The 113,796-nt window shown below is 66.8% G+C and carries 98 protein-coding genes and 1 tRNA gene (2 of these 99 running past the window's edge); 54 read left to right on the forward strand and 45 right to left on the reverse strand.

Annotated features, from left to right (window positions below; translation table 11 throughout):
- From ASC78_RS17625 to ASC78_RS17635, 3 genes are all read right to left on the reverse strand, one after another.
- A protein-coding gene (locus tag ASC78_RS17625) for an alpha/beta fold hydrolase (RefSeq protein ID WP_055803889.1) crosses the window boundary here: on the reverse strand, positions 1–389 show its start. The gene continues 964 nt to the left of window position 1, outside the view; only the first 389 of its 1,353 coding nucleotides appear in the window; it begins with the start codon at positions 387–389; its stop codon lies off the left edge, out of view.
- Between the two features lie 84 nt (positions 390–473).
- Entirely contained in the window at positions 474–1,589 is a 1,116-nt protein-coding gene (locus ASC78_RS17630; protein WP_055803891.1) for an acyl-CoA dehydrogenase family protein, read from the reverse strand.
- Positions 1,590–1,601: 12 nt separating this feature from the next.
- Positions 1,602–2,783 carry an acyl-CoA dehydrogenase family protein gene (locus ASC78_RS17635; RefSeq protein ID WP_055803894.1) on the reverse strand — a complete coding sequence of 394 codons (1,182 nt, stop codon included), beginning with the start codon at positions 2,781–2,783 and terminating at the stop codon, positions 1,602–1,604.
- Between the two features lie 164 nt (positions 2,784–2,947).
- On the opposite strand from ASC78_RS17635, the gene purN reads away from it, so the two are divergent.
- On the forward strand, positions 2,948–3,544 hold the full coding sequence (gene purN / locus ASC78_RS17640) for a phosphoribosylglycinamide formyltransferase (RefSeq protein ID WP_055803896.1): 597 nt from the start codon (positions 2,948–2,950) through the stop codon (positions 3,542–3,544).
- Positions 3,545–3,579: 35 nt separating this feature from the next.
- Positions 3,580–3,906: an I78 family peptidase inhibitor gene (locus ASC78_RS17645; protein ID WP_055803899.1), complete on the forward strand. Its 327-nt coding sequence runs from the start codon at positions 3,580–3,582 to the stop codon at positions 3,904–3,906.
- A gap of 2 nt (positions 3,907–3,908) precedes the next feature.
- On the opposite strand, the gene ASC78_RS17650 is transcribed toward ASC78_RS17645, so the two are convergent.
- Positions 3,909–4,154, reverse strand: a complete 246-nt coding sequence (locus ASC78_RS17650; RefSeq protein WP_055803901.1) for a DUF1653 domain-containing protein — start codon at positions 4,152–4,154, stop codon at positions 3,909–3,911.
- A 46-nt stretch (positions 4,155–4,200) separates the two neighbouring features.
- On the opposite strand from ASC78_RS17650, the gene ASC78_RS17655 reads away from it, so the two are divergent.
- The 3 genes from ASC78_RS17655 to ASC78_RS17665 all read left to right on the forward strand — a co-directional run bounded on the left by ASC78_RS17655 (position 4,201) and on the right by ASC78_RS17665 (position 8,703).
- A complete protein-coding gene (locus ASC78_RS17655) occupies positions 4,201–6,054 on the forward strand; it encodes a M48 family metalloprotease (protein WP_055803904.1) in 1,854 nt (617 codons plus the stop codon).
- Between the two features lie 29 nt (positions 6,055–6,083).
- Entirely contained in the window at positions 6,084–7,355 is a 1,272-nt protein-coding gene (locus ASC78_RS17660) for an RsmB/NOP family class I SAM-dependent RNA methyltransferase (protein WP_055803907.1), read from the forward strand.
- Between the two features lie 133 nt (positions 7,356–7,488).
- Positions 7,489–8,703: a DesA family fatty acid desaturase gene (locus ASC78_RS17665; RefSeq protein WP_055803910.1), complete on the forward strand. Its 1,215-nt coding sequence runs from the start codon at positions 7,489–7,491 to the stop codon at positions 8,701–8,703.
- 206 nt (positions 8,704–8,909) lie between these two features.
- Here ASC78_RS17665 and rpmG read toward each other — a convergent pair whose 3' ends face one another.
- From rpmG to trxB, 3 genes are all read right to left on the reverse strand, one after another.
- On the reverse strand, positions 8,910–9,083 hold the full coding sequence (rpmG, locus tag ASC78_RS17670) for a 50S ribosomal protein L33 (protein WP_007830291.1): 174 nt from the start codon (positions 9,081–9,083) through the stop codon (positions 8,910–8,912).
- An 11-nt stretch (positions 9,084–9,094) separates the two neighbouring features.
- Positions 9,095–9,328 carry a 50S ribosomal protein L28 gene (gene rpmB / locus ASC78_RS17675; protein WP_007830293.1) on the reverse strand — a complete coding sequence of 78 codons (234 nt, stop codon included), beginning with the start codon at positions 9,326–9,328 and terminating at the stop codon, positions 9,095–9,097.
- A gap of 171 nt (positions 9,329–9,499) precedes the next feature.
- Positions 9,500–10,459, reverse strand: a complete 960-nt coding sequence (gene trxB / locus ASC78_RS17680; RefSeq protein ID WP_055803913.1) for a thioredoxin-disulfide reductase — start codon at positions 10,457–10,459, stop codon at positions 9,500–9,502.
- A 186-nt stretch (positions 10,460–10,645) separates the two neighbouring features.
- Between trxB and ASC78_RS17685 the strand changes: the two genes are divergently transcribed.
- The 8 genes from ASC78_RS17685 to ASC78_RS17720 all read left to right on the forward strand — a co-directional run bounded on the left by ASC78_RS17685 (position 10,646) and on the right by ASC78_RS17720 (position 19,895).
- Positions 10,646–11,320, forward strand: a complete 675-nt coding sequence (locus tag ASC78_RS17685) for a Crp/Fnr family transcriptional regulator (RefSeq protein ID WP_055803915.1) — start codon at positions 10,646–10,648, stop codon at positions 11,318–11,320.
- Positions 11,321–11,409: 89 nt separating this feature from the next.
- The gene (locus ASC78_RS17690; protein ID WP_055803918.1) at positions 11,410–13,812 is read left to right on the forward strand and encodes a DNA translocase FtsK; all 2,403 of its coding nucleotides are present in this window, start codon (positions 11,410–11,412) and stop codon (positions 13,810–13,812) included.
- Positions 13,813–13,965: 153 nt separating this feature from the next.
- Positions 13,966–14,610, forward strand: a complete 645-nt coding sequence (gene lolA / locus ASC78_RS17695) for an outer membrane lipoprotein chaperone LolA (protein ID WP_055804377.1) — start codon at positions 13,966–13,968, stop codon at positions 14,608–14,610.
- Between the two features lie 19 nt (positions 14,611–14,629).
- Entirely contained in the window at positions 14,630–15,922 is a 1,293-nt protein-coding gene (locus tag ASC78_RS17700) for a replication-associated recombination protein A (RefSeq protein ID WP_055803921.1), read from the forward strand.
- 238 nt (positions 15,923–16,160) lie between these two features.
- Positions 16,161–17,090: a branched-chain amino acid ABC transporter permease gene (locus tag ASC78_RS17705; RefSeq protein ID WP_055803923.1), complete on the forward strand. Its 930-nt coding sequence runs from the start codon at positions 16,161–16,163 to the stop codon at positions 17,088–17,090.
- 13 nt (positions 17,091–17,103) lie between these two features.
- The gene (locus tag ASC78_RS17710) at positions 17,104–18,300 is read left to right on the forward strand and encodes an ABC transporter permease subunit (RefSeq protein ID WP_055803926.1); all 1,197 of its coding nucleotides are present in this window, start codon (positions 17,104–17,106) and stop codon (positions 18,298–18,300) included.
- Between the two features lie 19 nt (positions 18,301–18,319).
- Positions 18,320–19,093, forward strand: a complete 774-nt coding sequence (locus tag ASC78_RS17715; RefSeq protein ID WP_055803929.1) for an ABC transporter ATP-binding protein — start codon at positions 18,320–18,322, stop codon at positions 19,091–19,093.
- Positions 19,094–19,109: 16 nt separating this feature from the next.
- Positions 19,110–19,895, forward strand: coding sequence for an ABC transporter ATP-binding protein (locus tag ASC78_RS17720; protein WP_200934326.1), 786 nt, complete (start codon positions 19,110–19,112; stop codon positions 19,893–19,895).
- 16 nt (positions 19,896–19,911) lie between these two features.
- On the opposite strand, the gene ASC78_RS17725 is transcribed toward ASC78_RS17720, so the two are convergent.
- Both ASC78_RS17725 and ASC78_RS17730 read right to left on the reverse strand, forming a co-directional pair.
- Positions 19,912–20,892, reverse strand: coding sequence for a Bug family tripartite tricarboxylate transporter substrate binding protein (locus ASC78_RS17725; protein ID WP_055803932.1), 981 nt, complete (start codon positions 20,890–20,892; stop codon positions 19,912–19,914).
- A gap of 40 nt (positions 20,893–20,932) precedes the next feature.
- The gene (locus tag ASC78_RS17730; RefSeq protein ID WP_055803934.1) at positions 20,933–21,997 is read right to left on the reverse strand and encodes a CDP-6-deoxy-delta-3,4-glucoseen reductase; all 1,065 of its coding nucleotides are present in this window, start codon (positions 21,995–21,997) and stop codon (positions 20,933–20,935) included.
- A gap of 64 nt (positions 21,998–22,061) precedes the next feature.
- On the opposite strand from ASC78_RS17730, the gene ASC78_RS17735 reads away from it, so the two are divergent.
- Positions 22,062–22,994: an NAD-dependent epimerase/dehydratase family protein gene (locus tag ASC78_RS17735; protein WP_055803937.1), complete on the forward strand. Its 933-nt coding sequence runs from the start codon at positions 22,062–22,064 to the stop codon at positions 22,992–22,994.
- A gap of 16 nt (positions 22,995–23,010) precedes the next feature.
- Here ASC78_RS17735 and ASC78_RS17740 read toward each other — a convergent pair.
- Positions 23,011–23,095: transfer RNA gene (locus ASC78_RS17740), tRNA-Leu, on the reverse strand.
- A 42-nt stretch (positions 23,096–23,137) separates the two neighbouring features.
- On the opposite strand from ASC78_RS17740, the gene cysM reads away from it, so the two are divergent.
- From cysM to ASC78_RS17755, 3 genes are read left to right on the forward strand one after another with little or no spacing between them, the layout of a single operon-like run.
- A complete protein-coding gene (gene cysM, locus ASC78_RS17745) occupies positions 23,138–24,040 on the forward strand; it encodes a cysteine synthase CysM (RefSeq protein WP_055803941.1) in 903 nt (300 codons plus the stop codon).
- Positions 24,041–24,053: 13 nt separating this feature from the next.
- Positions 24,054–24,632: an NUDIX hydrolase gene (locus ASC78_RS17750; RefSeq protein WP_055803944.1), complete on the forward strand. Its 579-nt coding sequence runs from the start codon at positions 24,054–24,056 to the stop codon at positions 24,630–24,632.
- The gene (locus ASC78_RS17755; RefSeq protein WP_055803945.1) at positions 24,622–24,849 is read left to right on the forward strand and encodes a sulfurtransferase TusA family protein; all 228 of its coding nucleotides are present in this window, start codon (positions 24,622–24,624) and stop codon (positions 24,847–24,849) included. Before ASC78_RS17750 ends, ASC78_RS17755 begins: the two co-directional genes overlap by 11 nt.
- 37 nt (positions 24,850–24,886) lie before the next feature.
- Here ASC78_RS17755 and galU read toward each other — a convergent pair whose 3' ends face one another.
- Together galU and ASC78_RS17765 are read right to left on the reverse strand one after the other, a co-directional pair.
- The gene (galU, locus tag ASC78_RS17760) at positions 24,887–25,777 is read right to left on the reverse strand and encodes a UTP--glucose-1-phosphate uridylyltransferase GalU (protein ID WP_055803948.1); all 891 of its coding nucleotides are present in this window, start codon (positions 25,775–25,777) and stop codon (positions 24,887–24,889) included.
- A 110-nt stretch (positions 25,778–25,887) separates the two neighbouring features.
- Positions 25,888–28,785 carry a valine--tRNA ligase gene (locus ASC78_RS17765; protein ID WP_055803951.1) on the reverse strand — a complete coding sequence of 966 codons (2,898 nt, stop codon included), beginning with the start codon at positions 28,783–28,785 and terminating at the stop codon, positions 25,888–25,890.
- Between the two features lie 117 nt (positions 28,786–28,902).
- On the opposite strand from ASC78_RS17765, the gene yaaA reads away from it, so the two are divergent.
- From yaaA to ASC78_RS17795, 6 genes are all read left to right on the forward strand, one after another.
- Entirely contained in the window at positions 28,903–29,685 is a 783-nt protein-coding gene (gene yaaA, locus ASC78_RS17770) for a peroxide stress protein YaaA (RefSeq protein WP_055803954.1), read from the forward strand.
- 1 nt (position 29,686) lies between these two features.
- The gene (locus ASC78_RS17775; RefSeq protein WP_055803958.1) at positions 29,687–30,529 is read left to right on the forward strand and encodes a 2OG-Fe(II) oxygenase; all 843 of its coding nucleotides are present in this window, start codon (positions 29,687–29,689) and stop codon (positions 30,527–30,529) included.
- Positions 30,530–30,542: 13 nt separating this feature from the next.
- Positions 30,543–31,442, forward strand: a complete 900-nt coding sequence (locus ASC78_RS17780; protein WP_055803961.1) for an alpha/beta fold hydrolase — start codon at positions 30,543–30,545, stop codon at positions 31,440–31,442.
- Positions 31,439–32,314, forward strand: coding sequence for an NADPH-dependent 7-cyano-7-deazaguanine reductase QueF (gene queF, locus ASC78_RS17785; protein WP_055803964.1), 876 nt, complete (start codon positions 31,439–31,441; stop codon positions 32,312–32,314). The genes ASC78_RS17780 and queF overlap by 4 nt, the downstream gene beginning before the upstream one ends.
- Before the next feature lie 114 nt (positions 32,315–32,428).
- Positions 32,429–33,334 (forward strand): SDR family NAD(P)-dependent oxidoreductase, encoded by a 906-nt coding sequence (locus ASC78_RS17790; protein ID WP_055803967.1) that lies wholly within the window; start codon positions 32,429–32,431, stop codon positions 33,332–33,334.
- 93 nt (positions 33,335–33,427) lie between these two features.
- A complete protein-coding gene (locus ASC78_RS17795; RefSeq protein WP_055803970.1) occupies positions 33,428–34,318 on the forward strand; it encodes a LysR substrate-binding domain-containing protein in 891 nt (296 codons plus the stop codon).
- 23 nt (positions 34,319–34,341) lie between these two features.
- Here the strand turns inward: ASC78_RS17795 and ASC78_RS17800 are convergent, their stop codons facing one another.
- Genes ASC78_RS17800 through ASC78_RS17810 form a run of 3 tightly spaced genes read right to left on the reverse strand, consistent with a single transcriptional unit; the run spans position 34,342 to position 37,667 of the window.
- Positions 34,342–35,703 carry an MmgE/PrpD family protein gene (locus ASC78_RS17800; protein WP_055803973.1) on the reverse strand — a complete coding sequence of 454 codons (1,362 nt, stop codon included), beginning with the start codon at positions 35,701–35,703 and terminating at the stop codon, positions 34,342–34,344.
- Between the two features lie 9 nt (positions 35,704–35,712).
- Positions 35,713–36,876 carry an acyl-CoA dehydrogenase family protein gene (locus ASC78_RS17805; protein ID WP_055803976.1) on the reverse strand — a complete coding sequence of 388 codons (1,164 nt, stop codon included), beginning with the start codon at positions 36,874–36,876 and terminating at the stop codon, positions 35,713–35,715.
- Positions 36,877–36,881: 5 nt separating this feature from the next.
- Positions 36,882–37,667 (reverse strand): citryl-CoA lyase, encoded by a 786-nt coding sequence (locus tag ASC78_RS17810; RefSeq protein WP_055803980.1) that lies wholly within the window; start codon positions 37,665–37,667, stop codon positions 36,882–36,884.
- A gap of 106 nt (positions 37,668–37,773) precedes the next feature.
- Here ASC78_RS17810 and ASC78_RS17815 point away from each other — a divergent pair, with 106 nt between their 5' ends.
- The 5 genes from ASC78_RS17815 (at position 37,774) to ASC78_RS17835 (ending at position 43,858) form a co-directional block, all read left to right on the forward strand.
- Positions 37,774–40,101 carry an acyl-CoA dehydrogenase gene (locus ASC78_RS17815; RefSeq protein WP_055803983.1) on the forward strand — a complete coding sequence of 776 codons (2,328 nt, stop codon included), beginning with the start codon at positions 37,774–37,776 and terminating at the stop codon, positions 40,099–40,101.
- Positions 40,102–40,147: 46 nt separating this feature from the next.
- Positions 40,148–41,143 carry a Bug family tripartite tricarboxylate transporter substrate binding protein gene (locus ASC78_RS17820; protein ID WP_055803985.1) on the forward strand — a complete coding sequence of 332 codons (996 nt, stop codon included), beginning with the start codon at positions 40,148–40,150 and terminating at the stop codon, positions 41,141–41,143.
- A gap of 3 nt (positions 41,144–41,146) precedes the next feature.
- Positions 41,147–42,643 carry a class I adenylate-forming enzyme family protein gene (locus ASC78_RS17825; protein ID WP_055803988.1) on the forward strand — a complete coding sequence of 499 codons (1,497 nt, stop codon included), beginning with the start codon at positions 41,147–41,149 and terminating at the stop codon, positions 42,641–42,643.
- A gap of 125 nt (positions 42,644–42,768) precedes the next feature.
- On the forward strand, positions 42,769–42,948 hold the full coding sequence (locus tag ASC78_RS17830) for a DUF3606 domain-containing protein (RefSeq protein WP_055803992.1): 180 nt from the start codon (positions 42,769–42,771) through the stop codon (positions 42,946–42,948).
- A 232-nt stretch (positions 42,949–43,180) separates the two neighbouring features.
- The gene (locus ASC78_RS17835; protein ID WP_055803995.1) at positions 43,181–43,858 is read left to right on the forward strand and encodes a hypothetical protein; all 678 of its coding nucleotides are present in this window, start codon (positions 43,181–43,183) and stop codon (positions 43,856–43,858) included.
- An 18-nt stretch (positions 43,859–43,876) separates the two neighbouring features.
- Here ASC78_RS17835 and ASC78_RS17840 read toward each other — a convergent pair whose 3' ends face one another.
- The 3 genes from ASC78_RS17840 to ASC78_RS17850 form a co-directional block, all read right to left on the reverse strand.
- On the reverse strand, positions 43,877–45,079 hold the full coding sequence (locus ASC78_RS17840) for a DNA topoisomerase IB (RefSeq protein WP_055803997.1): 1,203 nt from the start codon (positions 45,077–45,079) through the stop codon (positions 43,877–43,879).
- A 108-nt stretch (positions 45,080–45,187) separates the two neighbouring features.
- Positions 45,188–45,868 carry a TIGR02117 family protein gene (locus tag ASC78_RS17845; RefSeq protein ID WP_235505117.1) on the reverse strand — a complete coding sequence of 227 codons (681 nt, stop codon included), beginning with the start codon at positions 45,866–45,868 and terminating at the stop codon, positions 45,188–45,190.
- A 10-nt stretch (positions 45,869–45,878) separates the two neighbouring features.
- Complete coding sequence (locus ASC78_RS17850; protein WP_443082733.1) at positions 45,879–47,075, reverse strand: Y-family DNA polymerase; 1,197 nt, start codon at positions 47,073–47,075, stop codon at positions 45,879–45,881.
- Between the two features lie 176 nt (positions 47,076–47,251).
- Between ASC78_RS17850 and ASC78_RS17855 the strand changes: the two genes are divergently transcribed.
- Positions 47,252–48,097 carry an RNase A-like domain-containing protein gene (locus ASC78_RS17855; RefSeq protein ID WP_055804003.1) on the forward strand — a complete coding sequence of 282 codons (846 nt, stop codon included), beginning with the start codon at positions 47,252–47,254 and terminating at the stop codon, positions 48,095–48,097.
- A gap of 19 nt (positions 48,098–48,116) precedes the next feature.
- The gene (locus tag ASC78_RS17860; RefSeq protein ID WP_055804005.1) at positions 48,117–48,395 is read left to right on the forward strand and encodes a contact-dependent growth inhibition system immunity protein; all 279 of its coding nucleotides are present in this window, start codon (positions 48,117–48,119) and stop codon (positions 48,393–48,395) included.
- A 44-nt stretch (positions 48,396–48,439) separates the two neighbouring features.
- Here ASC78_RS17860 and ASC78_RS17865 read toward each other — a convergent pair whose 3' ends face one another.
- Positions 48,440–49,078 carry a hypothetical protein gene (locus tag ASC78_RS17865; RefSeq protein ID WP_055804009.1) on the reverse strand — a complete coding sequence of 213 codons (639 nt, stop codon included), beginning with the start codon at positions 49,076–49,078 and terminating at the stop codon, positions 48,440–48,442.
- Positions 49,079–49,187: 109 nt separating this feature from the next.
- On the opposite strand from ASC78_RS17865, the gene ASC78_RS17870 reads away from it, so the two are divergent.
- Positions 49,188–49,751 carry a putative glycolipid-binding domain-containing protein gene (locus ASC78_RS17870; protein ID WP_055804012.1) on the forward strand — a complete coding sequence of 188 codons (564 nt, stop codon included), beginning with the start codon at positions 49,188–49,190 and terminating at the stop codon, positions 49,749–49,751.
- Positions 49,752–49,754: 3 nt separating this feature from the next.
- Here ASC78_RS17870 and ASC78_RS17875 read toward each other — a convergent pair whose 3' ends face one another.
- The 3 genes from ASC78_RS17875 to ASC78_RS17885 all read right to left on the reverse strand — a co-directional run bounded on the left by ASC78_RS17875 (position 49,755) and on the right by ASC78_RS17885 (position 52,569).
- Positions 49,755–50,912 (reverse strand): alpha-hydroxy acid oxidase, encoded by a 1,158-nt coding sequence (locus ASC78_RS17875; protein WP_055804016.1) that lies wholly within the window; start codon positions 50,910–50,912, stop codon positions 49,755–49,757.
- A 142-nt stretch (positions 50,913–51,054) separates the two neighbouring features.
- Entirely contained in the window at positions 51,055–51,939 is an 885-nt protein-coding gene (locus tag ASC78_RS17880) for a LysR substrate-binding domain-containing protein (RefSeq protein WP_055804019.1), read from the reverse strand.
- A gap of 48 nt (positions 51,940–51,987) precedes the next feature.
- Positions 51,988–52,569 carry a TetR/AcrR family transcriptional regulator gene (locus tag ASC78_RS17885; protein WP_055804022.1) on the reverse strand — a complete coding sequence of 194 codons (582 nt, stop codon included), beginning with the start codon at positions 52,567–52,569 and terminating at the stop codon, positions 51,988–51,990.
- An 86-nt stretch (positions 52,570–52,655) separates the two neighbouring features.
- Between ASC78_RS17885 and ASC78_RS17890 the strand changes: the two genes are divergently transcribed.
- The gene (locus ASC78_RS17890; RefSeq protein WP_055804024.1) at positions 52,656–53,078 is read left to right on the forward strand and encodes a nuclear transport factor 2 family protein; all 423 of its coding nucleotides are present in this window, start codon (positions 52,656–52,658) and stop codon (positions 53,076–53,078) included.
- 72 nt (positions 53,079–53,150) lie between these two features.
- A complete protein-coding gene (gene cynS / locus ASC78_RS17895) occupies positions 53,151–53,594 on the forward strand; it encodes a cyanase (protein WP_055804027.1) in 444 nt (147 codons plus the stop codon).
- A 10-nt stretch (positions 53,595–53,604) separates the two neighbouring features.
- On the opposite strand, the gene ASC78_RS17900 is transcribed toward cynS, so the two are convergent.
- A complete protein-coding gene (locus ASC78_RS17900; protein WP_055804030.1) occupies positions 53,605–54,354 on the reverse strand; it encodes an SDR family oxidoreductase in 750 nt (249 codons plus the stop codon).
- 236 nt (positions 54,355–54,590) lie between these two features.
- Between ASC78_RS17900 and ASC78_RS17905 the strand changes: the two genes are divergently transcribed.
- Positions 54,591–55,349 (forward strand): hypothetical protein, encoded by a 759-nt coding sequence (locus tag ASC78_RS17905; protein WP_200934321.1) that lies wholly within the window; start codon positions 54,591–54,593, stop codon positions 55,347–55,349.
- A 25-nt stretch (positions 55,350–55,374) separates the two neighbouring features.
- Here ASC78_RS17905 and ASC78_RS17910 read toward each other — a convergent pair whose 3' ends face one another.
- Positions 55,375–56,658: a CynX/NimT family MFS transporter gene (locus ASC78_RS17910; protein ID WP_055804036.1), complete on the reverse strand. Its 1,284-nt coding sequence runs from the start codon at positions 56,656–56,658 to the stop codon at positions 55,375–55,377.
- The gene (locus ASC78_RS17915) at positions 56,655–57,347 is read right to left on the reverse strand and encodes a FadR/GntR family transcriptional regulator (protein ID WP_055804039.1); all 693 of its coding nucleotides are present in this window, start codon (positions 57,345–57,347) and stop codon (positions 56,655–56,657) included. The genes ASC78_RS17910 and ASC78_RS17915 overlap by 4 nt, the downstream gene beginning before the upstream one ends.
- A gap of 318 nt (positions 57,348–57,665) precedes the next feature.
- Between ASC78_RS17915 and ASC78_RS17920 the strand changes: the two genes are divergently transcribed.
- The 5 genes from ASC78_RS17920 (at position 57,666) to ASC78_RS17940 (ending at position 75,057) form a co-directional block, all read left to right on the forward strand.
- Positions 57,666–58,559, forward strand: coding sequence for a LysR family transcriptional regulator (locus tag ASC78_RS17920; protein ID WP_055804042.1), 894 nt, complete (start codon positions 57,666–57,668; stop codon positions 58,557–58,559).
- 457 nt (positions 58,560–59,016) lie between these two features.
- Complete coding sequence (locus ASC78_RS17925) at positions 59,017–59,610, forward strand: DUF11 domain-containing protein (RefSeq protein ID WP_055804045.1); 594 nt, start codon at positions 59,017–59,019, stop codon at positions 59,608–59,610.
- Between the two features lie 137 nt (positions 59,611–59,747).
- Complete coding sequence (locus ASC78_RS17930) at positions 59,748–62,645, forward strand: beta strand repeat-containing protein (RefSeq protein WP_055804048.1); 2,898 nt, start codon at positions 59,748–59,750, stop codon at positions 62,643–62,645.
- A 251-nt stretch (positions 62,646–62,896) separates the two neighbouring features.
- Complete coding sequence (locus ASC78_RS17935; protein ID WP_055804051.1) at positions 62,897–70,096, forward strand: DUF11 domain-containing protein; 7,200 nt, start codon at positions 62,897–62,899, stop codon at positions 70,094–70,096.
- 65 nt (positions 70,097–70,161) lie between these two features.
- Entirely contained in the window at positions 70,162–75,057 is a 4,896-nt protein-coding gene (locus ASC78_RS17940; RefSeq protein WP_162246107.1) for a beta strand repeat-containing protein, read from the forward strand.
- A 13-nt stretch (positions 75,058–75,070) separates the two neighbouring features.
- Here the strand turns inward: ASC78_RS17940 and pbpC are convergent, their stop codons facing one another.
- A complete protein-coding gene (pbpC, locus tag ASC78_RS17945; RefSeq protein WP_055804054.1) occupies positions 75,071–77,347 on the reverse strand; it encodes a penicillin-binding protein 1C in 2,277 nt (758 codons plus the stop codon).
- A 277-nt stretch (positions 77,348–77,624) separates the two neighbouring features.
- On the opposite strand from pbpC, the gene ASC78_RS17950 reads away from it, so the two are divergent.
- On the forward strand, positions 77,625–77,834 hold the full coding sequence (locus ASC78_RS17950) for a hypothetical protein (RefSeq protein ID WP_200934327.1): 210 nt from the start codon (positions 77,625–77,627) through the stop codon (positions 77,832–77,834).
- Between the two features lie 18 nt (positions 77,835–77,852).
- Here the strand turns inward: ASC78_RS17950 and ASC78_RS17955 are convergent, their stop codons facing one another.
- From ASC78_RS17955 to ASC78_RS17990, 8 genes are read right to left on the reverse strand one after another with little or no spacing between them, the layout of a single operon-like run.
- Positions 77,853–78,479 (reverse strand): LysE family translocator, encoded by a 627-nt coding sequence (locus ASC78_RS17955; RefSeq protein WP_055804059.1) that lies wholly within the window; start codon positions 78,477–78,479, stop codon positions 77,853–77,855.
- A 27-nt stretch (positions 78,480–78,506) separates the two neighbouring features.
- Entirely contained in the window at positions 78,507–78,776 is a 270-nt protein-coding gene (locus ASC78_RS17960) for a DUF2277 domain-containing protein (RefSeq protein ID WP_055804062.1), read from the reverse strand.
- A 12-nt stretch (positions 78,777–78,788) separates the two neighbouring features.
- On the reverse strand, positions 78,789–79,214 hold the full coding sequence (locus ASC78_RS17965; protein ID WP_055804065.1) for a GNAT family N-acetyltransferase: 426 nt from the start codon (positions 79,212–79,214) through the stop codon (positions 78,789–78,791).
- Between the two features lie 26 nt (positions 79,215–79,240).
- Positions 79,241–80,314 (reverse strand): tRNA 2-selenouridine(34) synthase MnmH, encoded by a 1,074-nt coding sequence (mnmH, locus tag ASC78_RS17970; protein ID WP_055804067.1) that lies wholly within the window; start codon positions 80,312–80,314, stop codon positions 79,241–79,243.
- Positions 80,307–81,110 carry a phosphonate ABC transporter, permease protein PhnE gene (gene phnE, locus ASC78_RS17975; RefSeq protein WP_055804070.1) on the reverse strand — a complete coding sequence of 268 codons (804 nt, stop codon included), beginning with the start codon at positions 81,108–81,110 and terminating at the stop codon, positions 80,307–80,309. Before phnE ends, mnmH begins: the two co-directional genes overlap by 8 nt.
- Positions 81,107–81,958: a PhnE/PtxC family ABC transporter permease gene (locus tag ASC78_RS17980; RefSeq protein ID WP_235505118.1), complete on the reverse strand. Its 852-nt coding sequence runs from the start codon at positions 81,956–81,958 to the stop codon at positions 81,107–81,109. The genes phnE and ASC78_RS17980 overlap by 4 nt, the downstream gene beginning before the upstream one ends.
- Positions 81,955–82,794 carry a phosphonate ABC transporter ATP-binding protein gene (locus tag ASC78_RS17985; RefSeq protein WP_055804073.1) on the reverse strand — a complete coding sequence of 280 codons (840 nt, stop codon included), beginning with the start codon at positions 82,792–82,794 and terminating at the stop codon, positions 81,955–81,957. The genes ASC78_RS17980 and ASC78_RS17985 overlap by 4 nt, the downstream gene beginning before the upstream one ends.
- A 31-nt stretch (positions 82,795–82,825) precedes the next feature.
- A complete protein-coding gene (locus ASC78_RS17990) occupies positions 82,826–83,683 on the reverse strand; it encodes a putative selenate ABC transporter substrate-binding protein (RefSeq protein WP_157634476.1) in 858 nt (285 codons plus the stop codon).
- Between the two features lie 118 nt (positions 83,684–83,801).
- On the opposite strand from ASC78_RS17990, the gene selD reads away from it, so the two are divergent.
- The 6 genes from selD (at position 83,802) to ASC78_RS18020 (ending at position 88,828) form a co-directional block, all read left to right on the forward strand.
- Positions 83,802–84,890: a selenide, water dikinase SelD gene (gene selD / locus ASC78_RS17995; RefSeq protein ID WP_055804078.1), complete on the forward strand. Its 1,089-nt coding sequence runs from the start codon at positions 83,802–83,804 to the stop codon at positions 84,888–84,890.
- A 106-nt stretch (positions 84,891–84,996) separates the two neighbouring features.
- Positions 84,997–85,497 (forward strand): DUF4124 domain-containing protein, encoded by a 501-nt coding sequence (locus ASC78_RS18000; RefSeq protein WP_235505119.1) that lies wholly within the window; start codon positions 84,997–84,999, stop codon positions 85,495–85,497.
- 14 nt (positions 85,498–85,511) lie between these two features.
- On the forward strand, positions 85,512–85,955 hold the full coding sequence (locus ASC78_RS18005; RefSeq protein WP_055804084.1) for a ribonuclease HI family protein: 444 nt from the start codon (positions 85,512–85,514) through the stop codon (positions 85,953–85,955).
- A gap of 55 nt (positions 85,956–86,010) precedes the next feature.
- On the forward strand, positions 86,011–86,259 hold the full coding sequence (locus ASC78_RS18010; protein WP_055804087.1) for a DUF3297 family protein: 249 nt from the start codon (positions 86,011–86,013) through the stop codon (positions 86,257–86,259).
- A 207-nt stretch (positions 86,260–86,466) separates the two neighbouring features.
- Positions 86,467–88,287 carry a pectate lyase gene (locus ASC78_RS18015; RefSeq protein ID WP_055804089.1) on the forward strand — a complete coding sequence of 607 codons (1,821 nt, stop codon included), beginning with the start codon at positions 86,467–86,469 and terminating at the stop codon, positions 88,285–88,287.
- Positions 88,288–88,306: 19 nt separating this feature from the next.
- On the forward strand, positions 88,307–88,828 hold the full coding sequence (locus ASC78_RS18020; RefSeq protein ID WP_055804092.1) for an O-acetyl-ADP-ribose deacetylase: 522 nt from the start codon (positions 88,307–88,309) through the stop codon (positions 88,826–88,828).
- Positions 88,829–88,849: 21 nt separating this feature from the next.
- Here the strand turns inward: ASC78_RS18020 and ASC78_RS18025 are convergent, their stop codons facing one another.
- A complete protein-coding gene (locus tag ASC78_RS18025) occupies positions 88,850–94,870 on the reverse strand; it encodes an alpha-2-macroglobulin family protein (protein WP_055804095.1) in 6,021 nt (2,006 codons plus the stop codon).
- 151 nt (positions 94,871–95,021) lie between these two features.
- Between ASC78_RS18025 and opgC the strand changes: the two genes are divergently transcribed.
- The gene (gene opgC, locus ASC78_RS18030) at positions 95,022–96,164 is read left to right on the forward strand and encodes an OpgC domain-containing protein (protein WP_055804098.1); all 1,143 of its coding nucleotides are present in this window, start codon (positions 95,022–95,024) and stop codon (positions 96,162–96,164) included.
- On the opposite strand, the gene ASC78_RS18035 is transcribed toward opgC, so the two are convergent.
- The 4 genes from ASC78_RS18035 to ASC78_RS18050 all read right to left on the reverse strand — a co-directional run bounded on the left by ASC78_RS18035 (position 96,161) and on the right by ASC78_RS18050 (position 99,233).
- Positions 96,161–96,883 carry a tetratricopeptide repeat protein gene (locus ASC78_RS18035; RefSeq protein WP_082517575.1) on the reverse strand — a complete coding sequence of 241 codons (723 nt, stop codon included), beginning with the start codon at positions 96,881–96,883 and terminating at the stop codon, positions 96,161–96,163. The two genes, opgC and ASC78_RS18035, sit on opposite strands and share 4 nt — an antisense overlap.
- A 176-nt stretch (positions 96,884–97,059) precedes the next feature.
- Positions 97,060–97,851 (reverse strand): SGNH/GDSL hydrolase family protein, encoded by a 792-nt coding sequence (locus ASC78_RS18040; RefSeq protein WP_055804389.1) that lies wholly within the window; start codon positions 97,849–97,851, stop codon positions 97,060–97,062.
- Between the two features lie 28 nt (positions 97,852–97,879).
- On the reverse strand, positions 97,880–98,632 hold the full coding sequence (locus ASC78_RS18045) for an anti-sigma factor (protein ID WP_055804105.1): 753 nt from the start codon (positions 98,630–98,632) through the stop codon (positions 97,880–97,882).
- A 25-nt stretch (positions 98,633–98,657) separates the two neighbouring features.
- On the reverse strand, positions 98,658–99,233 hold the full coding sequence (locus ASC78_RS18050) for an RNA polymerase sigma factor (protein ID WP_235505120.1): 576 nt from the start codon (positions 99,231–99,233) through the stop codon (positions 98,658–98,660).
- Between the two features lie 200 nt (positions 99,234–99,433).
- On the opposite strand from ASC78_RS18050, the gene ASC78_RS18055 reads away from it, so the two are divergent.
- The 3 genes from ASC78_RS18055 (at position 99,434) to ASC78_RS18065 (ending at position 101,928) form a co-directional block, all read left to right on the forward strand.
- Positions 99,434–99,979: a DUF3455 domain-containing protein gene (locus tag ASC78_RS18055; RefSeq protein ID WP_055804110.1), complete on the forward strand. Its 546-nt coding sequence runs from the start codon at positions 99,434–99,436 to the stop codon at positions 99,977–99,979.
- A 97-nt stretch (positions 99,980–100,076) separates the two neighbouring features.
- Entirely contained in the window at positions 100,077–100,613 is a 537-nt protein-coding gene (locus tag ASC78_RS18060; RefSeq protein WP_055804111.1) for a hypothetical protein, read from the forward strand.
- Positions 100,614–100,626: 13 nt separating this feature from the next.
- A complete protein-coding gene (locus ASC78_RS18065) occupies positions 100,627–101,928 on the forward strand; it encodes a tetratricopeptide repeat protein (protein WP_055804114.1) in 1,302 nt (433 codons plus the stop codon).
- Between the two features lie 13 nt (positions 101,929–101,941).
- On the opposite strand, the gene ASC78_RS18070 is transcribed toward ASC78_RS18065, so the two are convergent.
- A complete protein-coding gene (locus ASC78_RS18070) occupies positions 101,942–103,417 on the reverse strand; it encodes a rhomboid family intramembrane serine protease (protein WP_055804119.1) in 1,476 nt (491 codons plus the stop codon).
- Positions 103,418–103,430: 13 nt separating this feature from the next.
- A complete protein-coding gene (gene argH, locus ASC78_RS18075) occupies positions 103,431–104,828 on the reverse strand; it encodes an argininosuccinate lyase (RefSeq protein ID WP_055804120.1) in 1,398 nt (465 codons plus the stop codon).
- 22 nt (positions 104,829–104,850) lie between these two features.
- On the opposite strand from argH, the gene ASC78_RS18080 reads away from it, so the two are divergent.
- From ASC78_RS18080 to ASC78_RS18090, 3 genes are read left to right on the forward strand one after another with little or no spacing between them, the layout of a single operon-like run.
- Complete coding sequence (locus tag ASC78_RS18080) at positions 104,851–105,951, forward strand: sensor histidine kinase (protein ID WP_082517576.1); 1,101 nt, start codon at positions 104,851–104,853, stop codon at positions 105,949–105,951.
- A complete protein-coding gene (locus ASC78_RS18085) occupies positions 105,948–106,694 on the forward strand; it encodes a LytR/AlgR family response regulator transcription factor (protein ID WP_055804126.1) in 747 nt (248 codons plus the stop codon). The genes ASC78_RS18080 and ASC78_RS18085 overlap by 4 nt, the downstream gene beginning before the upstream one ends.
- On the forward strand, positions 106,691–107,953 hold the full coding sequence (locus ASC78_RS18090; RefSeq protein WP_055804128.1) for an AI-2E family transporter: 1,263 nt from the start codon (positions 106,691–106,693) through the stop codon (positions 107,951–107,953). Before ASC78_RS18085 ends, ASC78_RS18090 begins: the two co-directional genes overlap by 4 nt.
- 22 nt (positions 107,954–107,975) lie before the next feature.
- Here the strand turns inward: ASC78_RS18090 and ASC78_RS18095 are convergent, their stop codons facing one another.
- Positions 107,976–108,500, reverse strand: coding sequence for a GNAT family N-acetyltransferase (locus ASC78_RS18095; RefSeq protein WP_055804131.1), 525 nt, complete (start codon positions 108,498–108,500; stop codon positions 107,976–107,978).
- Between the two features lie 48 nt (positions 108,501–108,548).
- Between ASC78_RS18095 and ASC78_RS18100 the strand changes: the two genes are divergently transcribed.
- Positions 108,549–109,499, forward strand: a complete 951-nt coding sequence (locus ASC78_RS18100; RefSeq protein WP_055804133.1) for a LysR family transcriptional regulator — start codon at positions 108,549–108,551, stop codon at positions 109,497–109,499.
- On the opposite strand, the gene ASC78_RS18105 is transcribed toward ASC78_RS18100, so the two are convergent.
- From ASC78_RS18105 to ASC78_RS18115, 3 genes are all read right to left on the reverse strand, one after another.
- Entirely contained in the window at positions 109,480–110,727 is a 1,248-nt protein-coding gene (locus tag ASC78_RS18105; RefSeq protein WP_082517577.1) for an MFS transporter, read from the reverse strand. The genes ASC78_RS18100 and ASC78_RS18105 overlap by 20 nt on opposite strands.
- Positions 110,728–110,898: 171 nt before the next feature.
- Positions 110,899–111,429, reverse strand: coding sequence for a hypothetical protein (locus ASC78_RS18110; RefSeq protein WP_055804136.1), 531 nt, complete (start codon positions 111,427–111,429; stop codon positions 110,899–110,901).
- A gap of 30 nt (positions 111,430–111,459) precedes the next feature.
- Positions 111,460–113,796 carry the 3' end of a GH36-type glycosyl hydrolase domain-containing protein gene (locus ASC78_RS18115; protein WP_055804139.1) on the reverse strand. 5,841 nt of this gene lie beyond the right edge of the window, so the window shows 2,337 of its 8,178 coding nt (coding positions 5,842–8,178); its start codon lies off the right edge, out of view — the gene reads right to left on this strand; it ends in the stop codon at positions 111,460–111,462.

Here is a 113,796-nt window from a genome sequence, read left to right on the forward strand (position 1 = left end):
TTCTGCACGTAGTTGCGGATCGTGTTGCCGCCGCGCGAATTGCCGATCAGCACCACCTTGCTCGCGCCCGTGGCCTTCAGCACCTTGTCGACTTCCGCCTTCAGGAAGACGGCCGAGTCGGTTGTCGAGCTGCGGCCCGGCTGCGCCACGGCGTCGTCGTCGCGCGCCAGCGGATAGGGCTGGTCGACCGCAAAGAGCCGGTTGCGCGGCCAGCCGTTCGATTCGAAACGCCAGATCGTGGTCTGCCAGAGCGCGGCCGAGTCGCCGTTGCCATGCATGAAAACAATCGGCGGACGCTCGGTGAAGGAGGGCGAGGGCGCGGTGGCGCAAGCGGTCAGCATGGCGGTCGATGCGAGCCCGAGGGCAAGAAGGGTGCGGCGTGATGGCATGTTTTTGTTCCTGGCTGGGGTTCCAAGTAAAAACGCCCGCCGGCGCAAAGCGGGCGGGCGTTGGATGCTATGGGAAAAACATCGTCAGGCGAAGACGCCAGCGGTGTCCTGCATGCGGCTGGACACTTCGCCCAGGTGGTGCAGCGTGTCGCCGAAGGTCATTTCGAGCTGCGTGAGCTTGCGGAAGTAGTGGCTGCCGATGTATTCGTCCGTCACGCCGATGCCGCCGTGCAGCTGCACCGAATTTGCCGCGACATAGCGCATCGACACGCCCAGTTGGTACTTGGCGCGCGACAAGGCCTGACGTCGCTCCTCGGCCGGCGCGTTGAGCTTGAGCGTGGCGTAGTAGCTCATCGAGCGTGCGAGCTCGACCTGCATCTTCATGTCGGCCACGCGATGGCGCAGTGCCTGGAAGGTGGAGATAGTCACGCCGAACTGCTTGCGCTGGTTCATGTAGTCGATCGTCAGGGCGAGCGTCTTGTCCATCACGCCGACCGCTTCGGCGCAGGTCGCCGCAATGCCGACATCGACGGCGTACTCGAGCGCCGCCAGCCCGTCGGCGGTGATCAATGTGGCCGCGGCCTTGTCGAACACCACCTCGGCCGCACGGCTGCCGTCCTGCGTGCCGTAGCCGCGGGCCTCGACACCGCTGGCGCTGCGCTCGACCAGGAAGAGGGCGATCTTGCCATCGGCCTGGGCAGGCACGATGTAGGCATCGGCTTCGTCGCCCACGGGCACCACGCTTTTGGCGCCAGTTAGCGACCAGCCATCACCGGCCTTCACGGCCTTGGCTTCGCACACGTCGAGCCGGTAGCGCGCCTTGCGCTCCTGGTAGGCCAGCACCACGATGGCCTGGCCGCCCGCGATGCGCGGCAGCCAGTTGTCCTTGATGTCCTCGCCGGCATAGCCGCTCAGCACGGCGCCGGCAATCAGCGTCTGCGCGAACGGCTCCAGCACGATGCCTCGGCCCAGTTCTTCCATCACGACCATGCCCGCCACCGGGCCCATGCCCAGGCCGCCATCGTCTTCGGCGATGTAGAGGCCGCCCAGGCCGAGCTCGGCCAAGTCGTCCCAGGCCTCGCGCGAGAAACCGCCACCAGCCTCGATGCCGCGGCGGCGCTCGAAGTCATAGCCCTTGTCGACCCACTTGCGAACGGCGTCGCGCAGTTGTTCCTGGTCGTCCGAGAAATTGAAATCCATGTTCTTGTCTCCTCAGCCCAGAACCGTCTGCGCGACGATGTTGCGTTGCACTTCGTTCGAGCCGCCGTAGATGGTGGTCTTGCGCATGTTGAAGAAGGTCGACGCAAGCGGCGCAAGCGCCGGGTTGCCGCCGGGAAAGTCGCCTTGCCAGCCGGCTTCCATTGCTTCGCGGATGAGAGGCAGGGAATAGGCGCCGCCGGCCAGCATCATCAGTTCGCTGTAGCGCTGCTGGATTTCGCTGCCGCGGATCTTCAGCAGGCCCGCGACGTCGAGCGAGTTCTTGCCCGAGGTGGCGGCCGAGAGCACGCGCAGCACCATCATCTCGAGCGCAACGATGTCGACTTCGAGCTTGGCGATCTCGTCGCGAAAGCGAAGATCGTCGTACATGCCTTCGCTCTTCGCGATGCGCTTCAGGCGCTCGAGTTCGCGCTTGGCGCGGTTCACGTCGGCGATGTTGGTGCGCTCATGCGAGAGCAGGTGCTTGGCGTAGGTCCAGCCCTTGTTCTCTTCGCCGATCAGGTTCTCGGCCGGCACCTCGACGTTGTCGAAGAACACTTCGTTCACTTCATGGCCGCCGTCGAGCAGCTTGATGGGCCGCACCGTGACGCCGGGCGACTTCATATCGAGCAAGAGAAAGCTGATGCCGGTCTGCGGCTTGCCTTCATTGCTGGTGCGCACGAGGTTGAACATCCAGTCGCCGTATTGGCCGAGCGTGGTCCAGGTCTTCTGGCCGTTGACGATGTACTTGTCGCCTTTGCGCTCGGCCTTGGTCTTGACCGACGCCAGATCGGAGCCCGAACCCGGTTCGCTGTAGCCCTGACTCCACCAGACTTCGCCGCTCGCGATGCCGGGGAGGAAGCGCTTCTGCTGTTCGGCATTGCCGAAAGCCATGATCACCGGGGCGACCATCACGGGGCCGAACGGAATGATGCGCGGCGCCCCGGCCAAGGCGGTTTCTTCCTCGAACAGGTGGCGCTGGATGGCGGTCCAGCCGGGGCCGCCGAATTCCTTCGGCCAGCCGTAGCCTAGCCAACCCTTCTTGCCGAGGATCTTGGCCCAGCCTTGCATATCGTCGCGCGTCAGTTCGAGCGCGTTGTGCACCTTGTGCGAAATCTCCTTGGGAAGGTGTTCCTTGACCCAGGCGCGAATTTCTTCGCGGAACTGCTGTTCTTCGGGCGTGAAGCTCAAATCCATGCGTGCCTCGCTGTGTTGATCGATCCGCCGCCATCGCGGCGATGGCGTGTGTCTCCGGAATCCGGAGTTTTAGCACGGTCGTGCTGTTGAACGGTGTCCGCGCGGCGACAAGCCACCGGCGTTTCGGGATGCGCCGGCCGGGACACGGATAATCCCGGCCTCCCATGAAGAACATCGTGATCCTGATCTCTGGCGGCGGCTCCAACATGGCGGCCATCGTGCGTGCCGCCGAGCGCGACCGCTGGTCCGAGCGCTTTGGCGCGCGCATTGCCGCAGTCATCAGCAACAAGGCCGACGCCGGAGGGCTCGCGCTCGCCAAGTCGCACGGCATCGAGACGGCCGTGGTCCCGCACAAGGACTTTCCGAGCCGCGAGGCATTCGACGAGGCGCTGGCGAAGGCCGTCGACGCGCGTTCGCCTGCGCTGGTCGTGCTGGCAGGCTTCATGCGCATCCTGACGCCGGCCTTCGTCGGCCGCTACTCGGGCCGCCTGGTGAATATCCATCCTTCGCTGCTGCCAGCGTTTCCGGGGCTGAACACGCACCAGCGGGCGATCGACGCCGGTTGCAAGGTGGCCGGTGTCACGGTGCACCAGGTGACCACCGAACTCGACCATGGGCCGATCCTGGCCCAGGCGGTAGTGCCGGTGCTGCCGGACGACACGGCCGAAACGCTGTCCAGCCGGGTGCTCGCGCAAGAGCATCAGTTGTATCCACGCGCCATTGCGGAATGGCTTGCCGATACATCAAGTCACACACGTTAATTTTGTTTATATTCGCGGGTTTTCGGGAGCATTCATTGAAAACCCAATCGCTACTGTCCGCGATCGCCAGCGCCGTCTTGCTGGCGGCTTGCGCCGCGCCAGCCCCGGCGCCCACCCCTGCAGCACCCGCTGCATCCGCCGCAGCAGCCGAGCCGGTGTACCAGTGCAATGCCGATGGTGCACGCTTCGCTGTCGGACAGCCGCTGTCGCCGCAACTCGAGGCTGCCGCCCGGGTGCGCGCCGGTGCAGGCACGGTGCGGGCGCTGAAGCCCGGCGAAGCAGTCACGATGGAACTTAACGGCGGACGCCTCAACCTCGACGTGGATGCGCGCGGCCGGGTGACGGACGTTCGCTGCGGCTGAGGCTACGCCGCGATCTGGACCGGGGCGAAGCGCAATTGGCGAATTCCCTCGATCTCCACGGTTTCGCCGAACATCGCGGCCGGGCGGACCCAGAGCCCCTTCGCGCCGTAAAGCGCGCGGTAGAGCGTCATCGGTTCCAGCGTCTCGCTGTGGCGCACGGTGCCCAGCACCTCGTATTCGCCGCCCTTGTAATGGCGATAGCGGCCGGGAGGCGTCTCTATCAGCGGTGGCAGGTCGTTGTCGTTCACGGTGGGGCCTCTTTCAAACTGTGTGGCGGGGTTGGAGGAAAGTTGGATGGATCGCGCTGATTTTGTTCACCTCGTCCGGCTGAGCGAGCATGCCAGCGCCGACGACGGCGTGCGCTACCGTCGCAACGTGGCGGCTTTTGCCGCGCTCGGCTATCTCTGGGTGATGGCCTGCCTGGCGCTGTCGATCGGCATCATCGCCTGGGTGGCGCTGTCGGCCGGACGCGGGCGTTTCAGTTTCTCGCGCGGATGGCTGCTGCTGTTTGCCCTGGGCCTTCTCTGGGCCACGCTGCGTGCGCTGTGGGTGCGTTTCGACGAACCCGATGGATGCGAACTGTCGCGCGAGGATGCCCCGGCACTGTTCGAGGCGCTCGACCGCATACGCAAGAAGATCAAAGGGCCGCCGGTCCATCGCGTCTATCTGGACGACGAGTTCAACGCCAGCATCCGGCAGGTGCCGCGCTTCGGCCTGTTCGGCGGGGCGGTCAATTCCCTTTCCATCGGCCTGCCGCTTTTGATGATGCTGGACCGGCGCCGGCTGCTGTCGGTGCTCGCCCACGAGTACGGGCACCTGCGCGGCAACCACGGCAAGCTCAGCGCATGGATCTACCGCACGCGGCTCTCGTGGCTCAAGCTGGATGCCAGCCTGCAGCGCGACGAAGGTGCAATGGCGCTGGTGTCGCAGGCATTCTTCCGCTGGTACTTTCCGCGCTTTGCGGCCCGGACCTTTGCGCTCGCTCGGCAGGACGAGTATGAAGCCGACCGCATTTCGGGTCGGCTCCTGGGTACGCCCGTCGCCGCGGCCGCGTTGACCGAAATAGCGATCAAGGGCAACTGGTACGCCAATGAATTCTGGGCTTCGCATTGGGGGCGCGCCGAACGCGAGCCACAGCCGCCCGGTCCCTTCAAGGCCTTGAGGGAGCTTGCCGCCACGCCGCCGAGCAGCGAGTTTGCACGCCAGGCGCTGCGCGAGGCCATGCGCCGCGTCAGCGACCTGGACGACACCCACCCCGTTCTGCGCGACCGCCTCGAGGCACTCGGCCAAAAGGCCGTGGTGCCGCCGTGGTCCGCCGAACCGTCGCTGGGCATGCTTGCAGACAGCGCGAAGTGGATCGCGCATTTCGACGCCCAATGGCGCCGCGCCCACGCCAGCGACTGGAAGCAGCACCATGCGCACCGGACGCGCGTCCGCGAACGCATCGAGCTTCTCGCTGCGCGGGGCGAACGCAACACGCCCGACGAAATGGTTGAGTGGGCCGATTCCGAACGCCGGCTCGATCCGGCCGCGCCGGTGCGCGAGCGCTATGAACGCGTGCTGCGGATCGCTCCCGAACATCCCGGCGCCTTGCGGGGGGTGGCACAGATGCTGCCCCCGCGCGATCGAAACGCTCGACTGGCGGTGCTCGAGCGTTTGCACGGATGCAGCGCGGCCAGCCGCTGGTGGGCCGCCAAAAACGCGGTAGCGGCGCTCGAGGACCCCGATGCGGGAGCGCACGACGAGGAAGCGCTCAAGCTGTGGCGCGGCCGCCTCAAGGAGGCCGAAGAAGCCGAGGCGCGCGCCTGGGAGGAGATCACCGAAACGCCTTTCTTCAGCCAGATCGTCCGGCACGACCTGAACGACCATGAGCTGGGCGAGTTGCGGGCCGACCTGTCGCGCTGCCTCCCCATCTCGAGGGCCTGGCTGGTGCGCAAGACCCTGCGCGAATTTCCGTGGCGCCGGGCCTACATCGTGTTCGTCGATCTGCCCGGCATGGACGACGACGACCGCTGGCAGCTCTGCCGCCAACTCGAGCAGACCCTGAGCCTACCGGGGGCGGCGCTGGTTCTCTGGGCCGGCCATTCGCCCACGCTGGAGGACATTGAACGGCAGGCTTTTGGAACGATCTGGACGCGCACGGCGTAGGGGGGGCGCCCGGCTGAGACAATCGGGTCATGCACCCCAAAGCCCTGTTGGAGGCCACCGCCGATCTGGTCGGCCTTGTCCTGAAATTCGATCACCCGGCCGACCAGGTCGTTTCGCGGTTTTTCCGCGACCACCGCGAGTTCGGCCCGCGCGAGCGAGCCACGCTTGCCGAGACCGTGTACACCGTCCTGCGCAAGAAGCTCCTGTTCGACCATCTCTCGCCCTCGGGCACCGGCTCCAAAGAGCGCCGCATGGCGATCCTGGGCTTTTACGGCCCGCGCGACTTCTTGAAGAGCGCCCTCAACGACACCGAAAAGCGCTGGCTCGACAACTGCGATGCCGTCAAGCAAGAAGACCTGCTGGAGCGCCACCGGCACAACCTGCCCGAATGGCTGGTCGCGCCGCTCAAGGCGCAGCTGGGCGACGGTTTTTGGCCGTTGGTCGAGAGCCTGCAGCAGCCCGCTCCGCTCGATCTGCGGGTCAATGCCCTGACCGACAAGCGGGCAGAGGTGAAGGCTGAGCTTGCGAAGGCTGCTATCAAATCTGAAGCAACTCCGTTTTCGCCCTGGGGCTTGCGCATCGATGGCAAGCCGGCGCTGACCAAGCTCGATGCTTTTGCGCGCGGCGCTGTCGAGGTGCAGGACGAGGGCTCCCAATTGCTTGCGCTGCTGCTGGACGCCAAGCGTGGCGAAATGGTGGTCGATTTCTGCGCCGGTGCGGGCGGCAAGACGCTGGCGATTGGCGCCACCATGCGCAACACCGGCCGGCTCTATGCCTTCGACACCTCGGCGCACCGGCTCGATGCGCTCAAGCCGCGGCTCGCGCGCAGCAAGCTATCCAACGTCCATCCGGCCGCCATCGCGCACGAGCGCGACGATCGCATCAAGCGTCTGGCGGGCAAGATCGACCGCGTGCTGGTCGACGCACCCTGCTCGGGCCTGGGGACGCTGCGCCGCAATCCGGACCTGAAATGGCGCCAGTCGCCCAAATCGGTCGAGGAACTGACGGTCAAGCAAGCCGCCATCCTGCAAAGCGCGGCGCGCCTGCTGAAGTCCGACGGTCGTCTGATTTATGCGACGTGCAGCGTGCTGCCGGAAGAAAACGAGGCCATTGCCGAGGCTTTCAGCGCCGCCAACCCGGATTTCGTGCCCCAGGACGCGGCGGAACTGCTGCAGGGCCTGAAGGTGGAGGGTTTCGAGAAGCTCTGCACTGGCGGGCCGGACGGCCGCCGCTTTCTGCGGCTCTGGCCCCACCGCCACTCGACGGACGGCTTCTTTGCGGCTGTGTGGAACCGCAAATAGGCGCGGCACTCCAAACTAGGGTAAATCTGCGCTTTTGTGGAAGGGCAAAAGGCCTCATTTTGGCCTTGCCCCCTTAAAATCGCAGGTTAACTGAAAGGTTGCACCTTCGTGTGGCCATGGAGTACTTAATTCAATGTTGATTCCTGACTCTGCCGTTTTGAGCGCGGCCATCGACTGGCTCGGACACGGCTTGTGGGACCTCACATGGTGGCAAGTCGTGCTGTACACGCTCGTCACCACGCACATCACGATCGCCGCGGTCACCATCTTCCTGCACCGTACGCAGACGCACCGGGCCATGGATCTGGGGCCGATCCCTTCGCATTTCTTCCGTTTCTGGCTTTGGCTCGGCACCGGCATGGTGACCAAGGAATGGGTGGCCATTCACCGCAAGCACCACGCCAAGTGCGAAACCGAAGACGACCCGCACAGCCCGCAAGTCAAGGGCATCGACGAAGTCCTCTGGCGCGGCGCCGAGCTGTATCGCGCCGAGTCGAAGAACAAGGAAACGATGGAGCGCTACGGCCACGGCACGCCCGATGACTGGCTCGAACGCAACCTGTACACGCGCTACAGCTGGCAAGGCGTTGGCCTGATGCTGGTCATCAACCTGGCACTGTTCGGCGCGCTTGGCCTCACGGTCTGGGCTGTGCAGATGCTCTGGATCCCCATCACGGCGGCCGGCATCATCAATGGCATTGGCCACTACTGGGGCTATCGCAATTTCGAGGCGCAGGACGCCAGCCGCAATGTCTCGCCCTGGGGCCTGATCATCGGCGGCGAAGAGCTGCATAACAATCACCACACGTATCCCACGTCGGCCAAGTTCTCGGTCAAGAAGTACGAATTCGACATTGGCTGGGTCTATATCCAGATGATGCAGAAGGTCGGCTGGGCCAAGGTCAAGAAGGTACCGCCGAAGATGCAGTTGGGCGACATCCAGCCCGTGGCCAACGAGAAGACGCTCGAGGCGGTCATTGCCAACCGCTATGAAGTCATGGCCGGCTATGCGCGCGAAATGCGCCGCGTCACCAAGGCGGAGCTGGCTGCGCTCAAGACCAAGGGCGGCGACATCTCGGTGCTCAAGGCCGCCAAGAACTGGTTGCATCGCGACGACGACAAGGTGCCGGCATCGGCTCGCACCCACCTCGTGCAGGCGCGTGCTGCCCACCCGGTCATCGACAAGATGGTCACGATGCGCGAAGAGTTGCGCCAGCTGTGGCTCAACACGTCGCAGTCGCGCGAGCAACTGGCGGCCGACTTGGCGGCCTGGTGCCACCGTGCAGAAGCCAGCGGTATCGCCGGCCTGCGCGAGTTCTCGACCCGCTTGCGCGCAGCGCGGGCCTGATAAGCAGCGCCTAGCCGCTCCCCTTAAAAGCCGGCCGGCGTGCCGGCTTTTTTACGCCTGTCTCTTTCCTGTTTGGAGGAGCCGACGGGGAAGAAGCAATTGGAAGAATCGGCAGCGGAAGAGCGGAAGGCGGGATCTGCAGGCAACAAAAAACCCCGCAGGGCGAGCCCGGCGGGGTTTTTTGCTTTGGGTAAACCAGCGCTGAATTACTTCAGCTTGATTTCCTTGTATTCGACGTGCTTGCGTGCCTTGGGGTCGAACTTCATGATCGACATCTTTTCAGGCATCGTCTTCTTGTTCTTGCTGGTCGTGTAGAAGTGGCCGGTACCCGCGGTGGATTCCAGCTTGATCTTTTCGCGTCCGCCTTTGCTCGTTGCCATGATTCAGCTCCTTAAGCTTGGCCGCGTGCGCGCAGGTCTGCGAGCACGGCGTCGATGCCGTTCTTGTCGATCAGGCGCAGTGCAGCGCTCGAAACACGCAGGCGAACCCAGCGGTTTTCAGTCTCGACCCAGAAACGGCGATATTGCAGGTTCGGCAGGAACCGGCGCTTGGTTTTGTTGTTGGCGTGGGAAACGTTGTTTCCGACCATCGGGCCTTTGCCCGTTACGTCGCATACGCGTGCCATGAGGACACTCTTTCTTGAACAGCTGGCACCGGCGCAACCGTGAAGATTGCAGGTGTTTTGCAGCTTGACCTCGCCAGAAACGGGTGGCGGTACCCCGGCTTGCCGAACCCACGGGGAGTGGTGCTGTTTCGGCAAAGCCTTGGATTATAGCCCTTTTGGCCGCAGCCCGGTCTAGAGCGTGCCGTCCTGTTCAAGGAAGCGCTGCGCGTCCAGCGCGGCCATGCAGCCCGTACCTGCGCTCGTGATGGCCTGGCGATACACGTTGTCCTGCACATCGCCCGCGGCAAAGACGCCCGGAATGCTGGTCATCGTCGCAAAGCCCTGCAGGCCCGAGCGGGTCAGGATGTAGTTGTCCTTCATCTCCAACTGCCCCTGAAAGATGTCGGTGTTGGGGTGATGGCCGATGGCGATGAAGCAACCCTTGAGATCGATCTGTTCGGTTTCGCCGTTCTGCGTGCTCTTGATGCGGATGCCCGTCACGCCTGTTTCGTCGCCCAGCACCTGGTCGAGTTCTTTGTGCAGCTTCAGCACGATCTTGCCTTCGGCCACCTTTTCGTGGAGCTTGTCGATCAGGATGGGCTCGGCGCGGAACTTGTCCCGGCGATGAACCAGCGTGACTTTGTTGGCGATGTTGGCGAGGTACAGCGCTTCCTCGACGGCCGTGTTGCCGCCGCCGATCACGCACACCTCCTGCTCGCGATAGAAGAAGCCGTCGCAGGTTGCGCAGGCAGAAACGCCGCGGCCCATGAACTTCTGCTCCGAATCGAGGCCCAGGTATTTGGCCGAAGCGCCGGTGGCAATGATCAGCGAATCGCAGGTGTAGGTGCCGCTGTCACCGGTCAGGGTGAAAGGGCGCTTTCCCAGGTCGACCTTGTTGATGTGGTCGAAAACGATTTGCGTCTTGAAACGCTCTGCGTGTTCGAGAAAGCGCTGCATCAACTCGGGGCCCTGAACGCCGTGAACGTCGGCCGGCCAATTGTCAACTTCTGTGGTGGTCATCAATTGGCCGCCTTGGGCAATGCCGGTGATGAGCAAGGGCTTCAGATTTGCGCGTGCTGCATAAACGGCAGCTGTATAGCCGGCAGGGCCGGAGCCGAGGATCAAAACCTTGGCGTGTTGGGGAGCGGACATGATTGGAAAGCCTAGTAATTGCGCTGCGTCAGCGTGTACATTTTCAGGGTGGTAGCCGTTATATAGGGAGTATCACCGCCCGGTTCAACGCCGGGTGCACGGTGTTTTCAATGCGCGCGATTGTAGTAATCCATCGAAAAACCAAAGATGGGGAGGACTTGCACGTGCGGTATCAGGGATTGATAAATGTCGATGCTGTCCAATCTTGATCTGTTGCGACGCGTTCCGCTGTTCGCTTCGCTGACATCCTCGCAATCCGCAAGCATTGCGGATGCGATCATCAAAAAGCGTTTCAAGCGAGCGGAGGTCATTGTCGAGCAAGGCAAGAAGTCCAATGCGCTCTACATCATTCTTACCGGACGGGCGCGCGTCACGAGTGCCGACACCCGCGGCCGCGAGGTGATCCTTGCCACGCTGCACACGGGCGACTACATCGGCGAGATGAGCCTGATCGACGACGAGCCGCATTCGGCCACGGTGCGCACTGAAATCCAGTGCGACGTTCTCATGCTGGGCCGCGACGCGTTTGCACGTTGCCTGCCCGAAAACTCCTCCATGGCCTACAACATCATGCGCGGTCTTGTGCAGCGCCTGCGCCACGCCGATCGCAAGATCGAATCGCTGGCGTTGATGGATGTCTATGGCCGCGTGGCGCGCTCGCTGCTCGAGTTCGCCCTGGAAGACGGCGCCGGCAATCTCAAGGTGCGCGACAAGATATCGCGCCAGGATCTTGCGAAAATGGTGGGTGCTTCGCGCGAGATGGTGAGCCGCGTGATGAAGGATCTCGAGGAGCGTGGATTCGTGCAGACCCAGGACGACGGCTCCATGCTCGTCAAGGAAAGGCTCCTGTCTCTGACTTGAGCCGTGGGGCGGGCGCTTCTGGCGGCCGCCTTTTGTTGTAGTGTTCAGGCCTCCAGCCGCCGCTTCGAAGGCTGGGTGCCGTGTTTTTCATGACCTATTCGCTCAATACGCTTCAATCTTCTTCCGCCGCCGAGGGGCAACCGGTGCGCGTGCGCGCCATGCGCTTTGCCCACGAGATCACGCTGATCGCGGGGTTTGCGGGGTTGTTGTTCTGGTTGCTGGCCATGCTGAGCTTCACGCCGTCGGATGCGGCGTGGTCCACCTCCGGCACCGGCGGCGAAATCAAGAACTGGGGCGGCCGCATCGGCGCCTGGCTGGCCGACGGCAGCTACTTCCTGGCGGGTTATTCGGTGTGGTGGTGCCTCGCGGCGGGCCTGCGCGCCTGGCTTTCGTCGCTTGCCAACTGGCTGCGCGGCGGCGAGCCCGCGCCGGCCGAACAACCCGTGCGCGGCCGTTTCAATCGCAGCCGACTGGCGTTCTGGTTCGGACTCGTCCTGCTGCTGTGCGCAAGCGCCGTGCTCGAATGGTCGCGGCTGTACCGGCTCGAGTCCCATCTGCCGGGCTCGGGCGGCGGGGCGCTCGGCTACCTTGTGGGGCCATCGAGCGTGCGCTGGATGGGCTTCACCGGCTCGGCGCTGGTGGCCATCGCCGCCGGCGTGATCGGTTCGGCGCTGGTGTTCCGCTTCTCGTGGACCCAGATTGCCGAGCGCATCGGCGCGCGGGCTTATTCGCTGTTCGAGTCGCGCCGCGAAAAGCGCGAGATGGCGGCCGATATCGCTCTTGGCAAGCAGGCCGCGCGCGAGCGCGCCGAGGCCGAGGAGCCACAGTTTTCGCACGGAGCGGCCAGTGGCAGCGAGCCCACAGGCGCAGACGGCGACGAAGAGTTGCGCATCGACCCGCGCCCCAGGCGCCGGGCCCCGTCGCCGCCCGTGCAGATCGAGCCCGCGATGACCGAGGTGCCCAAGAGCGATCGCGTCGTCAAGGAACGCCAGAAGCCGCTCTTCAAGGAACTGCCGGACAGCAAGCTGCCGCAAGTCGACCTGCTCGATGCCGCCCAGGTGCGCCAGGAAACGGTGTCGGCCGACACGCTCGAGATGACCTCGCGCATGATCGAGAAAAAGCTCAAGGACTTCGGTGTCGAGGTTCGCGTGGTGCTTGCCTCGCCGGGCCCGGTGATCACGCGCTACGAAATCGAACCCGCCACGGGTGTCAAGGGTTCGCAGATCGTCGGCCTGGCCAAGGATCTTGCGCGTTCGCTCTCGCTGGTGTCGATCCGCGTGGTGGAAACCATTCCGGGCAAGAACTACATGGCGCTCGAGTTGCCAAACGCCAAGCGTCAGTCGATCAAGCTGAGCGAAATTCTCGGTTCGCAGGTCTATAACGAGGGCAAGTCGTTCCTCACGATGGGCCTGGGCAAAGACATCATCGGCAACCCCGTGGTGGCCGACCTCGCGAAGATGCCGCACGTGCTGGTGGCCGGCACCACCGGATCGGGCAAGTCGGTCGGCATCAACGCGATGATTCTTTCGCTGCTCTACAAGGCCGAGGCGCGCGACGTCCGCCTGCTCATGATCGACCCGAAGATGCTCGAAATGTCGGTCTACGAAGGCATTCCGCACCTGCTGGCGCCCGTGGTCACCGACATGCGCCAGGCCGCACACGGCCTCAATTGGTGCGTGGCCGAGATGGAGCGCCGCTACAAGCTCATGAGCAAGCTGGGCGTGCGCAACCTGGCCGGCTACAACACCAAGATCGACGAAGCCAAGGCGCGCGAGGAGTTCATCTACAACCCCTTCAGCCTCACGCCCGACGATCCCGAGCCGCTCAAGCGCGAGCCGCACATCGTGGTGGTGATCGACGAACTGGCCGACCTGATGATGGTGGTCGGCAAGAAGATCGAAGAACTCATTGCCCGTCTCGCGCAGAAGGCGCGCGCCGCAGGCATCCACCTCATTCTTGCCACGCAGCGGCCCAGCGTCGACGTGATCACCGGCCTCATCAAGGCCAACATTCCGACCCGCATTGCGTTCCAGGTGTCGAGCAAGATCGACAGCCGCACCATCCTCGACCAGATGGGCGCCGAAGCACTGCTCGGCATGGGCGACATGCTCTACATGCCCAGCGGCACCGGCTTGCCGATTCGCGTGCACGGCGCCTTTGTGAGCGATGAAGAAGTGCACCGTGTGGTGGCCTACCTCAAGAGCCAGGGCGAGCCCGATTACATCGAAGGTGTGCTCGAAGGCGGCACAGTAGACGGCGACGGCGACATGCTGGGCGAGGGCGGCGACGCCGAGAAAGACCCGATGTACGACCAGGCGGTCGAGGTGGTGCTCAAGAACCGCAAGGCCAGCATCTCGCTCGTGCAGCGCCACCTGAAGATCGGCTACAACCGCGCCGCGCGGCTGGTCGAGGACATGGAGAAGGCAGGCCTCGTCAGTGCCATGAGCGGCAGCGGCCAACGCGAAATTCTCGTGCCTGCGCGTGCCGAATAAGCCGGCCAAAACCCGCCGCCCCGGAAGTTACGCGCTGACAAGCCGGTTGCAAAAGCTGCTCTAGCGTTGCAAAACTTCATCAAGCCCCGCACATGGCGCAACGCGTCGCGGGGTATGGTCATGTCGACGGCATCGCTTGCCGAGGAGTCCCAAATGAAAATTCGCCACTGGCTGTTGATCGGCCTTCTCTCATCCCTTCTCTCAACGGCCAACGCCTGGGCCGGCGGTCTCGAAAGCCTCGAAACCTTCGTGAAAACGGTCAAGTCGGGCCGCGCCGAGTTCACCCAGACCGTGACCGCACCGCCGCGAGAAGGGCAGCCGGGCCGCACCAAGACATCGAACGGCACTTTCGAATTCCAGCGTCCGGGCAAATTCAAGTTTGACTACCAGAAGCCGTTTGCCCAGAGCATCGTGGCCGACGGCAAGACGCTCTGGCTGTACGACGCCGACCTGAACCAGGTCACGCAGCGTGCCCAGTCGCAGGCGCTGGGCTCCACGCCTGCCGCGCTGATTGCCGCGGCCCCCGACCTGCGCGCGCTGCAAGCCGACTTCACGCTCGAGGCCGCACCCGAGCGTGATGGGCTCCAGTGGGTCAAGGCCACGCCCAAGAACAAGGACGGCCAGTTGCAGAATGTACAGGTCGGCTTCCAGGGCGACGCGCTGGCGGCGCTCGAAATTCTCGACAGCTTCGGCCAACGCTCGGTGCTCAAGTTCAGCAAGGTCGAAGTGAATCCGGCGCTGCCCGCCAACGTGTTCGACTTCAAGGCGCCGGCCGGAGCCGACGTCATCAAGCAATAGCAGATCAAAACAGGCAGGTTTGGCCAACAGTTCGCATCAACCCCTTGCCGAGCGCCTGCGTCCGAAGACGCTGGGCGAGGTCATTGGCCAGCAGCATCTGCTGGGGCCGGGCATGCCGCTGCGCATCGCGTTCGAGTCGGGCCAGCCGCATTCGTGCATTCTCTGGGGGCCGCCCGGCACGGGCAAGACGACCATCGCCCGACTGATGGCCGATGCCTTCGATGCGCAGTTTCTCAGCATCAGCGCCGTGCTCGGCGGCGTGAAGGACATCCGCGAGGCGGTCGAGCGCGCAACGGCCGCGCGGGACGGCCTGGAACAGCGGCGCACCATCGTCTTCGTCGATGAAGTGCACCGGTTCAACAAGAGCCAGCAGGATGCGTTCTTGCCGCACGTCGAATCGGGGCTGTTCACCTTCATCGGCGCCACCACCGAGAACCCTTCGTTCGAGGTCAACTCGGCCTTGCTTTCGCGCGCGGCGGTGTACGTGCTGCAGCCGCTCACCGAGGCCGACCTGAAGCAGATCGTCGCCAAGGCGCAGGCCATCCAGGCGGTGCCCGCCATCGAAGACACAGCGATCGACCGGCTCGTGGCCTACGCCGATGGCGACGCACGGCGCCTGCTCAACACGCTCGAAACGCTGGCCGTCGCGGCCCGTGCCGAGAAGCTCGACAACATCGCAGACGAATGGCTGCTGCGCGTGCTTGGCGAGCGCATGCGGCGCTACGACAAAGGCGGCGAGCAGTTCTACGACACCATCAGCGCCTTGCACAAATCCGTGCGCGGCAGCGACCCCGACGCCGCGCTCTATTGGTTCGTGCGCATGCTCGATGGCGGCGCCGACCCGCGCTACATGGCGCGCCGGCTGGTACGCATGGCGAGCGAAGACATCGGCCTGGCCGATCCGCGCGCGCTCCGGCTGGCGCTCGATGCGGCCGAGGTCTATGAACGGCTCGGCACGCCAGAGGGCGAACTCGCGCTGGCCGAGTGCGTGGTCTACCTCGCGATAGCCCCCAAGTCGAATGCCGTCTACGTCGCCTACAACGCAGTGCGTGCCCTCATCAAGAAGGACAGCACGCGTCCCGTGCCGATGCACCTGCGCAACGCACCGACCAAGCTCATGAAGGACCTCGACTACGGCAAGGGCTACCGCTATGCGCACGACGAGGAGGGCGGCTTTGCCGCCGGCGAGCGCTACTTGCCGGAAGGTCTGGAGGGGCAGGTCTTCTATCAGCCCGTCGAACGCGGGCTCGAGATCCGCATCGCGGAAAAGCTGCGCGAGCTCCGTCGGCTCAACGGCCAGCGCGAAGAGTGATACGTCTTTTCACAGTGCGGGCAGGCCCCGCATGACTTCACTCGCATACAGCATGGCGTGAGCGGGTAAACCCCGGTGAAGGCGCACCAAATCGGCGCTGGTGGGTGCTTACAATCCCGGCCACAAATCAGCCAGCGGCACATGCTGGCTGGTTTTTTGCTTATCAAGCCAAGGTGCCCAACCGGTGCCACGGTGGGTGAACGGCACCCCGCAACGGTGCAACAAATAGGAACGCGTTATGGAAATATTGCTGCAGCAGATCATCAACGGTCTGGTTCTCGGCAGCATGTATGCCTTGATAGCCTTGGGTTACACCATGGTGTACGGCATCATCAACCTGATCAACTTTGCGCACGGCGAAGTGCTGATGGTGGGGGCGCTCACAAGCTGGACCATCATCGGCCTCATGAAGGAATCGATGCCCGGCACGCCCGGCTGGTTGATCCTCATCATCGCGTTGATCATTGCCTGCGTGGTGGCCGCCACGCTCAACTTCGTGATTGAGAAGGTCGCCTACCGGCCGCTTCGCAACAGCCCCAAGCTTGCGCCGCTCATCACCGCCATCGGCATGTCCATCCTGCTGCAGACGCTGGCTATGATCATCTGGAAGCCGACCAACAAGGCCTATCCCAACCTGCTGTCGACCACGCCCATCGAAGTGGGTGGCGCAGTGATCTCGCCCACGCAGGTCATGATCCTGAGCGTCACGGCGTTTTCCCTCGTGGTGCTGATGTGGCTGGTCAACTACACCAAGCTCGGCCGCGCCATGCGTGCCACCGCCGAGAACCCGCGCGTCGCGGCGCTCATGGGCATCCGGCCTGACATGGTCATTTCGGCCACCTTCATCATCGGTGCCGTGCTTGCGGCCATCGCTGGCGTCATGTATGCCTCCAACTACGGCATCGCGCAGCATGCCATGGGCTTCCTTCCCGGCCTCAAGGCCTTCACCGCGGCTGTGTTCGGCGGCATCGGCAACCTGGCCGGCGCCGTGGTTGGCGGCATCCTGCTTGGGCTGATCGAAGCCATCGGCTCCGGCTACATCGGTTCGCTGACCGGCGGCGTGCTGGGCAGCAACTACAGCGACATCTTCGCGTTCATCGTGTTGATCGTCATGCTCACGCTGCGGCCCTCGGGCCTGCTCGGCGAGCGCGTGGCGGATCGGGCCTGAGGAGCAGAACACCATGAAGAACAGCAAGAACCTCGCTCTCTACGTTCTCGGCGTTGTCGCCGTGCTCGCCCTGCCCATCTTCCTGCAGAGCCAGGGCAACGCCTGGGTGCGCATCGCCGACATTGCATTGCTCTACGTGATGCTCTCGCTCGGCCTGAACATCGTCGTCGGCTACGCCGGCCTGCTCGACCTGGGCTATGTCGCCTTCTTTGCCGTGGGGGCCTACCTCTACGCGCTGATGGGCTCGTCCCACCTGTCCGACACATTCCCGTGGTTCAAGGCCATGTTCCCGAACGGGCTGCACACCTCGCTGCTCATCGTGGTGCCGCTGGCGTTGGTGGTGGCGGGCGTGCTGGGCGTGATGCTCGGGGCGCCCACGCTCAAGCTGCGCGGGGACTACCTGGCCATCGTGACGCTCGGCTTCGGCGAAATCATCCGGGTGTTTCTGAACAACCTCGACCAGCCGATCAACATCACCAACGGGCCGAAGGGCATCACCGCCATCGATTCCGTCAAGTTCTGGGGACTCGACCTCGGCAAGGCATGGAAGTTCGACGGCTTCACGATCTCATCGGTCACGCTCTACTACTACCTGTTCCTTGCGCTGGTGGTCGCCACCATCATCATTTCGCACCGCCTGCAGATGTCCCGCATCGGCCGCGCCTGGATGGCCATCCGCGAGGATGAAATCGCCGCCAAGGCCATGGGCATCAACACCCGCAACATGAAGCTTCTGGCCTTTGGCATGGGCGCCAGTTTCGGCGGCGTGTCGGGCGCCATGTTCGCGGCCTTCCAAGGCTTCGTATCGCCGGAGTCGTTCAGCCTCATGGAGTCGGTGATGATCGTCGCCATGGTGGTCCTGGGCGGCATCGGCCATCTGCCGGGCGTGATTCTCGGCGCCGTGCTGCTGGCGGCACTGCCGGAAGTGCTGCGCTATGTCGCCGGCCCGCTGCAGGCCCTGACCGATGGCCGCCTTGACGCGTCCATCCTGCGCCAGCTCTTCATCGCACTGGCCATGATCGTCATCATGCTGGTGCGTCCGCGCGGCCTCTGGCCTTCGCCCGAGCATGGCAAGACCTTGCAGCGGAAGGGGGCCGCCCCCGGCGCGCCGGTCGCGCCGGGTTCGCTCCAGACCCAAGCACCGGGCATCGAAACGCCTGCGGACGAACTGCCCGGTGCAGCCTCGCGTCCCATGTCGATCAATCCGTGAGCCGAAGGAAAAAATCAACATGACGACAGACACCATCCTCGAAGTCCGCGGAATTTCCAAGCGCTTCGGCGGCCTGCAAGCCCTTTCCGACGTCGGCATCACCATCAAACGCGGCCAGGTCTACGGCCTCATCGGCCCCAACGGTGCCGGCAAGACAACCTTCTTCAACGTGATCACCGGGCTCTACACGCCCGACAGCGGCAGTTTCGAGCTCGCCGGCAAGCCCTATCAGCCGACGGCCGTGCATGAAGTGGCCAAGGCCGGCATCGCGCGCACCTTCCAGAACATCCGATTGTTCTCCGAGATGACGGCGCTCGAGAACGTCATGGTCGGGCGCCACATCCGCACCCATTCGGGCGTGTTTGGCGCCATGCTGCGCACCGGCTCGTTCAAGGCCGAGGAAAAGGCCATTGCCGAGCGCTCGCAGGAACTGCTTGACTACGTGGGCATCGGCAAGTTTGCCGACTACAAGGCGCGCACGCTCTCCTACGGCGACCAGCGCCGGCTCGAAATTGCGCGCGCACTGGCCACCGACCCGCAGCTCATCGCGCTCGACGAGCCCGCCGCCGGCATGAACACGACCGAGAAGGTGCTGCTGCGCGAGCTGATCGATCGCATCCGCAAGGACGACCGCACCATTCTCATCATCGAACACGACGTCAAGCTCATCATGGGCCTGTGCGATCGCGTCACTGTGCTCGACTACGGCAAGCAGATTGCCGAAGGCACACCGTACGACGTGCAGAAGAACGAGAAGGTGATCGAGGCCTACCTCGGCACCGGAGGACACTGAAATGACCACGACGACGATGACGAGCGCAGAAGAAACAACGACAGCAACGGCAACTGCAACCCCTCCGAAGACCGCGGCCACTGCCACCGGCAAGACGCTGCTCAAGGTCAGCGGACTGAAGGTCGGCTACGGCGGCATCCAGGCCGTCAAAGGCGTGGACTTCGAGGTTCACGAAGGCGAACTGGTGTCGCTCATCGGCTCCAACGGCGCCGGCAAGACCACCACCATGAAGGCCATCACCGGTACGCTGCCGGCCGGCGCGGGAACCATCGAATTCCTGGGCCGCAACATCAAGGGCCGCGGTGCGTGGGACCTGGTGGGCGAGGGCCTCGTGATGGTGCCCGAAGGGCGCGGCGTGTTCACGCGCATGACCATCACCGAGAACCTGCAGATCGGCGCCTACATCCGAACGGACAAGGCAGAGATCGCGAGCGACATGGAGCGCGTGTTTGTGACCTTCCCGCGCCTGCGCGAGCGCAAGGACCAGCTCGCGGGCACCATGTCGGGCGGCGAACAGCAGATGCTGGCCATGGGCCGCGCGCTCATGGCGCGTCCCAAGGTGCTGCTGCTCGACGAACCCACCATGGGCCTGTCGCCCATCATGTGCGACAAGATCTTCGAGGTGGTGCAGACCGTGGCCGCGCAGGGCGTGACCATTCTGCTGGTGGAGCAGAACGCCAACCGCGCGCTGCAGCTGGCCGACCGTGGCTACGTGATGGAGTCCGGGCTCATCACGATGAACGGCGATGCCAAGGAACTGCTGCGCGACCCGCGCGTGCGGGCCGCCTACCTGGGCGAGTAGCCGGCGAGGGCCGGGGTCAGTCGACCCTGGCGCCGGTCGCCTTCACGACGGCTTCGTACTTGGAGAGCTCGCTCTTCATGAACGCGCCGAACTGCTCGGGCGAACTGGCCACGGGCTCGGCGAGCAGCGTGGCAAAACGGGTCTTCGTTTCCGGTGCATTCAGCGCCGCCACGAAGGCTTGGTTGAGCTTCACGACCACGTCGTGCGGCGTGCCGGCCGGTGCCACCAGCCCCCACCAGGTGTCGATCGAAAAGCCCTTGAGCGTGTCGGCCACGGGCGGCACGTCCGGCATGGCGCTGCTGCGCTGCAAGGTTGTGACGGCAATGGCCTTGAGCTTGCCCGAGCGGATGTTCGGCGCCGCCGTGGCCAGGTTGTCGAAGTTGAAATCGACCTGCCCCGAGAGCAGCGCCAGTTGCGCCGGATTACCGCCGTTGTACGGAATATGCAGCGCGAAGATGCCGGCCTGCTTCTTGAACAGTTCGCCCGCCAGATGCCCGGCGCTGCCGTTGCCGCCGCTGCCGTAGTTGAGCTTGGCCGGGTTGGCCTTGGCGTAGCGGACCAGGTCGGCCAGGGTGTTGATTTTCAGGCGCTGCGCCGTCTCGGCATTCATCACCAGCACGTTCGGCACGCGCACCATCTGCGTGATGGGTGCGAAGTCGGTCGCGGCGTTGAACGGCATCTTGCTGTAGAGCCACGGATTCACCGCATGGGTGGCGGTGGCCGCAATGCCGATGGTGAGGCCGTCGGGCGCGGCCTTGGCGACGATGTCCGCGCCGATGTTGCCGCCCGCACCGGGCTTGTTGTCGATGATGACCGTGCCCAGCGTGTCCTTCACGCGTTCGGCCAGCATGCGGGCCGTGACGTCGATCGGACCGCCCGCAGCGTAGGGCACCACCAGGCGGATCGGGCGCTGTTGCTGCTGCTGGGCCACCGCCTGGCCGGTGGCAATCAGCGTGGCACTGGCCAGCAGTGCGAGGAGAAAGTGTCTCGTTTTCATTTTTTGTTCCGTGTCGTCTTGCGGGGATCAAGATCGGAGATCAGGGCAGCGCCTTGTCCGCCTCGGTGGTGAACGCGTCGGCAAAGAACTCGTCTTGGGGCAGGCCCGCCAGCGTCACGTAGTCGTGCTTGGCCGAGTCGACCACGATCGGCGCACCGCAGGCGTAGACCTGGTGGCCCGAAAGGTCGGCAAAGTCTTCCAGCACCGCGCGGTGCACGAAGCCCGTGCGGCCGGTCCAGTTGTCTTCGGGCGTGGCGTTGGAAACGACCGGCACGTAGCGCAGGTTCGGCATTTCCTTCAGCTGCTCGCGCACCCAGCCGTCCATGTAGAGGTCTTCAGGCCGGCGGCCGCCCCAGTAGAGCGCGGCGGGCCGGTCGATGCGCTTGAACTTCATGTGCTCGAGCAAGGCCTTGATCGGCGCAAAGCCGGTGCCAGAGGCCAGGAGGATCATCGGCTTGTCGGAGTCCTCGCGCAGGAAGAAGCTGCCGTAGGGGCCCTCGATGCGAAGGATTTCCTTCTCTTTCATCACGCCGAACACGTGGTCGGTGAACTTGCCACCGGGCAGGTGCCGCAGGTGCAATTCGATGCCCGTGCCCGGCTCGCTCAGCGTGTGCGGCGCATTGGCCATCGAATAGCTGCGGCGCGCGCCGTCGCGCAGGATGAATTCCACATACTGGCCCGCATGAAACTGCAGCGGCTCGCCGGCCGGCAATTGCAGGCGCAGCTTCATCACGTCATGCGACAGCCGCGTGAGTGCAAGCACCCGCACCGGCATCTTGCGGATCGGCAGCGCGCCGGCCTCGGTGACCTGGCGCGACTCGAGCACCACGTCGCTCTTGGCATGGGCGCAGCAGGTCAGCACGAAGCCGGCCAGTTGCTCTTCAGCGCTCAGGGCCTTGCTCTGGTGCGGACCGAGTTCGACCTCGCCGGAGAGCTTCTTGCACTTGCACGAGCCGCAGGCGCCGTCCTTGCACCCATAGGGGAGCCCGATGCCTTGCCGGATGCCGGCCGCGAGAATGGTTTCATCGCCATGCACCACGAAGTGACGCCCGCTGGGCTCGACGGTGATGGAAAAGCCCGCGTCATGCGGCGCTGCAACAGTCATCGGTATTCTTCGGCTTGTTTCAGCCTGTGGCAGAAAAGAGAAAAAAGGGAAAGGACCCCGGATTTTGCCTTCAATCAATAGCCCTTCCGGCGCGCTGCCGGCGCGCTTTCGCCGCGAGCGCCTGCTGATCGTGGGGTGCGGAGACGTGGGCCAGCGCGTGGCGCGCGATCTGCGGGGCCGCATGCAGCTGGTGGCGCTCACTTCGTCGATGGCCCGCGTGCCGGCGCTGCGGGCAGCTGGTATTCGCCCGCTCGTGGGCAACCTTGACGACCCTGCCACGCTGCGGCGGCTGGCCGGCGTGGCCACGCGCGTGCTGCACCTGGCGCCGCCGGCGCGCGATGGCGGTGCCTCGTGGTGGCGGGATCAGCGCACCACCGCGCTGACGCGCGCGCTGCGGCTGCGCTCCGCGCCGCTGGCATTCGTCTATGGATCCACCAGCGGCGTCTATGGCGACTGCGGCGGCGCGCGGGTGACCGAGACGCGGGCCGTGCGGCCCGACACGCCCCGCGCCCATCGCCGCGTGGATGCCGAGCGGGCGGTGCGCTGGCTCGGCCGCAGCGCCGGCGTGCGTGCGAGCATCCTGCGCATTCCAGGCATCTATGCGCCAGACCGGGAAGGCGGAACGCCGCGCCAGCGCCTTCAGCGCGGCACGCCCGTGCTGCGGCGCGAGGACGACGTGTTCACCAGCCACATTCACGCCGACGACCTGGCGCGCGCTTGCGTGGCGGCGCTGTTCCGCGGCCGGCCGCAGCGCATCGTGCATGCCGCCGACGACACCGAGCTGCGCATGGGCGACTACATCGACCTGGCCGCCGACTTGTACGGCATGCCCCGCCCGCCGCGCCTGGCGCGCGACGAAGCCCAGCGCCAATTGCCGCTGCAACTGCTGAGTTTCATGGGGGAATCGCGCCGGCTCGACAACACACGGCTCAAGCGCGAACTGCGCGTGCGGCTTGTGCACCCGACGGTGCATACAGGGCTGCGCGAGGCAGCCTGAATGCCGGTCAAAAATGTGGTGCCCGGGGCCGGAATCGAACCGGCACACCTTTCGGTGGGGGATTTTGAGTCCCCTGCGTCTACCAATTTCACCACCCGGGCAGGGTTCTGAAGCAAGCCCAAAATTATGGCACAGTGGCTGCCATGAATTATCCGACGATCGAAGACGCCATCGGCAAGACCCCCCTGGTGGCACTGCAACGCATCGATGCGGCCGAAAACGCCAAGCGCGGCAATGTGATCCTCGGCAAGCTGGAAGGCAACAATCCCGCGGGTTCGGTGAAAGACCGTCCCGCGCTCTCGATGATCAAGCGCGCCGAGGAGCGCGGCGAAATCAAGCCCGGCGACACGCTGATCGAAGCCACCTCGGGCAACACTGGCATCGCGCTGGCCATGGCCGCGGCCATCAAGGGCTATCGCATGGTGCTGATCATGCCGGAGGACCTGTCCGTGGAGCGCGCACAGACCATGAAGGCCTTTGGCGCCGAATTGGTGCTCACACCCAAGAGCGGCGGCATGGAATACGCGCGCGACCTTGCCGAACAGATGGTGGCGCAGGGCAAGGGCCGCGTACTCGACCAGTTCGCCAATGCCGACAACCCGCGCATCCACTACGAGACCACCGGCCCAGAGATCTGGACCGACACCAAGGGCAAGATCACGCATTTCGTGAGCGCCATGGGCACCACCGGCACCATCACCGGCGTCTCGCGCTTCTTGAAGGAAAAGAATCCCGCGGTGCGCATCATCGGCGCGCAGCCGGCCGAAGGCTCGCGCATTCCGGGCATCCGCAAATGGCCCACCGAATACCTGCCCAAGATCTACGAGCCGAGCCGCGTCGATGAAGAAATCAGCGTGAGCCAGGACAACGCCGAAGAGATGTGCCGGCGCCTCGCGCGCGAAGAGGGCATCTTCGGCGGCATCTCCGCGGCCGGTGCACTCTGGGTCGCGCTCGAAGTGGCCAAGACGGTGGAGAACGCCACCATCGTGTTCGTCGTGTGCGATCGCGGCGACCGCTATCTTTCGACCGGCGTGTTCCCCGCCTGACAGAGCCACGACCATGCCCCATCCCAAGTTTTGCCAGGCCTGCGCCACGCCTCTCGAATGGATCGCGCTGATGGAAGACGGCGGCCCCAAGGAGCGGCTGCGTTGCCCCTCATGCGGCCACACGCATTGGAACAATCCCACGCCCGTGCTGGCTGCCATCGTCGAGTACCGCGGCCAGGTGCTGCTGGCGCGCAATGCGGCATGGCCGGCCAAGATGTATGCGCTGATCACCGGCTTCATGGAGGCCGGCGAAACGCCCGAGGAAGGCATTGCGCGCGAGGTGAAGGAAGAAACCAACCTCGACGTGAGCGCGGCCAAGCTCGTCGGTGCGTACGACTTTCAGCGCATGAACCAGATCATCATCGCCTACCACGTGGTGGCCGATGGCGACGTCAGGCTCTCGCCCGAGCTCGTGGACTATCGCCTCTACGACCTGCCCGATCTCAAGTGCTGGCCCGCCGGCACCGGCTATGCGCTGGCCGACTGGCTGCGCGCGCGCGGCCACGAGCCCGTGTTCTTCACCGCGGCCGAAAACGAAGCGCGGCGCCGCGGACTCGTGCTGCCGCCCGAGGAGCCGAAGCATGGAAGTTGATCGCGAAATCGATACGCGCGGGCTGAACTGTCCGCTGCCCATTCTCAAGGCGAAGAAGTCGCTCAACGACATGGCGAGCGGTCAGCTCCTCAAGGTGGTGTCAACCGACCCCGGCTCGGTGCGCGACTTTCAGGCCTTTGCGCGCCAGACCGGCAACGAGCTGGTCGAACAGCAGACGATCGGCAGCGACTTCATCCATGTGCTGAAGAGGCGCTGACCAGAAAAGAAAAGGGCCCCGTCGGGGCCCTTTCTCTTCAGAGCTCCAAGCTCTTCAGATACTCGCGGAATTGCGCGCCCACTTCGGGGTGCGCCAGCGCAAGCTCCACCGAGGCTTGCAAAAAGCCTTCCTTGCTGCCGCAGTCGTAGCGGATGCCCTTGTAGGCATAGGCGTAGACCGCTTCCTTCTTCATCAGCGCAGCGATGCCGTCTGTGAGCTGGATTTCGCCGCCCGCGCCCTTGGGCTGGTTGCGAATCTCGTCGAACACGCCGGGCGTGAGGATGTAGCGACCCGCCACGCCAAGGCGCGAGGGTGCCTTGTCTGGCGAGGGCTTCTCGATCATGCGATCAACCTTCACGAGATCGTCGCCGATGGATTCACCTGCCACGATGCCGTAGCGCTTCACGTGCTCGAGCGGCACTTCCTGCACTGCCAGCACCGATGCGCCCAGCTTGCCGAAAGCAGCCGTCATCTGCGCAAGAACGGGCATTCCGCCCACCGGGCCGACCATCAAGTCGTCGGCCAGCAGCACGGCAAAGGGTTCGTTGCCGACCAGGTGTTCGGCGCACAGCACTGCATGGCCCAAGCCCAGCATGCGCGGCTGGCGCACGTAGGAGCAGGTCATGTCGTCGGGCATCACGGAGCGCGCGATGTTGAGCAGCTCGTGCTTGCCGCTCGCCTCGAGTTGGCTCTCGAGTTCGTAGGCGGTGTCGTAGTGATCTTCGATGGCACGCTTGTTTCGGCCCGTTACGAAAATCATGTCGCGAATGCCCGCCGCGTAGGCTTCCTCAACCGCGTACTGGATGAGTGGCTTGTCGACAACCGGCAGCATTTCCTTTGGCTGCGCCTTGGTGGCGGGCAGAAAGCGGGTGCCGAAACCTGCAACAGGAAATACGGCCTTGCGGATGCGTGTCGAGGGAATGGGCATGGACAATTTGGGCGTCTGTTCGTTCAGTTGAAGAAGAAGGTTTTAGAAGTCAATAAACGGTACCGAAATACCGCTTTTGTCATCCTAAACCCTGACCCGATCCATGTGTGTCAGCCAAGACGCACAAGCTGATCGCGAAGACGTTCCAAGGTTGCACTGAAATCGCTCAGGCGCTTGCGCTCCTGTTCGATGACAGCCGGTGGTGCCTTAGCTACAAAGGCTTCATTGCCGAGCTTGCCGTTCACTTTCAGGATCTCGCCTTCGATGCGAGCAATTTCCTTGCCTATGCGCGCACGCTCGGCGGCCTTGTCGATCTCCATGTGCAGGCACAGGCGTGCCGTGCCCACCACGGCCACGGGCGCCGCTTCGGCCGCTGCCGACCATGAAGCCTCGTCGTCGAACACTTTCACTTCCTTGAGCTTGGCCAGGGCCTGCAGCACCGGTGCCGCATCGCGCAGGAACGCCGCGCCCTCGGCATCGTCGGCCACCGCATAGAGCGGCAGGCGCACGGCGGGGGACACGTTCATTTCGCCGCGCAGCGTGCGGCACGCATCCACCAGCGCCTTCAGGCGCGCCACGTGCGCTTCGGCTGCTTCGTCGATCTTCCCGGGCTGGCTCTGCGGGTATGTCGCCACCATGATCGATTCGCCCTCGCGTCCTGCGACGGGCGCGACCTTCTGCCACAACTCTTCCGTGATGAACGGAATCACCGGATGCGCAAGGCGCAGCAGTGCCTCGAGCGTGCGGATCAGCGTGCGGCGCGTGGCGCGCTTCTGCGAATCGTCACCGGTCTGGATCTGCACCTTCGCGATCTCGAGGTACCAGTCGCAGAACTCGTCCCAGGCAAACTGGTAGATGGCGTTGGCCACGTTGTCGAGCCGATATTCCTCGAAGCCCTTGGCCACTTCGGCTTCGACGCGCTGCAGCTTCGAGGCGATCCAGAAATCGGCCCGGCTGAACTTCAGGTAGCCGTGGGCCGGTCCGCCGACGGCGCACTCTTCCTTGGTGTGCTCGCGCAGGCCGCAGTCCTGCCCCTCGCAGTTCATCAGCACGAAGCGCGTGGCGTTCCAGAGCTTGTTACAGAAGTTGCGGTAACCCTCGCAGCGCTTGCTGTCGAAATTGATGCTGCGGCCGAGCGATGCGAGCGATGCGAAGGTGAAACGCAGCGCATCGGCGCCAAAGGCCGGAATGCCTTCGGGAAATTCTTTCTGCGTGTTCTTGCGCACCGCGGGTGCGGTCTCGGGCTTGCGCAGGCCTTGCGTGCGCTTGTCGAGCAGCTCGGGCAATGCAATGCCGTCGATCAGGTCGACCGGGTCGAGCACGTTGCCTTCCGACTTGCTCATCTTCTTGCCTTGCGCATCGCGCACCAGGCCGTGGATGTACACGTCCTTGAACGGCACCTTGCCGGTGAAGTGCTTGGTCATCATGATCATCCGGGCGACCCAGAAGAAGATGATGTCGTAGCCCGTCACCAGCACGCTCGAAGGCAGGTACAGCTCCAGGTCCTTCGTCTTCTCGGGCCAGCCGAGCGTGGAGAAGGGCACCAGGGCCGCCGAGTACCAGGTGTCGAGCACGTCTTCGTCGCGGCGCAGCTTCTTGCCCGGGGCCTTGGCCTCGGCCTCTGCCTCGTCATGCGCGACGTACACATTGCCTTCGTCGTCATACCAAGCCGGAATCTGATGGCCCCACCAGAGCTGCCGCGAAATGGTCCAGTCCTGGATGTTCTCCATCCAGTGGTTGTAGGTGTTGACCCAGTTCTCGGGCACGAAGCGCACCTCGCCGGTCTTCACCACGTCGATGGCCTTCTGCGCGATCGACTGGCCGTCGGCACCCGGCCGCGTCATGGCCACATACCACTGGTCGGTGAGCATCGGCTCGACGATGGCGCCCGAGCGCGCGCAGCGCGGCACCATCAGCTTGTGCTTCTTCACTTCGACCATGAGGCCGAGCGCATCGAGGTCGGCCACGATGGCCTTGCGCGCGACGAAGCGGTCCATGCCGCGGTACTTCGCGGGCGCGTTGTCGTTGATGGTCGCATCGAGCGTGAGGATGCCGATCATCTCGAGCTTGTGGCGCTGGCCGACGGCGTAGTCGTTGTAGTCGTGCGCGGGCGTCACCTTTACCACGCCGGTGCCGAACTCCTTGTCGACGTAGTCGTCGGCAATGATGGGGATCAGCCGGTCTACCAGCGGCAGCTTCACGCGCTGGCCGATCAGGTGTTTGTAGCGCTCGTCTTCGGGGTGAACCATCACGGCCGTGTCGCCCAGCATGGTTTCGGGCCGCGTGGTGGCAACGGTCAGCGTGGCGCTCCCGTCTTCCAGCGGATAGGCGATGTGCCAGAGCGAACCGTCTTCCTCTTCGCTTTCCACTTCGAGGTCGCTCACCGAGGTCTTGAGCACCGGGTCCCAGTTGCCCAGGCGCTTGCCGCGGTAGATCAGGCCTTCTTCATAAAGCGAGACGAAGGTTTGCGTGACGACCTTCGAAAGGTCATCGTCCATCGTGAAGTATTCGCGGCTCCAGTCGACCGTGTCGCCCATGCGGCGCATCTGGCCGGTGATGGTGTTGCCGCTCTTTTCCTTCCACTCCCACACCTTCGCGACGAAGTTCTTGCGTGCCTCAGCGGGCGTCGGGCCCATGTCGTGGCGGCTGATCTTCTGTTCCTGCAGCTGCCGTTCCACCACGATCTGCGTGGCGATGCCCGCATGGTCGGTGCCCGGCAGCCAGAGCGTGTTGTCGCCCTTCATGCGGTGGTAGCGCGCGAGGCTGTCCATGATGGTCTGATTGAACGCATGGCCCATGTGCAGCGTGCCCGTCACGTTGGGCGGCGGCAGCTGGATCGCGAACGAATCGGCGCCTTCCTTCGGCTCCTGGGTGCCGCGGAAACCGGCCTTGGCATAGCCGCGCTTTTCCCACTCCGGGCCCCAGTGCGCCTCGATGGCGGCGGGTTCGAACGATTTGGACAGGCTGTCCAGACCAGGCTGGGCGGAAGGGGTGGTGGATTCGCTCATTGGAGATGCAGGGAGATGCAGAACGGCGCCTTCGGGGGAGCCGTGGAGACAAGGGTGGGATAGCCAGCGATTTTACCGGGGCGGCCCCGGGCGAGCCCCACCCCACATAATTCCGGGATGCTCTTCTTGCTTTCCCCTGCGAAGTCGCTCGACTACGACACCCCCGTTCCCGCCGAAATCCCTGCCACCCAACCCCATTTCGAATCCCCGCGCGGCCCTTCGGTCGAATTGATCAAGCTGCTGCGCGAGAAGTCGCCGTTGCAGATTTCGGAGCTCATGCACCTGTCGGACAAGCTCTCTGCCCTCAATGTGGCGCGCTACCAGGCCTGGGCCGGCAAGAGCACGCCGAAGAATGCTCGCCAGGCGGCCTTCGCATTCGACGGCGACGTGTACGGCGGCCTCGATGCCCGCTCGCTCGCGCCGGCCCAGCTGGCCTGGGCGCAGGAGCACCTTTGCATCCTGAGCGGGCTCTATGGCCTGCTGCGTCCGCTCGACCTGCTCCAGCCCTACCGGCTGGAGATGGGCACGCCGCTTGCCAACCGCCATGGCAAGGACCTGTATGCCTTCTGGGGCTCGCGCATTGCGGAGCACCTCAACGAGCGGCTGGCGGCAGACCGCACGCCCGTCGTGGTCAATGTCGCCTCGCAGGAATACTTCAAGTCGGTGGACAGGAAGGCGCTCAAGGCCCGCGTGGTCGAATGCGTGTTCGAGGAATGGAAGGGCGACAAGTACAAGATCGTGAGCTTCTACGCCAAGCGCGCCCGCGGACTGCTCGCGCGCTGGGCGGTGCTGCACAAGGCTGCTACGCCCAAGGCGCTGGAAAAATTCGATCTCGAGGGTTATGGTTTCGATGCCAGCGTATCGACAGCCGAAAGGCTGGTGTTCAGGAGGAAGGCTTGAGATGTCACAGGCGATCAGTCCCGAGCTGAGGGAGTGGCTGGTGTCGCAGCTCGCGGCGGGGCATTCGGTGCCCGCGCTGCGCGCGTCGATGCGCGCAGCCGGCTGGAAGGACGCGGCCACCGATCTCGCGCTGGCTCAACTCGAGGCCGGATTTCCGCACTTGGAAGTGGCTGCGAAGACACCGCGCACCGACATGCCAGGCCCCGACCTCGAAGGCGCGCCGCTCTACATCGATGCGGGCGACCGCCGCGTGCAGGTGCTGCACACCATGCGGCATCCGCGCGTGGTGGTGTTCGGCAACCTGCTTTCGCCGGAGGAATGCGAAGGCCTGATTGCCGCGGCCCGCGTGCGGCTGGCGCGCTCGCTCACGGTCGAAACCCGCACCGGCGGCGAAGTGCTGAACGTCGACCGCACCAGCGAAGGCATGTTCTTCGAGCGCGGCGAGAACGACATCGTCGCGCGCCTGGAGCAGCGCATTTCCGCATTGCTGCGCTGGCCGGTGGAGTTTGGCGAAGGCCTGCAGATCCTGCGCTATGCGCCCGGCGCCCAGTACCGGCCGCACTACGACTACTTCGACCCGGGCGAGCCCGGCACGCCCACCATTCTCAAGCGCGGCGGCCAACGCGTGGCCACGCTCGTGATGTACCTGCAGGAGCCCGAGCAGGGCGGTGCCACCACGTTCCCCGACGTGGGCCTGGAAGTCGCGCCCGTGCGCGGCACCGGCGTGTTCTTCAGCTACGACGAGCCCGACCCTGCCACCCGCACCCTGCATGGCGGGGCACCCGTGCTCGCGGGCGAGAAATGGGTTGCCACCAAGTGGTTGCGCGAGCGCGAATTCAAATAGCCACAAGGAAGCGATGAAAGTCACGGCCAACGGATTGCAGATCGAAGTCGACGACACCGGCGGGGAGGGGCGCCCCGTCATCCTGCTCATCATGGGCCTGGGCATGCAGCTGGTCGCGTGGCCGAACGGCTTCGTGCGGCAACTGGTCGACGCGGGCTTCCGCGTGGTGCGCCACGACAACCGCGACATCGGCCTGAGCCAGGGCTTCGACCATGTCGGTACCGGCAACATCGTCTGGGAAACCGTTCGCCACCGCCTCGGCCTCAAGGTGCGCTCGGCCTACACCCTGCAGGACATGACGCAGGACTCGATCGGCGTGCTCGACGCGCTGGGCATTGCCAAGGCCCACGTCGTCGGGGCCTCCATGGGCGGCATGATCGCGCAGCGCCTTGCCGCCAGTGCGCCGCAGCGAACTGCCAGCCTCGTGAGCATCATGAGTTCGAGCGGCGCGCGCGGCCTGCCCGGTCCGCGCCGCGAAGTCACGGCCATGCTCATGCGCAGGCCCCTGGGCCGCAGCGAGGCCGAGCTCGTGGCACACAGCGTCAAGCTTCTGCGCCTGATCCAGAGCCCGGCGTATCCGCAGACCGACGAGGAACTGGCCGAACGCCTCACCTTCAGCATGCGCCGTTCGTACCGTCCGGCCGGCCTGATGCGGCAGATGCTCGCCATTGGCGCCGATGAAGATCGCCCGCAGATCCTGCCGCGCATCCAGAGACCGACGCTGGTGCTGCACGGCGAAGCCGACGCCCTCGTGCCCATTGCCTGCGGCAAGGATTCGGCGGAGCGCATTCCGGGCTCGAAGTTCATCGCAATTCCCGGCATGGGCCACGACCTGCCGCCCCAGGTCTGCACCATCCTCGCCAACCACATCGCCCCGTTCGCGCATGCCGTGGACGCCAAGGACAAGCAATGAGCCTCGACAACGCCCCCGACAACCCGAACACTCCCGAGCAGTCGCAACTAGGCCGTGCCTCGGCCTACGCAGACAAGTACGACGCCTCGCTGCTGTTTCCGATTTCGCGCGCCACCCAGCGCGAGGCCATGGGCATTACCGGCGCTGTGCTGCCCTTCTTCGGCGCCGATCTCTGGACCGCCTTCGAGGTGAGCTGGCTCAACCTGCGCGGCAAGCCGCAACTGGCCATCGCGCACTTCACCGTGCCTTGCGAAACGCCCAACATCATCGAGAGCAAGTCGTTCAAGCTGTACCTCAACAGCTTCAACAGCACCGCTTTCGCGAGCCTCGATGCCGTGCGCGAACGCCTGCGCACCGACCTGTCCGAAGCGCTCTGGCGCGGCAGCGACCAGTCCGCCGGCATCGGCGTGAAGCTGCTGGCGCCCGACATGTTCGACCGCGAGCCGGTGCACGAACTCGACGGCCTCGATCTGGACCGGCTCGACATCGAGTGCACCCACTACCAGCCCGCGCCCGAGCTGCTGTCCAGCGACACCACCCAGCCGCCGGTGAACGAAACGCTCACCAGCCGCCTGCTCAAGAGCAATTGCCTCGTCACCGGCCAACCCGACTGGGGCAGCGTGCAGATCCGCTACAGCGGCCCCGCCATCGACCAGGCCGGCCTCCTGGCGTACATCGTGAGCTTTCGCAACCACAACGAGTTTCACGAACCCTGCGTCGAGCGCATGTTCACCGACATATGGCGCCAGTGCCAGCCCAACAAGCTTGCGGTGTATGCGCGCTATACGCGGCGCGGCGGGCTCGACATCAATCCCTTCCGCACCAGCTGGCCGCAGGCGCTGCCGCCCAACATCCGTACCGCGCGGCAATAAGCAGAGCGCGCGCCGCCGAAGCCCCTCTTCGGAAATCAGAAACTCGCTGCCGCGCGCCTGTGGCATTCTGGATCTGCCCGTGAACCGCGGGCGGATTTCCCGGAGCAGACACACATGGTTGAAGGAAAAGTAGTCGTCGTCACCGGCGCGGGCGGCGGCATCGGGCGCGACATCGCGCTGGCCATGGCCAGCCACGGTGCCAAGGTGGTGGTGAACGACATCGGCGCCGCGCTCGATGGAGAGGGCGGCAGCGCCGGCCCGGCGCAGCAGGTGGTCGACGAGATCCGCGCAGCGGGCGGGCAGGCCGTGCCCAACACCGACAGCGTGGCCGATGCGGCCAGCGCGGCGCGCATCGTCGAATGCGCGGTCGAGAGCTTCGGCCGCATCGACGCCGTGATCAACAACGCCGGCATCCTGCGCGACCGCTTCTTCCACAAGATGTCGGTCGACGAATGGGACGCCGTGATCAAGGTGCACCTCTACGGCGCTTACTACGTGAGCCGCGCGGCGGCCACGCACTTCAAGGAGCAGAACTCGGGCGCGCTGGTGCACATGACGTCAACTTCGGGCCTCATCGGCAACTACGGCCAGGCCAACTACGCGGCGGCCAAGCTCGGGATCGCGGCGCTGTCGAAGTCCATTGCGCTCGACATGCTCAAGTTCAACGTGCGCTCCAACTGCATTGCGCCCTTTGCGTGGAGCCGCATGATCGGCGCGATTCCCACCGACACCGACGAGCAGCGCGCCCGTGTCGACAAGATCAAGCAGATGACGCCCGCCAAGGTGGCGCCGCTCGCGGTGTATCTGGCGAGCGAGGCGGCCAGCGCGGTCAACGGCCAGATCTTCTCGGTGCGCAACAACGAGATCTCGCTCATCAGCCAGCCGCGGCCGGTGCGCTCCATCCACCGCTCTGAAGGCTGGACGCCCCAGAGCATTGCCGAGCACGCCATGCCCGCCATGCGCGCGAGCTTCTATCCGCTGGACCGCTCGGCGGACGTGTTCAGCTGGGACCCCGTCTGAGGCCAGGCTGCTGAGGTCAAACCCTGAGGCCGGTGCACCCGGCGCCATTCGCCGGACAATGTGTGCTTCTATCTCTTGTGGCGCGCTTGTCCGGTGAACCTGCATTTCGACCTGTTCGACCTGAAACTGTTCGTCTACGTGGCCGAGGCGCGCAGCCTCACGCGCGGCGCCGAAAAAGCCTGCATCTCGCTCGCGGCGGCCTCCACGCGCATCAAGCAGATGGAAGAAGCCGTGGGCGGCAAGCTGCTGCACCGCAGCGCGCAGGGCGTGAGCCTCACGGCCGCGGGCCAAGCGGTGCTCTACCACGCCAAGCGCGTGATGCAGCAGATGGAGCACCTCCGATGCGACATGCAGGACTTCGGCAAGGGCATCAAGGGCCACGTGCGCGTGTTCGCCAACACCACCTCCATCACCGAATACCTGCCGCAGAAGCTGGCCGGCTTTCTCACGCAACATCCGGCCGTGCAGGTGGACCTGCGCGAATACCTGAGCGAAGAAATCGTGCGCGCGGTGGCCGACGGCGAGGCCGACATCGGCATCCTGGCCGGCGATGTGCACACCGGGGAATTCGACGCGCGTCCCTTCGGCCGCAACCAACTCGTGCTGGTGGTGCCCCTTAACCACCACCTGGCGGGCGCACCCTCGGTGGCCTTTGCCGACACGCTCGACGAGCAGCACGTGGGCCTGCATCACGGCAGCGCCATCCACCGCTTTTTGCAGCGCCGTGCCGAGCTGGCCGGCCGCGGCTTCAACCCGCGCATCCAGGTCAGCAGCTTCGAGGCGATCTGCCTGATGATCGAGGCGGGCGTGGGTGTCGGCGTGCTGCCGGCCTCATCGGCGCAGCGGCTGTCGATGGCGATGCGGATCTCGACCGTCGCCCTCAGCGATGCGTGGGCGGAGCGCGAACTCAAGCTCATTGCGCGCGACCGCGAACAGCTGCCGGCCTCGGCGCGCGAGCTGTTCGATCATCTGATCGCGCAGTAGCTTGCGCGTGCGCCGTGCTGCCTTCAGGGCAGCCAGCGTTCCACGCGCGGTGCGTCGGCCAGTTGCCAGATGCGCTGGCACAACGCCTTGGCTTCGTCAGCCGTGGCGCCTTCGCCGTAGTGCGTCAGGCGCTGCATCTTGTCCTCGATCTCGGCGCGGCTCAGGGTGTTGCCCGGATCGCCCTTGGGCTCGTCGACACGGCCTTGCAGCGTGCGGCCATCGCGGGTCTGCACGCTGACCTTGCCGATCCAGCGCGCGGGGTAGGCGGTGTCGACCTCGGCATCGAGTTCCATCACCACTTTGTCGCGGAACGCGGCCACCTCGGGCGCGAGAAAGTCGCGGTCGAATTCGCCGAGGCCCGCGCGGCCGTGTACCGCGATAAGGCCGAGCACGGTCCCCATAGAGAACTTGCCCTGATGCACCGTGGCCGGCACCGTGACACGGCCCAGCACGTCAATGGCACCTTGATGCACGTGCGTGGTCACGCGAGCCACGTCGTCGTGCTTCAGGTTGTTCTGCGCCATCACCTGCAGCAGCGCGTCGGCTGCGGGATGCGTGTGTCGGCAGGATGCGTGGTACTTGAACGAGGTTTCAGCCAACGCCCAGCGCGTGCCGAGGCGGTCGGTGAGCTTCGCGGGATCGGCGTCGCTCGACATACCGACGCCAAGCCCTTGTGCGCCTTCGAGTACCTTGGCGGCGCCCGTGAAACCGTCCTGCGCAAGATAGGCCGACATCAGTCCGCTGGCAGCCGCATGCGCGCAGTGCAGCTGCTTGGAATCGGCCGCGTCGCGCAAGAACTCCCACACACCCGCCGACTGCGTACCGGCCGAGCCGAAGGCGTGCAGCATCTGCTGTGGCGTGAGCTTCAACAAGCTGCCCACCGCGGCCGCTGCGGCCAGCGTGCCTGCCGTCGCGGTCGTGTGAAAGGTCCTGTAGTGGGAGCGGCCGAGAAACTCGCCGACGCGAATGCCGACCTCGTAGCCCGCGACCACCGCGGTCAGCAACTGCGCACCGCTTGCACCCAGGCTCTGCGCCACGGCCAGCGCGGGCGCGATGACCACGGCCGCGGGATGGAAGACCGAGCCGTTGTGCACATCGTCCTGTTCCACGTAGTGCGAGGCCGCCGCGTTCACGAGCGCGGCAAACACCGGCGAGCTGGTGCGGCGCGAGGTCAGGATTTCGCTCGGTCCATCGGCGGGCCCCATCACCTGCGCAAAGCGCTCGATGCTGCGCACCGGTCGCGCAGTGCGGGCCGCAAGCACCGAGCCCAGCCAATCAAGCATCAGGTCTTCGGTGCGGCGCAGCACCGGAGCCGGAATGTCCGCGAACTTCAACTCGGCTGCAAAAGTGGCCAAGGTCTGGCTGGGATGATTCGATGAAGTCATGAGAGGCCTTCAGAACGAACGGGGCAGGCCGAGCATGTGTTCCGCCACGTAGCTCAGGATGAGGTTGGTCGAGATCGGCGCCACCTGGTAGAGCCGCGTCTCGCGGAACTTGCGTTCGATGTCGTATTCGCACGCAAAGCCGAATCCGCCATGGAACTGCAGGCAGGCATTGGCCGCCTCCCAGCTGGCTTTGGCCGCGAGGTACTTCGCCATGTTGGCCTGCGCGCCGCAGGGCTCGCGCGCATCGAACAAACGGCAGGCTTCGTAGCGCATCAGGTTCGCGGCTTCGATCTCGATGAAGGCCTCGGCAATCGGAAACTGCACGCCCTGGTTCTGTCCGATGGGACGGCCGAACACCACGCGCTCCTTGGTGTAGGCCGTCACCTTGTCGATGAACCAGTAGCCGTCGCCGATGCACTCGGCCGCAATCAGCGTGCGTTCGGCATTGAGACCGTCCAGGATGTACTTGAAGCCCTGGCCTTCCTCGCCGATCAGGTTCTCGGCCGGGATCTCGAGGTTCTCGAAGAAGAGCTCGTTGGTCTCGTGATTCACCATGTTCAGGATGGGCCGCACCGTCATGCCATTGCCGATGGCTTCGCGCAGGTCGACGATGAAGATCGACATGCCTTCTGACTTCTTCTTCACGTCCGCGAGCGGCGTGGTGCGCGCCAGCAAGATCATCAGGTCCGAATGCTGGATGCGCGAGATCCACACCTTCTGCCCATTGATGACGTAGCGGTCGCCCTTTTTCACGGCCGTGGTCTTGATCTTGGTGGTGTCGGTGCCGGTGCTGGGCTCGGTCACGCCCATCGACTGCAGGCGCAGTTCGCCGGTGGCAATGCGCGGCAGGTAGTTGCGCTTTTGCGCCTCGCTGCCGTGGCGCAGCAGCGTGCCCATGTTGTACATCTGGCCGTGGCAGGCGCCCGAGTTGCCGCCCGCGCGGTTGATCTCCTCCATGATCACCGAGGCTTCGGTGAGCCCAAGGCCGGAGCCGCCGTACTCCTGCGGAATGAGCGCGGCCATCCAGCCGGCCTTGGTGAGCGCGTCGACGAACTCGGCGGGGTAGCCGCGCGCTTCGTCGACCTTGCGGAAGTATTCGTTCGGGAACTGCGCGCACAGGTCGCGCACGGCGTCGCGAATGTCGGCAAAGCGGGTGTCGTTGTGGCTGTTCATCTCGTTCAATCCTGGCGCGGACCGCCGGCTTCCTTCTCTACACGTTGCCAGATCTCGATCGCCATCGGGTCGTCGATCTCCTCGAGGATGTGGCCCACGAGCCCGATGGCGCGCGCCATCACGCCGAAGCCGCGAATGATCTTCCAGGGAAAGCCGAACTCGGCGGCAATCGCGCCGATGGCGCCGGTGGCATTGATGGGCAGCGACTTGCCCGAAACGCGCTCGGCCTCCAGCTGCACCGCCTGCATCAGCGCGACGTAATGTCCGGAAAGGCCGTTCTCCTCGGCAATCTGGAACAGTCGCGGCGTGCGCGGGTCGATGGGCTTGTGCAGCGGATGCCCGAGGCCCGGCACGATCTGCTTGCGCGCGCGGTGGTCGGCGACGATCTCCTGCGCCATTTCGGCGAGCGGCCGCGTCGGTTTCTCGCCGAAAGGGATGGCCTCGTAAAGCATCTTCGCCGCGCCCTCGGTGCTGCCCACGAACACCGTGCCCAGCCCACACAGACCGGTGGCCACGGCGGCCTGCAATGCTTCGGGCGCACCCGCGTAGGTGAGGCGCGCGGCCAGCGCGCTCGGCGTGACGCCGTGCTCGACCAGCGTGACAACGATGGCGTTGAAGGTGACGGATTCCTGCGGCGTCGGGATGCGGCCGGTGAGCTCCAGGAAGGCCATGTCCCCGAGGTTCAGGTGGCCGAGGATCTCGGAGGGCAGGTCGCGCCCACGCACGGTGATCTTGTCGGGCGTGCTGTGGCCGAGTTCGGTGTGCAGGGATTTCTTGATCTTTGTAGGCATGCGCCGAATCTATGCCGCCAGCGCGTGAGGCGGTTCTGTGTTTGCGAAACCCTCCCTTCGGCAAATGCAAATGCCGTGCGGCGGCCCGTTCTGTCACGCTGCGGCGATGGACATCGAATCACTCTCCGCCATGCGCGAAGCCGCGCTCGACTACTTCGTTCGCAGCCGTTCGATCCAGCGGCGGCGCGAGCGCATGGAGCGGCCCGACGCCGACGAGGCGCAGGGCTGGAGCGCCATCGCCGAACTGGGGTGGACCGGCATGCTCGCCCCCGAATCCGCGGGCGGCCTGGGCCTGGATCTCGCGGGCGCGGCGCAAATCCTTCGGGCCGCGGGCGAGCACGTCGCGCCCGAGCCGCTACTGGCAGTGGCCGGCCTCAGTGCACTGCTGCTTGCTCGGCTCGGCACGCCGCGCGCAGAGGCGCTGCTGGCGGAGTTGGTGGCGGGCCGCAGCCTGCCTGCGCTGGCTTGGCAGGAGAGCGCGGGCGACCTGAGCGCCGTACCCCTGGCCTGCGGCTGCGAGCCGCGCGCGGGGCATGCCGGCGGCGTGCTGCTGCAGGGCGAAAAGCTCATGGTGTTGCCCGGCGCGGCGGCCAGCGGCTGGCTGGTATCGGCGCGCGGCAGCGACGATGCGGTGTTGCTTTGGGTGCCACGCGGGACCGCCGGCGTGAGTGAAACGCTAGTGCCGCTGGTGGACGGCGGGCAGGCCGCGAACCTGCGCTTCGAGCAGGTGGCGCTGCCGTCGGAATCGGTGCTGGCCGAAGGGCCGGCCGCGCAGGACGCGCTGCGCCAAGCGCTCGCAGCCGGCCAGATCCTGCAGGCGGCCGAGCTGTTGGGCGTGGGGCAGGCCATGCTCGCGCAGACGCTGGCGTATCTGCGCACCCGTTGGCAGTTCGGCAAACTCATCGGCAGCTTTCAGGCGCTGCAGCACCGCTGCGTGGACATGTTCATTCATCTCGAAGTGGCGCAGGCTGCGCTCGACGAGGTGCTGGCACTGGCGAGTCAGGCGCTCACCGCCGAGCGGCTCGAAGCCGAAGCCAGCCGTATCAATGCCCGCTGCACCGCCGCCGCGCTGCAGGCCTCGCGCACGGCAGTGCAGCTGCACGGCGCCATCGGCTACACGCAAGAGTGCGACCTGAGCCTCTACTACAAGCGCACGCTGTGCCTTGCGGCGTGGCTCGGCAATGCAGCTGCGCACCAGCGGCGCCATGCCGCACTCGCCAGTGGCGTGGAAGCGCGGACCAGCGTCGCCGAATGGCAAGGCGAGTTTCCGCGCAGCGCCGACTGGGCTGCGATGCCCGAGGCCGAGTTCCGGCGCATGGTGCGCGCCTTTCTGCAGCAGCGCTATCCGCAGCACCTGCGCTACCTCTCGCACCGTGCGCGCTGGAGCGAGATCCGAGAGTGGTACCTCACGTTGTCGGAGCAAGGCTGGATCGCGCCGGCCTGGCCTCAGACACATGGCGGGATGGGGCTGCCCGCGGACAAGCTCATCGCATGGATCGAGGAAGTCGAGCAGTACGGCGTCGCACGCGCGCCGGACCAGGGCATCGTGATGATCGGACCGCTCCTGATCCAGCACGGCACGCCCGAACAGCAGCAGCGCTTTCTGCCGCGCATCCTCCGCGGCGAGCATGTGTGGTGCCAGGGTTATTCGGAGCCCAACGCGGGTTCCGACCTGGCCGGGCTGCGCACCGAGGCCGTGGCGGGGCGCGACGCCGAGGGCGATCACTTCATGGTCAACGGCCAGAAGATCTGGACCACGCTGGCGCAGGACGCCAACCACATCTTCATGCTCGTGCGCACCGACAAGGCCGCGCGCAAGCAGGAGGGCATCAGTTTCCTGCTGTGCGACCTGCGCACGTCGGGCATCACGGTGCGCCCGATCCACACGCTCGCGGGCGAGCCCGAGTTCTGCGAGGTGTTCTTCGACAACGTGCGCGTGCCGGCCGAGAACCTCGTGGGCAAGCTGCATGGCGGCTGGACCATTGCGAAGGCGCTGCTGGGCTTCGAGCGCATCTTTCTTGGCAGCCCCAAGCAGTCGCAGTACGCGCTGGGCCAGCTTGCGCGGCTGGCAGAGGCGCGGCGTCTCTTTGCCGACCCGGTGTTCGCGCAGCGCTTTGCGGCACTGCGGCTCGACGTGCTCGATTTGTCGGCGGCGTACACCGGTTTTGCCGACATCGTGCGCGCGGGCAAGCCGCTTCCGGCTTCGGTGTCGCTGTTGAAGATCTGGGCCAGCGAAACCTACCACCGCATCGGCGCATTGCTGGTCGAGGCAGGCGAAGAGCAGGGCGCGGTCGCGGGCGACCAGGTGCTCGACGGCCAGAGCTTCAATGTGCTGTCCCCGCTGATCGGCTCGACGGCCGCAATGATCTACGGCGGCACCAACGAGATACAGCGCAACATCCTCGCGCGGCAGGTTCTGGACCTGCCGACCTGATCGATGTGAGATGCGGCCGAAGAAATACACAACAGGAGACAACCCCATGCAATCGATCAACTTCACACGGCGCCATGCCATGGCCGCGATGGCCGCTAGCGCACTCGGCGCCGCGTTGCCTTCGCGCGCCTTGGCACAGCAGCAACCACAGCAGCTGCCGCCGCTCATCAAGCTGGTGGTCGGCTACTCCGCAGGTGGTCCGGTCGACGGCGCAGCACGGCTGCTCGCGCCGGCGCTCGCCCAGGAGCTCGGCACGCAGGTCATCGTGGACAACCGCCCGGGTGCCAGCGGCTCGGTGGGCGGCGACGCGGTGGCCAAGGCCGCGCCCGACGGCGCCCTGCTTTTCTTCGGCGCGAGCCCGACGATCACCATCAATCCGAACATCCAGCGCAAGATGCCCTTCGACCCGATGAAGGATCTGACCCCCATCGCGCCGTTGGTCGATTACACCAACGTGCTCGTGGTCAACAAGGATCTGCCCGTGCAGAGCGTGGCCGAACTGCTGGCCTATGCGAAGGCACAGCCGGGCAAGCTGTTCTATGGCTCGGCCGGCATTGGCGCATCGAACCACCTGAGCGGCGCGCTGCTCGAGAAGATGACCGGCGTGCAGCTGACGCACGTGCCGTACAAGGGCAGCGCCCCCGCGCTGGCCGACGTGATGGGCGGCACCGTGCCCATGATGTTCGACATCATCGCCACCTCGCGGCCCTTCATACAGTCGGGCAAGCTGCGTGCGCTGGCCGTCACCTCGCGCCAGCGCAACCGCATGCTGCCCGATGTGCCGACCATGATCGAGTCGGGCGTGGCCGGCTACGACGTGGGCGGCTGGTTCGGCCTCTATGGACCCGCGCGCATGGACCCGGCGCTGGTGGCCCGCATCAATGCGGCCGCGCACAAGGCGCTGGCGCGCGAGGACATTGCCAATCGGCTGCGCGAACAGGGCTACGAGGTCTGGAGCGGCGGCGCGGATCTGCTGGCGGCCAAGGGCCAGGCTGACCGCAAGCTCTGGGCCACGGCGTCCAAGGGCATCGAGGCGGAATAGCCGATGGCACCTACGCGAATTCACGAACTGCTCGAGACGCGCGCCTTGCGCACGCCCGAAACGGTCTTTCTCTTCGAGCCGGCGGGCACCGTGTCGTATGCCGGGTTGCAGGCCATGGCCGAGGCGGCCGCGCAAGACCTGCTGGCCGTCGGCGTGCGGCCGACCGACCGTGTGCTGCTGGTGGCCGAGAACTGCGTCGCTCACATCGCGCTGCTCATGGCGTGCAGCCGTGTTGGTGCGTGGTCGTGCGGCGTCAACGCGCGCATGTCGCCGGGCGAGATCGCGGCCATTGCAGAGCGCGCCGACGCGCGGCTGTGCTACTTCACGGCCGATGCTTCGGACGCCGCGCGCCAGCATGCGAGCCGCGCCGGCGCGGTGCCCTGCGCGCTGCCCGGCGTGATGCGCTCGGCCGTGCGCGCCGAAGCCCGGCCGGAGACCGATCCCGCGCTGGCGGACACGGCCGCCATCATCTTCACCTCGGGCACTTCGGGCACGCCGAAGGGCGTGATGGTGTCGCACCACGGGCTGCTGCATTTCGGCCGCGTCTCGGCGCGCGCGCGCTCGTTGGGTGAACGGGACCGGGTCTACGCTTTCCTGCCGATGACTCACATCTTTGGCATTGGCACGGTTCTCGTTGCCGCGCTCACCGGCGGCGCCGCGCTGGTGCTGCGAGCGAGCTTCTCACCGGCCGACATGCTGCACGCACTGGAACACGATGAGGTGTCGAACCTGCTGGGGCCGCCCACGATGTATGCGCGCCTCTTGGCCCACATCGAGGCGGAGCGCATCGTGCCGTGCTTTCCGGCGCTTCGCTATGTGTATACCGGCTCGGCGCCGCTCGACCTGGGACTCAAGCAGCGCGTGGAGACGCTGTTCGGCCAGCCGCTGCATTACGGCTACGGCCTGTCGGAGTACGCAGGCTCGGTGTTCCTCACGCGGGTCGAGGCGCCGCGGGCGGACACGGCGGCGGGCTATGTGGTCGAAGGCGGAGAGGCGCGCATCATGGACCCCGATCGAAAGGATCTCGTGCCGGGCGAAACCGGCGAGATCTGGCTGCGCGGGCCCGGCCTGATGCTGGGCTACTTTCGCGATGCCGCGGCCACGGCGCAAGTCATGCGGCCGGGCGGCTGGTATGCGAGCGGCGACCTCGGGCGCTTCGACGCGGACGGCGCGCTGTTCGTGGTCGGGCGGCTCAAGGAAATGATCATCCGCTCGGGCTTCAACGTGTATCCCGCGGAGATCGAAACCGTGATTGGCCGCTTTGCAGGCGTGCACCTTTGCGCCGTGGTGGGCGTGCCCGAAGCCGACGGCAACGAGCAGATCGTCGCGTTCCTCGAGATGAAGCCTGGCGCGGCGCTTGACGAGCCCGCGTTGCGCGCTTACATGGCGGAACATCTGTCGCCCTACAAGCGGCCCGCGCGCATCGAGACCATCGACGCGATGCCCACGACGGCCAACGGCAAGGTGCTCAAACGCGAGCTGCAGGCGCGCTGCGGCTAAAGCGTCTCCCAGCCTCGCGCCGGTTTCGGACATTTCCTGCAAGGAGCCGCGCCGCCGTCCGCCAGTCCCGACGAGGATGCGCGCGCATTGTTCCTGCATCGTTCAGAAAATACAGGAAGCACGCCATGGCAGACGACCTGAGCAAGCGCGGCCCGCAGGACCAGACCCGAATCAATGTCAATGAGCCGCACGAGGTGCGCTACTGGACCCAGACGCTGGGCGTGACCGAGGCGCAACTGCGCTCGGCCGTCGCAGCCGCGGGCGTCCAAGTAAAAGACGTGCGGGTCTATCTCGGCAAACCCTGATCCAATCCGCTGCCTTTGCCGCGGCTGTGCACCCGGGGCGCGATCGCGGATCCCCGGTGCGTAGGTACGCTCCTACACCCGGCCATCGAGGGGGGCCCGATACTTCCTGCCATCTTCCTCGCTTCAGGACGCACAAAGTGAACGTGCCCATTGCCGACCCCAGATTCGCAGGCCGCGGCAGCCTGCACGCCTGCACACAGCAAGAGGCGAAGCCTTCGGCTGCCGCCGCGCAATGAAGGCCTCGCCCGGAGCCCGCAGCTGGATTGCCGCCGGCGTGCGCCACGAACTCCTCACCCGCGCCTTGCCGGCCTTGCGGCACGACATGGCCGCGCCGGTGTCGGTGATACGCATGGCGCTGCTGATGCTCAAACGTCAGATGGGCGCGCCGTCCATCGATGCTGCGGCCTGCGAGGAACGCGTTGCGCTCATCGACAACCAGGTGTCCGAACTGGTGGAAGGCATTCGTTCGTTGCGCGATTGGGAACTCGCCACGGTGGACGACGGCATCACGCGCAGCGCACTGGTGGCGCAGTGCGTGGGCTTGATGCGGGCTGCCTTCGACATGCACGGCGTGGCGATCGATGTCGATACCGCACTCGAGCCGCAGCCGAACGAATCCCGCCGTCCCCAGGGGGCCGCGCTGCGCTACCTGTTGCTGGGCGGACTCGGATATCTGCATGATGGCGCCTCCGACGCCGGTGCGATCCGCATCGAGGCCGATGGAGACGATGCCCTGCGGTTGAGCGCCTTGCCGCGCGAGTCCAGTGGCGTGAGCCCGGTGCTCGATGCGCACCGTGCGCCGCGCGCGCTGGCCATCGATGCGATAGCGTTGCAAAGCCTTGCCGAAGACCTGGGCTACACCGTGGCGCTGGAGCGTGACAGCGTGCGGTTCCCGCTTGCGACGGGCTGAAGTTTTCGCGATTCTTTTTTATCGGGCAGCCGTGGGCTTTGCGCTTGGCTTTGCACTTGCCTTGCGTGCCTTGCCGAGCTCACGAAGCTCGCGCGCCTGGACCTGCCGATGCATCCGCAAGAAGGCAAGCAGCCGCTGTTCCGCCGCGTGGAGTCCGCGCGTCTTGCGGGCCGCAGTGCGGGCCGTCATTTTTCGCAGCACCTCCGACGAAGGATCTTCATCGTCGCCCGCAAGCGCACTGCCCAGCGCCAGCACGGCCGGGTGAACATAGGCCTTCTTGCACACGGCGGGTGTGTTGCCGAGCTGCTTTGCCACCGCGGCCAGGATCTCCTTGGCGCTGTAGCGGCTGCCGTCGGCAGCGGTACGGCCCGGCTCGCACGCGAGCCGCGTGAGTTCCAGCGCCTGCACGGTGCCGTGCCAGGTGCGAAAGTCCTTCGCGGTGAAGCGCTCGCCGGGCGACGCGTCTGCGATGTAGTCGTTCACGTCGGTGGACGACACGCTGCGAAGCTGGCCGTCTTCTTCCTGGTACTGGAACAGCGCCTGGCCGGGCAGCTGCTGGCACTGGCGCACCACCTTCGCCACGCGCGGATCGTCCAGCAGGGCCTCGTGCATCACGCCGCTCTTGCCCCGAAACCGCAGCCGGAGCGCCGCGCCCCGCACAGCCGCGTGCCGGTTGCGCAGCGTGGTGAGGCCAAACGAACCATTGCTGCTCGCGTACTCCTCATTGCCCACGCGCAGCAGCGTGGTGTCGAGCAGCCGCACCAGCGCCGCCAGCACCCGCTGGCGCCCGGGTGCTGCCGTGGTCGCGCCCGCGCCTTGCTGCAGGTCGCGCGCCACGCGGGCGCGAATGCGCGGCAGCGCGAGCCCGAAGGCCTCGAGGCGTTCGAACTTGGTTTCGTCCTTGAAGAGCCGCCAGTCGGCGTGGTAGCGGTACTGCTTGCGGCCCCGGGCATCGATGCCGGTGGCCTGGAGGTGGCCGTTGGGCAGCGGGCAGATCCAGACCTGGCTGTAGGCCGGCGGAATAGCGAGCATGCGGATGCGAGAGAGCTCGTCCGCATCGCGGACCCATCGGCCCTCTGCGTCGCGGTAGCGAAAGCGCTCGCCCTGCTTCAGGCGCCGGATGCCGGGCATGTCGGGATTCACATAGACCAGGCCGTTGGCGATCGGCGTCGGCTTCGAAGGCGGTGTGGGCGACGAGAGCAGTGTGGAGCGGGCCGGCATGGGGTTCGGGTGGTGACGGTACCCAGCGCTTGTGCCTGCACCGGCCATTGCTTCCTGTAGGACGCCGCAATCGACGCTGGTGCGATGGAGGCTCTTTGTTCCCGTGCGTCAGTGCCGCACGGGCTCCAGGTGCCAGGTCACGTTGAAATCGAACGGCGTCCAGCGGCTCACCGTGACGCCTGCGCGCTGCAGGGCGCGGCCGGTCCAGGTGTTGCAGGTCTCGAAGAGGTGGTAGCCGCCTTCGGCTTCATAGAAGGCGTCGTCGTTGCCGTAGTGCGCCCCCGCAATGGGCACCGCGTGGCCCGAGGGCAGCGATGCACGCACAAAATCCACGAGCTGCGCGTACTGCGCCTGCGAGAGCGGCAGCAGGTAGGCGCCGTGCCGCAGCTGCGCGCGGCGCAGATAGGTCACGTGCAGCAGCGCACGGTTGCCGCCTAGCATGGCGCCGAACGCGCGCGATGCGGTCAGGTCGGCCCAGGTGGGCGTGTTCAGGTAGAACTCGCGGTCGCCCCAGCCGATGGCGATGAATTCCGCGTCCGGCGGCACGGACTTGAAGTGCCCGAACGGAAAGAGCTGCCGCCAGTCGATGGCCTCCGAGCGGATCGGAAATACCAGGTCGGTGTGCACGCCGTTGCTCAGCACCCAGGCCTGCACAGCAGGCGCCTGCGTCGGCGGCGCTTGCGCATTGGCCGGCCAGAACATCAGCGCACAGGCAACCGCCACGTACAGCGCCGCCGCAACCATGAACCCCAGCAGCGTGAATGCGAAGCGCCGGAGCCAGCGTTTCATCACGGCTTCTTCAGAAAAGCGAAGCCGTGGTCGAGGCCGCCTCCGCGGACCCACGCGAGGCCGTTCCGCCGCCGGCCGCTGCCAGCGCTTCGGGGCTTCCCGCCTTTGCGAGCGCACCCACGCGCACGCCCAGCAGACGAAGCGGCCGCTCCAGCGGCACGCGCTTCAGGCACAGCCCGCCGATCTGGCGAATAGTCTTGCCGTCGGCGGTGAAGCGGTCGATGGTCTGGTCGCGCGTGGCAATCTTGAAGTCGTCGTAGCGCAGCTTGATGCCGATGGTCTTGCCGACGTAGCCCTTGCGCTGCAGGTCTTCGGCCAGCTTCTCGCACAGGTGGGTGAAGATGGCGCCGAGCTCGGCGCGGTCGCGCACGGCATGCAGGTCGCGGTCGAAGGTGGTCTCGCGGCTCATCGATACGGGCTCGCTTTCGGTCACCACCGGCCGGTCGTCGCGGCCCCAGGCCACCTCGTGCATCCACGCGCCCGTGGACTTGCCGAAATTCTGGATCAGCCAGTCGCGGTCGCGTGCCGCGAGCTCGCCCACCGTCTCGATGCCGAAGCGCTTGAGCTTCTCGTCGGCCTTGGGCCCGATGCCGTTCACCTTGCGGCAGGGCAGCGGCCAGATGCGCGTCTGCAGGTCGTCCTCGTAGACCACCGAGATGCCGTTGGGCTTGTTGAACTCGCTCGCCATCTTGGCGATGAGCTTGTTGGGCGCCACGCCGATCGAGCAGGTAAGGCCGGTGGCGTCGAAGATGGCCTTCTGGATCAGCCGCGCCAGCGAGCGCCCGCCTTCGCGCTGGCCGCCCGGCACGTCGGTGAAGTCGATGTACACCTCGTCCACGCCGCGGTCTTCCATCAGCGGCGCGATCTCCCTGATCATCTGCTTGAAGGCGCGCGAATACTTGCGGATCTCGTCGAAATCCACCGGCAGGATGATGGCCTGCGGGCACAGCTTGGCGGCCTTCATGAGCCCCATGGCCGAGCCCACGCCGAACTGGCGCGCCGGGTAGGTGGCGGTCGTGATCACGCCGCGGCCTGCGTAGTCTCGGAGGCGCGGGAAGGCGTCGATCGGAATGTCGGCCAGCGTGCCGCCTTCGGGTACGTGGCGGATCGCCTCGTCCACGCTGCGCCGCCCGCCGCCAATCACCACCGGCAAGCCCTTGAGTTGCGGATAGCGAAGCAGCTCGACCGACGCGAAGAAGGCGTCCATGTCGAGGTGCGCGATGCGGCGGATCGGGGGGTTGGTCACGGGCTGGGAACTCACGGCTGCGATTGTCTCGCGGCCGGGCCGTCTCTGCCGCACGGCGCACGCATGCCAGAATGCGGCGGACTGCGGTTTTTGACCGTCCGATGGCAACTGCGACATGGGAAGGAAGGGGATCTGGCATGGATGACGAAGTCGAGGGATTGAGCATCGCGCTGACGCCGGTGCAGATGGCGGCGGTGCTGGGCGGGCAGGACGTGCCCGAATCCGCAAGCCTGAGCAACCGGCTCTGGGGGACCGTCGGGCTGGTGGGCGGGGTGGTGGAACTGGTCGGCGCCGGCGTGCTCTGCCTGACGCCCGAGCCCACCATGGTGACCAAAGCCGGCTGCGTGGTGCTGGGCGTGCACGGCTACGACACCTTGGCAACCTCGAGCCGCCAGGTCTGGACCGGCACCCCGCAGCGCACGGCTACCGCCGTCACTGCCAGCTCGGCGGCCGAGGCGCTGGGCGCCTCGCGCGAAACGGCCGACGGCATCGGGCTTGCGGTGGATGTGGCGGTGCCATTGGTCGTGGCTTCCGGGCTGGTCGCCGCGCGCGTGATCGCGGTGCGCGCCAACAGGTTTCGCCTGGAGCCAGTCAACCTGCGGCTGCATGAAGGACCGCCAGGCACAAAAATCGGCGGCCACGCGATTCGGGAACATGTTGGCAAGACCGAGGCGGAACTTTTCCAGCGGTTGGTGAACAAGCCGTCGCTGCCCAAAGTGTCGTCGTTTCACAACCTCGACGTCGCAGAGCGCGCCATCAGCGCCACGGTTCGCGCCAACGCCAGAGCCATCAGGGCGTGGTCGCGCTCGGCCGCCGTGGGCTCCAAGCCCATGGCGTTCAACCACGACGTGGGCAGCGTGGTGGGCATCGGCGTGCAGCGGGGCAGCACCACCGTCAGCCAGCTGACCAACGTGCGCGTGATCCTGAACATGAAGAGCTACAACGGGATGCCGTACTACATCCTCACGGCGCACCCCTTCTGAAACCAGCAGCCGAATCGCCATGAAGCGCTACGAACTCATCGAGAACCTCACCGAGGTTTACTTCGGCCAAGATTACGATTATTTCGGCGAGACCGGTGCCGAAGTCATGGCCGAATACCGGAAGGCCTGCACGCCCGCTGAACTCGAGGCGCTGCGCGTCGAGATCGTCGATTTCATGCGATTGCACCCAGACCTGGAAACCGACTTCCCGCGCTGGTTCGAGCGCCCCGCCCAGCCGGAAGACTTCGGATCCACCATCCGCGAGTTCCTCGACAGCGTGCTGGCCGCACTGAAGTAGCGAGCGTCCCATCCGATGGCGTCAGTGCGCGGCGCGGGCAAGTTTCAGCGCTGATCGAATGGCCCGGCCGATTGCACCTCGCCGCCAAGCCACACGTCCGGTCCAAGTTCTTTCGCAAGGTAGGCCATGAGCTTCGCGGTGCGCTCGCGCAGCGGGGCAATGCGAGCCTGCAGACCGGCTCTGGGCAGCGCAACGGCTTGGCCGGGCTCATCGTCGGAGTCGGGGTTGCTTTGCCGGATGTAGAGCGTGCCGTCGAAGGCCCAGGCCTCCACCGCCCAGCCTTGGTCCTGGTCGTCGTAGACCATGCCTTGGTCGTTTCCGGCCACGGCGGCAAGAAAGTGGTCCATGGCGGAGAAGGTGTCGTACCAGGGGAACGACAGGTGAATGTCCGCCTCATCGTTGTCGAGCCGCAGATCCATCCGGAAGTACTGGCGAACCTGGTGGAGTTTCATCGCATGTTGCCGGGCCAGTGCGGTCACCCGGCCGTAGTACGCGGCAAGCTCCGCTTGATGCCCGATCACTTCGGTGGTGCGCGCCTGCAAGCGCGAAGCGCGAGGGAATTCCGGCAGAGCGAGCGGCTCGGGCTGATGGTGCGGTGCAGGATGAAATTCGTCCCACAAACGAAACGCGATCTCGGGCTCGAGCGAGTCGATCGGCCGGGCACCGGCGAACCAGGGTTCCACTTGCGCGCTCCTCTGACTGGGTCGCCCACGAAAAGGCGAATCTTCTTCACGATGGGGGTCATTGTGACAAGGCTTGCCTGTTGCGCCCGCTAGGGCCATCATCCGCGCCATGCAAACCGTCGCTTCCATCCTGTGGCGCAGGCTCGATGCACCGGGCCATGACGCCTGCCGGCTCGAGCGCAACGCTACCGCGTGGCAGCTCGACGGCTCTGCCGTGTTCCGCCTGGAGGACCACCGCATTGCGCAACTGCACTACCGCGTGCGCTGCGACCTTCACTGGCACACCCAGTGGGGTACCGTGCGTGGCTGGCTCGGCGGCAGCGCCATCGACCTGTCCATTGCCCGCGATGCGCGCGGCCACTGGAAGCTCAACGACGAGGCAGTGGCGGACCTGTCGCATTGCGTCGACCTCGATCTGGGCTTCACGCCCGCCACCAATCTGCTGCAGCTGCGCCGGCTCAATCTGTCGAAAGGCGAAGGCGCGGATGCGCGAGCCGCCTGGGTCGACCTGGACGGTGGCGGCGTGCTCAGCGAATTGAACCAGCGCTACGAGCGGACTGCGGACGACGCGTACGCCTACGAGGCCAAGCGCTTCGACTATGCAGCTGCGCTGCGCGTGACGCAGGACGGCTTCGTGCGCGACTACCCGGGCCTTTGGATTGCCGAAACGTAGGGCTCAGAAAGTCCCCGGCAGCAGGATGCTCGAATCCACGTTCTCGATGTCGGTGCGGCCGCAGAAGGCCATCGTGACGTCGAGTTCCTTGTGGATGATCTGCAGCGCACGCGTCACGCCCGCTTGGCCGTAGGCGCCCAGGCCATACAGAAAGCTGCGGCCGATGAGCGTGCCGCGGGCGCCGAGTGCGCGGGCCTTGAGCACGTCCTGGCCGCTGCGGATGCCGCCGTCCATCCACACTTCGATCTCGCTTCCCACGGCATCGACGATGGCCGGCAGCGCGGCAATGGAAGAGGGCGCGCCATCGAGCTGTCGCCCGCCGTGGTTGGAGACGATGAGCGCATCGGCGCCGCTGGATGCGGCAAGGCGCGCGTCTTCCACGTCCATGATCCCTTTGAGGATCAGCTTGCCGCCCCAGCGCTTCTTGATCCATTCGACGTCGGCCCAGCTCAGTGCCGGATCGAACTGCTCGGCGGTCCACGATGACAGCGACGACAGGTCTTTCACGCCCTTGGCATGGCCCGCGATGTTGCCGAAGGTGCGGCGCTTGGTGCCCAGCATGCCCAGGCACCAGTGCGGCTTGGTCGCCAGGTTGATCATGTTGGCAATGGTCGGTTTGGGCGGCGTTGAGAGGCCGTTCTTGATGTCCTTGTGGCGCTGGCCGAGGATCTGCAGGTCGAGCGTGAGCTGCAGCGCCGACACGTTCGCGGCGCGCGCTCGCTCGATCAAGCGCTCGATGAAGTCGCGGTCCTTCATGACGTAGAGCTGAAACCAGAACGGATGCCGGCCGGTGTGCTCTGCAATGTCCTCGAGCGAGCAGATGCTCATGGTCGAGAGTGTGAACGGAACGCCGAAAGCCTTGGCCGCGCGCGCGCCCAGAATCTCGCCGTCGGCATGCTGCATGCCGGTGAGGCCGGTGGGCGCAATGGCCACGGGCATGGCCACGTCCTGGCCGATCATCGTGGAGCGCGTCGAGCGGCCTTCCATGTTCACGGCGACGCGTTGGCGCAGCTTGATCTTGTGGAAATCGCTCTCGTTGGCGCGGTAGGTGCTCTCGGTCCATGCGCCCGAATCGGCGTAGTCGTAGAACATTCTCGGCACGCGCCGCTTGGCGACCACCCGAAGGTCTTCGATGCAGGTGATCTTGGAAAGGTCTGGCACGAGGCGGTCTCCTGAAGTGTCTTCTGTCGTTTGTTGTTTGCAGAGCCGGCCATGATGGGCAGGCCCGCCGCGGCCCGAGTGTGATTCGCGCAGCCTCGGCCCAGCTGAAAATTATCCGGTCCGCGGCTGAAAAGAATTCAGTTCAGTCGCGCAGCGCCTGGCGCAGCCACTCGGCGAAGGTCGCGCATTCCCAGCGCTCCATGGCGCCCGGGCGCCAGCAGATGAAGTAGGCGTTGGGCGAGGGCACGCTGCGCGTCGAAAGCCGCACGAGGCGGCCGCTGTCGAGCCACGCGCTGCCGAGCTTCAGGTGCATGAGCACCACGCCGAAGTCTTCGGCCGCCGCATCGAGCGCCAGGCCCAGGTCATTGAACTGGTGGCCCGTGGCCGGCTCGGGCAGGCCGATGCCGCAGGCCTTGAACCAGGTGCGCCAGGATTCGAGCGGCGTGCGCAGCAGTTGGGCGCGCGAGATTTCGGCATCAGTGGCAAAGCCATCGAAAGGACCGTGGCGCTCCAGGTACGCCGGGCTGCACACCGGAGAGACCTCGTCGGCCAGCAGCTGGAAAAACTCCCGGTCATGAAAAGGCCCGGTGCCGAAGCGCAGCTCGATGTCGGCCTCTTCGGCCGTCATGTTGCGCACCGGCGTGGTCACCTGCAGCATCAGCTCGATGTTGGGATAGGCATCGCGGAACACGGCCAGGCGGGGCAGCAGCATCTGGCGCGAGAAGGTAGGCGTCACGGCCACTCGAAGCCGCCGCACCTGCGATGCGGGCTCGCGGCCGGGCACCTGCTGCAGCGCTGCAATGGCTTCGCGTACGCGGGCCAGGTAGGCCACCCCATCGGCACTCAGGCTGAAGTCGCTGCCCGCGAAGAACTTGAGTTCGAGCAGCGTCTCGAGCTGGCGGATGCGATGGCTCACTGCACTGGGCGTCACGCTGAGCTCTTCCGCCGCGAGGTTCACGCTGCGCAGCCGCGCCACCGCCTCGAAGGCCTGCAGGCCCTGGGTCGAGGGGAGTCGGGTCGATGCCATTGATGTTGGTGTTTGCTGGGCTGGATGTTATCGGGTTGCCCGCGTCCCCTACGCCGCGGCCAGCGCCGCAAGCAGGCGCCGCAGGTCGTCCACGGCCTCGCGTGCAAGGGCCATGTCGCCCATCTGCGCCTTGACGATGGCGCCGTCCACGCCAAGCGCTGCGGCTTGTGCAAGCGCCATGCGAGAAGACGGATCCCCGGGCAGCAAGCCGGCAATGACCTCCACCATCTCGCGCTTGTGTTCGCGCGCGCGCTCGGCCGCGCCTTCCACGCTGCCGGCCACCTCGGCCACCGAGTTGATGAAGGCGCAGCCGCGAAACGCCGGGTCGGCGAACCATTCGGCCATCACGTCGGCGAGCAGCAGCAAGGCCCCGGTATCGCCCACGCGGTCATGCGCGCCGCGGCGTCCCAGTGCGTCGACGAACCATGCCATCCAGCGCGCATGGCGGTGATCGAGGAACTCGCGCACCAGGTCGTCCTTGGATGGAAAGTGCCGATAGAAGGTGACCTTGGTCACGCCAGACTCGGCAATGACGCGATCGATGCCCGTGGCGCGGATGCCGTCGGCATAGAAGAGGTCGTGCGCCGTGTGCAGGATGCGCTCGCGCGCGGGCAGTGCGGAGGTGTCCATGGCGCTATTGTAGGTATGTAGACAGGTCTGTCTACATATGGCACATTGCGCACCTTCGCCACTTCTCCATTCAACGAAAGAACGCCATGGAATCCCGCCCACCGCTGCCTCCCTTCACGCTTGAAAGCGCAACGAAGAAAGTCCAGGCCGCCGAAGACGCATGGAACACGCGCGACCCCGTTCGCGTGAGCCTGGCCTACACGCCGGATACCGAGTGGCGCAACCGCGCCGATTTCGTCAACGGCCGGGAACGGGTGGTCGAGTTCCTCACCCGCAAGTGGGAGCGCGAGCTCGACTACCGCCTGAAGAAGCAGCTCTGGGCATTCATGGACAACCGCATTGCGGTCCGCTTCGAATACGAATGGCACGATGCGGCCGGACAGTGGTTTCGAAGCCATGGCAACGAAAACTGGGAATTTGCGGAGAACGGATTGATGCAGCGGCGCTTTGCGAGCATCAACGACCAGCCCATCGAGGAGTCGGAGCGCAAGTTCCGGTGGGATCGCTGAGGACCAATCAGGAACATTTGTTGCTTGCCTACTTCCACTTCGCCCATCCAATTCAATCAGGAGCCAGCCCGCATGAACCGCAACGACGTCACCGAGAAGATCATCACCGTGAAGGTGTCCAAGGGCATCCAGTGGGCCGACGTGGCCAAGAAGGTGGGCCTCTCGAAAGAGTGGACCACCGCCGCATGCCTCGGCCAGATGACGCTCGACGACAAGCAGGCGAAGATCATCGGCAAGATATTCGGACTCACCGCCGAAGAGCAGAAGTGGCTCCAGGTGGTGCCCTACAAGGGCTCGCTGCCCACGCCGGTGCCGACCGATCCGCTCATCTACCGCTGGTATGAGGTGGTGAGCGTGTATGGCACCACCATCAAGGAACTGATCCACGAAGAATTCGGCGACGGCATCATGAGCGCCATCGACTTCAGCATGGACATCCAGCGCCAGGCCGACCCGAAGGGTGACCGCGTCAACGTAGTGCTCTCGGGCAAGTTCCTGCCGTACAAGACCTACTGACGCCGCCCCGTCAGAGCGCGTGCTCGGCCGGCCGCGGACGCCATGCCGGGCGGCGCGGCGCCGAGATGCTGCTGCCCTCGATGGCCCCCGCGATCGAGCGCGCCACGGCTTCAACCGGCACCGCGATGCGCCGTCGCGTGACCATGCGCTCGAACGAACTGCACGCCGCGATGCGGTCGGCCAGTGTGCGGTCTGCCTCGCTCACGTCGGGGCGCACCACCGTCACGCGCACGCGGCCCGCATGCTCCTGCCGCAGCCCTTCCGAGATGGCGTCGACCGCGTACTGCGTGCCGCAATACACCGCTGAATTCGGCGACACGCCATGAGCCGGCACCGGCGCCACGTTGACGATGTGACCCCAGCCCTGCTCCTGCATCGTCGGCAGCACCGCCGCAATGCCCAGCAGCACGCCGCGCAGGTTCACGTCGATCATCAGTTCCCACTCGTCGACCTTGCGCGTCCACAGCGGCGAGAGCGGCATCACGCCCGCGGCGTTCACCAGCACGTCGATCCGGTCGTGCGTATCGAGTGCGAATTCGGCAAAGGCTTCCACGTCGGGGCGGTACGTCACGTCCAGCCGCTGGAAGCTCGCCGTGCCGCCAGCGGCAGTGATGTCATTGGCCAATGCCTCGAGCCGCTCAGTGCGGCGCGCACCGAGCACCACCTTGGCGCCGCGCCGCGCCAGAAGCCGCGCGGCTGCCTCGCCGATGCCACCGCTTGCGCCCGTGATGAGGACGACTTTTTCCTGGATTGCGCTCATGAGAAACTCCTCGTGCGGGTGGATGTGAACCGTGGCGCAACGCCGCGCCGGGGCATGGAGCAAGTCTCGCGCGGATGAAGCTTGGGGCGTTATCCGGATCGCACGAGCTTCTTGCCTGATCCTGCAGACGTGGTGCCAGCGGGGACGGCCGGAATTTGGTGGCAGCTTCTTCCGCAGTGTGGCTACCATTCCCGTCCATGAAAAAGCCGCCGCCAGCCCTTCGCTCCGCTGCACCGATGCTCGCCCTGCTGCTGGCCGGCCATGTCTTCGCAGCGCCCGCCGCGCAGCCCTTCGACGCGGTCAAGAAGCCGGAGTCCGTCGACCCGGAATGGCGCGCCCGTCTGTGTGCGCTGCTGCCGCAGCCTTGCGATCCGCAGAGCCTCGGGCTCTATCGGCCGCGTGGCGCTGCGGTGGGCGACTATGCCGTGCTGTCGGACGAACCGCTGGCCGTTGCCATGGTGCGCATCAAGCGCGGCGCAGGTCCGAGAAGCTGGCAGCTGGGCAGGCTGCACGACTTCAGCAGCTATGCCGCGGCGATGAAGAAAGACGGCGGCGCCGGCATGTCCGACGTGCGTGTCTCGCTCGCCCCGGCGCTCTATCCGCTGGCAGAAGGGCAATGGGCGGTGGCCGTGCTCCAGACGGTGTCCGAGATGTACTCGGGCGGCGGCGCTTCATTCAGCAAGGCCGATTTCGTTCCGCTCGACGAGAGCAAGGCCGTGTACGAAGGCATTCCTTTTTCCTGCTCGAAGATGGTCCGTGCCTGCTTCAGCGAGAAGGAATACAAGCAGTCGAAGCACTGCCATGACGAGAGCAGCGGCAGCCTGCGCATTGCCTATGGTGAACCCGCCGCGCCCGGCGAGCCCTACAACTGGCAATACACCTGGCTGCAAAACGAATGGCCGGCGCACACACCGGCACGCGCTGCGACCACCACGCGCCTGCACTTTGCCGCCAGGACCACCGAACGCGCGGGATTCTGCGGCGGACCGCAGTAGCGGACCCCGGCCGACTTTCTCTTCTTCAGCGCTGCGGAACCGTCACCGCACCCACGTGCATCGTGCGGCCCGCTCCGATGCCCGCAATTACCAGTGCGATGCCCAGCCCGATGAAGAGCCATGACGACGCGCGGAAGCTGCCGGTCCATCCATGCAGCAGGCCGGCCAGCAGGGGCCCGAACGCCGCCACGACATAACCGACGCCCTGCGCCATGCCCGAGAGATGCGCGGCCACGTGCGAATCGGGCGAGCGCAGCACGATCATCGTGAGCGCCAGCGCAAAGGTGCCGCCCTGCGCAATGCCCAGCAGCACGGCCCACAACCACACGCCGCCGAGCGGCGCGAACAGCATGGCCAGCATCGCAATCACGGTGAGCGTGGCCAGCACCACCGCCAGGCCGCGCTGGTTGCGCAGCTTCACGGCCACGGCCGGCACCACGAGGCAGGTCACCACCTGCGTCATGACCGACAGCGACACCACGTAGCCGGCAGTCTCGCCACCGAGGCCGCGCTCGCGCAGGATGGGCGCGAGCCATCCCATCACGATGTAGGCCAGGGCCGATTGCAGCCCCATGAAGAACGTGACCTGCCATGCCAGCCGATCGCGCCAGAGGCCGCGCACGGTGAAGCCCGATTCGCTGGCCACCGGCTTCAGCGGCAGGGCCTGCGGGGCCCAGATCAGCGTGACCAGCAACGCCGGCGTCGCCCACATGGCGAGCGCGTAGGTCCAGCTTCCGCCGAGCGCATGCTGGATCGGCACGGTGACGCCCGCGGCGCTGGCCGCACCGCCGCACACGGCCATGGTGTAGAGCCCCATCATCAGCGCCGCCTGCTTGGCGAAATCGCGCTTCACCAGGCCGGAGAGCAGCACGTTCGACACCGCGATGCCGCTGCCCGCGATGGCTGAGGCCAGGAACAGCAGCGGAATGTTGCCGCTGCCGCGCAGCAGCGTGCCCACCAGGATGAGCACCATGCAGGCGAGCAGCGTGCGCTCGGTGCCGAAGCGCCGGCCAAGGCCTGGCGCCAGCGGCGCGAACACGCCCAGGCAGACGATGGGCAGCGTGGTCAAGAGGCTCGCGGCGGTGGCGGAGAGGCCGGTGGCCGCAATGATCTCGGGCAGCACCACCGACAGGCTTGCGAACACTGGCCGCAGGTTGAAGGCGATCAGCACCACGCTGGCGCCCAGCAGGATGCGGCGGGCCAGGCTGCCCGCGGGCGTGGCGCGCGGCGCGGGCAGGCTGTCGACCTCGGCATCGATCAGCAGTTCGTCAGCGGCCGCGCGGCCCGGCCGGAAAGGCACAGCGCTCATCGGACCGGCTCCGCCTCATCCTGCGCCAGCGAATCGATCATGGGCGACATGAACGCGCGCACCGCCTCCGCGGCGCGGTCGGCATTGCGGCTTGCAATGGCCTCCACGATGGCGATGTGCGCGGCCGTGTCGGGTTCCGGCAGGCCGGCGTTCATCGTGCTTGCGATGGTTTCCTTGATGTAGCCGGCGATGAAGCGGCAGGTCTCGGCCAGAGCCAGGTTGCCCGAGATGTCGACGATGGCCAGGTGAAAGGCCAGGTCGCGCTCGATGAAGCTCGCGCCGCCGTCCTTTGCGTCCGGCGCGCCGCGCCTTTCGAGCAGGGCTTTCAGGTTGCGCAGATCCTTGGCGGTGTGGCGCAGCGCGGCCAGCCGCGCGGCCTCGACCTCGAGTGCGCGGCGCACCTCGAATTGGTCCCGAAGGCTCGCGCGCCGCATCTTCTGCAGGCTGAGCGACGGGTCGAAGCCGGAGCGCACGTAGGTGCCGGAGCCCTGCCGCACCTCGAGCAGGCCGCGCGACACCAGCGTTTTGACGGCTTCGCGCACGGTGCCGCGGCTCACGCCCAGCAACTGAGCCAGTTGCGGTTCGATCGGAATGCGAGACCCGACCGTCCACCGGCCGGCGGCGATCTCGGCGCGGATGCTGTCGGCGGCGCTGTCGGCCAGGGAGGTGCGGGGAGCTTGGAGGAGCATATGAATAAGAAAGGCCTAATTCATTGAATGATTGGACGAATTTTCGCGCAGATGGATTGTCGCAGTCGGCCGCAGGGGTTTGGGGCGGGCGCATGGGCTCGTCCAGCCATACGGGTTCAGGCTCAAAGCTGAGGCTTGTGCAAGCGAGATTTAACAATTGCTGCTGAATAGTGAACTATTGCCGGATCGGTGAAACGGTGTTGCAAGGATCAGCCACTCCTGTTTTATCGTTCGAAACTGCTACCAACGGCCGCTGCGCCAATTGCGCACGGATTCGAACGTTCATGAAGAAAACAAACAGAGTTCCCGGAAGTTGAAATGAAGGATTTTTCTTTGTCGGACGTCCGGCTTTTCACCAAAGCCGCCCAACTCGGAGGACTGACTCCGGCCGCCGATATGCTGAACGTGCCCAAGGCGTCGGCATCGCGGCAGCTCCAGCGGCTGGAGGCAACGGTCGGGCACCAACTGCTGCATCGCGGCTCCACGCGCTTCGCGCTTACCGAGGAGGGCCGTGAGTTTCTGGTCGCGGCCCAGCATGTGCTGACCATCCTCGATGACGTCATGCTGAACCTGTCCTCTGGCAGCGGTACGGTGGGCGGGCGGCTGCGCGTGGCGGTCCCTCACTACTACGGCAGGGAGCTGCTCGGGGCGCATCTGCCCGATTTCATGGCCGCCTATCCGCAGCTCGAGGTCGTGGTCGAAACGGGCAATGACAGGGCCGATCTGTATCGCGACGAGGCCGATGTGGCCATCCGGCGCGGGCGGGAGGGCTGCGACGAGATGGTGGCGCGCCATCTGAAGAACGAGCCGATGGTGCTGTGCGCCGCCCCGGACTACCTGGCAGCGCACCCCGCCCTAGGGGGCGTTCCCGATCTGGCGTCGCACGCCTTTCTGGTCACCGAGGGCGAGGGACGCAAAAAGGAAATCAGCCTTTCGACCGCAGGCAAGATCCACCGGGTGCGCGCGGGCAGCGTATTCCAATCGGACGATCTGGAATTGATCCTGAAATTGACAATAGCCGCCAAGGGTATAGGACTGGTCCCTCTGGCGATGGCCCAACCACACATCGACAGCGGATTTCTGGTTTCCGTGCTGCCGGCGATCAAATTGAAGCCGCAGGAAATCAATCTTGTCTATTTGCCGTCCCGCCGCAATTCTCCAAAGATCAAGGTCTTTGTCGATTACGTCTTGAATATTTTCAAGCTTTCTTGATTCGGGCAGGACGTTCGGCTCGCAACCGCGAGCCGGATTATGGGCTTTTTTCCCATTTTTCTATTGCATCCCGTTGAACGCCGTGTGAGGGCCTCATGCCCGCTCGCATGGGCGCCCGAGGGGAAAGCATGATTCCGCGGCCTCCGGTTGTCGTAACCGGAACTGTTGTTCCGAATGGACAGTTGTCGGTTTCGATTGGTACCAAAGTATCAGTTTTGGTCTACACTTCGTAACCAAACTAGATGTTTGTTAACAGTTGATCCGGCTGACCGCGACAGAGAAATCGCAGCAGTCCAGCGGGCGGCGCCTCAGCGATGCAAATCGAAAAGGCGCTGATCGCTCATTCAAACGCCGGCGCTTGCAATGCCGGCAATTTCTCCCCGGCGGCCCGAGCCGCTTAATTCATTGCCGGCATGCGCCGGGGTGAACTCCTGTGTGTCTTGAATCTGGAGCAACCATGTCCATTAAAAAACTGACTCAAATCCTGAATTGCCGCATTTCCGGCCTCGGCGCCTGCGCCTTCCTGCTGGCTGGGCTGACCGGTTTCGCCGGTTCCGCCGCGGCCCAGTCCGCACCTGCCGCTGCCGAAGCCGCCCAGAAGAAGGCCGTGGCCGTCGTTCTCACCCAGTCCAAGGTGGTGAAGGATGCGCAGGGCAGGGAACAGCTGGTGGACGCCAGCTCGGTCAAGCCCGGCGATGTCGTCGAGTACCGGGCCACCTACACCAACAACACCGGCAAGCCGGTCACCGGCCTTGTGGCGGATCTTCCGATTCCCGAAGGCCTGGAGTACCAGCCGCGTAGCGCAAAGCCGGGCGCAGGCCTGGTGCAGGCCGCGACGAAGGACGCCGTGTTCGGCGCCGAGCCGCTGATGCGCAAGGCCGCTGGCAACAAGACCGAGGCGGTGCCCTATGCCGACTACCGGTCGCTGCGCTGGACGCTGGGCCAGTTGCCCGCCAACGGCAGCACCGCCGTGAGCGCGCGCGCCAAGGTCGAGGTGGTCGTGCCGCCACCCGCGGTGGCAGTGCAGGCCGCGTCCGGCGCTGCGCGCTGATCCGGCGCTTCCCCCCGTCCACCCGTGCCATCCGATTCTTTCTAGTGCAACCCGGTCGCCGCGTTTTCGAGCAACGAAACACCGCAGCCGGGTTTTTTCCTGTTCCCGACTTTTATTGACAACCGAGGAGAAACCACGTGATTTCCACCCTGCCAACCCGGCGCAGCATCGGCCTCAGGCCGTCTGCGTCGTGGGCCGGCGCCGCAGCCTTGACGCTGGGCTTCCTGTTCGGAAGTTCGACCGCACTGGCCGCTGCACCACCAGCCAATACCGTCATCGGTAACCAGGCTTCGGCCACGTATTCCGACGCAGCCGGCACCACCCAGCTGGCCACGTCCAACCTGGTTCAGACCACGGTCCAGCAGGTCGGGTCGTTCACGCTCGACTCGGTCAACCAGGTCACGACGGCCATCGTCAACACCAAGATCGGCGCGGCAGGCTCCATCGTCTACGCACCGCACACGTTGACCAACACCGGTAACGGCACCGACACCTTCACGCTGACGGTCGATGCCGACACCGACAAATTCTCCAAGGTCGAGGTCTACCCCGACGCTAACGGCGACGGCGTGCCCGACGGCACCACCCCTCTGTGCACGGCTGCAGCCGCAGGCGTTTGCAGCGTGCCTGCACAGAGCGTGGCCGGCAACAACGGCGTGTTCCGCTTCGTCGTGGCCTACACGATCCCCGGCACGGCCACCAGCGCCACCGGCGATTTCGACACGGCGACGCTCACCGCCACCCCTGGTACCCCGGCGCTGTACACCGCGCCGAACACCTCGGCGGCCGACAAGGACGACATCAAGCTGACGACGGCGGCGGCGTTCAACGTCACCAAGTCGATCGGCGTTCCATCTGTGGCCGGACCTGGCAATGCCGCCTGGCCGACCGCCACCACCGGCGGTCCGCGGTCGTCCTCGGCAAGCTGTGCCACGACCTGGTCGGCCGGTCTCGCTTCCAGCGCGACCTGCCAGTACACGGTCTACACGCTCACCTTCAACAACACGGGCGGCGCAGCAGGCAGGTTTGCGATGTCCGACACCCTGCCAACCGGCATGACCTACGTCGCGGGCTCCGCGGTGTGGAGCAGCGCGCCCGGCACGGCGCTGGGTGACGGCGCAGGCGGCGATCCGTCCGGCATCGACTTCCAAGTGGCTGGCAGCACGCTGAACACCGTGGTCGCCTCGCTCGGCCAGAACGTGACGCAGACGGTCAGCTTCGTGGTGCTTGTGAAAACCACCGCCGCGATCGGTACGTCGACCACCACCAACGTGGCGACGTTCGAGTCGACCAGCGTCCCCCTGACGATCACGGCGGCGGCCATCGGCACGCCAGGCTCGAGCACCAACCCGTCGGCCTTCACGGTCGTCGCGAGCTACGGCATCGCAGTGGGTACCAACCCCTCGACCGCTGCTACCGCCGTCGACACCACGGCCGGCACGCCCAACGGCACCGCAGCCGACCTGACCACGCGTCCTTCGGTCGTGGCTGGCGGCAGCGTCAAGTTCGCGCAGTCCGTGTTCAACGCGGGCACCGGCACCGACACCGTGAACCTCACGGTTGCGGCAGGCACCTTCCCGGCGGGCACGACCTTCGTGCTGTTCGCGGCCGACGGCGTCACGCCGCTGCTCGACACCACCGGTGACGGCGTGCCCGACACCGGCCCGCTCGCGCCTGGCGGCAGCGTCAACATCGTGCTGCAGGCCAACGTGCCCTCCGCCACGGCGGTGGGTGCCGGTCCGTTCTCGGCCACGGTGACGGGTCGCTCTGCGGGCGACACCACCAAGATCGACGCCACGCTCGACACGGTGACCATCGTCGTCGGTTCGCTGGTCGACCTGACCAACACGGCCGCCGGTACGGGCACAGGTTCGGCAGCAGGCGGCGACTTGGGCCCCGGCCCGAGCCCGAACCCGACCACGACCAACGCGACCGCGGCCGGCACCGGCACCGTGTTCGCGCTGTTCGTCAAGAACAACGACTCGGCCAACAACACCTACAACCTGGCTGCCAGCCAGTCGACCAGCTTCCCCGGCACCCTGCCGAGCGGCTGGACGGTGAAGTTCGTGGCCTCGGGCGGCACTTGTGCATCGGCAGCGATCACCAGCGTGGCCGTCAACGCCGGCGCGCAAGCGCAGGTCGCTGCCTGCGTGACGCCGCCTGCCACGCAGTCGCCCGTCACCGCACAGAAGGTCTACTTCCAGGTGCAGTCGACCGCCGTCGCTTCGACCGGTGTGATCGTGTCCGACACGAAGACCGACGCCGTGACCGTGACCGCTGCACAGACGCTGAGCGCCACGCTCTCGCCGAACAACAGCGGCCAGCTCGCACCGGGCGGCACCGTGGTGTACCCGCACACGTTGACCAACACCGGCAACCAGAGCTGCGGTGCGTACACGCTGACGGCCACCGTGCCGGCGGCCGACGCCACGCTCGGCTGGACCACATCGATCTACATCGACGTGAACGAAGACGGTCAGATCGATGCCACCGATACGCTGGTGACGGGGCCGATCGCCGACTTGCCCGTGGGCGCCAAGCAGAAGCTGCTGGTCCGCGTGTTCGCACCGGGCGGTGCCAGCGCCGGCGCGACCGACACCGCGACCGTGACTGCGACTTTCAGCAGCGCCTGCGGTGCACCGTTTGCCACCGATATCAGCACCGTGATCACCGGCCAGATCCGCGTCCTCAAGACGCAGGCAGCCGACCTCACCTGCGATGGCACGGCGGACGGCGCATTCAACGCAGCTCCGCTGTCGCTGAAGCCCGGCCAGTGCATCGTCTACAAGGTCGTCGCCACCAACGAAGGCACGGCATCGGTCACCAACATCGCCATCAACGATGCGGTGCCTGCGTACACGTCGCTGAGCGCCACGCAACCCGCGGCCGCGTCGCGATGCACCTCGACCGGCGTGACCGGCACGGCGCTCGTTTACGCGCAGACCGCCACCGCGGTGAGCTGCGGCAGCGCCGCCAACTCCGTGGCCCCGAGCGGCACGGCCACGCTGACCTTCGCCGTGAAGATCAACGAGTGATGACAAGGGTTTGAGTCGCCGGCGGGCCTCGGGGTCCGCCGGCTTTCGCGAGGCGCTGCCTGTTGGCATGCCTCGCTTTTTTCCCTTGCCGCTTTCACCCAGCACGCGACCGCGCCTGTCCTGCAGGCGGCAGAGGAAAAAGTTCTTTGAGTTTTGGACGGTCCGCACCACACGCGGGCCGACGGAAGGTTCGTGGCGTGCAATTTCTTCTGGCGTATCTGAGCACCCGCTCGCAACGATGGCGAGGCGGCATGGCCGCAGCCGTCGTGGCGATGGCGGTCCTCGGCTGCACGCTCGCCGGAACTGCCGCGCACGCCGCGCCCCCGTCCGGCGGCACCGTGATCCGCAACGTCGCCACCGCCACCTACGTGCCGGCCGGCTTTTCGCAGACCGAGACCTCGAGTTCCAACGGCGTCAGCGCCACCGTGCTGCCGGTCGAGGCGCTGGTGCTCACGCAGGACCAGTCGGTGAGCCGTCCGCCGGCCGCCGTCGTCACGCTGAGCCATCTGCTTGCCAACACCGGCAATGTGCCGTCGAGCTACACCATCGGGCTCGCCAACGGCGGCGCGGGCTGCCCGGCCGGCGCGCTCGACCTGTCGGCCCTGCGCGTGGTGCGCGACACCAACAACAACGGCGTGGCCGATGCGGCCGACCCGGTGCTGCCGCTCGGCACCGCTGGCGCCATCGCGCTGCGGTCTGGCGAAACCGCAGCGCTGCTGGTGCAGGGCACCATCCCTGCCGCGGCCAGCGGCAATGCCTGCGTGGTGCTCACCGCCACCACCGCGCTGCAGAAGCTCAGTGCCGTCAACCGCGACACCGTCACGGTAGGCGATGCGGCGGTGCTGGCGATCACCAAGTCCGCGAGCTATCCGGGCTTCGTGGTTCCGGGCACCACGCGCATCGACTTCACCGTGTCGGGCACCAACATCGGCGCGCGCGACGCACGCCCCGGCAACACCGCCGCACCCGCCGGAACGCCGGTGCTGGTGAACGGCACGCCCACCAGCCTGCTGCTGGTGCGCGACCTGGTGCCCGCGGGCACGCGCTACATTGCGGGCAGCCTGCAAAGCACGGCGGCCGGCGCGGTGCGCCTGTTCCGCCTGCCGGGCGATCCGGACTTCAGCTACCGCACCGCCGAAGATGCTTCGGCGGTCGAAGTGGCCATCGGCGTGCCGACGGCGCTGTCGCGCAACGCATCGATCGCCATGCAGTTTGCGGTGCAGGTCAAGGCCGACCAGAGCGGCGACATCCGCAACACCGCGCAGAGCTACTACAACGACGGCGTGGCGCCCGCGGTGTCGCCGTCGAACACGGTGGTCATCACCCCCAGCCAGAGCCGCATCGGGGTGGCCAAGGCGGCCTCGACGCCGCGGCTCAACCGCGGCACCGACGGCCAGCTCGACGGCACCGCCACCGTGAGCTTCAGCGTCAACGTGCGCAACTACGGCGCCGTGTGGCTCTACGGCGTGCAGGCGACCGACCTGCTCGAAGGCAGCGGCGCCACGCAGTTCGGCAACTACACGTCGGCTGCGGTGCCCGCCGCCAACCAGTACACCATCGTGCCCGGCACGCTGGCCATCGCAGGCAACCAGGGCAATGGCGTGGGCGGTACCGTGGCTGCCGCCGACAGTGCGTTCAACGGCACCGCCGCCGCGCAGAACCTGCTGGCGCCCGGTGCCGTGCTGCCGGTGGGCGCGCAGTTCACCGTGCGCTTCGACGTGCGCTTCAACGTCGGCGGCCGCGCCGGTACGCTCTACAACACCGTGCGTGCCCAGGGCGCGCTCACCGCAGGGGGCTCGCCAGCGGCCTTCGACGACTCGGTCAACGGCAGCAACCCCGACGCCGACGGAGACGGCAATCCGAACAACGACAGCTCCCCCACGCCGGTGTCCACGCAGCTGCCCGCGCTCACGCTGGCCAAGACCGCCTCGGCACCGCGGCGCGTGTCGCAGGGCGTGTACGAGCTCGACTACCGCCTCAAGGTGAGCAACACCGGCGCGGCCTCGGCGCCGAACGTGCGGCTCATCGACAACCTCAATTGCACCTTCGACATGGACAAGCCCGACGGCCTCGTTGCCGCCTGGGAACTGGCCGGTCCGCCGAAGGCGCGCAACGGCATCCTCCATGCCGCGGGCGGCTTCACCGGCCGTGCCACCTGCGACCGCGAAGCGCTCGCCAGCAGCGATCCCTTCAGGCTGCCGACCGAAGCCGTGCTGAGCGTCACCGACGGCAGCCGCGCGCTGGCGCCGGGCCAGAGCGAAGAACTCTCGTTCACCGTGCGCATCACGCAGAAGCCCGGCATCGTCGGCGGCCGCATGGCGCTTACCAACAAGGCCTGGGCTGCGGCCTTCGACCAGAACACGGTCAACGTCACGCCGGCCATGCTGGTGGCAGCCAGCGCCAGCTCGGCGCAGTCGCTGCTCGCAGACCCGCAGGGCACCGTCTACAACGCCGTCACGCGCCAGCCCGTGGCTGGTGCGGTCGTCACCTTCACGCGCCAGTCGTGCAGCAGCGGGCCGGTCACGCCGATCACCGCGGAAGAGCTGTATGGCGGCTCGTCGGGCATCTACACGGTCAACGCCAACGGCAGCTTCTCCATGACCACGGGCGCCGACGGCGGCTACCAGTTCTTCCTGCAGTCGCCGCCGGTCACCGGCTCGTGCACCTACGCGCTCGGCGTGGTGCCGCCCGCAGCCAGCGGCTACGTGACGCCGTCGCAACTCATTCCGGTCACGGCCGGCACCTTCAACAGCTGCGGCGCCATCGTGCCGAATGCCGGTCCGCCGCAGGGCGCGGACCCGACCACCTACTACTTCTCGGTCAACGCGGGCTTCAACCCATCCGGCGCCGCTTGCGACGTGGTGCACAACCACATCCCGCTCGACCCGGGCAATGTGCTCGGGCTGGTGCTGCGCAAGGAAGGCAGCAAGCGCCAAGTCGAGTTTGGCGACTTCATGGACTACGCCCTGGTCGTCACCAACAAGACGGGCTTCCCGGTTACCGGCGTGCGCCTGGCCGACAGCTTGCCGCCGGGCTTTGCCTATGTCGCGAACAGCGCGCGCCTGAACGGTTCGGCCGCGGTCAACCCGGCCGGCGGCGCGGGCCCGCAGCTGGTCTTCGACTATCCCGCGCTGGCGCTGGGAGTGGACCAGTCGGCCACGGTGCGCTACCGCGTGCGCATCGGCGTGGGCGCGCCCACCAATGGCGACGCCGTCAACCGCGCCCGTGCGAGTTCGGGTCCGATGCAGTCGAACCTGGCCAACTGGACCGTGCGCGTGACGGGCGGCGTGTTTTCCGACGACGCCTTCCTGTTCGGCAAGGTCCACATGGATTGCAAGCGCGACGGGCGGCAGGAAGGCGACGACGAAATCGGCGTGCCCGGCGTGCGCCTCTACATGGAAGACGGCACGCACGTCATCACCGACGTGGAGGGCAAGTGGAGCCTCTACGGCCTGAAGCCGATCACCCACGTGCTGCGCGTCGACCAGACCACGCTGCCCGCCGGCGCGCGGCTCGAGGCGCTCGACAACCGCAATGCCGGCCGTCCCGAGAGCCGCTTCGTCGACCTGAAGAAGGGCGAGTTCCACAAAGCCAACTTCGTCATCGCCAACTGCGACACGCCGGGGGTGATGGACGAGGTGGCGGCACGCCGTGCCGCCATCGCCGCCATTCCCGACACCGAAGCCGAGGCGCAGGTGCGCATGCGGCTCGACCCCGAAGGCAAGATCGTGCCGGTGGGCGACGCGCGCTCGCTGCCCGCCAGCGGCCAGGCGCTGGCTACCGGAAGTACAGGCAGTACGGGCAGCGCCGGCTCAACGCCCTCCAACTCCGCCCCGCTGATCGCGATGCCCGTGGCGCCCGCCAACGCGAGCAGCTTCGTCAACGGCGCATCGAGCACCTTGAGCGGCACGCTCGGCGCCAGTGCGGCACCGGCGCCCACGCCCGCAGGCAGTCTGTTCGCGGCGCTCAGCGGCCTGCCCACCAACGCGCAGGGCGCAACGGCCACGGGCGGCGGCGCCACCGGCGTGGGCGCATTCGCGAGCCGCCCGGTCAACACGAACACCGCCATGCTCGAGCCGCGCCAGAACGCGGTGGCACCGCTGCTGCCGCAGGCCGTGCCCAGCCCGGTCGAGCTCGAAGCCCTGTTGCCGCAGATCGAAGACAACGCGCTCGGCTTCATCGACCTGAAGGACGGCGACACGCTGCCGGGCCAGTCGGTCAACGTGCGCGTCAAGGGCCAGGCCGGCCTGGCGCTGCGCCTCACCGTCAACGGCAAGGCCATCGAGGAGCGCCGCGTCGGCAAGAAGACCGAGCTGGCCGGCAAGAAACTTGGCGCCTGGGAATACATCGGCGTGCTGCTGCAGCCTGGCGCCAACCGCCTGCTGCTCGAGGGCGTGGACCCTTTCGGCAACGCGCGCGGCACGGCGCAGCAGATCAGCGTGATCGCGCCCGACAAGCTCGGCGCGATCCGCATCGACGTGCCCGAATCGGCGAAGGCCGACCTGCGCACGCCGGTGATCGTGAAGGTACGCCTGACCGATGCGGCCGGCGTGCCCGTGACCGCACGCACCCAGCTCACGCTCGAAACCGACCGCGGCCGCTGGCTGGACGAAGACCTGAACCCCGCCGAACCCGGCACGCAGGTGTTCATGGAAGGCGGCGTGGCCGAGTTCCGCCTGCTGCCGCCAGGCGAACCCGGCGACGCGCGCCTGCGTGTGACGGCAGGCAGCTTCGTGAAGGAAGTGCGCCTCGCGCTCTTGCCCGAGATGCGGCCGATGATCGGCGTGGGCATCGTCGAAGGCGTGCTCGACCTCACCAAGCGCGGCGGCGTGCCGCTCGGTGCGATGCCTGCTGGCGCCGCTTTCGAGGCGGAACTCACCGGCCTGGCCGACGAGAGCAACAGCAACCGCCGGGCCGCCGCCCGCACCGCTTTCTTCTTCAAGGGCACCGTCAAGGGCGAGTACCTGCTCACCGCCGCCTACGACTCGAACAAGACGCGCGACGACCGCCTGTTCCGCGACATCCGCCCCGACGAGTTCTATCCCGTCTACGGCGATTCGTCGGTCAAGGGCTTCGACGCGCAGAGCACGCAGAAGCTCTACGTGCGCATCGACAAGAACCGCTCCTACCTGCTGTACGGCGACTTCACGACCGCCAGCAGCACCGAGGTGCGCAACCTGAGCCAGAGCAACCGTGCGCTGACTGGCCTGAAGCATGTGTACGACGACGGCAACGTGCGTGCCACCAGCTTCTTCTCGCGCACCGCGCAGACGCAGCAGGTGGAAGAGTTCCGCGCGGTCGGCACCTCGGGCCCTTACTACCTGAGCGCCACGAGCGGCGAGTTCGTCGACAACAGCGAGCAGGTCGAGGTCGTGGTGCGCGACCGCAACCAGCCCAACCTGGTGCTGCAGCGCACGACGGTGGCGCGCTTCGTGGACTACACCATCGAGCCGCTCACGCGCCGCATCCTGTTCACGCATGCGATCTCGTCGGTCGATGCCAATCTCAATCCGCAGTCGATCCGCGTGACCTACGAGATCGATGCCGGTGGGCCGAAATTCAACGTGGCCGGCACCGACGTGCAGGTGAAGGTCGGCGACAACCTGCAGTTGGGCGTGGTCGCGAGCACCGACGAGAACCCCGAGAACCGCCGCAAGCTCGGCGCGCTCACGGCGGTGGCGCGCCTGGGCGACAACACCACCATGGCCGGTGAGTGGGTGCGCACCGAGTCCGACAAGAACGGCAAGGGCAGCGGCGGCCGCGCCGAGCTGCGCCACCAGACCGAAGACCTTGCCGTGGTTGCGCTCGCCAGCAAGACCAGCCCTGGCTTCGACAACCCCGGCGCGAGCTTCTCCGCCGGCCGCACCGAAGCGTCCGCGCGCGCCGAGTACCGCATCGACGCCACCACCGCCGTGCGCGGCGAAGCGCTCTTCAGCCAGGACGCCTTGCTCGAGGGCAGCCGCCGCGGCTTCACCGCCAGCGTGCAGAAGAAATTCGGCGAGCAGATGGCCGCTGAAGTCGGCCTGCGCCATGGCCAGAGCGGCGCGGGCCTGGGCACCAGCTCGGGCTTCGACTACGGCCAGATCTCGACCTACAGCGGCAACCTCGGCAGCGGGGTCGGCGCCAGCAACGTCACCGCGCTGGGCGGCGCGGCGAGCGCGAACGCCAGCCCTAATGCCGAAGACCTGACGACCGTGCGCGCGCGCTTCTCGGCCCAGGTGCCGGGCCTGCCGCAGGCCAACGTGTTCGTCGAGGGCGAGCAGGATATCCGCAAGTCCGACCGCCGTGTGGTGGCCGTGGGCGGCAACTATGCCGTGACCGACAAGACGCGCATCTACGGCCGCTACGAGCTGGTCTCCAGCCTCTACGGCCAGGACCAGCTCGGCACGACCGGGTCGAACAACGTCGGCATCCTCGGCGTCGAGAGCAGCTACATGGAAGGCGGGCGCGTGTACAGCGAGTACCGCCTGGCCGACAGCATCGACGGCCGCGCCGCGCAGGCGGCGACCGGCGTGCGCAACACCTTCAAGCTCAACGACCAATGGCGCCTGACTGGCGGCATCGAGCACACGCGCCAGCTCGGCGGCCTGCGCAACAGCGGCAACACGGGCACGGGCTATTCGGGCGGGCTCGGCCAGTCGACCGCCATCACCGGCGGCGTCGAATACATCGCCGAGCGCATCAAGGCGAGCGGCGTGCTCGAAGGGCGCCGCGGCGACGATGCGAACACGCGGCTCTTCAGCGCCGGCTTCGGGTACAAGATCGACCGCTCGTGGAGCCTGCTCGCGCGCAGCGTGATGAGCGACAGCGAAGGGCAGGGCACCAATGCCGGCAACGCGCACCACCTCGCGCGCCACCAGGTCGGCCTGGCGTACCGTCCGGTCGATACCGACCGCTGGAACGCGCTGATGCGCTACGAGCGACGTTCGGAGCGCGTGGTGGGCGCGGGCAGCACGACCGGTGCACTCGACGGTTCGAGCGTTTTCGGCGCGGGTTCCGGCAACGCGAGCCTGCCCGGCACGACGAGCGCCGACATCGTCTCGGCCCACCTCAACTACAGCCCGCGGCCCGGCACCGTGATCAACGGGCGCTATGCGGCCAAGTGGTCTCGCGCCGACGACGGCTGGCTCAAGAGCACCTACCGCGCTCAGCTGGTGCAGGCGCGCTACACGCAGGACATCAGCAAGGATTGGGACTTCGGCATCCAGGCCGGCCTGCTCCACGGCAAGGGCGGCGCGCTGCAGAAGACGATGGGCGCCGAGGTGGGCTACCAAGTCATGAAGGACCTGTGGGTGTCGGCCGGTTATAACTTCGTCGGACTCAAGGACCGCGACCTCACGGCCAACGAGTACACCAGCAAGGGCGCCTACATCCGCCTGCGCTTCAAGTTCGACGAGATGGGGCTGGGCTTCTCCTCGGCCGGCGCTGCGGCCTCGGCGAACGCCAAATGACAAGAATTGATTCGGCCGCAATGGCAGAACAGATGACTCGATTTCCATCTTCGATCGCCCGGCGCATGCGCATTCTGCTGGTGCTGCTGGCATCGTTCGTGTCGGCGCCGACGCTGGCTGCACAAGCCGCTTGCACGCCGCAGTCGGGCTTCAACTCCTGCGTGCGGGTGACCTACTCCGGCGGCGACCAGAGCTTCACCGTGCCCGCCGGCGTGACCTCAGTGTTCATCAAGGCATGGGGTGCGGGCGGCGGCGGACCCAACATCAACTACTACGCCACGCAAAGGGGCGGCGGCGGCGGCGGCTTCTCCTCCGGCACGTTGGCAGTGACTGCGGGCACGGCGCTCGGCGTTCGCGTCGGCGAAGGCGGCGGCGTCAACGACGCCTCCACGACCTACGGGGGCGGCGGTGCGGGCGGCAGTGCGCAGGCGACGGCCATCGGCGCGAGCGGCGGCGGCCTTTCGGGCGTCTTTGCTGGAGCAACCTACACACAGGCCAACGCCGTGCTTATCGCCGGCGGCGGCGGCGGCTCGTCGCCGGGCGCGGACGTGGGCACCCCTTCAGCCGGCGGCGGCGGCGGTGCGAGCGGGCGCGATGACAACGTGGCTGCCAGTGGACGGCCCGGCACCCAGACAGGGGGCGGCGCTGCGGGTACGGGTGGCACTTGCAACCTCGGCGCGCCAACGAGCGGCACCGCGCTCCAGGGTGGCAATGGCGGCTCCACCAACGAGAACCAGAACGAAGGCGGCGGCGGCGGCGGCGGCGGCTACTTCGGCGGCGGTGGCGGCCTGTGCCAAGGGACTTCACCGAACGGCATGGGCGGCGGTGGATCCGGCTACACCGGTGGCGTGACCAGTCCGACCACGGCCGTGGGATTGAATTCGACGACCGACAATGTCGGCGGCGCGGCAGCCACGACTGGCGACGCTCACTATTCGACCGGCATCGGCACCGGCGGCGGCGCCAATGCCAGCGGTGGCAACGGGCTCGTGGTGATCCAGTTCAACGCGGCGCCGTCCATCACGCTGAGCAAGACGGCACCGGCCACGGTGGCGCCCGGCGCGGCCATCGCCTACGTGCTCGGCGTGACCAACAACGGGTTCATCGCCACCGGCACTTCGGTGGTCGTGCGCGAGCAGCTTCCGCCGGGCGTGATCGCCACTGGGGCCACAGCCGGCACCGGTGTCACCTCCGTGAACTGCGGAACCATGCCGAGCACGGCCGGCGCGTTGCTGACCTGCACGATGACGCTGCCTACCGCCGGCATTCCGGCCAGCGGCGGGGTTCGCAGCTTCACGCTCAATGCGACGGCGCCGCTGGTGGCGGCGGGGACGGTGCTCACCAACTATGCGAACAGCAACGTGGCCGGCAGCGGAACGCCGGCGACGGCGCCCAGCGCATCCTGCGTGTCCAACGCCACGGTGAGCTGCGCCAGCGCGGCCACCACCGTGGTGACTGGCGCAGCTTCGCTCGCGCGTTCGGGCGAGCGCACCGTCACCGACAACCAGGTGGCCAACGGCAGCGCGCAGGACGTGCTCGAAGCCATCGTGCGCGATGCTGCCGACAACCCGGTGGCTGGCACGGTGGTGACCTTCGCCGCCACCGCCGGCGTGGCCTTCAACGGCGGCACGGTCGGCGCGGCCGGCAGCTGCACCACCAGTGCCAGCGGCCTTTGCCAAGTGACGGCGACCAGCACCGTGGCAGGAACCAAGAGCACTGCCGTCAGCGTCCCGGCCGGCGTGCTGACCGGTGTTTTCAGTGCGGGCGGGCAAAGCTACGGCGCGAGCCCTGCGGCCTACACTTTCGTGGCCGTCGCGCCGAGGGTGACCATCCGCGCGACCTCGCTCAACGGCGTCGGCACCTTCGACTTCACCGGCAGCAATGGGCTCGCCGCGCAGAGCATTACCACCACGGCAGCCAACACGCCCGAGAGCGCGCCGGTGCAGACGCTCACGGCCGCGAACACGGCCACCACCATCACTCAGGGCGTGCCGCCGGCGGGCTACACGCTGACGGCCGCGTCCTGCACCGGCCTGCCTTCCGGCGGCACGGCCACGCTCGCCGGCCGCACGCTCACACTCAATGCCGCGGCCACGGCGTCCGGTGCCAACCTGGTCTGCACCTTCACCAACACCGGCAGCACCGGTGGCACGTCGCCACCTGTTCCGCCGACGATCAGTTGCCTCTCGAACGCGGCGATCTTCAACACGGCCTACAACGGCGTCAGCGGCCCGCCGTTGAGCACCGGGCGCGACACAGTGTGGGAGTCGGGCGAAGGCGCCGCCAGTGGCGGCCCCGGTACGGTGACTTCTTGGCAGCGGGCCTACGTGGGCAACAAGGCCCCCGGCGCCTGGATCAATTCGCCCTTCGGCAACGCCAACTGGAACTCGAACTACGACCCGAACCACGCAGGCAACGTCGACGTCTACCACCGCTTCACCTTCAACATGGCGGCGTCGGTGAACCCGGCGAGCTTCTCGCTGAAGCTGGACTTCTACGCCGACAACTCGGTGGCTGAAGTGTTCGTCAACGGCGTGCTGCAGAGCGTGCCCGGCGTGCCGCAAGGCAGCAGCAACCCCTACTTCTTCGTCGGCTTCCAGGCGGGCGGGCAGGCGAGCGCAACCTTGTCGAGCAACTGGCGCACCGGCAGCAACACTGTGGTGGTGCACATCAAGAGCGGCGCGAACGCCGAAGGCTTCCTTGCGCAGGCCACCACCACCGCAGTTTGCGCTCCCCCAACCTTGACCCTGTCGAAGACCACCACAGGCGGTGCCGGCGGTCCCTTCAACTTCACGCTGAGCAACACCACCCAGACCAACGGCGTGGTCAGCACGGTGGCTGCGGGTACGGCGGTGCAGGTCGACGGCAACACGGCGACGGCCGGCACGCAGCCTTTCTCGGCCACGGCCCAGGGCGCCGCGATCACCATCGCCGAGCCAGCGGTGCCGGGCTGGAACCTGGCGGGCGCGGTCTGTACCGATGCCGGCACGCCCGTCGGCAGCCTGGGCACCGGCACCAATGCGCGCACCTACACGATTCCCGCAGCCAGCGTGCAGTACGGCAGGCCGCTGGTGTGCACCTTCACCAACGCGGCCTCGGCGACGGTGACGATCAGCAAGGTGAGCAACGGCGGCGTGGGCCCCTTCGGCTTCACCGGCAGCAACGGCCTCGCGGCGCAGACGATCACCACAGTGACGGCCGGCACCGCGGTCGCGGGCGCGATCCAGACGCTCACCGCACCCGGCGTGGCCACCACCATCACCGAAGATCCGCTGCCCGCCAACTACGCGCTCACCGGTGTGAGTTGCACTGGGCTGGGTGCGGGCGGCACCGCCACGCCCGACCTGCCCAACCGCAGGGTGACGCTCGATGCGGCCGCCACCGCAGCGGGCAGCAACATCGCCTGCACCTTCACCAACACCTTCACGCCGCCGTTCCCCCGGGTGCAGATCGTGAAGACCACCACCGGCGGCAGCGGCGCCAACCTGTTCGGCTTTGCGCTCAGCGGGCTCTCGGCCGCCACCGACAGCATCACCGTCACCGGTGCAGGCACCGTGAGCGGTGCCTCCAACCTGACCGGCACGGCCGGCGTGCTGGCGACGATCAGGGAAAGCGTCCCCGCCGGATGGCCCGCCAACCCGATCAGCGCGAGCTGCCTGGATGCGGCCAGTGCCACGCCCACCGTGCCTTTCGGCACGCTGGCCGGCAATGAGCTCACCATTCCCGCGGCCAACATGGTGGCCGGCGCCAACATCACCTGCACCTTCGTCAACGGCTTCGGCTACACCGTGACGGGACGCGTGTTCCTGGACAACGGCACGGGCTCGGGCGTCGCGAACGACGGGTTGATCAACGGCAGCGAGGGCGGCATTGCCGGCGTGGGCGTGAAGCTCACCAATTGCAGCGCCACGGTGCTGTCGACGGCCACCACCGACGGCGCCGGCAACTACGCGCTCGACGTGCCCTTTGCCACCGCCGCGAACGCGCCGCTGTGCGTGGAAGAAACCAACACCGCGCTGCGGCTCTCGACCGGCGCTTCGTTCGGTGCCGTTGCGCTGCCTTCGGGCTCGGCGGTGGCGAGCGGCGGCACAAGCTACACCTACACGCGCAGCGGCACGCCCGACCGCATTGCCTTCACCTGGAACGGCACGGGCCACACCGGCCTCAACTTCGGCGACGTGGACCGCAACACCTTCGCGGCCGATGGTGCCAAGAGCGGCATGCCGGGCAGCACCGTCAGCTATGCGCACACCTTCATTGCGCGCACCGGCGGCACGGTGAGCTTCGCCATCTCGAATTCGGTTGACACGCCGGCCGTCAGCGGCTGGAGCGGCAAGATCTTTGCCGACACCGGCTGCACTGGCACCCAGCAGCCCGGTGCAGCGCTTCTGTATCCGCCCGCGGCGCCGGTCACGGTGGTGGCGGGGCAGAACGTGTGCATCGTGATGCAGGAGTTCATTCCCGCCAACGCGGCCAACGGCAACAACAACCAGAGCACGGTGCAAGCCAGCTTCAGCTTCACCAACGCCGGCCCGGCCCTGAGCGCGAGCTACACGGTGCTCGACACCACGACGGTGTCGAACAGCGCACTCGAACTCAAGAAGGAAGTGCGCAACGTCACGCAGGGCGGCAGCTTTGGCGTGAACAACCAGGCCAAGTCGGGCGAGACGCTGGAGTACCGCGTCAGCTACACCAACAACGGAACGACGCCGATCTCGGACATGAAGATCAACGACACGACGCCGCAGTACACCAGCTTCGTCGCCGCGCAGGCCGGCACCACGCCCGCATCGCTGACCGCCTGCCGCAAGAACACGCCTGCCAACGCCGTCCCCGCGCCTTCGGTGGCCTGCGCGGTGGCGCAGACCGCCGGCGGCACCGGCACGCTGAGCTGGGAGTTTTCCGGCTCGCTCGCGCCCGGCGGGTCGGGGTCGGTGCTCTTCAGCGTGAAGGTGGATTGAACGGGATCGCTTGCTATCGGCGCGCGCTTTTCGCGACCACGCCCGCGCCGCGCACTTCGAGCTTGCGCTGGTCCACCACCTTGCCCGTGGCATCGACCAGTTCGATCACATGGCGCCCCGGCCAGGGCAGCCATTGCGCGCTGTTGCCGCGCGCAAAGTGCTTGCCGTCGATGCGCCATTGCACGCCGCGGCCTTCGGACTCGAAGCGCACGCGCTGGTGCAGCGGCGGAATGTCGGGGTCGAGCGCGATGATCGTGCCGTCCGCCGGCGCGGTAATGCGCGCGGCCGCCGCCTCGGACGGTGTGCCGGCAGCGCCGCTGTCGAGCGCGAAGTGCGGCTGCTCGGTGCCCTGCAGGAACCATTCGCTGCGTGACGCCTCGATGGGGTTGCCGTCGGCACCGGGCCCGAATGTCACGTGCGCTTCGACGAGACCGGCCGGCGGCTTGGGTGCGCGGCTGGGTTCACGCGCGTGCAGGAAGCGCATCACCTCGGCCCATACCGGCGCGGCGCCGCTGGTGCCGCTCACGTCCCACATCGACGCGCCGCTCGCGTTGCCGACCCACACGCCGACCGTGTAGCGCTGCGACCAGCCCACGGCCCAGTTGTCGCGCATGTCCTTGCTGGTGCCGGTTTTCACCGCGGTCCAGAAGCGCGTGGAAAGAATGCTGTCCAGGCCGAAGGTGCGCGTGCGCGCGTTCGCATCGGACAAGATGTCGCCGACGATGAAGGCCGCGCGGGGGTCAAGGATCGGCACTGCGGGGTCGTCGGCCTTCTTCGCAGCGGATGCCGGTGCGGACGCGCGAGCGGACAGTGCGGTCACGCCGTACCGCCCGCCGTTTGCCAGCGTGCGATAGGCGTTGGTGAGCGACAGCAGCGACACCTCGGCGCTGCCGAGCGCGAGGCTGTAGCCGTAGTAGTCGCCGCTTTCGCGCAGCGGCAGGCCGCCCGCTCGCAACTGCCGCGCAAACGATTCGGGCGACACCATCACCAGCGTGCGCACCGCCGGCACGTTGAGCGAGGCGGCGAGCGCGGTGCGCGCCGACACCGGCCCCTTGAACTGGCGGTCGTAGTTCTGCGGAATGTAGAGCCCGCTCGCGGTGTTGATCTGCGCCGACGAATCGTCGATCAGCGAGGCAGCGGTGAGCCGGCGTTCGGCGATGGCCTGCGCATAGAGGAGGGGCTTGAGCGTGGAGCCGGGCTGGCGCAGCGCGGTGACCGCATCGACCTCGGCCGCCCGGCTCAGCGGGCCCGAGGAGCCAACCCAGGCGAGCACCTCGCCGCTCGCGTTGTCGAGCACCACCAGTGCGCCGTCTTCCACGTGCCGGCCGCGCAGTTCCTTCAAGTGGCGTTGCAGCGTGCCGAGCGCAAAGCGCTGCAGCGGCGCGCGCAGCGTGGTCCTGACGGCCGTCTCCTTGTTGGCTGCCTGCCGTGCGGACGTCGCGGAAGGAGCAGCCGCTTCACCGGCTTCGCGCAATTCCCTGAGCGCGCGCCGCGCCGCGTGGGGCGCAATGCCTTCGTTCGCATCGAAGGCTCGCCGCTGCACCGCCGCGCTCGTGAACATGTCGATGGCATCGCAATCGATTTTTTGCCCTGGCTCCATCGCGCGCATGAGTTCGCAGGCGCGCTGCGCCACCAGTGCTGGCTTGGCATTGGGCGCGCGCACCAGCGCGGCGGCCACGCTGGCCTCGCGCGCGTCGAGGCCGTTCGGCGCCTTGCCGAACAGCGTGCGCGAGAGCGCGTCGATGCCCACGATCTCGCCGCGGAAGGGCACGGTATTGAGGTAGGCCTCCAGGATCTGATCCTTGCGCCAGCTGCGTTCCAGCTGCGTGGCCGCCACGGTCTGGCCGATTTTCTGCGTGAAGGTGCGCCCGCTGTTGGCGCGGCGCAGGTCTTCATCGAGCAGGCCGGAGAGCTGCATCGTGATGGTCGATGCGCCGCGGGTTCGGGTGTTCCACAGGTTGCCCCAGGCGGCGGCCGACACCGCACGCCAGTCGATGCCGCTGTGCTCGTAGAAGCGACGGTCTTCGCTCATCACCATGGCCATGCGCAGCGCGGGCGAAACGTCGGCCAAGGCAATCCACTGGCCGCGGCGCACGGTGGCGTCAGTCCGCACGCGCTGCAGCAACTCGCCGTTGCGGTCGAGCACCGCGGTGTCGGAAGAACGGAACTCGCGCTTCACTTCGTCAAAGCTCACGAAGCCGGCCGATGCCAGCGCCGGCTGCGCGCAGAGGATGGCCGTCAGCGTTGCGGCAAGGCAACGGCGGCTGATGGCGAAGGGCGGGCGGTGCATGAATAGCGGCGTGAAGGCGGGGACGGAGATCGGCTGCCTGGGGGCGCCATTCTCGGCCATGCCGCCACGGGAACTGCACCTACTTGCAGACGGGCGCGCCGCCGCCTGTGCGCGTATGAACTTAGCGCCTAAGTTTGCAGCACGTTCCACATCCGGTAACGAACTTCACGCCCCGGCCTCATCGCAGATACGGAGCCGAGACGGAGGTGGCCTTCAATGCAGTTGCCGGCTTGCGGAGGCAAGCCGTCTTTTCATAATTCCAAGGAGAAAGCAAATGATGATCAAGACACTGGCCCTTCTGCTTGCCGCATCGGCCGCCCTGGCCGGCTGCGTCGTCGCGCCCTATGACCGTCCGGCGCCGCGCGCGCACTATGGCTACGGGGACCGCGACCGCGACGGTGTGCCCAACCGCTACGACCGCGACCGCGATGGCGACGGCGTGCCGAACCGCTACGACCGCAATCCGAGGAACCCGTACTACCGCTGACGCTGGCGGGAGCGAGCCTCAGGCGGGCCGGCGCGCGAGCAGCGCCCACACGCCCGCCGCGCTCAGCAGCGAGCCGCCGGCAAGGTTGAAGCGGCGCTGGGCGCGTGGCGACGAAAGCAGTCGGCGGGCCGATCCCGCGAACACGGCGTAAAGCGTGGCATTGAGCGAAGCCATGGCCACGAAGGTGACGGCCAGCACCCACAGCTGGCGCGTCACGTCGGCCGTGGGGCTCAGGAACTGCGGCAAGAACGCCACGAAGAACACGATGCCCTTGGGGTTGAGCGCCGTCACCAGGTAGGTGTTGGCAAACAGCCTCCAGCGCGACGCGGGCGCGGCCGGCGCCGCCATGTCGGCCGACGTGATGCCCGCACGCAGCAGCTTGATGCCGAGATAGATCAGGTACAGGCCGCCTGCCCACTTCACCACCGTGAACCAGAACGCCGAGGTGGCGAGCAGCGCCCCGAGGCCCAGCAGCGAAACCACCAGCGCGGTCGAATCGCCGAGCGCCACCGCGGCCACCAGCGGCACGTTGGCGCGCCGGCCATGCGACATCGAATAGCTGATCACCGTGAGGATGGTCGGTCCGGGAATGATCAAGAGCACGGCCGATGCGGCGACGAAGGCGAGCCAGAGTTCAAGGGGCATGAAAATTCTCCAAGGTTGTTGTTGTGTTCAGGTGCCGAAGCGCGCGGCCGACTTGGCCTTGGCACGTTCGGCCTCGATGGCGCGGTCGCGCGGTTCGGCCGTGGTCACCAGCGAATCGATGAGCCGCGTTGCGCTGGCGGCCATTTCATCGACCGCGCGCTCGAAGGCTTGCTGGTTGGCCTTCGATGGCACGCTGAAGCCGCTGAGCTTGCGCACGAACTGCAGCGCAGCGGCGCGGATCTCCTGCTCGGTGGCGGGAGGCTCGAAGTTATAGAGGGTCTTGATGCTTCTGCACATGGGAACTCCATTTCATTCGATCAGACCGCGCTCCGCGGCCTGCGCCTGGTTCTCGAAGATTGCCATCGCGGTCTTCATGCGCCTGAAGCCGAACTTTTCGTAGAAGGGCTCCTTGCCGGCCACCGCATAGAGAATGATCTTGCGGTGCCCCGTCGAAAGATCCACGAGCCGCGAGACGATCTCCTTGCCAAGGCCGGTGCCCTGGTGGCTCGGATGCACGGCCACGTCGCAGATGTACGAGCAGTCGAGCCCGTCGGCCATGGCGCGTCCGACGCCGACCAGTCGGCTGTCGTCATACGCAAAGCACTTGAACATGCTGTTGGAAAACACGAGCTTCAATCCATCGGGCTGCTTGTTGCCGAGCGGTGCGGCCTGGTAAAGCCGCGAGAGTTCTTCCCAGTCGATGCCTTCGAGCGAATGGCGCCATTCGAGTGTCATGGAGCGTGCCTGTTGTGTGTGGCCGGTCAGCCGGCAGGGTTCAACCGCAGGATGGCGTCCGCCACGGCTTCGATGCCCTGGTCGGTGAGGTCGGGTGCCGCCACCTGCTGCCGCTGCGGCCATTTCTCGAAGTGGCGCGCCTGCGAGCGTTCATAGTGCGGATCGTAGTGAAGCGCCATCAGTTCCGCAAAGAGCGGCGGCAGTTCGTCCTGCAGCGCCCATTCCTGCCAGCGCTGCACCACCGCCTTGCCCTGCATTTCCTTCAGCCTGTCGAGCTGGGCCGCCAGCGCGGCGCGGTCGTCGCCCAGGTAGGCGTAGTCGCGCAGCAGGTAGTCGAGCCGCGTGGCCGCATCGGCCTGGATTTCGATGCACGCCGCCGCACGCATGTGCGCAACCAGTGGAATCGGCACTGAGAGTCGTCCGATGCGCGCGCTTTCGCCTTCGACGTAGAGCGTGCGCGAGAGGTCGAGCGCATCGAAGCAGGTGGCAATGCGCGTCTCGAACTGCTTTTGCGAAGGCTGCGGCACGCCGGGCAGGGCACCCAGCAGCGACCCCTTGTGGCTCGCGCAATGCTCCAGGTCGAGCACCTGCTCGCCGCGCGCGGCCAGCGCCTGCAGCACGCGCGTCTTTGCGCTGCCGGTGGCGCCGCAGATCACCCGCAGTTGCAGCTTGGGCACCGTGGCTTCGATCTGCGCCAGCACATGTTGGCGAAAGCTCTTGTAGCCGCCGGCAAGCTGCTGTGCGTCCCACCCGACCAGGCGCAGCCAGGTCACCATCGACCCGCTGCGCAGCCCCCCGCGCCAGCAATAGACGAGCGGGCGCCAATTGGCGGGCTGCTCGGCAAAGCGCTCGAGCAGGTGCCGTGCGAGGTTGGCGGCCACCATGGCGCCGCCGACGCGGCGCGCCTCGAAGGCCCCGGTCTGCTTGTAGATGGTGCCGACGATGCGGCGCTCTTCGTCGTCGAGCACCGGGCAGTTGATGGCGCCGGGAATGTGGTCGAGCGCGAACTCCGAAGGCGAGCGTGCGTCGATGACGGTGTCGAACCGGTGCATGTCGGCCACGCGCGTGGGCTGGTGGCGCGGATTGTCGTGCTCACGCATGGGCGTGCCCCAGGTTGCGCCGCAGCCGGCCGCTCGCCAGGTCGACGAGGGCCACCAGCCCGAACATTGCAATCAGTACGGTCATGGCCTGCTGCTGTTGAAAGATCGACAAGTGAAAGTAGAGAAGCTGCCCCAGGCCGCCGCCGCCGACGAAACCCAGCACCGCGGCCATCCGGATGTTCATTTCCCAACGATACAGCGCATAGGCCACCCATTGCGGCAGCACGAGTGGCAGGCTGCCGTAGCCGAAGGCTGCCACCGCGCCGGCACCGCCGAGCGCCAGCGCCTGCTCGGGTTCGCGCGGTGCGTTCTCCAGGCTTTCGGCGAACAGGCGGCCGAGCACGCCTGTGGTGTGCAGCGCGAGCGCCAGTGCGCCCGCGAACGGGCCGATGCCTGCGGCCAGCACCATGAGCGCGGCCCACACCAGCTCGGGCACGCTGCGCAGAAAGTTCAGGACAAAACGGCAGCCCTGCCGCACCAGCAGGCCCGAGCGGCCCGAGGCTGGCAGCGCAAGCATGGCGGCGCCCGCGGCCGCCAGCAGCGTGCCGAGCGCCGACACGGCCAGTGTCTGCAGCGCGCCCCATGCCGTCTTGGCAAGGAAGGCGCTCGACAGATCCGGCGGAAAGAACTCGGCGATGAACTTGCCCATGAAGCCGATCGATTCGGACGTGAAGAGGGCCCGGTAATCGACGGCCAGGTACGCGAAGCTGGCCACCACGGCCACGAGCACCAGTGCCGACGCGACCCAGCAGCGGATGCAGCGCGGCGGCCCGGCCAAGTCGACGTGCCCGTTCATGCCAGCAACCGCCTTAATGCATTGCTCAGTGCATCCGCGAGCAGCACCAGCACCAGGAACACCAGCAGGATGCTGCTGGCTTCGCCGCCGTTGAGCATCTTCATCGATTGGTCCATGAGCTGGCCCAGGCCGCCCGCGCCCACGAAGCCCATCACGACCGAGGCCCTGACGGCGCACTCCCACCGGTACACCGTGTACGAGATGAGCTCCTGCCCGCAGTGCGGCAACAGGCCGTAGACCAGCGCGGCCAGGCGGCCGCTGCCGCTTTCCATCAATGCACGGGCGGGGCGCGTGTCGGTGGATTCGAGCACCTCGGCATACACCTTGCCAAGCATGCCGCCGTAGGTGATCGCGAGCGCCAGCACGCCGGCCGCGGGGCCAAGGCCGAGCGCGCGCACGAAGACCAGTGCCCAGACGATTTCTGGAATGGCGCGCAGCACCATCAGCACGGATCGCCCGGCCTGCCGCACCACAGCCGCCTGCGCACGACCCGGGCCGGGCCCGATGCGTGACACCGAGAGCGCGCGCGTGGTCACGAAGGCCAGCGGCGCACCGATGAGGAAAGCCAGCGCGGTGCCCGCCGTGGCCATGGCCAGTGTCTCCAGCGTGGCCTTGCCCAGCATCGCAAGAAAGTCCGGCGCGGACTCGGGCGGCATGAAGCCGGCCAGGAAACCGCCGATCACCTGCAGGTTGCCGGGCGCGAACAGGGCCGAAGGCGCAAAGCCCGACAGCTGCAGCATCGGCCACGCAATGACGAGGGCGGCCAGGAGCCAGACCAGGCGCCGGCGCGCAAGTGGATCGCGCAGTGCAGGCAGCGTGCGTGGCGGCAGCGGTTGCGCGGTGGTCACAGGCAATCCGGGCGCTCGACGGAATTCGCGGAAGCGGCGGTGAATTTTCGGGATGGAATGTCCAGCGGCAGTCCAGGTGCCTGCATCGGCAACCCGCCCTCACTGGCATAGAGCGCCGCAAGCATCGGCTCCGTCACGTTGGCTACGGGCTCGTCGAACACCACCTGTCCGTTGCGCATGCCCACGATGCGCGGAAACCAGCGCAACGCCAGGTCCACCGCGTGCAAGGAGGCCACGAAAGTGGCGCCCGTCGATTCGCTCTGCGCCACCAGCTGCTGCAGCGTGGCGTCGGCCAGCGTCGGGTCGAGCGCGGACACCGGCTCGTCGGCGAGCAGCAGCGCGGGCTGCTGGTAGAGCACGCGCGCAATGCCCACGCGCTGAAGCTGGCCGCCCGAGAGCCGGTCGCAGCGGTCGAACAGCCGGTCTTCGAGCGAGAGCCGCGACAGCACTTCGTGCGCGCCTTCGAGGTCCGACGGACGCAGCAGCGAGCCGAGCGCGCGCATTGCGGTCCATTGCCCGAGCCGCCCCGAGAGCACGGCGGTGACCACGCGCAGGCGCGGCGCGATCGGCGGGCTCTGGTGCACGGTGCCGATGCGCGATCGCAGCTTGCGCAAGGCCGGTGCGGCCAGTTGCCATGGCGCTTCGCCGAGCAGCTGAACCGTGCCTTCGCTGGGCCGCAGCGCGGCGCCGAGCACGCGCAGCAGCGTGGTCTTGCCGGCGCCCGAGGGGCCGATGACGGCCAGCCGCTCGCCGCCGCGCGCGGAGAGCGACACGCCCTGCAGCGCGCGATGGCCGTTCGGGTGCACCAGCCCGGCGTCGTCGAGCGAAAAGCTCACGCGACGGCTCCGGCGGCGCGCCCCGACGGCATCACTTGACCAGACCGGCCGACTTGGCGGCGGCTTCGATGCCGTCGTAGTTCGACGACTTGGTGGCAATGAACTTGCTCGCGCGCTGCAGGCTCATGATCTCCTTAATGGCTGGGTCCGTCGGATCGAGCTTCAGGAAGGCCTCGGTGAGCTTCTTGGTCAGTGCCGGGTCGAGGCCGGGGCGCACCGTCCAGTTGTAGTCGTAGTAGGTGGGGGTGGTGGCCAGCACGCGCACCTTGGCGGCGTTCGGGTTCTTGCTTTCGACCAGCTTCTCCCACACCGACGCATTCAGCACGCCGGCTTCGGCCCGCGACGCGGCCACGAAGGCCACGGTCGCGTCATGCGCGCCCGAGAAAGCGACCGTCTTGAAGTCCTTCTCGGGATCGATGCCCGCCTGCATCAGGAAATAGCGCGGCATCAGGCTGCCCGAGGTGGAGGAGGGCGCGCCGAACGCGAAGGTCTTGCCCTTCAGGTCGGCCAGCGTCTTGGCGGTGCTATCGACCGGCACGATGAACTTGCTGGTGAACACTTCGTCTTCCGCGCGCTGCACGATCGGCACTGCGCCGCCGTTGGTGCGGATGCGGGCCTGCACGAAGGTGAAGCCGCCGAGCCAGGCCAGGTCGATCTTGTTCGTGGCGAGGCCTTCGACCACGGCGGCGTAGTCGGTCACGGGCGTGAACTGCACGTCCATGCCGGTTTCCTTCTTCAGGTAGTCGCCCAGAGGCGTGAACTTGCGCTGCAGTTCGGTGGGCGCCTCGTCGGGGATGGCGGACACGCGCAGCACCTTGCCTTGTGCCGAGGCACCCAGGGCGAGGACGGAGAGCGAAAGCGCAAGGGCAATGCGAAAGAGGGGTTTCATGGAGTGGCGCAGGGTGGCGCAAGGGAGGACGGACAACCCTCGATTGTAGAAACCCGCGCGCGGGCGCCGTTGGCGGCCCCCTTCGATAATGGGCGACCGCCCCGTTTCGAATTGCGCCATGACCGACATATCGACAGTTTCCGCTCCCAACCCACTCAACCCGCTGGCGCCGCTGCGCCTCACCAGCTTCTCGCACGGCGGCGGATGCGGATGCAAGATCGCGCCCGGCGTGCTGTCGGAAATACTGAAGAACAGCGGCGGCGGGCTGATTCCGCCCGAACTGATGGTGGGCATCGAAACCGCCGACGACGCGGCCGTGTACCGCCTGAACGACAAGCAGGCGCTGATCGCGACGACCGACTTCTTCATGCCCATCGTCGACGACCCCTATGAGTTCGGCCGCATTGCCGCCACCAACGCCATCAGCGACGTCTATGCAATGGGCGGCAAGCCGATCATGGCGCTGGCATTGGTCGCCATGCCCGTCAGCCAGTTGCCGGTGGAAGTCATCGGCGACATCGTTCGCGGCGGGCAGGACGTATGCCGCGCGGCCGGCATCCCCATTGCGGGCGGCCACACCATCGATTCGGTCGAGCCTATCTACGGGCTGGTGGTGATGGGCCTCGTCGATCCATTCCAGGTCAAGCGCAACGCCGAGGCGCGCGCAGGCGACGTGCTGGTGCTGGGCAAGCCGCTGGGCGTGGGCGTGCTCTCGGCCGCACTCAAGAAAGAGAAGCTGTCGCTTGCCGGCTACCGCCAGCTCATCGAGAACACCACGCGGCTCAACACGCCTGGCATGGCGCTGGCCGCGATGCCAGGCGTGCACGCCCTGACCGATGTGACGGGCTTCGGGCTGGCCGGCCATGCGCTGGAGCTTGCGCGCGGCGCTGGCCTCACCATCACCATCGATTGGCCGGGCGTGCCGCTTTTGGACGGCGTTGCCGAGATGGTGGCGGACGGTTTCGTTACTGGCGCTTCGGGGCGCAACTGGGCCGGCTATGGCCAGGAGATCGAGCTGGCGGACGGCCTGCCCGCCACCGCGCAGGCGCTGCTGAGCGATCCGCAGACATCGGGCGGGCTGCTCGTGAGCTGCGCGGCCGAATCGGCCGATGCGGTGCTGCAGGTGTTCAGGAGCGAAGGCTTCGCGCAGGCCGCCGTCATCGGCCGGATGGAGCCGGGCCCTGCGCGTCTGCGCGTCTCGGCGTGAAGACCGCGACGGCCACGCGGGACGGCGCGAGGCGTGACTTCGAGCCAGAATGCAATCCAGGGGAGACACAACGCCGTCTTCGGCAGTCCACAACGGAGGTCGCATGATGCGCAAATCGGTTCTCTTCATTCCGGCCCTTGTCGCCACGGCCGCAGCAGCCGCAATCGCTGCTACGGGCGTGCAGGCTGCCGAGGTGGTGCGCTGCACCGATGCCGGCGGAGCCATCGTCTACACCGACGGCCCTTGCCCGCCGGGCAGCCGGCTCTCTCGCCAGGTGCCGCTCACCGAGCCCGTGACGGTGATCCCGTCGGCATCGTCCGGCGAAGCGCGGCGGCCGGCGTCCACGCCCCCACCGCGCGCGGCATTGCCGCCGCCGGCGGTCGGCAGCGCACCGCAGGGCCCGGCCATCATTCCGCGCAACGTCGACGAGCCGCGCCAAGCGCCTGAGGCGGCGCCGCCGGTCTACAGCTGGGGACCGGAGCCGTACTACGACGGCGGCCGACCCATCGTTCGTCCGCGCCACCCTCGGGTGCAGGAGGACCCGGGTCCGCCGCCGGGCCAGCGGCCCTGCCAGAACCTGGCGGGCATCAAGCGCAACAACTGCTGAGCCCGCGGGAGCCGATGCCACTTCGCCACTGGACTGTGTACTGCGACGGCAGTGCCATGCCGAACCCCGGCCGCATGGGGGCTGGCGCGGTCATCACCGAGCCCGACGGCACCCGCCACACCTTGTCGCTCGCGAGCCATGCCACCGGCTGCAACAACGAAGCCGAGCTGAGGGCGCTGACGCTCGCGCTCGAAGAGCTGAAGGCAAGGGGCGCGACGGCCGTGCTGGCCTATACCGACAACAGCATCCTCGTCGAGCAGCTCGGCGCGCCCGGGGCCAGACCGATCGCACGCATGGCCGGCCTGTTCGAGGATGCCCGCGCCTTGCTGGGTTCGTTCGAAGAGGCGAGCCTGCGATGGGTGCCGCGGCATCGCAATCAAGAGGCCGATGCGCTCGCTCGCGCCTCGCTGGGCTTTGCACCGAAGCCCGCGCCCAGATCGACGAAGAAGAAGCGCTAGCTGCTGCCGCGGGGCACCGGCCGGTCCTTCGGAGAGACGCCATATCATCCGCGTCATGACAGAAGCCACTCCTCTCCCGCCTCTTCCCGACCACCTCTCCTGCGACCCGCGCAGCCCGCATCACGTGGCGGCCGTTTTCGAGCACGACGTCGGCATCCGCTTCAACGACAAGGAACGCCTCGACGTGGAGGAATACTGCATCAGCGAAGGCTGGATCAAGGTGCCCGCGGGCAAAACGGTGGACCGCAAGGGCAAGCCGCTCTTGATCAAGCTGAAGGGCAGGGTCGAAGCGTTCTACCGCTAGGCCACTGGCCTGATCCTCCGGGCGCTCGCTCGGAGCCCTACAAAAAACATTTACATACAAAAAAGCCACCCATCTTGCATCTTTAGTTGTCGTACAACTGGCGCATAAAACTGCCGGAAATGGCAGAATTTCCAGTAACTCATCGGACATCGTATGAGTTAATAAGTACCAAAAGCGGGCAAACCGCTATTCAACTGGAGACAAAAGATGAAACGCAGAAACTTCGTCATCTCGACACTTTCCCCGTTGGCGCTGAGCGCATGCGGGGGAGGTGGAGGAGATGGCCCCACCTTTCCGCCGTTCCCCGTTCCCCCGCCGGCACCGGCTCCAGCCCCGGAGCAGCCGCCAAGCACCGAGGTGCTGGCGCGCAAGGCAATGCGGCGAGCCGCGGGCTTCATGGACGAGACGGTGTCGTACCGCGGTGGCTACGTCTGGGCCTACATGCCGGACTTCTCGACCCTCTGGGGCGAGATGGAAGCGCGCCGCACCATGTGCTGGATCCAGCCGCCCGGCACGCCGACCGCGGGGCACTGCATGCTCGACGCCTATCACGCGACGGGCGACGAACTCTTCTACAACGCCGCCGAACGCACGGGGCTCGCGCTCGTCGAGGCGCAGCACCCGTCGGGCGGCTGGAATTACATCCACGACTTTGCCGGCGAAACGTCGCTGCGCGAGTGGTACGCCACCGTGGGCGCCAACGGCTGGCGGCTGGAAGAGTTCCAGCACTACTACGGCAACGCCACTTTCGACGACGCGGGAACGGCGGTTTCGTCGCAGTTCATGCTGCGCATGTACCTCGAGAAGAAGGATCCGCGCTTCCTTGCGGCGCTGCAAAAGGCCATCGGCTTCGTCACGCAGGCACAGTTTGCGAGCGGAGTGGCCGAAGGCGGCTGGCCGCAGCGCTATCCGCCGTCACCCGACGCGATCTCTTCGATGCCCCTGCCCAATTCGCAGCAGCTGCCCGCGGGCGCCACTGCCGGCATGGAAGACGGCGACTACACGCGCCACGTCACCTTCAACGACGACGTGGCGGGCGAGAACATCAAGTTCATGCTGATGTGCGTGGTGGCGCTCGGCGACCAGAGCCTGGTGCCCTACATCACCCGCGCAATGGACTGCCTGCGCCGTATGCAGCAGCCCGGGCCGCAGGCCGGCTGGGGTTTGCAGCACCTGGCCACGGACCAGAACGGCCGCCTGGCCGGGGAGCCGGCAGGCGCGCGAAGCTACGAGCCGAGGTCGCTGGCCACGCACACCACGCAGACCAACGTGCAGCAGCTGTTCAACTACTTTCGCCTCACCGGCGACCGCGGCTACCTTGCGCGCGTGCCCGAGGCGCTCGACTGGCTGGACAGCTGCAAGCTCACCGACACCATGATTGCGGAGAACCCACTGCTCAAGGGGCGTACGCATCCCACCTTCGTGGAGCTCGGCACCAACCAGCCGCGCTTCGTGCATCGCTACGGCTCGAACATCCACAACGGCGCCTACTATTTCGACCACGACCACCGCAACACGCCGAGCCACTACTCGGCGGGCCGGAACATCGACATTGCGGGCATGCGCCAGACCTACGCCCAGCTCAACGGCATGACCGACACCGCCATCCAGCAGATGGTTGCGGCTTCGCCGCTGCGCCACGGGCAGCAAAAATCCCTCCCGAAGTATTTCTCGCTGCGCGAAGTGGACTTTGCCGACCTGTTCGCAGACCGCGTGATGACAAGCCCCACAGTGAGCGCCACCGATGCCGTGGCGGTGATGGACAAGCTCGACCCGAAGGGCTACTGGCTCGCACCTCTGTCAGCCGTGACCAACCCCTACAAGGGCGATGGCCCCACCACGCCGTACACGGGCGACGCCTACCGCAGCAAGCACGTGGGCGATGTGTTCGACACCTCGCCCTACGATCCGGCGGACCCGCCCCTCATCGAGCCCTACGTGAAGAAGGAGCAGCCGCAGGCGATCACGGTGGCGAGCTTCGTCAGCAACATGGGCAAGCTCATCGCGTTCACCGCCCCTGTGGTCTGATCGGTGCCGGAAGCCACTCATGCAGAAAGCTCTTCGTGCCATTCGCGGCGACATCACCACTCTGCAGGTCGACGCGATCGTCAATGCGGCGAATTCATCGTTGCTGGGCGGCGGCGGTGTCGATGGCGCCATCCATCGCGCGGCCGGCCCCGAGCTCGTGCATGAGTGCCGCCTGCTGGCGGGCTGCAAGACCGGCGACGCCAAGCTGACCAAGGGCTATCGGTTGCCGGCCCGGTTCGTCATTCACACCGTCGGGCCGTTTTGGCGCGGCGGTTCGAATGGCGAGCCCGAACTGCTCGCATCGTGCTATCGAAAATCGATGGAAATCGCAGCGCAGTGCGGCGCACGGACGGTCGCGTTTCCATCGATCAGCACGGGCATCTACGGCTACCCGATCGAACTCGCGGCGCCCATCGCGGTGGCCACGGTTCAGTCGGCGCTGGCCTCAGGCACCAGCGTGCAAGAGGTCACGTTCTGCTGTTTCTCGGAAGCGAACCTTGCCGTGTACCAAGGGGCGCTTGCGGTAGCGGGGGCTGCGTAGAAAAGCACCCCCCGCCGAGCCTTACTTCGCCGCCTCCACCTTCACCCGCGCGTTCGGCGTCTCGCCGAACATCTCCGGCGCATACATCGCCTCGACGCGGCTCGGCGGCAGCGCGAAGTCGCCCACGTTGTTGAGGCGCACCGTGTATTCGACCTTCACCACGCCCTTGGGCAGGTACTCGTAGTAGCTGCGGAAGGCCTCGAAGCTGCGCTCTTCGAAGGCCAGCCAGCCGGCGCCCGACTTTCTCTCGCCCTGCGTGGCGATCTGAGAGTCGCGGCCCAGGCCACTGCCCAGGATGGTGGCGCCGCCCGGGATCGGGTCGCTCACCACGACCCAGGTCATGTCGGTGCTGGCGTTCACCTCCACGGTCACGCGCAGCACGTCGCCGCGGGTGTACTTGCCCGCCGTGGCCTGCTCGACCGGCGTGATGGTCTTCTTGATGGCATAGCCGGCGGCGAACGGCGCCTTCAGCTGCACCGCGGCAATCGACTGCATCGTGAGCCACGGCTTGCCGGTGCCCTGCTGCGTGACCAGCAGCGTGTCGCGCACCGGCGCGCCCGCCGGCGAAGCGGCCCAGGGCATGAACATGGTGTTGTTCTTCAGGTTGCCCGGCGATTCGGGCGCGCCGAAGAAAGTGCCCTGGTTGGGCGCTCCGGCCGCGTCGGTGGTCTTCACGCGTGTGACGTTGCGCCAGTCGACCTGGGCCTTCACGGCGCCGAGGGTGGCGGCCGTGACGCCGGCCACCGGCGTGCTTTCGAACACCTTGGAGAACTTCTCGAGTGCGAGTCCGCCCCACAGGTTGGCGGTGGTGGTGTGCCAGGCGCCGTTCTGCTGGCGGCCGATGAAGCCGTTGGCCAGCTTGCCGATGTCGTCCTTCCAGGCCGGATCCTCCATCACGCTGAGCAACAGGCGCGCGGTGTTGACGTCGCCGTTGGTCATGAGCCACCACCAGTAGTCGTCCTGCTCGGTGCTGAAGACGAGCTTGGTGCCCTGGTACGACAGCCGGGCCTTGAGCACGTTGTTGGCCTCGTCCAGGCGCTGCTGGCGCTGCGGCACGTCCTGCACGCGCTTCAGGATGTTGAGCCAGTCGATCACGGCGCCGGTGGGCCACTGGTTCGGCGCAATGGTGATGCTGCCGAGCATGCTGCCCTTGGCCGTGCCGTAGCGCGACAGGGCCTCGAGCGCGGCGAGCTTGCGCACGTCCAGGTCCTTGCGCGGGCTCCAGAACTCGCGCTGGATGCGGCCTTCGACGAAAGCGATGAGGCCCGATTCCATCGGCGCGCGCGCTTCGTCGGGCAGCGCAAAGGCGGGGTTCAGTGCCGCCGCCTCATGCGTTGCCGCCAGCAGGTACGAGGTGAGGATGTCGCTGCCGCGGTTGGACTCGCCATCGCGCGGCGGAAAGTAGCTGGCCAAGCCGTCGCTGTCGAGGTAGGTCGGCAGCTGGGCCAACACGCCCTGCCACATCTTCGGGTCGCGCAGGCCGACCGACTTGCTGGTCTTCTGTTCGAGGCAGCTGAAGGGGTAGTTCGCGAACCAGTCCCGCACGCCCGGCAGGCCTTCGGCGAGCTTGGGTTGCAGAGAAAGCTTCAGGCCGCCGCGGCCGGGCAGGGCGTCGGCGGGTGGTGCCACGTCAATGGTGAAAGGCCCATCGACCTGCACCAGCGTGGCTTGCTGCACCGTGAGAGGCACCGAAGGCACGATGCGCTGGCGCACCTTGAGCGCATCGCGCGCGCCGCCGAGCGTGTCTTTCGCCTCGATCTCCCACAGGATGGCTTCGGCGCGGGTCTGCGCGAGCTGCGCGGGCGCGGTCACGGTCCATGCCACTTCACGCGCCTCGCCGGCCGGAATGTCGACGGTTTGCGTCTCGAGCGTGAGCAGCGTGGCGCGCGGCGTAGCTTCCACCTTCATGGGTTTTTGCGTGGTGTTGCGCAGCGTGATCTGGGCGCGGAATTGGTCGTCCTCGCGCACCAACGGCGGCAGACCGCTGATGATCTGCAGGTCTTGCGTGGCCTGGATGCTGGCCTGGCCGGTGCCGAAGAGGCTTGTGCCCGAATCGGCCACCGCCACGATCTTGAAGGTGGTGAGCGCGTCGTTGAGCGGCACTGTCACCACGGCCTGGCCGTTGGCGTCGAGCACCACCTTCGGGTTCCACAGCAGCAGCGTGTCGAGCAGCTCGCGCGTCTGCCCCTTGCCGCCGCCGCCGCCCGCGGGCACGGCCTTGCGCCCGTAGTGGCGCCGGCCGACGATTTCCATCTGCGCGGTAGACGTGCTCACGCCCCAGCTGCGCCGTTGCAGCATGGCGTTGAGCAGGTTCCAGCTGTCGTTGGGCATCAGCTCCAGGAGGGCCTGGTCAACCGCGGCCAGGGCCACTTCGGCGCCGGCTGCGGGCTTGCCGTCGGGCAGCTTGGCGGAGATGGTGATCTGCGCCTTGCTGCGCACCGGGTAGCTGGGCTTGTCGCTCGTGACGGTCACGTCGATCTGGTGCGCGCGCGTGCCGACGCGAATCTCGGCCATGCCGAGCCGGTAGGCGGGCTTGCTCAGGTCGACCATCGCAGTGGGGGCGACGTATTCCTTGCCTTCGTACCAGAAGGCGGTCCACCACTCGCGCGGTGCCTTGAAGCCCCAGGTGAAGAAGCTGTACCACGGCACTTCGCGCAGGCGGCCGCGCAGCGCGAGCACGCTCACATAGGCGTTCGGCCCCCACTCGGGCTTGACCTGCAGGCTCACGGTCGGGTCCTTGCCGTCGAGCTGGACGACGCGGGTTTCAATGATGCCTTCGCGTTCCACCGACACCAGCGCGGTGGCAAAGCGGAACGGGCTGCGCACCTGAAACTTGGCGGTTTCTCCGGGTTGGTAGCTCTTCTTCTCGGGCAGCACGTCGATGCGGTCGTTGTCCTCGCCGCCGAACCAGAGTTCGCCCTGCTTGGTCACATACACCGAGCTGGCGGCGCGGCTGTCGCGGCCTTCGCTGTCGGTGGCGCTGGCCACCAGCTCGACCTCACCGGGTTCCTTCAGCTCGGACTCGCACAGCAGCAGGCCGCGCGCATCGCTCTTGCCGCTGCAGACGGTGCCGATGTCCTTGGTCTCGGTCTTGTTGTCGTAGGTGTAGAAGCCGCCCACCATGCGCTTGCGGCTGGTCGTGGTGATGCGCGCCACGGCGCGCACGTTGAGCGTGACGCCGGCCTGGGGCTTGCCAGAAAGGTCGAGCGCGAGTGCCTGGTACTTGAGCTTCTGGCTCGTCGAGACCCAGCCCTCGGTCTTGATGCCCGCGATGACCGACGCGGGCCACAGCGTCTGCGTGCTGCGGATGGTCTGCACCTCGCCATTCGGGTCGGCATAGGTGGCCTCGAGCAGCAGCTCGCGCGCCGCCTTGACCTTGGGCACCTTGTCGATCGTGACCTTGCCGGCGCCGTCCTTGTTCAGCGTGAGCGGCAGCTTGTCGGCAATCACGCGGGTGTCGCTGGCGCTGTTGATGTCTTCTTCGCCGCCTGCTGTCTCAGCCGCGGCCGCCTGCGCGCCCTCGGCCTGCACGCGCGGCGGGTTGAAGCTGAAGGCGTCATGGTCGGCAAAACTCAGGCTCTTGCCGCGCACCATCGCCGAGACGCGCACCGGCAGGTTGGCGGCGCCGCCTCCGGCCACGTAGTTGATCTGCACGTCGGCCGGCACGGAGAGCGCGTTCACCAGCGGCTTCTTGTCGGTCGGGGCGATGCGGCCTTCGAGCACGGGCAGGCGGAATTCCTCGACGCGGAACTGGCCGGTGGAGAAGCTGCGGTTGCGACCGCTCTCGTCGCCGTCGCCTTCGGAGTCGCCGCTGTCGGCGTCCTTGCCCTTGCCGGTGCGCAGCATCACGTCGTACACGCCCAGCTTGGCAGCCGGCGGTATCGCAAAGGTGTTCTCAGCGCTCAGGCCTCCGGTCGGCGTCTTGCGCCAGGCGAGGGGCTGCGTAAAGCGCTGGCCGCTGCCGGTGTGTGTCACCACCAGCGTGTCGGGCCGGTTCTCGGGAAGGCCGAAGCCTTTGCTGGTCTGGGTGCGGATCAGGTGCTTCATCGACACCGTTTCGCCGGCGCGCAGCAAGGTGCGGTCGAAGATGGCGTGGGCCACGCGGTCGGGCTCGGGCTGCAGGTTGGTGGGCACGTTGAAGCGCCAGGGCTCGATGCCACGCTGCCAGTCGCTCCAGGTGAAGGCCAGGTCCTCGACGCCCTTGCTGTCCTTGGCGCGGGCGCTGACGAACCATGCACCGGAGTCGTATTCGTTCGGCCCGTTGCAGCTGGGCGCCTCGGGCGAGATGCCTGTGAGGTTGACGATGCCGTTGGCGTCGGTGGTGCCGGTGGCCACGGCCTTGCCGTCGCAGCCGGACACGCGCACCTCGGCGTTCGGCACCACCTTGCCCTTGTCGAGCGTGGTGACCCAGGCCATCGAATTTTCGCGGCCGAGCTTGAAGTGCACGGCCAGGTTGGTGGCCAGCGCGGTGGTGCGCACGTACATCGTGCGGCTCGCGCCGTAGCGCTCGTCGAGCAGCGCGTCGCCCAGCTTCTGCGAAGCGATCTCGAGCACGTGGAAACCGGGCGTGAGCGGAATGCCGATGACTTCGAACGGGCGCGGATCGCCGCTCTCGGCCTTGGGCATGTCGAGCGCCTTCACGCCCGGCTGGCCCGCGAGAAGGGACAGCATGCGGGTCTGCAGGCTGGTGCGGTCGTCCTTGTCGATGACCGGCGGCAGCGTGCCCTTGATGTCCTTGCGCGCCTGTTCGCGCGAGATGGTGTAGTTGTCGTAGCGGCGCACCTTGCGGAACCACGCGATGATTTCGGCGTCGGTCTTCGGGCTCATGTCGCTGACCTTGCCAGGCGTGAGCGCCTGCACCATGAGCGCGGGCTCCACGCGGCGCACGGTCACGGGCATCATCGCCGGCGTGCCGGGTTCGGCGAGCCGTTCGACCACGCCGAAAGGCGAGGCCGCGAACTTGGCCAGCGGCGGCATGGCGCCTGTCGCCACCTTCAGCGGAAAAGTGCCCGGCGAGGCCAGCGGCCGGCCCGAGGCGTCCTCGAACTTGGCCGGCAGCTCGATGGTGAACTTGGTGTCTTCCGCCAGCGGCGGGCTGAAGCTCGCGGAGCTGACCACGTCGTCTTCGCTGGCCGCGCCGCCGTCGTTCTCGAGCGTGGCGGCAATCGTCTTGCCGCCGCCCTTGAGCTGGATCTGCGAGGCCAGCTTGCGCGTGACCGGCGCATTGAACTGCAACTGCATCGGCCGCAGCGGCAGGCAGGCGGCCTGCGCGTTCTCGCGCTCGCAGGTGAAAGACACCGCGAACGGCTCGCGCACCTGAAAGCTCAGGCGGCGCTCCACGTTGTTGGCCACACCCGATGGCGTGGCCACGCCCTTGCCGTAGACGATCTGCACCTTGCTGCCCGGCGTGAGCGTGCGGTTGCATTGCAGCGCAATGAAGCGCAGCGGGTCCTTGGCGGCTTCCTTTTCGCGGCTGAAGGCCTTGAGAAGACCGGTGCGCTGCTCGCCGTCGAGCAGCTTGACCGGAATGCGCTCACCGATACCGTCGGCCGCGCACCAGACGTTCTGGCGCACGCTCTCCGCCGTGGCCGCGCCGTTGAGTTCGAGCACGAACATCTGCTGCTCGTCGATCCGGCCATAGCTGCCGGGCATGAAGTTGCGCACGAACGGGCCGCCGCTATTGAACTGATAGCGATCCGGTCCGGTGAACTCGCCGCCCGAGCTGGGCTTGAAGGTGGGGATGCGCGTGACGGTGCAGCGCACGCCGGGCGGCAGGTCGTTCTCGAAGTCGTAGACCCACTGCTTGGCGTCGGTCCAGCGGCCCGTGCCTTTACCGGCTTGCGCGTCGGTGCAGCTCACGGTGAGCGGCGCGGGCGCCTTCGGGTCGCCGAAATTGACTGCGGGCTGGTCGAACTTGGCGACGATCTGGCGCACGCGTGCCACTTCGCCTTGCGGCGTCAGGCTAGTGATCTGGAGGGCATGGCCCGGCGCGGCAAAAAAGGCACTGCCGGCCAGAAGCAATGCTGGAATGGTTCTTTTCAATTTTTTTCTCCACCTTGAAGCACGCGCAGCGTAGCGTATTTGCAAGGCGGTTCGGCTGTGCCAGTCGCCATATGCCTCGCCGCGACTTCATACAATCGGCACTGTCGTGCGTGCGCCGCGCGGACCGCCACCAAGACCTCGCCGCCGACCGATGAAACGCTACTGGGAAATAGACGCATTGCGCGGGCTCATGCTCGTGCTGATGACCGTCACCCATTTGCCCACACGCCTCACCGACCCGCTGGGCCAGCCCTTCGGCTTTGTTTCGGCGGCCGAAGGCTTCGTGCTGCTGTCGGCCTTCGTGGCCGGGCTGGTGTACAGCCGCATCGGCCACGTGCGCGGCGTCGACTCGATGCGCCAGGCCTTCTGGCGGCGCGTGGTCAAGGTGTATCTCTGCCAGGCGGCGATCCTGCTGTTTCTTTTCACTGTGATCGCGGCGCTGGGGCTGCACATCGACCAGCCGGCGGTGAAGAACCTGGTCTCCTACTACCTCGCGGAGCCACGCGACGGCTTTTTGTTCGGCCTGCTGCTCATCTACGAGCCCCCGCTGCTCGACATCTTGCCGATGTATATCTTCTTCATGCTGATGAGCCCCTGGGTGCTGGCTTTTGCCATGCGCCATGGCTGGATGCTGGTGATGGGCGCCAGCGCGACGCTGTGGGCGCTGGCGCAATTCGGCCTGAGCGAATGGATCTACGAGCTGGCGCAGCGCCACCTGGGGCTGCCGGTTCCTTTCCATGAAATGGGCGCCTTCAACACCTATGCCTGGCAGTTCCTGTGGTTTTCGGGCTTGTGCCTGGGCGCCAGCCGCAACATGCCCGACGCGCGGCCGCTGCGCTTTCCGGCTTGGCTGTGGGTGCCGGCGCTGGCCATTGCGCTCTACGGGTTCTGGTGGCGCCACCACGGCATCAACGGCCAGGCGCCGTTCGGCGGCGACGTGGAGCTGAACCTGCTGTTCGACAAGTGGCAGCTGGGGCCGCTGCGCATCGTCAACCTGGTGGCGCTGGGCGTCCTGGCGGTCCGCTTCGGACCGTGGTTCATGCGCAAGATACCGCGCCTGCACTGGCTCGAGGCCATGGGCGCGGCCTCGCTGCCGGTGTTCTGCGCGCACCTGGTGGCTGTGCTGCTGGTGCTGGCCTTCTATGGCGACAACCAGATGGCGCGACCCTGGTGGGGAGACGGCCTGCTGCTGCTCACGGTCTTCGCGGGCATGTACGCGGTGGCGCGCTTCACACGTGGGGCCGACCTGCCGCCGCCGGCGGACGATATGTCCACGGAGCCGGCGCGCGCTTAGGGGCGCTTCGCCAACTGGTCCTTGATGTACTGAAGTTCGTTCACGGACATTCGGTTCGCCGGATCGATTTGCAGCACACGCTCGTGCAGCGCTTTGGCCGCATTCAGGTTCCCGAGTTCGACCTGTGCAAAGGCCATGCCTCGCAGGGCCCGGGTTTTCTCGCGTGTATTGAGCGCCGGCGGCGTGAGTTCCACCGCGCGCAGGGCTTCGTCGAAGGCCTGCAGTGATCCCAACCAGTCGCGCTCGAGCGCATGGATGTGCCCGCGTTCCGAAAGGTATTGCGAATTGCGCGGCGAGAGCTTGATGGCAGCCTCATATGCCGCTTTGGCCTCGGGAATGCGGCCGAGGTCGATCAGCGCAAACCCTTTCAGAAAATAAGCGAGTCCCCATTCAACGCCATAGACCTGCGCGCGGATGTTCTGTTTGTGGCCCTCGAGCGCATAGAGGAGGGTTTCGGGGGCGGAGCGTGCAGAGTAGGCGAGAACACCGCTCTCGCGGTATGCACGTTCGTATTGGGCAATGGCCTGATCGAGCAGAGGCAAAGCTTCCGTGGGCTTTTTCGAACTCACCAATTCCGCGGCACGGCGTACGAGCGCGTCGGCCGAATTGGCGTTTTTGGCCGCTTCCATAGACGGCCGGGCGGACTCTGCTTCGGGCTTTGTGGCGCACGCGCACAGGAGCAGCGATAGCAAGACCGCTGCGCAGGATTTCATTAACATTGAGACTCTCCCTTGCCGCTCGATGCGGTGTTTTTTCTTGAAGAAGAACGGTAGCGCGTTTGGCTGCGCGCGCAGAATGCGTCGCGAGTCTAGCCAGCGGGAGCGCGTCTCAGGTCGGGCATTCAGCGCTTCAGGCAGAACGGGCAGGTCTTCGTGAAATGAATCACACCTGGCCGTCAGGGCAGCGCGGCCGCCGGTGCCTGCGGCGGCGCGGGCGCCGGCACCGGGGCGGCCGCAACGGCCCCCGGCAGGCGTGCCGCGATGACCGACTGCCACAGCCGATATCCCTCGTCAGTCAGGTGCAGCCGGTCGCCGCGGAACAGTTCGGGCCGCGGCCGGCCGTCGGCGCCGAGCATGGGCGTGAAGACGTCGATGTATTCGCTGTCGGGCAGAAGATTGAGATAGGCCGAGATCACGTTGTTGGTCTCGCGGACCAGCGGCATCAGGTGCTCGCGCGAGGGGCTCGGCTTGACCGAGATGAAGCTGATGCGTGTGTTGGGCAGCTCGGCGCGCACGGCGTTGGCAAATCGCGCAAAGCTTTCGAGCACCTGCAACGGCGTGCGGCCTTCGGCCAGGTCGTTGTCGCCGGCGTACACCAGCACGTGCCGCGGCTTGTAGCGCACCACCAGGTCGCGCGCGAACAGGCTGCAGTCGGCCATGGTCGAACCGCCGAAACCGCGGTTGACGATGCCGGGCACCTGGCGGAAATCCTGCGAGAGGTTCTTCCACATGCGCACGGTGGAGCTACCCACGAACACCACGCCGCCGGGTGGTGGGAACTGCTGCTGGTCGGCCCGGGCGAAGGCGGCGAGCTCGTTGTGCCAGCGCGCCTTTGCGGCGAGGTATTCGGAGGAAGCGTCCGCGGCGGTGGCGCCGTCCGCCTCGTAGGGGAAGGCGGCCGACGCGGTCTGGGCATGCGAGGCAAGCGCTGCCGTCAATAGTGCGGCGGCGAGCAGCGCGGATTTCATCGAAGACATCGGGAAGACAGGAAGCAGATCAGATGGTTTTCTCAATCAGGGCGCCCTTGAACACAACGGGGCCCTTCGGGCCGCTGCCGGGTGGCACGCCGCCCTTGGCTTCCAAGGTAACGGCCAGGGTCGGCACGGCGTGGACATCGGATTCTGACGCAGGCAGCCGCAGCGCTGGCGCGTGGTCGAGCACGCCGAGCGAGCGCGGCGAGCCGCCCGGCGGCAGGGCCCAGAGCTGCAGCGATTTGTCGGCGCCTTCGTCGTAGCTGCCTACGCGCTGCAGCACCAGTTGCCGCTTCCTGGGATCGAAGGTCACGAGCATCGAGGCGGCGGCCTTGTCGTCGGACAGCACCGCCACGTACTGGATCGCCGGCGCGTTCTGCAACTGGTCGCGCAGGTTCAACCCGACCACAACCGCCATGACGGTGGCCAGCGCGCCGGCCGCCGCAGCGCCGCGCCAGAGTGCGAGGCTGCGCAGCCAGCCGCCCTCTGCAGGCGAAGGTGCCGGGGACACGTTGCGCTGCCGCTCGATGGCGTGCTGTCCCTTTTCGGCATCGATCATGTTGCGGATGCGGGTCCACACCGCGGCGTCGGGGACGACCGGGCTTTGCAGTTCGGTCATGCTCGCGAGCCGGCCCTGCCAGACCAGCGCCGCGGCGCGCACGGACGCCTGTTCGCGCGCCAGGGTTTCAAAGCGCCGGCGGGCGCCGCCGCGCAACGTGCCGAGCGCATGGCTCGCGGCCAGCAGCTCGAGCAGTTCGGGATGGGCGAGAAGGTTCATTGAAAGCGTGCCTTTGACGTCGCGGCTAGGCGAAGCGCCCCATGCACAGGCGCAGTTTTTCGAGGCCGCGCCGGATCCAGGTCTTGACCGTGCCCAGCGGCAGCTTGAGCTGCTCGGCCAGTTCGCCGTGGCTCAGCTCGCGCAGGTAGGCCAGGCTCACGACCTCGCGCTGGCGGGCCTCGAGCTGGCTCAGGCACTGGTGCAGCGCCCAGGCCTGCTCGCTGGCATCGGCTGTGTCGGCGGGATTGGGCGCGTCGGACTCGAGGGTCTCGGCCATCAGCTCGTCGAACTCCTGGGTGAGCTGGGCGCGATCAGCGGTGCGGCGGCGCAGCAGGTCGAGCGAACGGCTGCGCACGATCAGGCCCAGCCAGGCGAGCGGCGGGCTGAGCGTGCCGCGGTAGTCGCCGGCCACGCGCCAGACCGTCATGAACGATTCCTGCAGCACATCCTCGGCCCATTCGCGCTGCCGCACGACCCGCATCGCCAGGCCCATGAGCCTGGGCGCCGTGCGGTCATAGAGCAGGCGCAGGGCAGCCTCATCGCGACGGCCGATGCGATCGATCAGCAAGATCAGTTCGGCGTCGGGGCTGGGTGCTGTCATGGGCGGATTGTGGGGCATTGGCCTGCATGGAAAAGATACGGCGGCGCGGCCCCGACGGATTCACTTCGGCGGCCGTGAATCCATTCGGCCGCGACTTCCGTACAGGCCTGCGAGGCCGTCGAAAACGCACGACACCAGGCACGGACTCGCGCTCCATTCACCGTCATCGATCCGAAGAAATTCGGACAAAGGAACCGACCATGACCATCCGCATCCTGACTGCGCTCGCCACCGCCGCCGGCCTGGCCGCCTGTTCCGGCATGGGCGCCAAGCCCCCGATTTATTCGCAGGCCGCCCTGCCCGATGCCGTGAAAGTGCCGGCCGGACACGCGGTGGCCATGGAGACCGTGGGCGCCGGCGAGATCACCTACGAATGCCGGGCCAAGGCCAGCATGCCCGGCCAGCACGAATGGGTCTTCGTTGGCCCCGACGCCAGGCTGTTGGACCGCAGCGGCAAGCAGGTGGGCAGGTACTACGGCCCGCCCGCCACCTGGGAGAGCACGGACGGCTCCAAGGTCACGGCCACGCAGGTGGCGGTGGCGCCCAACGGCAGCGGCAACATTCCGCATCAGCTGGTGAAGGCGAATCCGGCGATGGGCACGGGCGCCATGCAGGGCGTGAGCTACATCCAGCGCGTGTCGACGCAAGGCGGCGTGGCCCCGACCGCAGCCTGCGACGCCTCGGCCATGGGCCGCAAGCAGGTCGTGAAGTACCAGGCCGACTACATCTTCTACCGCGCCATCTGAGCGTCCTCGGGCCCCGCTTTCCGCCGCCCGGAAAACATTTGGCAACGTATACTGCCTCGCAAAATCGGAGCGGGGCGCACCAAGGTGCGGGGCGGGAATGAAGCAAATAGCGATCGTTGTCGCGCTCTGCGTGGGCGCGTGGTACTTTTTCATCGGCGGGCGCAAGCTCGACGAAGTCATGGTGCGCCAGTACTACGAGAAAGAGGCGCACGCCATCTATTCGCGCGACGCCGAGAAGCTGTGCGAGCAGCTCAGCAAGAAAGCCGTCATCCAGAGCAAGACGGTGATGATGGGCCGCACGCAGGAGACCACCAGCGACCGCGAACAGGCCTGCGAGTCCGTGCGCAAGACCTTCAAGATGTTCGAGACGGTGGGCGAGGGCATGGGCGGCATTCTCACCATCGAGTACGAGTACCACATCGACAGCGTCCAGATTGCGAGCGACCGCAAGAGCGCCACCGTGGAAGGCACCAGCGTGCTGAAGATGGGCGAGGCCGCGATGCAGTTCAAGAGCAGCTTCACGCAGCGGCTGGAGCGCGAGCTGGGCAAGATGCGGCTCGTGCGCGGCGACGACGTCACGGTGGTGCGCCTGGGCGGGCGCGGCGCCATGAGCCAGAGCGACTTCTTCAAGTAAACGGGCTCGCACCATGCCCGCCAACGATTCGCTCCCGCCCCCGCCGCCTTTCTGGCACCGCCTCAACAGCTTCTTCGCGTTTCCGTTCCAGCTGCGGCCGTTGATGTATGGCCTTGGGCTCGCGTTCTGCAGCCTGCTGTTCGAGGTGCTTCCCTTTGTCCACCCGGGGCTGTCGCTGCTGCTGATCGAGCTGGGCATCGTGCTCGCGGCCAGCCGCTATGGCTTCAAGGTGACCGCGCTCGGTTCGCGCGGCATCTGGCGCTCGGCCGATTTTCCGCGCGAGCTGAACGAGGACTGGGTCAACCTGCCGTGGAAGCTGTTCGCCATTTCGGTGGTGCAGGGCGCGCTGATCGGCTGGCTGGCATGGTTCGAGCCGGTGCTCGGTACCGTGGCGCTGTTCGTGGTGTCGTTCACCTTTCCGGCCGCGGTGATCGTGCTGGTGCAGTCGGGCAGCTTCTTCCAGGCCATGAACCCCGGCCATGTGATGGATGCGATGCGCATCATCGGCTGGCCCTATGCGCTGCTGTGCTTCTTCCTGTTCCTGCTGAGCACGGGGGCGCAGATCGCCATCGGCGTGCTGCTGCCGATGATCAATGGGGTCATCGTGCTGCCGATCGCCAATTTCGCATTCATCTACTTCGGCTGGGTGATGGCGAGCCTGCTCGGCTACGTGATGTACCAGCACCACGACGCCTTCGGCATCGACCTCTTGCCCGGCGGCGGCGTGGACGACGGCGCGCCGGCGGACCGCCGTACGCCGGAGCAGATCGCCGCGCAGCGCACCGATGCCGAAGTGGCGCAGCTGGTCACCGAGGGCGACCTGGCCGGCGCGCTGGGCGTGGCCTACGAGGCGCAGCGCGTGGCACCGGCCGACGACCTGGCGGCGCAGCGCCGCTACCACCGCGTGCTGCTGGTCTCGCCCGACAAGGCGGCCACCTTGCTCGACCATGCGCGCCGCTACATTCCGCTGCTGCTGCGGCGCGACCTGGCGTCCGAGGCGCTGAAGGTCTTCAGGGCCTGCCGCGAGAAGGACAAGGCTTTTGCGATCGACGACGCACCCACGGTGATGTTGCTGGCCAAAGCCGAATGGCGCAACGGCGATGCCCATGCCGCGCTGGCGCTGTTGTCGGGTTTCGATCGGCGGTTTCGCGGGCATGCGGCCATTCCGCAAGCCTATGAGCTGGCAGCTCGGGTGCTGGTGCAGGGGCTGGGCCGCACCGACATGGCGCAGCCCATTCTGACGACGCTCGAATCGCGCTTTCCGGAGAGCGAGCAGACGCAGGAAGTGCGCTGGCTGCTGCGGCCGACCGCCTAGCTTGCCTGGCTGATCAAGCGCGCTCGAGGGCGCGTGTCACCATATCGTTGGGCGCGATCCGCAGCAGGTGCGGCAGCCATCCGACGGCCATGTCGCGCTCGCCGGCATGCAGCAGGCCATTGGCGCAGACCGACAGGGTGTCGGCCAGCTCGGGATGGTCGGGCGCGGTCTTCAGCAGCACGCGGCACAGCTTGTCGGCATCCTGGAACTGGCGCACGCGCGTGAAACGGCGCGCGAGCCGCGCCATGTCGTCGGGTTTGAGCCGGGCGCCCGGCTTGGCTTGGTCGAGGTAGGTGGTGTAGCTGGCGTGCTGCAAGGCCAGCGTGTCTTGGTCGGTGGCCGGCAGGCGGAAGATGCGGCGCGCGGCGTGATGAAAGTCTTCGCCCGCGGGCTGGAGCCGCGCGGTGTTGAACCAGGCGCGCAGTGTGTCGGTGTCGCCGGGCCGCAATGCGGCGGCAGCACGCCATTCGGCCGTGGCGGCCTCGAACTTCATGGCAGCGCCCAGCCGGCGTGCCGCGGCCACGTGGCCATTGAACTCCTCGTCGCCGTCTGATTGTTCCGAGGCCACGGTCTCGGGCGTCTTCACCCGTTTCAGCGCCATGGCGCAGGCCATGAGTGCCGCGCCCGTCAAAAGGCCGCCCAGGTGGGCCATGTATGCGATGCCCTGGCCGCCCACCAGATGCTGGAGCAACTCGTTGGCAATCCAGGCCGGCAGCAGCAACAGGGCCGGCGCGGTGACGTAGTTGAAATAGAAGAAGAGCTGGTAGAAGAACCGGATGCGCCGCAGCCGGTACATCACGGCGTACATGCCCATCAGCGCCGACACCGCGCCCGAGGCGCCGAGGCCGTAGCTGCCCTTGCCCGCATAGGCCCAGTCGGCCAGCACCGACGCGCCCACCGCGCCCAGGATGTAGAAACTCAGGTAGGTGCCGCGGCCCAGCGCCAGCTCGACCGAGAACCCGAACAAGAAGAGGAACAGCATGTTGCCCAGCAGGTGCCCGGTGCTGCCGTGCAGGAAGGCCGCGGTGACCCAGGTCCAGGGCTTGAATTCGGCGTCCTTGGTGTAGTCCTGCGCCCAGCGTTCGGTAAACGGCGCGGGCTGCATCGATTCGTACTGCTGGCGATCGCGCTTCCACTCGGCGTATCGTGGATTGGCGGGCGTGACCACGCCATCTGCTCGGAGCTTTTGCAGGAACGTTTTTTCCTGCTGCATGCCGTCGAGCAGCGGCCCTGTCTGCTTGCGGGCCAGCAGCCGCTGCGCGGCTTTGGCGCGCGGCGAACGCGTTTCCTCGAGCCAGGCCACGAAGGGCGGCAGCTCCAGTTCGGGCAGCACGCTCTGTGCGTAATAGTGGGCCGCGCGTTCGTCGGCCTTTTCTTCACTGCGCTGCGGCCCCCAGAACACGATCATGTTCACGAGGATCAGCAGCACCGTCATCCACGGCGGATTGCGCCAGCTCGGTTTGTTTTCGAGCGGGATGGCGTAGAACAAGCGGCGCTTTCGATCAGGCGAGGCGTGCGCGATGGCGCGCGATTTGTGCCTTCACTTGCGCCGGCGCGGTGCCGCCCAAAATGTTGCGCGCATTGAGCGAGCCGCGCAGGCTCAGCACGTCGTACACGTCCTTCTCGATCTTCGGGTTGAACTGCTGCAGCACGGCCAGTGGCAGCTCCGCGAGGTCGACCTTGTGCGAGGTGGCCGCTTTCACGGCATGGGCCACGGTTTCGTGTGCGTCGCGGAAGGGCAGGCCCTTCTTCACGAGGTAGTCGGCCAGGTCGGTGGCGGTGGCGTAGCCGCGCAGGGCGGCGGCTTCCATGGCCTCGGGCTTCACGGTGATGCCGCCGATCATCTCGGCAAAGATGCGCAGCGTGTCCTTCAGCGTGTCGACGGTGTCGAACAGCGGCTCCTTGTCTTCCTGGTTGTCCTTGTTGTAGGCCAGCGGCTGGCCCTTCATCAGGGTGATGAGCGCCATCAGGTGGCCGACCACGCGGCCGGTCTTGCCGCGCGCGAGTTCGGGCACGTCGGGGTTCTTCTTCTGCGGCATGATCGAAGAGCCGGTCGTGAAGCGGTCGGCAATCTGGATGAAGCCGAAGTTCTGACTCATCCAGAGAATGAGTTCCTCGCTCATGCGGCTGATGTGCACCATGCACAGGCTGGCCGCGGCGGTGAACTCGATGGCGAAGTCGCGGTCGCTCACGGCGTCCAGGCTGTTCTGGCACACGCCGTCCATCTTCAGCGTTTTGGCGACCAGCTCACGGTCGAGCGGGTAGCTGGTGCCGGCCAGTGCGGCGGCGCCCAGCGGCAGGCGGTTGACGCGCTTGCGCACGTCCTGCAGGCGCTCGGCGTCGCGGCTGAACATTTCCACGTAGGCCAGCATGTGGTGGCCAAAGCTCACCGGCTGCGCCACCTGCAGGTGCGTGAAGCCGGGCAGGATGACCTCGACGTTCTTCTCGGCGATGTCCACCAGCGAAACCTGCAGCGCGACGAGCAGTTCGGCAATCAGGTCGATTTCGCCGCGTAGCCACAGGCGCACGTCAGTGGCGACCTGGTCGTTGCGGCTGCGGCCGGTATGCAGGCGCTTGCCGGCGTCGCCCACGAGCTGGGTCAGCCGGGCTTCGATGTTCAGGTGCACGTCTTCCAGGTCGAGTTTCCACTCGAAGGCGCCCGATTCGATTTCACTGCGGATCTGCGCCATCCCACGCTCGATCTCGGCGTGGTCCTGCGCGGCGATGATGCCCTGCGCGGCCAGCATGCCGGCATGCGCCAGAGAACCCTCGATGTCGGCCTGCCACAGACGCTTGTCGAAGAACACGCTCGCGGTGTAGCGCTTCACGAGGTCGCTCATGGGTTCGGAGAACAGGGCCGACCAGGCTTCGGATTTCTTGTCGAGTTGGTTTTGAGTCATGGGAACCGTTGGAGAGGCAATAATGGGTTGGTTACCCAATGTATCTGTGATGCGCAACCCGGCGATTTTATCGGCCAGCTCCACCCCCACGCCTTCGGCCCCGCCGGAAAGAGGGCGTTTGACCGCGCGCGGCAGCACGGGACTGTTCGACGCCTGCCAGATCGGCGTGGTGCTGCGCACGGTGCTCTTCGTGGAGGCCCTGGTGGCGACGGCCACGCTGTTCGTCTCGTCCACCCCGATGGGATGGCTGGTGCAGACCGCCACCGTCACGGGCGGCGCCTTGCCTGCCACCCTGTTGTGGCTGGTGGCCGCCTGCGGGCTGAAGAAGCCGCTCGGTCGTCTGCCCCGGCAGGCGCAGTACGCGGCGGGGGCCGCGCTCGGTGCCTTGTCCGCGCTCTACGGCTGCGGCCTGCTGCGGCTCACCGGCGTTCTTGGTACGGCGCCGTGGCTGGCCAGTGCCGTGGCGGGCGCCTTCATTGCGGGCCTCGTGATGGCGGCGATGGTGCTGCGCGCGCGCGGCCAGACGCCGGCCGCCATGACGGCCCGGCTGGAGGAGCTGCAGTCGCGTATCCAGCCGCACTTTCTGTTCAACACCCTCAACAGCGCCATTGCCCTGGTGCGCGAGGAGCCGGCCAAGGCCGAGACCATGCTGGAAGACCTGGCCGAGCTGTTTCGCCAGGCGCTGGCCGACCCGGGCGAATCTGGCACGCTGGCCGACGAGATCGCGCTGGCCGAGCGCTACCTGGCCATCGAGCAGGTGCGTTTCGGCGACCGCCTGCGCATCCGCTGGGACCTGGACGCCGCCGCCAGCAATGCCCGGCTGCCGCCACTTTTGCTGCAGCCACTGGTGGAAAACGCCATCAAGCACGGGGTGGAGCCCAGTCCCGATGGCGCCAAGCTGCGCATCCGCACCGAGCGCCGTGGCAGCGTGGTGGTGATCGAAGTGGTCAACAGCCTGCCGCCCCTACGCTGGGCCGACGAGCCTTTGCCGCGCGGCCATGGCATTGCGCTGGCCAACGTGCGCGACCGGCTTCGGCTGCTGCACGACATGCAGATGCAGTTCAGCGCCGGCATGGACCAGAAGAACTACCGCGTACGGATTGCCATTCCCGCCGAACCATGACCCTCAAGACCCTGATCGTCGACGACGAAGCCCTGGCCCGCTCGCGCCTGCGAACCCTGCTGCGCGACTGCCAATCGCCCGCTGCCGAGGTGGTGGCCGAGGCCGCGCAGGGCGCCGAGGCACTGCAACACCTGGAGAACATGGCGCTCGACCTGGTGCTGCTCGACGTGCACATGCCCGGCGTCGATGGCATCGAGGTGGCGCGCGCCCTGCGCGACCGGCCCGATGCGCCAGCCGTGGTGTTCGTGACCGCCCATGCGGCCCATGCGGTGACCGCCTTCGACCTGGACGCGGTCGACTACCTGACCAAGCCGGTGCGCGCCGAGCGCCTGCAGCAGGCGCTCCAGAAGGCCGAGCGCTTCTTGAAGGAGCGGCGCGCGCTGCAGGCGAATGCCCTGTCGGAAAGCGTGCTCATCCAGGACCGCGGCCGCGCCGAGCGGGTGCCGCTGTCCGAAGTGCTCTACCTGAAATCGGAGTACAAGTACCTCACGGTGCGCACCGCCTCGCGCAGCCACATCCTGGATGGCTCGCTGAATGAATTCGAGGAGCGGTATCCGGGGCGCTTCCTGCGGGTGCACCGCAATGCGCTGGTGGCACGCTCGGCCATCCGCGCGCTGGAGAAATACGACGACGGGGAAGACGCCGAAGGCTGGGCCCTGCGGCTCGATGCGATTCCCGAACCCGTCGCGGTGTCGCGGCGGCAACTGGCTGCAGTGCGCGAAGTGCTGAAGGAACCGCGATGAGCGACGACAGGAATACCACCGGGCAGGGCGCGGCGGTGCAAGAGGCTCCCGAAGCCGTGGAGCCCCCGCCGGAACTGCCGCCCGAACCCGTGCCGGAGCCGCTGCGGGAAGCCACGGAATCGGAAACAAGGCCCGAACCGGAGCCCGAGCCCGACCGCGTGCTGCTGCACATGCCGGTCGACGTGCGCAGCGCATCGCTGGTGGTGCTCGCCGTGCTCGCCAGCGTCTTCGCCTTGCGCTGGGCGTCGGCGGTTTTCATTCCGCTGATGCTGAGCCTCCTGATGAGCTACGCGCTGTCGCCGCTGGTCGACATGCTCGAGCGCTGGAGGGTGCCGCGCTGGATCGGTGCGGCGGTGATCCTGCTGAGTTTGGGCGGCGGCCTGGGCTGGACCGGCTATTCGCTGTCGGGCAGCGCCTCGGAGCTTCTCGATGCCTTGCCGGTGGCCGCGCAGAAGCTGCGCCAGGCCGCGCGCAGCGACAAGAACGCCGCCGCCACGCCGCTGGACAGCGTGCAGCAGGCCGCTGCGCAGCTCGAACGCGCGGCCGAGGAGAACTCCGCCCGCGTCGCGGCTCGCAAGGGCGTGGCCCGCGTCATCATCGAGCGGCCGCCCTTCAACGTGCGGGAGTACTTGTGGAGCGGCACCGTCGGGTTGCTGGGCGCTATCGGGCAGCTCACGCTGGTCGCCTTTCTCACCTTCTTCGCGCTGTGCTCCGGCAACACGTTCCGGCGCAAGCTGATCAAGATCACGGGCCCGAGCCTGCAGAAGAAAAAGATCACGGTGCATGTGCTGGACGACATCACGCAGAACATCGAGCGCTATCTGCTGGTGCAGATACTGACCAGCATGCTGGTCGGGGTTGCCACGGGCGTGGCGTTCTGGTCCCTTGGCCTGGACAACGCCGCCGTCTGGGGCATCGTGGCGGCCGTGACCAATCTCATGCCGTACATCGGCTCGGTGATCATCATGGCCGCGGCGGGGCTGGTGGCCTTCGTGCAGTTCAACACCATCGAAATGGGCCTGCTGGTGGCCGGCACGTCGCTGATCATCCACACCCTCGTCGGCAACCTGCTGGTGCCCTGGCTCACCAGCCGCACCAGCCGCATGAACCCCGTGGCGGTGTTCGTCGGCGTGATCTTCTGGGGCTGGCTGTGGGGCGTCTGGGGGCTGCTGCTCGGCATTCCCATCACCATGGTGATCAAGTCGATCTGCGACCGGGTCGAAGACCTGCAGCCGATCGGCGAGTTGTTGGGGGAATAGGCCGGGCTGGTGCGTCGGCGGCTCAGCGCAGCGCACGCTGCATGAGCACGGTGTCGACCCACTGCCCGAACTTGAAGCCGACGTTGCGCAGCACGCCCACCGTCTCGAAGCCGAGGCTCTCGTGCACGCGCTGCGAACCCGCGTTGGCGCTGTTGCCGACCACCGCCACCATCTGCGTGAAGCCGCTCTCTGTGCAGCGCCGGATTACCTCCTGGAGCAGCGCCTTGCCGATGCCGTGGCCTTGCATGCCCGGCGCGACGTAGATCGAATCTTCCACCGTGTGGCGGTACGCCGAGCGGCTGCGGTAGGGACTCGCATAGGCATAGCCGGCCACCTCGCCATCCTTCATGGCCACGAGGTAGGGAAGGCCGCGCGCAACCACGTCGGCGCGGCGCAATTGCATCTGCGGGGCCGTGGGCACTTCTTCCTCGAAGGAGCACAAATCGTGCAGCACGTAGTGGCCGTAGATCGCCTGCACGGCCGGCACGTGGTTCGGCCCGGCATCGAGGATCTCGACGGCGGGGGATGCAAGGGTGGATGAGGGCATGCGCCGATCTTGACCCGACGGCATCGATAAGTGAAGCTTCGTTGATCTATGCAAGGCATAAGAAATACTTTGGACAAGACACTGAACCTCGACCAGCTGAAATCGTTCGGGCTGGTGATCGAAACCGGCAGCTTCTCGGCCGCGGCCGACCGGCTCGGCCTCACGCAGCCGGCGGTGAGCCTGCAGATCCGCCAGCTGGAGCGCAGGCTGGCGGTGCGCCTGATCGAACGGGTAGGCAAGCGCGCCAAGGCCACGCCGGCGGGCGTCGAACTGCTTCGGCACATTCAGCACATCGAAACCGCGGTGGAGAACGCCATCGACGCATTGGCGGACCATGCCAGCGGCGTCACGGGCCGCGTCCGCCTGGGCACTGGCGCAACGGCCTGCCTGTATTTTTTACCGGCGCTGCTGCGCGGCCTGCGCGAGCAGTTTCCGGCGCTCGGCATCGTGGTGAGCACAGGCAACACCGACGACCATGTGCGCAGGGTGGAAGAAAACAGCATCGACCTCGCGCTGGTCACGCTGCCGGCCGCGGGGCGCTCGCTGAGCGTGGTGCCGGTGCTCGACGACGAGTTCGTCGCTATTGGCCGCAGCGATCTCGCGCCGCTGAAGGCGCGCGTGGCGCCCGCCGAACTGGCCGCCTTGCCGCTGGTGCTGTTCGAGCCCGCGGCCAACACCCGCAAGCTGGTCGATCGCTGGTTCGCGGCCGATGGCCTGCAGCCGCAGCCCGTGATGGAGCTGGGCAGCGTCGAGGCAATGAAGGAGATGGTGGCCGCGGGGCTGGGCTACGGCATCGTGCCGCGCATGGCCATGGCGGGCCGCGGCGCCCACCCCGGCCTGAAGGTGAGCCAGCTGAGCCCGCGCATGCACCGCACGCTGGCTGTCGTGATCCGGCGCGACAAGCCGGTCAACAAGGCGCTGCGCGTGGTGCTCGACGCGATCGTCGCGGCCGGCAAGAAGGGCAAGGCCGCGCCGCTTGCTACTCGGCCGAAAAAGTAGCGAGGGTAGAGCCACCGCGCGCGCGGCCCAGCGTGCCGACGATGAGCGCGGCAATCAGCACCAGCACGCCGCTGAGCACCATCGCGCTCGAGATGCCGTAGTTGTCGACCGTGACGCCGCCGATCAGCGCGCCGGAAGCAATCGCCACCTGGAAGCCGCTCACGAGCAGTGCCTGGCCGGCTTCGGGTGCATCGGGCACGGCATCCATCATCCAGCCCGTGAGCGCCACCGGGATCAGACCGAAGGCCACGCCCCAGATGAAGACCACGACCGCGCCGGCCACGAAGCCGCTGCCGATCACCGTGGACAGCAGCAACGCCGTCGCAAGCATCAGCGCCGCGAGCAGGGTGGTGCCGCGCACGCTGCGCGCCACCAGGCTGCCGCCGATGAAGGTGCCGATGAATCCGACCGCGCCGTAGACCAGCAGCAGCGTGGAGACCGAGTTCGGCACCAGCCCGAACACCTGCTGCAGCAGCGGCTTCAGGTAGGTGTAGGCCGCGAAGTGGCCGGCAATGAAGAACAGCACCGCGAGCAGGCCGACCTGGGCCATGCGCCGCGTCAATGGCGTGAGCAGGTCGCGCGCACCGATGGCGCGCACCGGCGGTATCGCGGGCAGCAGCCACAGCTGCACCACCAGCACCAGCGCCGCGAGCGCGCCGGTCACGGCGAAGGAAGCGCGCCAACCAAACAGCGTGCCGAGGAACGAGCCCGCGGGTACGCCGAGCACGGTGGCGGCGGACACGCCCGCCAGCACCAGTGACATGGCCCGGGCCTTCGAGGCATCGGGCACCAGCTGCGTGGCCGCGGCCGGCGCAAAGGTCCAGAAGCCGCCGACGCTCAGGCCCAGCATGAGCCGCGCGACCAGCATGGTGGCAAAGTTGGGCGCAAGGGCGGCCAGCAGATTCGAGGCGATCAGAAGCGCGGTGAGTGCAATCAGCACGGTGCGCCGGTCGAGGCGGCCCGAGGCGACGATCAGCGCCGGCCCGGCGAAGGCGGCCAGCACGCCGGGCATGGTGATCATCAGGCCGGCCGTGCCGTCGGACACGTTCAGGCCGCGCGCGATGTCGGTCAGAAGGCCGATGGGCATGAACTCGGTCGACACCATCGCGAAGGTGCCCACGGCAATCGAGCCGACGGCCAACCAGGCGGAACGGGTGGAGCGGTCGGCCTTGGCCGGCTCGGGCACCAGATCGTCGGCGCAGGGGTTGCTGCTGGGTGAATTCATCATGGGAAGAAGGTCCTGGGATCGCATCGGCGAAGCGTGAGCCGACACGTTGTTGCGAAAGGCCGTTCAGTGTCGAAGCGGATGGGCCTTTCACAAAGGGGCTCTCCAGCAGTAGTCAGTTTCCCAGGGACGAACAATCGCCCCTTTTGCGTTGTTCCCTCTTTCTCGATGGCGTCAGATGCGTGGTTGCAGCACCCGCCCGTCGCCGATGAACGAGTCGCCCACCAGTACACGAAAGCTCTCGCCTTCGCGGAACTTCACTGCTGCGATGTCCGGCGCCAGCAGTTCGACGTCGAGCGCATGCGGCGTGCCCCGCTCGAGCACTTCGCCCTGCGGCACGAACCAACGCGCCGAGAAGCCCTCGTTGCCGACCACCAGCGCGCAGCGGTATTCGCCCGCCGAAAGCGGCACGTTGTGCGAAAGCAGCGCCGTCGGTCGCAGCGTGAGTTCGACACGAAGGTGCGGCGTGAACGTGCCCGCCGCATCGAAGCCCACGGGCTCGGCCGGAGGCGCGCGCCGAGGAATCTTGCCAATGAGCCAGCCGATGACGTTGCCGATGACGGGCACCCAAAGCACCATCAGCAGCGTGCCGATGTCGCGCGTGGTCGACCCGCGCTCCGCGTAGTGGCGCACGAGCCCGCCCGCAATCGCCACGCACAGCAGGATGATGACGATGAGTTTGCGGCGGGACTGGATGGTGGTCATGGAAGTGCGGGTGGAATCGGCACGCGGACCTTAACCCACCCGCAGCACGGCATCCGCCGGCAGCGCCTGCCAGTCGATCCATTCACCGATGGCGGCATGGTGCGTCGGCGTCGCCGCTGCATCCGGCGTTCCCCATTGCAGCGTCAAACGCCGTGGCCCGAGCCGCAGCGCCATCTCGAACCCCGGCCAGTGCGCCGGCACGCGCGGCGTCAGCGAGAGCTCGCGGCCCTTCACGCACAGGCCCAGCAGTGTTTCGACCGCGGCGCGGTGCAGCCATGCGGCCGAGCCGGTGTACCAGCTCCAGCCGCCGCGGCCGACATACGGCGCGGCACTGTAGATGTCGCCGGCCATCACGTAGGGCTCCAGTTCGTAGGCGGGCCCGCGCTCCGGATGCGCGGCGCGGTGGGCGGGGCTCAGGCCTTCGAAGCTTTGCCATGCCGCTTCGTGGTCGCCCTGGAGCGCCTGCGCCATCAGCGCCCACACGGCGCCATGCGAATACTGACCGCCGTTCTCGCGCACGCCGGGCGGGTAGGCCTGGATGTAGCCGGGGTTGTTGGCCGAATGGGCGAAAGGCGGTGCCAGCAGGCGGAGCAGCCCTGCCGGCTCGTCGCGCAGGTGCTTCTCGATGGCAGCCATCGCCGGGGCGGTGTGCGCATCGTTCGACGCGCCGGAGAGCACCGACCAAGCCTGCGCGATCAGGTCGATGCGGCACTCGTCGTTGGCCGACGAACCGAGCGGCGCGCCGTTGTCGAAGAAGGCGCGGCGGAACCAGGCACCGTCCCAGCCGGCGTCGTGCAGCGCTGTGATCCAGCCGCGCCGCGCCTCGTTCCAGCGCGCAGCCCGACCGTGCTCGCCGCGGGCTTGCGCAATCGGCGCGAACTGCTCGACCACGCGGCACAGGAACCAGGCTAGCCAGACTGACTCGCCGCGGCCTTCGTGGCCGACCCGGTTCATGCCGTCGTTCCAGTCGCCGGTGCCCATCAGCGGCAGGCCGTGCACACCGGTTTCAAGGCTGCGATCGATGGCCAGTGCGCCGTGCTCGAACACACTCGCCATGCGGCCGCTGTGCTGCGGCACGTAGTAGGCGTCTTCGGCGCCCTCGGGAATCGCGGGGCCTTCGATGAACCCGACCGCGTGGTCGAGCAGCGCTGCATCGCCGGTCACCTCGACGTAATGCGCGGTCGCAAAGGGAAGCCACAGCAGGTCGTCCGAAAAATGCGTGCGCACGCCCGCGCCGCCAGGCATGTGCCACCAGTGCTGCACGTCGCCTTCGGGAAACTGGCGCGCCGCATTGACCAGGATCTGCTCGCGCAGCCGCGATGGGTCGGTGAGCGCAAAGGCCATCGCGTCCTGCAACTGGTCGCGAAAGCCGAAAGCGCCCCCGGCCTGGTAGAAGCCGGCTTTCGACCAAAGCCGGCAGGCCAGCGTCTGGTAGATGAGCCAGCGGTTGACCATGGCGTCGAACAGCGGATCGGGCGTGCGCACTTGCAGGCGGCCCAGCAGCTCGTCCCAGAAACCACGCGCCGCTGCCAAGGCCTCGTGCACATCGCGCTGGCTCCAGCGGCGAGCGAGCGCCAGCGCCGCGTCGGCATTGCCTGCGTGGCCGAGCACGAAGCTGAACTCCGCCGTCTCGCCGGCACCGATGACGAATTCGCCGCCGATGGCGGCGCAGGCGTCCAGCCCGCCGCCTGCGCGCCGCGCCAGCGTGTCGGGCACTTCGACGATCCCGCGCCCGGCAAAGAACTCGTTGCGATCGCAAGTCCATTGCGTGGCACCCGGCGATCCGGCCAGCAGCAGGAAGGCTGTGCTGCCGCCGAAGCCCGCGCTCGATTCACGCTGCTGGCCGAACACCGCGGGCAGGTCTTCGGGCTTCCAGCAATGCGCGGTCCGCCGCTCGCCGCGCGCGGCGCCGAGTTGCCACTCGACCATGCCGAGGGCGCGCAGGCGTCGTTGGCTGGTGCCTTCGTTGCGCACGCGCACGTGCACCAGCTTGACGGCGTCGTCCCGGTCCGCGAAGAAGGTGGTTTCGAGTGCCAGGTTCTGTTGAAGGCATTCGAAGACCGTGTAGCCCTGGCCATGCCGCACGCGGTGGCGCACCTCACTCTCGTGCTCCGCACCCTGGCCGGCCGGCGTGAGCGGCAGCATGGCGCGGGAGGCGACGTCTTGCAGCAGGTAGTGCTCGAAGGCTGGGTCCTGCACCGGATCGTTCGACCACGGCGTGACCTGGTGCATGCGGCTGTTGCCAGCCCAGGTGAAGCCGGTGCCCCATTCGGACACCTGGAAGCCGAAATTGGCATTGGCGATCACGTTGATCCAGGGGCGCGGTGTGCGGTGGCCGGCGTCGATGTCGAAGCGGAATTCGCCGCT

Origin of the sequence: Variovorax sp. Root318D1 (genome assembly GCF_001424835.1) — a bacterium.
Classification (GTDB): Bacteria; Pseudomonadota; Gammaproteobacteria; order Burkholderiales; family Burkholderiaceae_C; genus Variovorax.

What these genes read in the sequence shown, in the direction of transcription:
- ASC78_RS17765 (WP_055803951.1), bottom strand. Translation starts at nt 28,785, where the DNA reads ATGAGCGAATCCACCACCCCTTCCGCCCAGCCTGGTCTGGACAGCCTG.
- ASC78_RS17655 (WP_055803904.1), top strand. Translation starts at nt 4,201, where the DNA reads ATGGATCGCGCTGATTTTGTTCACCTCGTCCGGCTGAGCGAGCATGCC.
- ASC78_RS17820 (WP_055803985.1), top strand. Translation starts at nt 40,148, where the DNA reads ATGCAATCGATCAACTTCACACGGCGCCATGCCATGGCCGCGATGGCC.
- ASC78_RS18010 (WP_055804087.1), top strand. Translation starts at nt 86,011, where the DNA reads ATGACAGAAGCCACTCCTCTCCCGCCTCTTCCCGACCACCTCTCCTGC.
- queF (WP_055803964.1), top strand. Translation starts at nt 31,439, where the DNA reads ATGAGCCTCGACAACGCCCCCGACAACCCGAACACTCCCGAGCAGTCG.
- ASC78_RS17665 (WP_055803910.1), top strand. Translation starts at nt 7,489, where the DNA reads ATGTTGATTCCTGACTCTGCCGTTTTGAGCGCGGCCATCGACTGGCTC.
- ASC78_RS17690 (WP_055803918.1), top strand. Translation starts at nt 11,410, where the DNA reads ATGACCTATTCGCTCAATACGCTTCAATCTTCTTCCGCCGCCGAGGGG.
- ASC78_RS18000 (WP_235505119.1), top strand. Translation starts at nt 84,997, where the DNA reads ATGCGCAAATCGGTTCTCTTCATTCCGGCCCTTGTCGCCACGGCCGCA.
- ASC78_RS18050 (WP_235505120.1), bottom strand. Translation starts at nt 99,233, where the DNA reads ATGACAGCACCCAGCCCCGACGCCGAACTGATCTTGCTGATCGATCGC.
- cynS (WP_055804027.1), top strand. Translation starts at nt 53,151, where the DNA reads ATGAACCGCAACGACGTCACCGAGAAGATCATCACCGTGAAGGTGTCC.
- ASC78_RS17840 (WP_055803997.1), bottom strand. Translation starts at nt 45,079, where the DNA reads ATGCCGGCCCGCTCCACACTGCTCTCGTCGCCCACACCGCCTTCGAAG.
- ASC78_RS17730 (WP_055803934.1), bottom strand. Translation starts at nt 21,997, where the DNA reads ATGACTGTTGCAGCGCCGCATGACGCGGGCTTTTCCATCACCGTCGAG.
- ASC78_RS17890 (WP_055804024.1), top strand. Translation starts at nt 52,656, where the DNA reads ATGGAATCCCGCCCACCGCTGCCTCCCTTCACGCTTGAAAGCGCAACG.
- ASC78_RS17685 (WP_055803915.1), top strand. Translation starts at nt 10,646, where the DNA reads ATGTCGATGCTGTCCAATCTTGATCTGTTGCGACGCGTTCCGCTGTTC.
- galU (WP_055803948.1), bottom strand. Translation starts at nt 25,777, where the DNA reads ATGCCCATTCCCTCGACACGCATCCGCAAGGCCGTATTTCCTGTTGCA.
- ASC78_RS18065 (WP_055804114.1), top strand. Translation starts at nt 100,627, where the DNA reads ATGCCCGCCAACGATTCGCTCCCGCCCCCGCCGCCTTTCTGGCACCGC.
- ASC78_RS17775 (WP_055803958.1), top strand. Translation starts at nt 29,687, where the DNA reads ATGTCACAGGCGATCAGTCCCGAGCTGAGGGAGTGGCTGGTGTCGCAG.
- ASC78_RS18100 (WP_055804133.1), top strand. Translation starts at nt 108,549, where the DNA reads ATGCAAGGCATAAGAAATACTTTGGACAAGACACTGAACCTCGACCAG.
- ASC78_RS17905 (WP_200934321.1), top strand. Translation starts at nt 54,591, where the DNA reads ATGCTCGCCCTGCTGCTGGCCGGCCATGTCTTCGCAGCGCCCGCCGCG.
- selD (WP_055804078.1), top strand. Translation starts at nt 83,802, where the DNA reads ATGACCGACATATCGACAGTTTCCGCTCCCAACCCACTCAACCCGCTG.
- purN (WP_055803896.1), top strand. Translation starts at nt 2,948, where the DNA reads ATGAAGAACATCGTGATCCTGATCTCTGGCGGCGGCTCCAACATGGCG.
- ASC78_RS17880 (WP_055804019.1), bottom strand. Translation starts at nt 51,939, where the DNA reads ATGGCATCGACCCGACTCCCCTCGACCCAGGGCCTGCAGGCCTTCGAG.
- ASC78_RS17825 (WP_055803988.1), top strand. Translation starts at nt 41,147, where the DNA reads ATGGCACCTACGCGAATTCACGAACTGCTCGAGACGCGCGCCTTGCGC.
- ASC78_RS17960 (WP_055804062.1), bottom strand. Translation starts at nt 78,776, where the DNA reads ATGTGCAGAAGCATCAAGACCCTCTATAACTTCGAGCCTCCCGCCACC.
- ASC78_RS17715 (WP_055803929.1), top strand. Translation starts at nt 18,320, where the DNA reads ATGACGACAGACACCATCCTCGAAGTCCGCGGAATTTCCAAGCGCTTC.
- ASC78_RS17750 (WP_055803944.1), top strand. Translation starts at nt 24,054, where the DNA reads ATGCCCCATCCCAAGTTTTGCCAGGCCTGCGCCACGCCTCTCGAATGG.
- rpmG (WP_007830291.1), bottom strand. Translation starts at nt 9,083, where the DNA reads ATGGCAACGAGCAAAGGCGGACGCGAAAAGATCAAGCTGGAATCCACC.
- ASC78_RS17800 (WP_055803973.1), bottom strand. Translation starts at nt 35,703, where the DNA reads ATGACTTCATCGAATCATCCCAGCCAGACCTTGGCCACTTTTGCAGCC.
- ASC78_RS17705 (WP_055803923.1), top strand. Translation starts at nt 16,161, where the DNA reads ATGGAAATATTGCTGCAGCAGATCATCAACGGTCTGGTTCTCGGCAGC.
- trxB (WP_055803913.1), bottom strand. Translation starts at nt 10,459, where the DNA reads ATGTCCGCTCCCCAACACGCCAAGGTTTTGATCCTCGGCTCCGGCCCT.
- ASC78_RS17925 (WP_055804045.1), top strand. Translation starts at nt 59,017, where the DNA reads ATGTCCATTAAAAAACTGACTCAAATCCTGAATTGCCGCATTTCCGGC.
- ASC78_RS17780 (WP_055803961.1), top strand. Translation starts at nt 30,543, where the DNA reads ATGAAAGTCACGGCCAACGGATTGCAGATCGAAGTCGACGACACCGGC.
- ASC78_RS17805 (WP_055803976.1), bottom strand. Translation starts at nt 36,876, where the DNA reads ATGAACAGCCACAACGACACCCGCTTTGCCGACATTCGCGACGCCGTG.
- ASC78_RS18045 (WP_055804105.1), bottom strand. Translation starts at nt 98,632, where the DNA reads ATGAACCTTCTCGCCCATCCCGAACTGCTCGAGCTGCTGGCCGCGAGC.
- ASC78_RS17710 (WP_055803926.1), top strand. Translation starts at nt 17,104, where the DNA reads ATGAAGAACAGCAAGAACCTCGCTCTCTACGTTCTCGGCGTTGTCGCC.
- ASC78_RS17630 (WP_055803891.1), bottom strand. Translation starts at nt 1,589, where the DNA reads ATGGATTTCAATTTCTCGGACGACCAGGAACAACTGCGCGACGCCGTT.
- ASC78_RS17965 (WP_055804065.1), bottom strand. Translation starts at nt 79,214, where the DNA reads ATGACACTCGAATGGCGCCATTCGCTCGAAGGCATCGACTGGGAAGAA.
- ASC78_RS17910 (WP_055804036.1), bottom strand. Translation starts at nt 56,658, where the DNA reads ATGAGCGCTGTGCCTTTCCGGCCGGGCCGCGCGGCCGCTGACGAACTG.
- ASC78_RS17850 (WP_443082733.1), bottom strand. Translation starts at nt 47,075, where the DNA reads ATGGACGCCTTCTTCGCGTCGGTCGAGCTGCTTCGCTATCCGCAACTC.
- ASC78_RS17755 (WP_055803945.1), top strand. Translation starts at nt 24,622, where the DNA reads ATGGAAGTTGATCGCGAAATCGATACGCGCGGGCTGAACTGTCCGCTG.
- ASC78_RS17725 (WP_055803932.1), bottom strand. Translation starts at nt 20,892, where the DNA reads ATGAAAACGAGACACTTTCTCCTCGCACTGCTGGCCAGTGCCACGCTG.
- ASC78_RS18040 (WP_055804389.1), bottom strand. Translation starts at nt 97,851, where the DNA reads ATGAAATCCGCGCTGCTCGCCGCCGCACTATTGACGGCAGCGCTTGCC.
- ASC78_RS17635 (WP_055803894.1), bottom strand. Translation starts at nt 2,783, where the DNA reads ATGGATTTGAGCTTCACGCCCGAAGAACAGCAGTTCCGCGAAGAAATT.
- ASC78_RS17870 (WP_055804012.1), top strand. Translation starts at nt 49,188, where the DNA reads ATGCAAACCGTCGCTTCCATCCTGTGGCGCAGGCTCGATGCACCGGGC.
- ASC78_RS18095 (WP_055804131.1), bottom strand. Translation starts at nt 108,500, where the DNA reads ATGCCCTCATCCACCCTTGCATCCCCCGCCGTCGAGATCCTCGATGCC.
- opgC (WP_055804098.1), top strand. Translation starts at nt 95,022, where the DNA reads ATGAAACGCTACTGGGAAATAGACGCATTGCGCGGGCTCATGCTCGTG.
- rpmB (WP_007830293.1), bottom strand. Translation starts at nt 9,328, where the DNA reads ATGGCACGCGTATGCGACGTAACGGGCAAAGGCCCGATGGTCGGAAAC.
- pbpC (WP_055804054.1), bottom strand. Translation starts at nt 77,347, where the DNA reads ATGCACCGCCCGCCCTTCGCCATCAGCCGCCGTTGCCTTGCCGCAACG.
- ASC78_RS17915 (WP_055804039.1), bottom strand. Translation starts at nt 57,347, where the DNA reads ATGCTCCTCCAAGCTCCCCGCACCTCCCTGGCCGACAGCGCCGCCGAC.
- ASC78_RS17855 (WP_055804003.1), top strand. Translation starts at nt 47,252, where the DNA reads ATGGATGACGAAGTCGAGGGATTGAGCATCGCGCTGACGCCGGTGCAG.
- ASC78_RS18015 (WP_055804089.1), top strand. Translation starts at nt 86,467, where the DNA reads ATGAAACGCAGAAACTTCGTCATCTCGACACTTTCCCCGTTGGCGCTG.
- ASC78_RS17940 (WP_162246107.1), top strand. Translation starts at nt 70,162, where the DNA reads ATGCGCATTCTGCTGGTGCTGCTGGCATCGTTCGTGTCGGCGCCGACG.
- ASC78_RS17860 (WP_055804005.1), top strand. Translation starts at nt 48,117, where the DNA reads ATGAAGCGCTACGAACTCATCGAGAACCTCACCGAGGTTTACTTCGGC.
- ASC78_RS18020 (WP_055804092.1), top strand. Translation starts at nt 88,307, where the DNA reads ATGCAGAAAGCTCTTCGTGCCATTCGCGGCGACATCACCACTCTGCAG.
- ASC78_RS17790 (WP_055803967.1), top strand. Translation starts at nt 32,429, where the DNA reads ATGGTTGAAGGAAAAGTAGTCGTCGTCACCGGCGCGGGCGGCGGCATC.
- ASC78_RS17950 (WP_200934327.1), top strand. Translation starts at nt 77,625, where the DNA reads ATGATCAAGACACTGGCCCTTCTGCTTGCCGCATCGGCCGCCCTGGCC.
- ASC78_RS17955 (WP_055804059.1), bottom strand. Translation starts at nt 78,479, where the DNA reads ATGCCCCTTGAACTCTGGCTCGCCTTCGTCGCCGCATCGGCCGTGCTC.
- ASC78_RS18060 (WP_055804111.1), top strand. Translation starts at nt 100,077, where the DNA reads ATGAAGCAAATAGCGATCGTTGTCGCGCTCTGCGTGGGCGCGTGGTAC.
- yaaA (WP_055803954.1), top strand. Translation starts at nt 28,903, where the DNA reads ATGCTCTTCTTGCTTTCCCCTGCGAAGTCGCTCGACTACGACACCCCC.
- ASC78_RS17920 (WP_055804042.1), top strand. Translation starts at nt 57,666, where the DNA reads ATGAAGGATTTTTCTTTGTCGGACGTCCGGCTTTTCACCAAAGCCGCC.
- ASC78_RS17935 (WP_055804051.1), top strand. Translation starts at nt 62,897, where the DNA reads ATGGCCGCAGCCGTCGTGGCGATGGCGGTCCTCGGCTGCACGCTCGCC.
- argH (WP_055804120.1), bottom strand. Translation starts at nt 104,828, where the DNA reads ATGACTCAAAACCAACTCGACAAGAAATCCGAAGCCTGGTCGGCCCTG.
- ASC78_RS17660 (WP_055803907.1), top strand. Translation starts at nt 6,084, where the DNA reads ATGCACCCCAAAGCCCTGTTGGAGGCCACCGCCGATCTGGTCGGCCTT.
- ASC78_RS17845 (WP_235505117.1), bottom strand. Translation starts at nt 45,868, where the DNA reads ATGAAACGCTGGCTCCGGCGCTTCGCATTCACGCTGCTGGGGTTCATG.
- ASC78_RS18085 (WP_055804126.1), top strand. Translation starts at nt 105,948, where the DNA reads ATGACCCTCAAGACCCTGATCGTCGACGACGAAGCCCTGGCCCGCTCG.
- phnE (WP_055804070.1), bottom strand. Translation starts at nt 81,110, where the DNA reads ATGAACGGGCACGTCGACTTGGCCGGGCCGCCGCGCTGCATCCGCTGC.
- ASC78_RS17830 (WP_055803992.1), top strand. Translation starts at nt 42,769, where the DNA reads ATGGCAGACGACCTGAGCAAGCGCGGCCCGCAGGACCAGACCCGAATC.
- ASC78_RS17815 (WP_055803983.1), top strand. Translation starts at nt 37,774, where the DNA reads ATGGACATCGAATCACTCTCCGCCATGCGCGAAGCCGCGCTCGACTAC.
- ASC78_RS18035 (WP_082517575.1), bottom strand. Translation starts at nt 96,883, where the DNA reads ATGTTAATGAAATCCTGCGCAGCGGTCTTGCTATCGCTGCTCCTGTGC.
- ASC78_RS17720 (WP_200934326.1), top strand. Translation starts at nt 19,110, where the DNA reads ATGACGAGCGCAGAAGAAACAACGACAGCAACGGCAACTGCAACCCCT.
- ASC78_RS17900 (WP_055804030.1), bottom strand. Translation starts at nt 54,354, where the DNA reads ATGAGCGCAATCCAGGAAAAAGTCGTCCTCATCACGGGCGCAAGCGGT.
- ASC78_RS18110 (WP_055804136.1), bottom strand. Translation starts at nt 111,429, where the DNA reads ATGACCACCATCCAGTCCCGCCGCAAACTCATCGTCATCATCCTGCTG.
- cysM (WP_055803941.1), top strand. Translation starts at nt 23,138, where the DNA reads ATGAATTATCCGACGATCGAAGACGCCATCGGCAAGACCCCCCTGGTG.
- ASC78_RS18005 (WP_055804084.1), top strand. Translation starts at nt 85,512, where the DNA reads ATGCCACTTCGCCACTGGACTGTGTACTGCGACGGCAGTGCCATGCCG.
- ASC78_RS17810 (WP_055803980.1), bottom strand. Translation starts at nt 37,667, where the DNA reads ATGCCTACAAAGATCAAGAAATCCCTGCACACCGAACTCGGCCACAGC.
- ASC78_RS17835 (WP_055803995.1), top strand. Translation starts at nt 43,181, where the DNA reads ATGAAGGCCTCGCCCGGAGCCCGCAGCTGGATTGCCGCCGGCGTGCGC.
- mnmH (WP_055804067.1), bottom strand. Translation starts at nt 80,314, where the DNA reads ATGCGTGAGCACGACAATCCGCGCCACCAGCCCACGCGCGTGGCCGAC.
- ASC78_RS17885 (WP_055804022.1), bottom strand. Translation starts at nt 52,569, where the DNA reads ATGGACACCTCCGCACTGCCCGCGCGCGAGCGCATCCTGCACACGGCG.
- ASC78_RS18090 (WP_055804128.1), top strand. Translation starts at nt 106,691, where the DNA reads ATGAGCGACGACAGGAATACCACCGGGCAGGGCGCGGCGGTGCAAGAG.
- ASC78_RS18055 (WP_055804110.1), top strand. Translation starts at nt 99,434, where the DNA reads ATGACCATCCGCATCCTGACTGCGCTCGCCACCGCCGCCGGCCTGGCC.
- ASC78_RS18080 (WP_082517576.1), top strand. Translation starts at nt 104,851, where the DNA reads ATGGGTTGGTTACCCAATGTATCTGTGATGCGCAACCCGGCGATTTTA.
- lolA (WP_055804377.1), top strand. Translation starts at nt 13,966, where the DNA reads ATGAAAATTCGCCACTGGCTGTTGATCGGCCTTCTCTCATCCCTTCTC.
- ASC78_RS18105 (WP_082517577.1), bottom strand. Translation starts at nt 110,727, where the DNA reads ATGATGAATTCACCCAGCAGCAACCCCTGCGCCGACGATCTGGTGCCC.
- ASC78_RS17990 (WP_157634476.1), bottom strand. Translation starts at nt 83,683, where the DNA reads ATGAAACCCCTCTTTCGCATTGCCCTTGCGCTTTCGCTCTCCGTCCTC.